The organism is Brevibacterium sp. 1718, from assembly GCF_051131255.1.
Lineage (GTDB): Bacteria > Actinomycetota > Actinomycetes > Actinomycetales > Brevibacteriaceae > Brevibacterium > Brevibacterium sediminis.
This window is the reverse complement of the sequence record NZ_CP186550.1, coordinates 4,117,160-4,226,865: the sequence shown is the minus strand read 5'-3', so window position 1 is coordinate 4,226,865 and position 109,706 is coordinate 4,117,160. Positions and strand designations below refer to the sequence as shown.

Annotated in this window: 94 protein-coding genes, 1 tRNA gene and 2 pseudogenes (1 of these 97 cut by a window edge); 61 read left to right on the top strand and 36 right to left on the bottom strand. The window is 63.9% G+C overall.

Features of this window, described 5'->3' with window-relative positions:
- Positions 1-416 precede the first annotated feature (416 nt).
- From rpmH to ACOZ9V_RS18920, 7 genes are all read left to right on the top strand, one after another.
- Positions 417-554 carry a 50S ribosomal protein L34 gene (rpmH, locus tag ACOZ9V_RS18950; RefSeq protein WP_039211706.1) on the top strand — a complete coding sequence of 46 codons (138 nt, stop codon included), beginning with the start codon at positions 417-419 and terminating at the stop codon, positions 552-554.
- Positions 555-556: 2 nt separating this feature from the next.
- The gene (gene rnpA, locus ACOZ9V_RS18945) at positions 557-922 is read left to right on the top strand and encodes a ribonuclease P protein component (RefSeq protein WP_139467604.1); all 366 of its coding nucleotides are present in this window, start codon (positions 557-559) and stop codon (positions 920-922) included.
- Complete coding sequence (gene yidD / locus ACOZ9V_RS18940) at positions 906-1,262, top strand: membrane protein insertion efficiency factor YidD (protein WP_229664214.1); 357 nt, start codon at positions 906-908, stop codon at positions 1,260-1,262. The genes rnpA and yidD overlap by 17 nt, the downstream gene beginning before the upstream one ends.
- A 132-nt stretch (positions 1,263-1,394) precedes the next feature.
- Positions 1,395-2,348, top strand: a complete 954-nt coding sequence (gene yidC, locus ACOZ9V_RS18935; protein ID WP_181272179.1) for a membrane protein insertase YidC — start codon at positions 1,395-1,397, stop codon at positions 2,346-2,348.
- An 8-nt stretch (positions 2,349-2,356) separates the two neighbouring features.
- A complete protein-coding gene (locus ACOZ9V_RS18930) occupies positions 2,357-2,914 on the top strand; it encodes a protein jag (protein ID WP_172173164.1) in 558 nt (185 codons plus the stop codon).
- Positions 2,907-3,605, top strand: coding sequence for a 16S rRNA (guanine(527)-N(7))-methyltransferase RsmG (rsmG, locus tag ACOZ9V_RS18925; protein WP_181272180.1), 699 nt, complete (start codon positions 2,907-2,909; stop codon positions 3,603-3,605). The genes ACOZ9V_RS18930 and rsmG overlap by 8 nt, the downstream gene beginning before the upstream one ends.
- A 67-nt stretch (positions 3,606-3,672) precedes the next feature.
- Complete coding sequence (locus ACOZ9V_RS18920) at positions 3,673-4,569, top strand: ParA family protein (protein ID WP_139467600.1); 897 nt, start codon at positions 3,673-3,675, stop codon at positions 4,567-4,569.
- Here ACOZ9V_RS18920 and ACOZ9V_RS18915 read toward each other — a convergent pair.
- Complete coding sequence (locus tag ACOZ9V_RS18915; RefSeq protein WP_420095396.1) at positions 4,486-5,328, bottom strand: hypothetical protein; 843 nt, start codon at positions 5,326-5,328, stop codon at positions 4,486-4,488. The two genes, ACOZ9V_RS18920 and ACOZ9V_RS18915, sit on opposite strands and share 84 nt — an antisense overlap.
- A 34-nt stretch (positions 5,329-5,362) precedes the next feature.
- On the opposite strand from ACOZ9V_RS18915, the gene ACOZ9V_RS18910 reads away from it, so the two are divergent.
- Positions 5,363-6,571 (top strand): ParB/RepB/Spo0J family partition protein, encoded by a 1,209-nt coding sequence (locus ACOZ9V_RS18910; protein WP_434592576.1) that lies wholly within the window; start codon positions 5,363-5,365, stop codon positions 6,569-6,571.
- 2,837 nt (positions 6,572-9,408) lie between these two features.
- Here ACOZ9V_RS18910 and ACOZ9V_RS18905 read toward each other — a convergent pair.
- From ACOZ9V_RS18905 to ACOZ9V_RS18875, 7 genes are all read right to left on the bottom strand, one after another.
- Positions 9,409-10,545, bottom strand: coding sequence for a peptidoglycan-binding protein (locus tag ACOZ9V_RS18905; RefSeq protein ID WP_434592573.1), 1,137 nt, complete (start codon positions 10,543-10,545; stop codon positions 9,409-9,411).
- A gap of 104 nt (positions 10,546-10,649) precedes the next feature.
- On the bottom strand, positions 10,650-10,967 hold the full coding sequence (trxA, locus tag ACOZ9V_RS18900; protein ID WP_434592570.1) for a thioredoxin: 318 nt from the start codon (positions 10,965-10,967) through the stop codon (positions 10,650-10,652).
- A 123-nt stretch (positions 10,968-11,090) separates the two neighbouring features.
- Entirely contained in the window at positions 11,091-12,077 is a 987-nt protein-coding gene (trxB, locus tag ACOZ9V_RS18895) for a thioredoxin-disulfide reductase (protein WP_181272181.1), read from the bottom strand.
- A gap of 149 nt (positions 12,078-12,226) precedes the next feature.
- Positions 12,227-14,755, bottom strand: coding sequence for a virulence factor MviN (locus ACOZ9V_RS18890; protein WP_434592566.1), 2,529 nt, complete (start codon positions 14,753-14,755; stop codon positions 12,227-12,229).
- A gap of 22 nt (positions 14,756-14,777) precedes the next feature.
- Positions 14,778-16,397, bottom strand: a complete 1,620-nt coding sequence (murJ, locus tag ACOZ9V_RS18885) for a murein biosynthesis integral membrane protein MurJ (protein WP_139909512.1) — start codon at positions 16,395-16,397, stop codon at positions 14,778-14,780.
- A 3-nt stretch (positions 16,398-16,400) separates the two neighbouring features.
- Complete coding sequence (locus tag ACOZ9V_RS18880) at positions 16,401-18,713, bottom strand: DUF6049 family protein (RefSeq protein ID WP_434592562.1); 2,313 nt, start codon at positions 18,711-18,713, stop codon at positions 16,401-16,403.
- Positions 18,710-19,198, bottom strand: a complete 489-nt coding sequence (locus ACOZ9V_RS18875) for an NUDIX domain-containing protein (protein ID WP_025779589.1) — start codon at positions 19,196-19,198, stop codon at positions 18,710-18,712. The genes ACOZ9V_RS18880 and ACOZ9V_RS18875 overlap by 4 nt, the downstream gene beginning before the upstream one ends.
- 140 nt (positions 19,199-19,338) lie before the next feature.
- Here ACOZ9V_RS18875 and ACOZ9V_RS18870 point away from each other — a divergent pair, with 140 nt between their 5' ends.
- The 8 genes from ACOZ9V_RS18870 (at position 19,339) to rplI (ending at position 28,708) form a co-directional block, all read left to right on the top strand.
- The gene (locus tag ACOZ9V_RS18870; protein ID WP_434592558.1) at positions 19,339-20,814 is read left to right on the top strand and encodes a CCA tRNA nucleotidyltransferase; all 1,476 of its coding nucleotides are present in this window, start codon (positions 19,339-19,341) and stop codon (positions 20,812-20,814) included.
- A 108-nt stretch (positions 20,815-20,922) separates the two neighbouring features.
- Positions 20,923-22,629, top strand: a complete 1,707-nt coding sequence (locus tag ACOZ9V_RS18865; RefSeq protein ID WP_434592555.1) for an AMP-binding protein — start codon at positions 20,923-20,925, stop codon at positions 22,627-22,629.
- A 445-nt stretch (positions 22,630-23,074) separates the two neighbouring features.
- Positions 23,075-25,492, top strand: coding sequence for a transglycosylase domain-containing protein (locus ACOZ9V_RS18860; protein ID WP_259358020.1), 2,418 nt, complete (start codon positions 23,075-23,077; stop codon positions 25,490-25,492).
- Positions 25,493-25,508: 16 nt separating this feature from the next.
- Positions 25,509-26,882 carry a hypothetical protein gene (locus ACOZ9V_RS18855; protein WP_181272186.1) on the top strand — a complete coding sequence of 458 codons (1,374 nt, stop codon included), beginning with the start codon at positions 25,509-25,511 and terminating at the stop codon, positions 26,880-26,882.
- 109 nt (positions 26,883-26,991) lie between these two features.
- On the top strand, positions 26,992-27,282 hold the full coding sequence (gene rpsF, locus ACOZ9V_RS18850; protein ID WP_025779601.1) for a 30S ribosomal protein S6: 291 nt from the start codon (positions 26,992-26,994) through the stop codon (positions 27,280-27,282).
- Positions 27,283-27,316: 34 nt separating this feature from the next.
- A complete protein-coding gene (locus ACOZ9V_RS18845) occupies positions 27,317-27,946 on the top strand; it encodes a single-stranded DNA-binding protein (protein WP_172173179.1) in 630 nt (209 codons plus the stop codon).
- 47 nt (positions 27,947-27,993) lie between these two features.
- Entirely contained in the window at positions 27,994-28,233 is a 240-nt protein-coding gene (gene rpsR / locus ACOZ9V_RS18840) for a 30S ribosomal protein S18 (RefSeq protein WP_025779604.1), read from the top strand.
- Positions 28,234-28,264: 31 nt separating this feature from the next.
- The gene (rplI, locus tag ACOZ9V_RS18835; RefSeq protein ID WP_244195274.1) at positions 28,265-28,708 is read left to right on the top strand and encodes a 50S ribosomal protein L9; all 444 of its coding nucleotides are present in this window, start codon (positions 28,265-28,267) and stop codon (positions 28,706-28,708) included.
- A gap of 454 nt (positions 28,709-29,162) precedes the next feature.
- Here the strand turns inward: rplI and ACOZ9V_RS18830 are convergent, their stop codons facing one another.
- The 6 genes from ACOZ9V_RS18830 to ACOZ9V_RS18805 form a co-directional block, all read right to left on the bottom strand.
- Complete coding sequence (locus ACOZ9V_RS18830; RefSeq protein WP_181272187.1) at positions 29,163-30,503, bottom strand: Dyp-type peroxidase; 1,341 nt, start codon at positions 30,501-30,503, stop codon at positions 29,163-29,165.
- Between the two features lie 19 nt (positions 30,504-30,522).
- Entirely contained in the window at positions 30,523-31,836 is a 1,314-nt protein-coding gene (efeO, locus tag ACOZ9V_RS18825) for an iron uptake system protein EfeO (RefSeq protein WP_181272188.1), read from the bottom strand.
- A 79-nt stretch (positions 31,837-31,915) separates the two neighbouring features.
- A complete protein-coding gene (gene efeU, locus ACOZ9V_RS18820) occupies positions 31,916-32,863 on the bottom strand; it encodes an iron uptake transporter permease EfeU (protein WP_181272189.1) in 948 nt (315 codons plus the stop codon).
- 194 nt (positions 32,864-33,057) lie between these two features.
- Positions 33,058-33,678, bottom strand: a complete 621-nt coding sequence (locus ACOZ9V_RS18815) for a DUF488 domain-containing protein (RefSeq protein ID WP_181272190.1) — start codon at positions 33,676-33,678, stop codon at positions 33,058-33,060.
- 10 nt (positions 33,679-33,688) lie between these two features.
- Positions 33,689-34,864 carry an acetylornithine deacetylase gene (gene argE / locus ACOZ9V_RS18810; RefSeq protein ID WP_229664220.1) on the bottom strand — a complete coding sequence of 392 codons (1,176 nt, stop codon included), beginning with the start codon at positions 34,862-34,864 and terminating at the stop codon, positions 33,689-33,691.
- 201 nt (positions 34,865-35,065) lie between these two features.
- Positions 35,066-35,944 carry a class I SAM-dependent methyltransferase gene (locus tag ACOZ9V_RS18805; RefSeq protein ID WP_434592547.1) on the bottom strand — a complete coding sequence of 293 codons (879 nt, stop codon included), beginning with the start codon at positions 35,942-35,944 and terminating at the stop codon, positions 35,066-35,068.
- A gap of 286 nt (positions 35,945-36,230) precedes the next feature.
- Between ACOZ9V_RS18805 and ACOZ9V_RS18800 the strand changes: the two genes are divergently transcribed.
- A complete protein-coding gene (locus ACOZ9V_RS18800) occupies positions 36,231-37,547 on the top strand; it encodes a DUF445 domain-containing protein (protein WP_181272192.1) in 1,317 nt (438 codons plus the stop codon).
- A 68-nt stretch (positions 37,548-37,615) separates the two neighbouring features.
- Here ACOZ9V_RS18800 and ACOZ9V_RS18795 read toward each other — a convergent pair whose 3' ends face one another.
- Complete coding sequence (locus ACOZ9V_RS18795; protein ID WP_181272193.1) at positions 37,616-38,269, bottom strand: TetR/AcrR family transcriptional regulator; 654 nt, start codon at positions 38,267-38,269, stop codon at positions 37,616-37,618.
- Positions 38,270-38,390: 121 nt separating this feature from the next.
- On the opposite strand from ACOZ9V_RS18795, the gene ACOZ9V_RS18790 reads away from it, so the two are divergent.
- The 3 genes from ACOZ9V_RS18790 (at position 38,391) to ACOZ9V_RS18780 (ending at position 41,993) form a co-directional block, all read left to right on the top strand.
- Positions 38,391-39,182, top strand: a complete 792-nt coding sequence (locus ACOZ9V_RS18790; RefSeq protein WP_181272194.1) for an SDR family NAD(P)-dependent oxidoreductase — start codon at positions 38,391-38,393, stop codon at positions 39,180-39,182.
- A 90-nt stretch (positions 39,183-39,272) separates the two neighbouring features.
- On the top strand, positions 39,273-40,406 hold the full coding sequence (locus tag ACOZ9V_RS18785; protein ID WP_181272195.1) for a DUF5938 domain-containing protein: 1,134 nt from the start codon (positions 39,273-39,275) through the stop codon (positions 40,404-40,406).
- A gap of 18 nt (positions 40,407-40,424) precedes the next feature.
- Entirely contained in the window at positions 40,425-41,993 is a 1,569-nt protein-coding gene (locus ACOZ9V_RS18780) for an AMP-binding protein (protein ID WP_181272196.1), read from the top strand.
- Here ACOZ9V_RS18780 and ACOZ9V_RS18775 read toward each other — a convergent pair.
- Positions 41,965-42,264, bottom strand: a complete 300-nt coding sequence (locus ACOZ9V_RS18775) for a VOC family protein (RefSeq protein ID WP_181272197.1) — start codon at positions 42,262-42,264, stop codon at positions 41,965-41,967. The two genes, ACOZ9V_RS18780 and ACOZ9V_RS18775, sit on opposite strands and share 29 nt — an antisense overlap.
- A 108-nt stretch (positions 42,265-42,372) precedes the next feature.
- Between ACOZ9V_RS18775 and ACOZ9V_RS18770 the strand changes: the two genes are divergently transcribed.
- From ACOZ9V_RS18770 to ACOZ9V_RS18740, 7 genes are all read left to right on the top strand, one after another.
- Positions 42,373-43,128, top strand: coding sequence for an ABC transporter ATP-binding protein (locus ACOZ9V_RS18770; protein ID WP_181272198.1), 756 nt, complete (start codon positions 42,373-42,375; stop codon positions 43,126-43,128).
- Positions 43,128-44,546, top strand: a complete 1,419-nt coding sequence (locus ACOZ9V_RS18765; protein WP_434592538.1) for an FtsX-like permease family protein — start codon at positions 43,128-43,130, stop codon at positions 44,544-44,546. The genes ACOZ9V_RS18770 and ACOZ9V_RS18765 overlap by 1 nt, the downstream gene beginning before the upstream one ends.
- Positions 44,547-44,557: 11 nt before the next feature.
- Complete coding sequence (locus tag ACOZ9V_RS18760) at positions 44,558-45,940, top strand: FtsX-like permease family protein (protein WP_434592535.1); 1,383 nt, start codon at positions 44,558-44,560, stop codon at positions 45,938-45,940.
- Positions 45,941-46,092: 152 nt separating this feature from the next.
- On the top strand, positions 46,093-47,430 hold the full coding sequence (dnaB, locus tag ACOZ9V_RS18755; RefSeq protein ID WP_039211746.1) for a replicative DNA helicase: 1,338 nt from the start codon (positions 46,093-46,095) through the stop codon (positions 47,428-47,430).
- A 14-nt stretch (positions 47,431-47,444) separates the two neighbouring features.
- Positions 47,445-48,146, top strand: a complete 702-nt coding sequence (locus ACOZ9V_RS18750; RefSeq protein WP_127365193.1) for a hypothetical protein — start codon at positions 47,445-47,447, stop codon at positions 48,144-48,146.
- A 39-nt stretch (positions 48,147-48,185) separates the two neighbouring features.
- Positions 48,186-49,091 carry a LysR family transcriptional regulator gene (locus ACOZ9V_RS18745; RefSeq protein ID WP_434592531.1) on the top strand — a complete coding sequence of 302 codons (906 nt, stop codon included), beginning with the start codon at positions 48,186-48,188 and terminating at the stop codon, positions 49,089-49,091.
- A gap of 23 nt (positions 49,092-49,114) precedes the next feature.
- The gene (locus tag ACOZ9V_RS18740) at positions 49,115-49,945 is read left to right on the top strand and encodes a uroporphyrinogen-III synthase (protein ID WP_434592528.1); all 831 of its coding nucleotides are present in this window, start codon (positions 49,115-49,117) and stop codon (positions 49,943-49,945) included.
- A gap of 2 nt (positions 49,946-49,947) precedes the next feature.
- On the opposite strand, the gene ACOZ9V_RS18735 is transcribed toward ACOZ9V_RS18740, so the two are convergent.
- On the bottom strand, positions 49,948-51,156 hold the full coding sequence (locus ACOZ9V_RS18735; protein WP_434592525.1) for a winged helix DNA-binding domain-containing protein: 1,209 nt from the start codon (positions 51,154-51,156) through the stop codon (positions 49,948-49,950).
- Positions 51,157-51,248: 92 nt separating this feature from the next.
- Here ACOZ9V_RS18735 and ACOZ9V_RS18730 point away from each other — a divergent pair, with 92 nt between their 5' ends.
- From ACOZ9V_RS18730 to ACOZ9V_RS18705, 6 genes and pseudogenes are all read left to right on the top strand, one after another.
- A complete protein-coding gene (locus ACOZ9V_RS18730) occupies positions 51,249-51,752 on the top strand; it encodes an SRPBCC family protein (RefSeq protein ID WP_434592522.1) in 504 nt (167 codons plus the stop codon).
- A gap of 135 nt (positions 51,753-51,887) precedes the next feature.
- Positions 51,888-52,280: an acyl-CoA thioesterase gene (locus ACOZ9V_RS18725; RefSeq protein WP_139909931.1), complete on the top strand. Its 393-nt coding sequence runs from the start codon at positions 51,888-51,890 to the stop codon at positions 52,278-52,280.
- A gap of 91 nt (positions 52,281-52,371) precedes the next feature.
- Positions 52,372-52,949 (top strand): annotated as a pseudogene (locus ACOZ9V_RS18720) (helix-turn-helix domain-containing protein).
- Positions 52,946-53,359 carry a (R)-mandelonitrile lyase gene (locus ACOZ9V_RS18715; protein ID WP_181272205.1) on the top strand — a complete coding sequence of 138 codons (414 nt, stop codon included), beginning with the start codon at positions 52,946-52,948 and terminating at the stop codon, positions 53,357-53,359. Before ACOZ9V_RS18720 ends, ACOZ9V_RS18715 begins: the two are co-directional and overlap by 4 nt.
- 56 nt (positions 53,360-53,415) lie before the next feature.
- The gene (locus ACOZ9V_RS18710; RefSeq protein WP_434592518.1) at positions 53,416-54,438 is read left to right on the top strand and encodes a zinc-dependent alcohol dehydrogenase family protein; all 1,023 of its coding nucleotides are present in this window, start codon (positions 53,416-53,418) and stop codon (positions 54,436-54,438) included.
- 34 nt (positions 54,439-54,472) lie between these two features.
- Positions 54,473-55,042 carry a DapH/DapD/GlmU-related protein gene (locus ACOZ9V_RS18705; protein ID WP_172173239.1) on the top strand — a complete coding sequence of 190 codons (570 nt, stop codon included), beginning with the start codon at positions 54,473-54,475 and terminating at the stop codon, positions 55,040-55,042.
- 90 nt (positions 55,043-55,132) lie between these two features.
- Here ACOZ9V_RS18705 and ACOZ9V_RS18700 read toward each other — a convergent pair whose 3' ends face one another.
- The 4 genes from ACOZ9V_RS18700 to ACOZ9V_RS18685 form a co-directional block, all read right to left on the bottom strand.
- The gene (locus ACOZ9V_RS18700; RefSeq protein WP_434592515.1) at positions 55,133-55,549 is read right to left on the bottom strand and encodes a hypothetical protein; all 417 of its coding nucleotides are present in this window, start codon (positions 55,547-55,549) and stop codon (positions 55,133-55,135) included.
- Complete coding sequence (locus ACOZ9V_RS18695; RefSeq protein ID WP_434592512.1) at positions 55,546-56,355, bottom strand: amidohydrolase; 810 nt, start codon at positions 56,353-56,355, stop codon at positions 55,546-55,548. The genes ACOZ9V_RS18700 and ACOZ9V_RS18695 overlap by 4 nt, the downstream gene beginning before the upstream one ends.
- 241 nt (positions 56,356-56,596) lie before the next feature.
- Positions 56,597-58,096, bottom strand: coding sequence for an AbgT family transporter (locus tag ACOZ9V_RS18690; RefSeq protein ID WP_434592509.1), 1,500 nt, complete (start codon positions 58,094-58,096; stop codon positions 56,597-56,599).
- 114 nt (positions 58,097-58,210) lie between these two features.
- Positions 58,211-59,128, bottom strand: a complete 918-nt coding sequence (locus ACOZ9V_RS18685; protein ID WP_434592506.1) for an isoaspartyl peptidase/L-asparaginase family protein — start codon at positions 59,126-59,128, stop codon at positions 58,211-58,213.
- Between the two features lie 108 nt (positions 59,129-59,236).
- Here ACOZ9V_RS18685 and ACOZ9V_RS18680 point away from each other — a divergent pair, with 108 nt between their 5' ends.
- The gene (locus ACOZ9V_RS18680; protein WP_139467572.1) at positions 59,237-60,079 is read left to right on the top strand and encodes a MurR/RpiR family transcriptional regulator; all 843 of its coding nucleotides are present in this window, start codon (positions 59,237-59,239) and stop codon (positions 60,077-60,079) included.
- Between the two features lie 66 nt (positions 60,080-60,145).
- On the opposite strand, the gene ACOZ9V_RS18675 is transcribed toward ACOZ9V_RS18680, so the two are convergent.
- Positions 60,146-60,775, bottom strand: coding sequence for an HAD family hydrolase (locus ACOZ9V_RS18675; protein WP_434592503.1), 630 nt, complete (start codon positions 60,773-60,775; stop codon positions 60,146-60,148).
- A gap of 98 nt (positions 60,776-60,873) precedes the next feature.
- Here ACOZ9V_RS18675 and ACOZ9V_RS18670 point away from each other — a divergent pair, with 98 nt between their 5' ends.
- Positions 60,874-61,518, top strand: a complete 645-nt coding sequence (locus ACOZ9V_RS18670; RefSeq protein ID WP_434592500.1) for a GNAT family N-acetyltransferase — start codon at positions 60,874-60,876, stop codon at positions 61,516-61,518.
- A 71-nt stretch (positions 61,519-61,589) separates the two neighbouring features.
- Here ACOZ9V_RS18670 and ACOZ9V_RS18665 read toward each other — a convergent pair whose 3' ends face one another.
- The 3 genes from ACOZ9V_RS18665 to ACOZ9V_RS18655 all read right to left on the bottom strand — a co-directional run bounded on the left by ACOZ9V_RS18665 (position 61,590) and on the right by ACOZ9V_RS18655 (position 62,756).
- On the bottom strand, positions 61,590-62,165 hold the full coding sequence (locus tag ACOZ9V_RS18665; RefSeq protein WP_434592497.1) for a GNAT family N-acetyltransferase: 576 nt from the start codon (positions 62,163-62,165) through the stop codon (positions 61,590-61,592).
- Positions 62,137-62,325 (bottom strand): hypothetical protein, encoded by a 189-nt coding sequence (locus ACOZ9V_RS18660; RefSeq protein WP_376904419.1) that lies wholly within the window; start codon positions 62,323-62,325, stop codon positions 62,137-62,139. Before ACOZ9V_RS18660 ends, ACOZ9V_RS18665 begins: the two co-directional genes overlap by 29 nt.
- A gap of 227 nt (positions 62,326-62,552) precedes the next feature.
- A complete protein-coding gene (locus ACOZ9V_RS18655) occupies positions 62,553-62,756 on the bottom strand; it encodes a cold-shock protein (RefSeq protein WP_062240453.1) in 204 nt (67 codons plus the stop codon).
- Between the two features lie 549 nt (positions 62,757-63,305).
- Between ACOZ9V_RS18655 and ACOZ9V_RS18650 the strand changes: the two genes are divergently transcribed.
- The 7 genes and pseudogenes from ACOZ9V_RS18650 to ACOZ9V_RS18620 all read left to right on the top strand — a co-directional run bounded on the left by ACOZ9V_RS18650 (position 63,306) and on the right by ACOZ9V_RS18620 (position 72,415).
- The gene (locus tag ACOZ9V_RS18650) at positions 63,306-64,397 is read left to right on the top strand and encodes an LCP family protein (protein ID WP_434592492.1); all 1,092 of its coding nucleotides are present in this window, start codon (positions 63,306-63,308) and stop codon (positions 64,395-64,397) included.
- 138 nt (positions 64,398-64,535) lie between these two features.
- Positions 64,536-64,973: a thioredoxin gene (gene trxA, locus ACOZ9V_RS18645; protein ID WP_434592489.1), complete on the top strand. Its 438-nt coding sequence runs from the start codon at positions 64,536-64,538 to the stop codon at positions 64,971-64,973.
- Positions 64,970-65,692: a class I SAM-dependent methyltransferase gene (locus ACOZ9V_RS18640; RefSeq protein WP_434592486.1), complete on the top strand. Its 723-nt coding sequence runs from the start codon at positions 64,970-64,972 to the stop codon at positions 65,690-65,692. Before trxA (ACOZ9V_RS18645) ends, ACOZ9V_RS18640 begins: the two co-directional genes overlap by 4 nt.
- 174 nt (positions 65,693-65,866) lie before the next feature.
- A pseudogene (gene fdnG, locus ACOZ9V_RS18635) lies at positions 65,867-69,052 on the top strand (formate dehydrogenase-N subunit alpha); the annotation flags it as partial.
- A gap of 386 nt (positions 69,053-69,438) precedes the next feature.
- Complete coding sequence (locus tag ACOZ9V_RS18630; RefSeq protein ID WP_181271841.1) at positions 69,439-70,566, top strand: 4Fe-4S dicluster domain-containing protein; 1,128 nt, start codon at positions 69,439-69,441, stop codon at positions 70,564-70,566.
- Entirely contained in the window at positions 70,563-71,876 is a 1,314-nt protein-coding gene (gene nrfD / locus ACOZ9V_RS18625; RefSeq protein ID WP_434592482.1) for an NrfD/PsrC family molybdoenzyme membrane anchor subunit, read from the top strand. Before ACOZ9V_RS18630 ends, nrfD begins: the two co-directional genes overlap by 4 nt.
- 320 nt (positions 71,877-72,196) lie before the next feature.
- Positions 72,197-72,415 (top strand): hypothetical protein, encoded by a 219-nt coding sequence (locus ACOZ9V_RS18620; RefSeq protein WP_181271843.1) that lies wholly within the window; start codon positions 72,197-72,199, stop codon positions 72,413-72,415.
- A 77-nt stretch (positions 72,416-72,492) separates the two neighbouring features.
- On the opposite strand, the gene ACOZ9V_RS18615 is transcribed toward ACOZ9V_RS18620, so the two are convergent.
- Both ACOZ9V_RS18615 and ACOZ9V_RS18610 read right to left on the bottom strand, forming a co-directional pair.
- Positions 72,493-74,139, bottom strand: coding sequence for an amidohydrolase (locus ACOZ9V_RS18615; protein ID WP_181271844.1), 1,647 nt, complete (start codon positions 74,137-74,139; stop codon positions 72,493-72,495).
- Positions 74,136-75,401, bottom strand: coding sequence for an MFS transporter (locus tag ACOZ9V_RS18610; protein ID WP_181271845.1), 1,266 nt, complete (start codon positions 75,399-75,401; stop codon positions 74,136-74,138). Before ACOZ9V_RS18610 ends, ACOZ9V_RS18615 begins: the two co-directional genes overlap by 4 nt.
- Before the next feature lie 175 nt (positions 75,402-75,576).
- On the opposite strand from ACOZ9V_RS18610, the gene ACOZ9V_RS18605 reads away from it, so the two are divergent.
- The gene (locus ACOZ9V_RS18605) at positions 75,577-76,185 is read left to right on the top strand and encodes a TetR/AcrR family transcriptional regulator (protein WP_172173284.1); all 609 of its coding nucleotides are present in this window, start codon (positions 75,577-75,579) and stop codon (positions 76,183-76,185) included.
- A 4-nt stretch (positions 76,186-76,189) separates the two neighbouring features.
- On the opposite strand, the gene selD is transcribed toward ACOZ9V_RS18605, so the two are convergent.
- Both selD and ACOZ9V_RS18595 read right to left on the bottom strand, forming a co-directional pair.
- Positions 76,190-77,176: a selenide, water dikinase SelD gene (gene selD / locus ACOZ9V_RS18600; protein ID WP_181271846.1), complete on the bottom strand. Its 987-nt coding sequence runs from the start codon at positions 77,174-77,176 to the stop codon at positions 76,190-76,192.
- Between the two features lie 111 nt (positions 77,177-77,287).
- Positions 77,288-81,280, bottom strand: a complete 3,993-nt coding sequence (locus tag ACOZ9V_RS18595; protein WP_181271847.1) for a phosphodiester glycosidase family protein — start codon at positions 81,278-81,280, stop codon at positions 77,288-77,290.
- Between the two features lie 199 nt (positions 81,281-81,479).
- Here ACOZ9V_RS18595 and ACOZ9V_RS18590 point away from each other — a divergent pair.
- The 4 genes from ACOZ9V_RS18590 to ACOZ9V_RS18575 all read left to right on the top strand — a co-directional run bounded on the left by ACOZ9V_RS18590 (position 81,480) and on the right by ACOZ9V_RS18575 (position 86,556).
- Positions 81,480-81,574: transfer RNA gene (locus ACOZ9V_RS18590), tRNA-Sec, on the top strand.
- A gap of 63 nt (positions 81,575-81,637) precedes the next feature.
- Entirely contained in the window at positions 81,638-82,957 is a 1,320-nt protein-coding gene (gene selA / locus ACOZ9V_RS18585) for an L-seryl-tRNA(Sec) selenium transferase (protein WP_181271848.1), read from the top strand.
- Entirely contained in the window at positions 82,950-84,854 is a 1,905-nt protein-coding gene (gene selB, locus ACOZ9V_RS18580; protein WP_181271849.1) for a selenocysteine-specific translation elongation factor, read from the top strand. Before selA ends, selB begins: the two co-directional genes overlap by 8 nt.
- A 325-nt stretch (positions 84,855-85,179) precedes the next feature.
- Entirely contained in the window at positions 85,180-86,556 is a 1,377-nt protein-coding gene (locus tag ACOZ9V_RS18575) for an NAD-dependent succinate-semialdehyde dehydrogenase (protein WP_181271850.1), read from the top strand.
- Between the two features lie 78 nt (positions 86,557-86,634).
- Here the strand turns inward: ACOZ9V_RS18575 and ACOZ9V_RS18570 are convergent, their stop codons facing one another.
- A complete protein-coding gene (locus ACOZ9V_RS18570; protein WP_181271851.1) occupies positions 86,635-87,495 on the bottom strand; it encodes a nucleotidyltransferase domain-containing protein in 861 nt (286 codons plus the stop codon).
- Positions 87,496-87,620: 125 nt separating this feature from the next.
- Between ACOZ9V_RS18570 and ACOZ9V_RS18565 the strand changes: the two genes are divergently transcribed.
- From ACOZ9V_RS18565 to ACOZ9V_RS18535, 7 genes are all read left to right on the top strand, one after another.
- Positions 87,621-88,718 (top strand): MerR family transcriptional regulator, encoded by a 1,098-nt coding sequence (locus ACOZ9V_RS18565; RefSeq protein WP_434592473.1) that lies wholly within the window; start codon positions 87,621-87,623, stop codon positions 88,716-88,718.
- Positions 88,719-88,729: 11 nt separating this feature from the next.
- Positions 88,730-89,941: an MFS transporter gene (locus ACOZ9V_RS18560; RefSeq protein ID WP_434592470.1), complete on the top strand. Its 1,212-nt coding sequence runs from the start codon at positions 88,730-88,732 to the stop codon at positions 89,939-89,941.
- A gap of 216 nt (positions 89,942-90,157) precedes the next feature.
- The gene (locus ACOZ9V_RS18555; protein WP_434592468.1) at positions 90,158-90,748 is read left to right on the top strand and encodes a hypothetical protein; all 591 of its coding nucleotides are present in this window, start codon (positions 90,158-90,160) and stop codon (positions 90,746-90,748) included.
- 88 nt (positions 90,749-90,836) lie between these two features.
- A complete protein-coding gene (locus tag ACOZ9V_RS18550) occupies positions 90,837-91,439 on the top strand; it encodes a cell wall-associated hydrolase (protein ID WP_434592465.1) in 603 nt (200 codons plus the stop codon).
- A gap of 563 nt (positions 91,440-92,002) precedes the next feature.
- Entirely contained in the window at positions 92,003-92,596 is a 594-nt protein-coding gene (locus tag ACOZ9V_RS18545) for a hypothetical protein (RefSeq protein ID WP_139909425.1), read from the top strand.
- Positions 92,597-92,701: 105 nt separating this feature from the next.
- Positions 92,702-92,947: a type II toxin-antitoxin system prevent-host-death family antitoxin gene (locus ACOZ9V_RS18540; protein ID WP_172173324.1), complete on the top strand. Its 246-nt coding sequence runs from the start codon at positions 92,702-92,704 to the stop codon at positions 92,945-92,947.
- Positions 92,944-93,354, top strand: a complete 411-nt coding sequence (locus tag ACOZ9V_RS18535; RefSeq protein ID WP_181271856.1) for a type II toxin-antitoxin system VapC family toxin — start codon at positions 92,944-92,946, stop codon at positions 93,352-93,354. The genes ACOZ9V_RS18540 and ACOZ9V_RS18535 overlap by 4 nt, the downstream gene beginning before the upstream one ends.
- 12 nt (positions 93,355-93,366) lie before the next feature.
- Here ACOZ9V_RS18535 and ACOZ9V_RS18530 read toward each other — a convergent pair whose 3' ends face one another.
- The 3 genes from ACOZ9V_RS18530 to ACOZ9V_RS18520 form a co-directional block, all read right to left on the bottom strand.
- Complete coding sequence (locus ACOZ9V_RS18530) at positions 93,367-94,635, bottom strand: M20 family metallo-hydrolase (protein WP_181271857.1); 1,269 nt, start codon at positions 94,633-94,635, stop codon at positions 93,367-93,369.
- 116 nt (positions 94,636-94,751) lie between these two features.
- Positions 94,752-96,500 (bottom strand): thiamine pyrophosphate-dependent enzyme, encoded by a 1,749-nt coding sequence (locus ACOZ9V_RS18525; RefSeq protein ID WP_434592461.1) that lies wholly within the window; start codon positions 96,498-96,500, stop codon positions 94,752-94,754.
- 88 nt (positions 96,501-96,588) lie between these two features.
- Positions 96,589-97,920 carry an MFS transporter gene (locus ACOZ9V_RS18520; protein WP_181271859.1) on the bottom strand — a complete coding sequence of 444 codons (1,332 nt, stop codon included), beginning with the start codon at positions 97,918-97,920 and terminating at the stop codon, positions 96,589-96,591.
- Between the two features lie 190 nt (positions 97,921-98,110).
- On the opposite strand from ACOZ9V_RS18520, the gene ACOZ9V_RS18515 reads away from it, so the two are divergent.
- Together ACOZ9V_RS18515 and ACOZ9V_RS18510 are read left to right on the top strand one after the other, a co-directional pair.
- Positions 98,111-99,325 (top strand): PucR family transcriptional regulator, encoded by a 1,215-nt coding sequence (locus tag ACOZ9V_RS18515; RefSeq protein WP_181271860.1) that lies wholly within the window; start codon positions 98,111-98,113, stop codon positions 99,323-99,325.
- A 268-nt stretch (positions 99,326-99,593) separates the two neighbouring features.
- The gene (locus ACOZ9V_RS18510) at positions 99,594-100,622 is read left to right on the top strand and encodes an LLM class flavin-dependent oxidoreductase (RefSeq protein WP_434592459.1); all 1,029 of its coding nucleotides are present in this window, start codon (positions 99,594-99,596) and stop codon (positions 100,620-100,622) included.
- A gap of 215 nt (positions 100,623-100,837) precedes the next feature.
- Here the strand turns inward: ACOZ9V_RS18510 and ACOZ9V_RS18505 are convergent, their stop codons facing one another.
- A complete protein-coding gene (locus tag ACOZ9V_RS18505; protein WP_434592457.1) occupies positions 100,838-101,875 on the bottom strand; it encodes a DUF2332 domain-containing protein in 1,038 nt (345 codons plus the stop codon).
- Positions 101,876-102,184: 309 nt separating this feature from the next.
- Here ACOZ9V_RS18505 and ACOZ9V_RS18500 point away from each other — a divergent pair, with 309 nt between their 5' ends.
- The 3 genes from ACOZ9V_RS18500 (at position 102,185) to ACOZ9V_RS18490 (ending at position 106,150) form a co-directional block, all read left to right on the top strand.
- The gene (locus ACOZ9V_RS18500) at positions 102,185-103,546 is read left to right on the top strand and encodes an MFS transporter (protein ID WP_434592454.1); all 1,362 of its coding nucleotides are present in this window, start codon (positions 102,185-102,187) and stop codon (positions 103,544-103,546) included.
- 43 nt (positions 103,547-103,589) lie between these two features.
- Positions 103,590-105,026, top strand: coding sequence for an FAD-binding oxidoreductase (locus ACOZ9V_RS18495; protein ID WP_434592452.1), 1,437 nt, complete (start codon positions 103,590-103,592; stop codon positions 105,024-105,026).
- 122 nt (positions 105,027-105,148) lie between these two features.
- Positions 105,149-106,150 carry an IS481 family transposase gene (locus ACOZ9V_RS18490; protein ID WP_434592451.1) on the top strand — a complete coding sequence of 334 codons (1,002 nt, stop codon included), beginning with the start codon at positions 105,149-105,151 and terminating at the stop codon, positions 106,148-106,150.
- A gap of 59 nt (positions 106,151-106,209) precedes the next feature.
- Here ACOZ9V_RS18490 and ACOZ9V_RS18485 read toward each other — a convergent pair whose 3' ends face one another.
- On the bottom strand, positions 106,210-107,094 hold the full coding sequence (locus ACOZ9V_RS18485; protein ID WP_434592449.1) for a LysR family transcriptional regulator: 885 nt from the start codon (positions 107,092-107,094) through the stop codon (positions 106,210-106,212).
- A gap of 133 nt (positions 107,095-107,227) precedes the next feature.
- Between ACOZ9V_RS18485 and ACOZ9V_RS18480 the strand changes: the two genes are divergently transcribed.
- Positions 107,228-108,142 (top strand): DMT family transporter, encoded by a 915-nt coding sequence (locus ACOZ9V_RS18480; protein WP_434592447.1) that lies wholly within the window; start codon positions 107,228-107,230, stop codon positions 108,140-108,142.
- Here ACOZ9V_RS18480 and ACOZ9V_RS18475 read toward each other — a convergent pair.
- On the bottom strand, positions 108,121-109,134 hold the full coding sequence (locus tag ACOZ9V_RS18475) for a siderophore-interacting protein (protein WP_434592445.1): 1,014 nt from the start codon (positions 109,132-109,134) through the stop codon (positions 108,121-108,123). The genes ACOZ9V_RS18480 and ACOZ9V_RS18475 overlap by 22 nt on opposite strands.
- A gap of 221 nt (positions 109,135-109,355) precedes the next feature.
- On the opposite strand from ACOZ9V_RS18475, the gene ACOZ9V_RS18470 reads away from it, so the two are divergent.
- Positions 109,356-109,706: the start of an ABC transporter substrate-binding protein gene (locus tag ACOZ9V_RS18470; RefSeq protein WP_434592444.1), read on the top strand. The gene runs 630 nt beyond the window's last position; only the first 351 of its 981 coding nucleotides appear in the window; the start codon lies at positions 109,356-109,358; the stop codon falls past the right edge of the window.

Genomic DNA, 109,706 nt, shown 5'->3' with positions numbered 1-109,706 from the left:
CGTCACATTTCCTCAGCTTTCAAAAAAATTCGTTCTGGCGTGATCCACACCTGTGCATGACTTCCACATAGTTTTCCACAGAATGTGGATCAGTGCCGACTCAGCCCAGTGAATCTCCACACTCGTGGATAAGCTTGTGGAAAACTACATGGGTGTGACTTGTGGACGAGGGTTGGTGACGGAAACGCGAACGGCGATGAATTTCGGGCGAGCGTGACGTGAAACATGCGGATCCCGTTTGACCGCTCGGATAGCGCCTCGCTAAGATGGAGTGTCCTGTGTACCGGGCTTCATCCGATTATCCTGATTATCTTTTGGCTCTTATGCACAGGAGTGCTCGGCGGTCGAGACTCGTACCGCCGTTTTTTGTGAGAACGCACCGGCGTTCACCCGCAACCTAGAAATCGGAGACTGAAGTGAGCAAGCGTACATTCCAGCCCAATAACCGTAAGCGCGCCAAGAAGCACGGCTTCCGTCTGCGTATGCGCACCCGCGCGGGCCGCTCGATCCTGGCTGCACGTCGTCGCAAGGGACGTTCCGACATTTCGGCCTGAGCATGCTTGACGCGGCACATCGGATCCGCAGCGGCGAAGACTTCAGACGAATCTTCAGAGCCGGGGTCCGGGTGCGCACAGAGCATCTCATGGCGCACAGCCTGAGAGACACCGATGATACCCACGCTGCACGCGTGGGTTTCATCGTATCCAAGGCCGTCGGCAACGCCGTGGTGCGCAACCGCACCAAACGTCGGCTGCGCGAGATCATGCGTGCGCGACTCGGAGAGCTGAGAGCAGGAGATCTGTTCGTCATCCGGGCACTGCCGCATGCCGGACAGGCCGACTTCAGCGTTCTGTCCGCCGAGGTCGACGAGCTGCTGGTCAAGGCAGAGAAGAAGCTGGAACGTCGTGGACGCCGAGCATGATTTGAAGCATGTCTCCGAGGTGCCCCACCGGCCGGCAGGTTTCTGGCCGACACTCGGCTGGATCGTCCTGATCGGACCGAGGATGCCGTTCGTCTGGTTCATCCGCGCCTATCGGATCGTGATCTCACCTCTCTACGGCCAAGTGTGTCGCTACTATCCCAGCTGCTCCATGTACGGTCTCGAGGCGTTCGAGATACACGGAGTTCTCAAGGGCGTGGTGTTAACTGGGTGGCGCATACTGCGGTGCAATCCGTGGTCGCACGGAGGTGTCGACCATGTGCCGGGCTCGGCGCGGGAGGCCAGGTCGAAGACCATCCACCGCGGTCAGGCACACACCTGAATATATTGAACTTGCAGTCCGCGCACGAGCGTGAAGAAGCGGACTGCCTCGGGGCACACGTCGTGTCGCGCAGACCTGTGAACAATGGCAAAATGAACTTCGCGCAAGAATCGGTGTAACGAGGAGAACTGAATGGACTGGATGGACAAGCTGCTCTACCCGCTGCAGTGGGTAGTTGCTTGGATCCTCGCGATCTTCCACGAGATCTTCACCGCAATCGGTCTCCCGGCCGACAGCGGTTGGACCTGGGTGCTTTCGATCGCCGGACTGACCGTGGTCATCCGTGCTCTCCTCATCCCTCTCTTCGTCTACCAGATCAAGTCGCAGCGCAAGATGCAGCTGCTGCAGCCGGAGATCCAGCGCCTGCAGGCGAAGTACAAGGGCAAGAAGGACCAGTACTCCCGTCAGGCCATGGCCGAAGAGCAGATGGCGCTGTTCCGTGACAACAAGACGAGCCCGTGGGCATCATGTCTGCCGCTGCTCGTGCAGATGCCGATCTTCTTCTCGCTTTTCCGCGTCATCCACAACATGCCGAAAGTCGCTTCCGGTGATGTGGGAGCCATCGGCGGTTTCACACAGCAGCTGGCGATCCAGGCTGAGAATTCGTCGATCTTCGGCATCAGCCTTTCGGCGGTCTTCACCGACCCGGGCTTTGCGGTCAAGCTGCTGACAGGTGTCCTCATCGTCATCATGGCCGCCACCATGTTCATCACGCAGAAGCAGATGATGGCGAAGAACATGTCGGAGTCGGCGATGGCCAATCCGATGATGCAGTCGCAGAAGATGCTGCTCTACGTGATGCCTCTCGTCTTCGGCATCGGCGGCATCTACTTCCCGCTCGGTGTCCTCATCTACTGGTTGGTCTCGAACACCTGGACGATGGCCCAGCAGCACATGGTCATCCGCAATATGCCCGCTCCCGGCTCGAAGGCCGAGAAGGAGATGCTTGAGCGCAAGGCTCGCAAGGGCAAGACTCTGAAGCAGGATGAGCTCAAGGAATCGACCGTCACCGAGGAGGCCCCGAAGAAGAGCGGCCAGCGGCAGCAGCCCGTGAGCAAGAACCGTAAGAAGAACAAGAAGCGCTGAGGACAGACATGACCGAAGAGAAGATCGACGAGACCTCCGAACAGACACCGGAAGAGACTCCGGAGGAGACCTCGCCGAAGCCGAGCCGTGCCGAACTCCTCGAAGAAGAGGGCGAGATCGCTGCGGACTACCTCGAAGAGCTGATGGATCTGGCCGACATCGATGGCGATATCGATATCGATGTCGCCGACGGCCGTGCACAGCTGTCCATCGTCTGCGAGGACGACGAGGACTCTAACCTGAGCACCCTGGTCGGCCGCGAGGGCCGCACCCTCGGTGCGCTGCAGGAACTCAGTCGTCTGGCGGTGCAGACCCAGACCGGTCAGCGCTCGTGGCTGATGCTCGATATCGACGGTTTCCGCAACAGCCGTCGCGAAGAGCTGATCAAGAAGGCCAAGCGCGCGATCGCCGAAGTCAAGGACGGCGGCGAGGAGTTCGCGTTCAAGCCGATGAACAGCTTCGAGCGCAAGATCATCCATGACCAAGCAGCTCGTGCCGGCCTGGTCTCGGAGTCCGAGGGTGAGGGCGACGGTCGTCACGTCGTCATCCGGCTCGCCGATGACTGATCAGCCCGAGAACGACCCCGAGCTTTCGACCGAGGCAGAGCTCTCGACCGAGTCGACGACAGCGGAGATCGAGACGCCTCCGGCTGGCACTGAAGAGTACTTCGGTACGGCTTACCCTGCCGCGCAGCGGTATGCCGAGCACCTGGCCACGACCGGAATCGAGTGGGGTCTCATCGGACCGCGCGAGGTCGATCGACTGTGGACCCGGCATATTCTCAACTGCGCTGTGGTTGCCGAACACATCAATGATGATGATGTCGTCGGTGATGTCGGCAGCGGTGCCGGATTGCCGGGTATTCCGATCGCACTGATGCGCCCCGAGGCGAAGATCGTCCTCATCGAGCCGATGGAACGCCGCGTCGAATGGCTGACCATGGTCGTCGACGATCTGGGCCTGAAGAATGTGCGAATCGTGCGAGCACGCGTCGAGGAACTCGTCGACGAGGAGATGTTCACGGTCGTCACCGCACGCGCTGTCAAGGCGATGACGACTCTCATCGAATGGACCCGCGAGGTGATCAGCCCCGGGGGCCGGATCCTCGCCCTCAAAGGAGCTTCCGTCGAAGGCGAGCTGGTCAAAGCGAAGAAACTGATCAAGCGGTATCGACTGTCCCAACCTCAGATCCACGTCGTTGATGGCGGCGGCATCCTCGAGGCCCCGAGTCGTGTCGTCGAGATCGTCAAGAAATAGTACGAAGTAGAGTTGGTCTAGGCTGGATGAGAGCCTTGTGAAACCGATGGATGATGGAGTGCGCCCTATGCCGATCATGGATGAGTCGTCTCCCATTGGTGCCGCGATTGCACGGGACAACCGGCGAGCGGATCGACTGTCGCAGACAACCTTTCCACGGCCGGACTCGACCCGTATCTTCACGATCGCGAACCAGAAGGGTGGCGTCGGAAAGACCACGACGGCGGTGAACATCGCAGCGGCCCTGGCCAATCAGGGGCTCAATGTGCTGCTCATCGACATCGATCCGCAGGGAAACGCGAGCACCGCCCTGGGCATCGACCACTATTCCGAGGTCACGAGCATCTATGACGTCCTCATCGATGACGTTCCCATGCGCGAGGCGGTGGCGCAGTGTCCGGACTTCGACACTCTCAAATGCGTACCGGCCACCATCGACCTCGCCGGCGCGGAGATCGAACTCGTGTCTCTCGTCGCACGTGAACAGCGACTGCAGCGTGCCTTGGGCATCTACCTCAAGGAGGAGGAAGCAGCGGGAGACCGCGTCGACTACATCATCATCGACTGCCCGCCCAGCCTCGGTCTGCTGACGGTGAACGCTTTCGTGGCCGCTCGCGAGGTCCTCATCCCGATCCAGTGTGAATACTACGCACTCGAGGGCCTCAGCCAGCTGCTGAAGAACATCCAGCTCATCCAGAAGCACCTCAATCCCGAATTGGCGATCACGACGATTCTGCTGACGATGTATGACGGACGGACGAACCTCAGTGCTCAGGTCGCCGAGGATGTGCGCACTCACTTCCCGGAGCAGGTCCTCGGTACTGCCATTCCACGTTCGGTGAGGATCTCCGAAGCACCGAGCTATGGCCAGACCGTGATCTCATATGACCCACATTCCAGCGGTGCCCTGTCCTATCGGGAAGCCGCCGAAGAAATTGCGAATCGAGGAGTAAGTCGTGGCTGAACGCAAAAAGAGGGGCCTGGGGCGCGGACTCGGAGCATTGATCCCCGACGCGAACTCCAATGATCGTCCGGTCGATGTCTTCTTCTCCGGCGGGAACTCGGAAGACGGCAAACGCGAGAGCGAGACGAAGACGTCACGCACTGCGCGCACGGACCCAGCGGCGTCGATGCAGTCGTCCCGACGACGCAAGCCGAAGGCATCCGGGACAACTCGATCGCCGTCCACGACTTCCGGGGCAGATACTGAGACTGAGGCGGCTGCCTCGAAGACAGCATCTTCGAAGGCCGGGTCGGCGAAGGCCGGGGCGACAAAATCGGGAACGACCAAGGCTGCGTCGTCCAAGGCCTCTGCGTCCAAGGCCGCAGGTTCGAAGTCCACCGCCGCTGAACCGACCGCTTCTAAGTCCACTGCGTCTAAGTCGACAGGGACGAAGACGGCGACCTCCAAGACGTCGGGAACGAAGGCATCGACGGTGAAGTCGAACGCATCGAAGGCGACTGCACAGAAGGCGACCGGGAGCGGTTCCTCCAGAACTTCTGCTGGCGCCAAATCGACGTCAACGAAGACGAAGGCTGGGTCTTCTTCTGCTCGGCCGGCGTCCGGTCCGTCCTCTGCTTCCTCAGTTGAGAGCGCACAGAAGGCGTCTGCAGCGCCGAAGAATACGACGCGGAAGACATCGTCCTCCGCCTCGGTCTCTGACTCAGCAACGGGCTCAGGCGAAGTTGAGACTCCAGCGGCGAGCTCGTCTGCTGATTCCACTTCGGTTCAAGTGGCTGACAATGAAGCTGTTGACGTGAGTTCTGACCTCGTCAATGACCCTCAGGTCCCAGAGGCCACTTCGGCAACTGCATCGGCATCGTCGGCCGAGGATGATGTTCGAGAAACGCATCCCGGCGTATACACGTCATCTGGGCGAAGCCATGCTGACAACGAGGCGGATGAAGAAGGCCAGTCCGGTGTCAGCGGAGTTGACGAACATGTTGCTACTACGAATATAGTCGAATCAGAGGCAGTGGATGCCCTAGACGAGACCCGTCCGGCGGCGGCCTCGGAATCAGAACCTTCGACAGCTTCCGAATCCGATAACGGGACGAGCCGTTCAGCTTCAATCGGACAGCCGGGTGACTCCGACACCGTAGAGACTGCCGATGAGGGCGAACTCGACGATTTCGAAGGTGTCGAGTCGATTCCGGATACCGAATTCGGTGAGATCGATGTCGATCTCATCGATGCGAACCCCAGGCAGCCGCGAACGGTCTTCGATGAAGATCTGCTGGCGGAATTGGTCCACAGCATTCGTGAGATCGGTGTCCTTCAGCCTGTCGTAGTCAGGCAGAAGCCGAGCGACCGCTCGCGCTTCGAGCTCATCATGGGTGAGAGGCGTCTTCGCGCGACGAAGGACGCTGGTCTGTCGACGATTCCGGCAATCATCCGGTATGTCGAAGATACAGACCTTCTCCGTGATGCGCTTTTGGAGAACCTGCATCGTGCAGAGCTCAATCCGCTTGAAGAGGCAGCGGCTTATGGCCAGCTGCTCGAGGACTTCGGGTGTACGCAGGAAGAACTCTCCGAGCGCATCGGGCGTTCTCGTCCTCAGATCTCTAATACCCTGCGTCTGCTGCGTCTTCCTCCTCTGGTGCAGAGGCGGGTCGCTGCCGGCGTCATCTCGGCCGGTCACGCTCGAGCGATTCTCGGACTGCGCGATCCGGAGCATATGGAAGTGCTGGCGCAGCGGATCGTTGCTGAGGGTCTGTCCGTCAGGGCATCGGAAGAAGCTGTCGTGCTGCTCAACCGAGGCGACTCCATCAATGTTTCACGTGCAACGACCAAGGTGTCCCCTGAGTTCATCGCTGTAGCTGAACGTTTGGGTGATCGACTCGACACTAAGGTGAACATCTCCGTTGGCAAACGCAAGGGCAAGCTGAGTGTGGAGTTCGCGAACCAAGAGGACCTCGACCGTATTCTCGGTCTTTTGGGTATCCCGAACGAGGACGCGCTGTGAGCGGCTTGCTATAGGCGAAGATGGGCTTCGGGGTGTTCGCCCCGAAGCCCATTTCCATTATGCGGAACTCGGTTGAGGCTGTCGTATCAATTCAACGCGCCGGTATCCACAAGTTCGCTATTGACGGTATTAGGCCACTCTCTCGCTTGTGCAATGGCGTTCACACCGTTTCACGTGAAACGGCGCGACTGCAGGTTCGTTCGGCGTCGACTCTCCATCCGTTGAACGCGGTTGTTGATGGAATTCGAGCTTCTTCTGGCAAACAGACGAAATGCATTCAGAAGAACCCTAGTATGAAGGTCCACAGGGGTGGCTCTTGCAGCTGCTATGTGCGCCCTGCTGAGCGAGCATGTTCCGCTGTCAAGAGGTGGACTCCAGGAATCCATAGCCTCATTGATGTGGGCAGGTGGCCCGATACCGTGGGATGTGGTCTTCATTGCGAGAGGAATTTTCCTGAAGTCTTGTTTCACGTGAGACAGACGAGACGGATCGGTTGTCGGAACTTCCCCTGGAGTAGCCAGGTCCTGGTTTCGGACGGCTTGGATTACTTGTTGGAGGGTAGGCATGGCGCGTGGACCGGTCCCTGTTTCACGTGAAACAGGTCGGTGCTATGGCTGTGCAACAGGCAGCGCGGCTTTCCACAACCACATCTGGACCCTACTGAGCCTCCTTAGACTCAAACGCGGTATGTTGGTTCTCAAGCGTCTGCGTCACTCCCCGAAGACGCACGGGCTGAATCTCTGTTTCACGTGAAACCATGTTTGATGCGTCCGGGAGTCTCAGGTGACTAGGTAGGTGACGTGCGATCTGGAGCTCTGCTAGGACTCTGATCGCATCAATCGTCTGACGGTGAATCGAGTGGTGATTTGGGGTTCTCAGTCAACGCATGTCTCTTCCTGAGAGAATGTATGTCGGAAGTATAGAGAGGCATTCAAAGCTTCCCTTCCGCTTCCACCAGCTCCTTTTCCGGCTGTTGGAGTGCCGGTAGCAGGCAGAGTATGGACCACTGTAGCCGCATATTCCGGTTGCGCGGGATGGAGAATCAGCGTGAATACGGATCCGACGGGGCGTTGGATATGAGCCGGCAAGGTGTTCGCGGGTATAGAGCACCAGGGGCAACGTGCGAGTGGTGTTTCACGTGAAACAGCTGTCAGTCGAATGGCATTCATCAAAACACACCGTGTCTTCGGGCTCGTTTGTTCACACAAACACTTCTATAGTTCAAGGTTGCCGCGCGCGGTTTAGTCGCGAATCAATAGCTGCCCACCGGTGGTCACCGCTCCACAAGACACTGAAATACATCAACGGGATCTCTCCTCGGGGGCCCACGTAGCCTCTATTCGCGGGAGCAGATGAGAGCAAATGGCGGGATTCGCTGAACTCAGGGGTTGTGACTTGGCGAGTATTTTCAACGATCTTCACGGAACCAGAGCACTTCGTCTCATGAGGAACTGGGTATATGGCGATGTTTCACGTGCAACCTCGTTTCAAGCGATTGAGATGCAACGAGCTGCCTCTCGAAGTGCACCGAAAGAAGTAGTCGGAGTCAGGATCATTGATACAACGTTTGGGTTGCCCATTCTTTGCCGGTGTCGAGTGTGTCGTAATTGCCCAAAGTTGGCATCATGCGAGCGCCGGTGCTGGTTCGCTTTGTGTTGCGTGGGAAGGCTTCGTCTGGCTCGTGCGTGCTCAGTCCACTATCGGTGCGCTTGCGAGATGATCACCCCCTACCGGTGATCTGCTGACGACTAGTTTCCGGTGTAGCGTGCGTTTCACGTGAAACACGCGCTGGCGAGTACTATCGCACGGCTGGTGAGCGCATCTACTCGACGCGAAGATAGCTGTTCTCCGCGTATTGAGGCGTATGCGGGTGGGATAGAACTTCTGGTTGTTTCAGTCTGCTGGGCTGAGGCGGGAACTAGATCATGTTCTGCGCACAGGTCATATCCCCAACTCAGGGGGTCATCGTCGAAACTACGGCCTCTTCGCTTCGTTGTTTCACGTGAAACAACCGAGCACTGATAAGAGACGCGCTGCTATTCAACACACGTCTTTGAGCTGAACGAACAGCCCTAGTAGTACTGGATGTAATGAGTATAGGGTCGGGGACTCTCAGCGCCCCGATACCTGATATTTCTCTGTGCCGAACGCGAGTACTGTCGACTACCGTCTCTGGCTGGTCCAGTGAATCGTCCGTTCGCAATGATGGCGCTGTCGACGTGATTAGAGCCGGCGTCCCCGAAAATGCATGGGCAGTGAAGGGCGGGTTAGTTCGACGTCATAAGGATGCCGTGATGTCAGCCGGGGTTTCTGGGTAATGTTATAGTCATTGGTCTTGCGCCATCGGAAAGCTCGTATGGTTTCACGTGGAACGACGGAACTGGACTAGCCTTTTTCGGCGTCGTGTGAGAGCAACTCAGTTCGTGTGTATGGTCGCTGCGAAGCTATTCGAGGTTGTGGCCGAGAGTTTCAATGAGCAGGCAGTCGTCCAGATGGCTTCGCTCCTCAAAGGAGGGCCCTTGTGGCTCGGGCGATTCGTCGATTGAAGTCTACCCAGGCTGTCGTTTCACGTGAAACATATCTCTCCCGAGCCCATGCTGGGAGGTCGGTAGGGTTCGGTACGCGCGCTGCGCGGGGTTAGTGCGGGTCGACCGTTGTCCGTTGTAGGTGTTGTCCCTGAGTTGTATCAACCCGTCTTCGGTGCTTGAAGCGAGCGCCTGTTCTCTGTGGTTAGTCGTCTGGTGCTTTGTCTCCAGAGGGCCAAGACTGAGGCGAGAAAAGCCGTGCTCCTATTCAAGAAGCACGGCTCTGGAGGCAGCGAGGTTGAAGCTGGGTGACTAGTTCAGCGCCTTGATGGCATCGAGACTGAGTGTGCCGGTCTGCGGATCTCTGTCCTCAAGAATGTAGAGGCGCTGGAGCGCAGCGGCTATGCCGTCGGCAATCGCGTCTCTGACATGCGGATCCTTGAGATTCTCGAGATCGTCAGGGTTGGTGAGGTAACCGCTGACGACATGCACCTTCGGTGTCTTCAGTCGTTTGAGTGATGACCACGTGCGCGCATGCGTGCGGCAGTCCAGCATTCCGGTCCGTGCGACCAGTTCGCCTTGGATCAGCTCCGCCAGCTTTTGCCCTGTGGGCGAGTTGAGATCCGCCTGACGTTCGTGGCCGAAGTAAAAAGTTGCCAGTCCGTTGGCATCCTTGGACTTGCTGACATCTGCCGTGACGGTGATGACCGCAGATGCACCGAGTATATCTGCACGATTGACCTCGACAGCATCGCCTTCAAGGAGAAGAGCCCCCGCTCCGATGGCTTCCAAACGACCGACAAGGCGACTTGCTATGTCTGAAGTGATCTGACGTTCGAGGGCAGATTGCTCGTCGGTCATCGGCAACGTCTGGAAATCTACAACTGTAGTTGCCGCCTCGATGACGAAAGTGCGGCCGACGAGGGATGTGCCCGAGGCTGCCACACGTGCACGTTCCTGAAGCGCGAAGAGATTGCCGGTGTCCTGGTTGCGGTCGATCGCGTTGAGTCCGCGCAGAGTCTGTGGTCCCGTGACACCGTCGACCTTCGTACCCAAACTCATCTGCAGTTCCTTGACCGCTGCCTCGGTCAGAGACGCGTACTCGGAATCGATACGACCTGGATAGAACCCCAGGCCGGCGAGTTTGGTCTGGAGGTCGACGACATCATCGCCTGTCAGCACCCTGACGGGGTCGAATCGGAGCACACGGTCACCCAACTGATATCGGGCCTGTTCCAGCGCAGAAAACGTCTCAGGACCCAACACACCGTCGCAGAGGATCCCTCGATCCTGCTGGAACTGGCGGACACCCAGCTCAAAGGCTCGATCGAAGTCCGCGGTCTCGGTATCACCGACATGGAGCCCTAAACGGGCCATCTGAGCTTTGATATTGGGCAGCATCTCGGAAATGTCGCCACGCGAATAGCGCGGTAAGTTCGTGTTCGTCAATGCGTTGCCAATCGTAGGTGATGCGTTTCGAGGGTCAGTGTTCAGCGGCGCTCAGAAATGCCTAAGGCGCCCGTTGATATTACAACAGGCGCCTTAGAACTCGATCAGATGAAGTCGGAGAGCTCATCCTCGAGAGCGGGCTTCGGACGTGCGCCGATGATGGTCTTGGCGACTTCGCCGTCCTTGAAGACGTAGAGCGCCGGAATCGAGGTGATTCCATAGGTGCTTGCGGTCTCGAGATTCTCGTCAGTGTTGACCTTGACCACGTTGAGCTTGTCTCCGTGCTCTTCGGCGATCTGGTCGACGATGGGGCTGACCATACGGCAGGGGCCGCACCAAGGAGCCCAGAAATCGACGAGTACGGGCTTGTCGGACTTCAGTACGTTATCTTCGAACGTGGCATCAGTGACTTCTGTCGACATGAGTAACCTTCCTTCACAACGAATGTCTCTATCAGAACAGTGGAGCTGGATCTTTCATTCCCGGGCCTATTCGCTCGGCCCGCTGTGCTGTCAAGCGCAGCGATACGAGCGGGTGTTTCGGGATCAGGAAGCGACTGAGGCTTCGGCCACTGCTGCTTCCGCCATGGCGGGCTTTGAAGCAGCTTCGAGGTCGCCGAGGTAATGTTCGGCGTCGAGGGCGGCCGAGCAGCCCGAACCGGCAGCAGTGATGGCCTGACGATAGACCGAGTCGATGACGTCGCCTGCTGCGAAGACGCCCTCGACAGACGTCTTCGAGGTGCGACCGTCGACGCTGAGGTACCCGTCGGCGCGCATCTCGAGCTGATCGGCGAACAGGCTTGTGCGCGGGTCGGAACCGATAGCCACGAACATGCCGGTCACCGGCAGTTCTGAGGTCTCCCCAGTGACGGTGTTGCGGATGGTCAGCCCGGTGAGGGAATCTTCACCGTGGACTTCGGCGACCTCGGAGTCGAGGAGGAACTCGAGCTTCTCATCGGCGTTCGCGCGGTCCTGCATGGCCTGCGAAGCACGCATCTCCTGCCGACGGTGGACCAGCGTGACCTTGGACGCGAAGCGGGTGAGGAAGGTGGCCTCCTCGAGTGCGGAGTCGCCGCCGCCGATGACAGCGATGTGCTGATCACGGAAGAAGAATCCGTCACAGGTGGCGCACCAGCTGACTCCGTGCCCGGAGAGCTTCTTCTCGTTGGGCAGTCCGAGCTCGCGGTATGCCGAACCCGTTGCCAGGATCACGGCCTTGGCTGTGTAACGCGACCCCAGAGCGGTCTCGATCTCGTGAGCACCCGGGTTGAGTTTGAGGGTCTCGACATCGTCGTAGATGACCTCGGCACCGAACTTCTCAGCCTGCTCTCGCATGCTCTCCATGAGTTCGGGCCCCTGCACACCGGCGGGGAATCCAGGGAAGTTCTCGACGTCGGTGGTGTTCATCAGTTCGCCGCCTGCGGTCACCGATCCTGCGATGACGACCGGCGAGAGGTTCGCACGGGCCGCGTAGACGGCCGCGGTGTAGCCGGCTGGCCCCGATCCGATGATCACCAGTTGAGTATCAGTCATGTGAAAAGTTCCCTGCTTCTATCTGCTGTGCTCAGCGCGCCGCGGAGTGCCGCGCGAATTGACGTTCGTATCTATAACGGTACGGTGCCGCGGACTATTCCGCACCCGCATCCTGTCCGGCATCAGGGTACGAGGAACTGCTGGTCGGTTCAGAAGAACTTCACAGAGCTGATGGTGGCCTTATAGCCGCCATCGGTCTGCGGAAGTTCAGTGACCCAGAGGATGAGCTTGTCCGTCTCGACGTCTTCATCGAACTCCACGGTGACGGCGCCGTCGGCATCGAAGACGCCTTCGCCGATGACCTTCGCGTCCTCGGGGTCGTCCCCGTCACGGATCTCGAACTTGCCTCCGGAGTTCCCCGACGCCACCTTCACCTTGCTGATGGTGGACTCGTCCTCGAACTCGAAGAGCAGACCGACACCGGATTTGAGATTGCCGAAGCTCGCCGAGTTGTACCGGTCGGTGTTCCAGGATCCTTCGGTCTTGGGAATGACGTTCTCGGTTTCACTGTCGTGTTCCGATCCGTCGCCTTCGGGGTCGAGGGATTCGACCGTCTTGATCTTCGGAGGATCGGCTTTCGGAGTCTTCTTCTCTTCCTTCTTCGTCGGCTGCTCGCTCGCTGCGGACGTCTCGGAGACCGGAGTGGACTCCTCGTCTCCCGAGTTGAAGCCGACGATGACGATGCCGAGCACGATTGCGGCAACGACCGCGAGGCCGAGAACCAGCCACAGGAAGGGTTTCCGAGTGGCGGCTGGATCCCGCTCGTCGGGGCCTGCTCCACCCGAACCGCTGCCAGCACCGCCGGAAGCCGCGCTTCCGCCAGCACCACCGGTGCCGGCACCCCCTGCCGTGGCTGAGGCAGCTGCGGGTGCGGAGCTCGAAGCCGCTGAACCGGAGGACTTGGCTGCAGCGCCCGCAGCCGCGGCAGCACCGGCAACGCCTGCTGCCGCGGCACCTGCTGTCCCGGCAGCCTTGTTTCGGTTCTTCACAGACCCAGCCTGGGCTGCACCGGTCGAATCGCTGTGCTGTTGGCGCGGTTTCCCGGCCTTGCGCTCAGCAGGGCGCACAGATTCGGAGCCCTCAGCCGCCTCGGCGCGGGACTCACCACCGGTGTTCCGGTTGTCGACTGCACTGCGATCGTCAACGGAGTCCGGGGACAGCCGGCGCATCTCCTTCGGCGGTGCGGCAGCATTGGCTTCCTGCTGACGGGCAGCCGAACTCGCCTCGAAGGCGGCAAGCCGCCTGCGCGCTTCGTCTTCCTTGGCCTTCGCGATCCGCCGTTCGCGTTCATACTCGCGTCGCTGATGCTCGCGCTGCTGTTCATTGGTTTCGAACATGCCGCCGAGGAACCAGGAACCGTCGTCCTCGTCCTCGCCGTCCATGATCACGCGAGTTTCGTTCTCATCGCCTTCGTCGTCGTTCTCGGGAACGATCTCAAGTGCCTGAGTGTCAGGATCCGAATCGTCTTCCCGGCTCATGATCGGGGTCGTGAGGTTCTCGTCGTATTCGTGCTCCGCATACTCCGAATACTCCGAGTACGTCTGCTCCGGCTGCCATTCCTCCCAGTCCTGAGCGGCGCTGTCGAGTTGTTCCTTCGCAATCGGGAAGCTCGAGGCCTCGCGCATCTGCATCCTGTCGGCATACCGGCCCGTGGTGCTTCCGACCACTCCGGCCGCCAGTCCCCGCGTTCCCGGACGAGTGATTCCGATGCGCACCAGGGCGGCCTGCACCTGATCTTCGCTGGCGCTGGTCGAACCGCCGGGGCCGGGCCCGATGGTCTTCGAACGTGGAGCGGGCAGGCTGGTGGCCTCATCAAAGCTGCGCGGCGACTGATCGAACAGATTCTCGTTCTCCGCCACCGGAGCGCGATTGACGTAGCGCAGCAGTTCCGGGTCCCACTTGTCGATATAGCCGAGAACCTCGGCGACCGAACCCGGACCGGGATCCGAACCTGTGATGATTCCACTGACGAAATCATCGAGTCTGTCAGGGACCTCGGGGTTGAGCGCCTGCGCCCGGGCGATCCGGGCGTTCTCTTTCTCCGCAGGTGGAATGCCGTCGAATGCCTCTTCGCCGGGCCAGTATCCGGTCAGAGCCGTGTAGAAGAGCTGGACGAGCGCGAGGGCGTCTCGACGTGAGGCCTTTGTCGGCGTGTAGTCCTTCTGCTCGACGAGCCCGGTGTCCAGCGCCAGTGCCGCATCGATGCCGATGCCTGCGATGACCACCGCACCCTTCGACGTCAGACCGACCAGACTCGGACGCAGGAACATGTGGAACAGTCCCCGCCTGGCGGAGGTCACTAGCGCCGAGCCGACCTCGCCGATGAGTGCGCAGGCGGCGTCGACGGGCAACGGCGAACGGGGCAGGATCTGGTTGAACGGCGTCACCGCGATGCGCTTGATGACGATGTAGTCCAGTCCGTTGGAATGGCCGACGTCGAGGGTCGGGGCGATGCGCGGGTCACCGAGGATCGACACACGACGGGCGGCTTCGAGGACGTCGTTGGAACCGTCGGCATCGGCGACGAGGATGAGCACGGGTTCATCGAGGATCGCATCGAGTCCGGTACAGACGGCACCGACCTCGGGCTTTTCGGGAAGCCATCGGCGGTCGACGGTCGATACGACATAACGGCCGGCCACCACCATGCCGGGTTCGATATCGATCAGGGCGACCACCTCCGGTGGGGATTGACGGGGCTCAGGCTGTTTTCCTTAGTTTTCCAGCTACCACGCCAATAATCGAATGCAACTCTCTGACTCTGAGCAAATAACAAGCTCCGATGAAGAACAGGAGCATCACGGTGCCGACGGCAGCCGTGGTGATGAACGCCTGCCAGCGTCCAGCCAGGGCGAAGTCCGGGAAGAAGTAGAGCAGACCGAACCCAGCGCCTGCGGCGACGATCGCAGCGAGTAGGAACTTCATGTGCGAGGTGAGGATTCCGCGCAGGTCGATGGCGCCGAGGCGCTTCTTCAGGACCGCAAACGAGATGATCATCGCCATCAGATAGCCGAGGCTCATGACGAGACCGATGATCGCCACCGTCACCGACTTCGGGAAGATCGATACCGAGAGCACCGCCAGGGACTGGAAGATGATCTGCGGCAGCTGGATGAGGAACGGGGTCTTCGCATCCCCGTAGGCGTAGAACACCCGCTGCGCGAGATAGTTCGCGCTGAAGGGAACGAGGCCGAAGACCATCGTGATGATGACCAGACCGATGGCCATGGCCTGTTCGCGACCAGGACCGGCAATGATCATCGCCACCGGTGAGGCGAGGACGACGAGGGCGGCGAGGGCGAAGGTGTTGACCATCCCGACCATCCGCACACCCATCGAGAAGTCGCCGACGACAGCCTCGGTGTCCTCCTCGGCCGCGTTCTTGGCCAGAGAGGTGAACAGCGCCGTGGCCAGGGACACCGCGATGAGCGAATGCGGGAGCATGAACACGAGGTAGGCGTTCGTATAAGCGGCGTTCGAGGCGTTTCCGTCGCCGGGGATCGACGCCCCCGAGGCGACGCGGGAGATGATGAGGAAGCCGATCTGGCCGATGAGCATGGCTGCGAACGTCCAGAAGGCGACCTTGCCTGCCGAGCCGAGACCGACTCCCCGGAATCCGAACGTCGGTTTGTACCTGAAGCCGATGCGCTTGAGCGGCCAGATGAGGATGAGCGCCTGAGCCGCGACGCCGAGGGTCGCCGTTCCGGCGATGAGGGCGATCTTGTCCGGGGTCCAGGTGTCGAGCCCGTGCGGAGACGCATTGTTCGTGCCGAAGATGAGGATGAAGACGGCAAGTCCTGCGATCGCGACGACGTTGTTGAGCACCGGTGCCCACATATAGGGCCCGAACGACGACTTCGCATTGAGCACCTGGCCCAGCAGCGTGTAGAGGCCGTAGAAGAACAGCTGCGGCAGACACCAGAAGGCGAAAGCCGTAGCCAGCGCCATCTGCTCCTCGCTCCACCCCGAAGAATAGAGCCAGACGAGCAGCGGGGCAGCAGCGGTGGCGATGATGCTCACACCGGCAAGGAGCAGGAACGACAGCGTCAACAGTCGGTTCGTGAAGTCGGCACCGCCGTCTTCCCGTTTGGAGGCACGCACGATCTGCGGGACGAGGACAGCATTGACCACACCGCCGGCCAGCAGCATGTAAAGGGTGTTCGGCACCTTGTTGGCTATATCGAAGGCATCGGCCTGGACCGCCGTGACTCCGATCGCCATGGCCAGCATCGAGGCTTTGACGAAACCGAGCACACGCGAGGTCATGGTGCCGGCGGTCATGATCGCCGAGGACCGGGCCAGGGATGAGAAGCTGGACACGCTCTACCTCTTTTCGGGGTCGTCGGTCTTGGCGCGGGCCATCGCATCGGCCAGCTGCTGTTCGGGGATCTTCGGTCGCCCCCGAGAAATGGTCTTGATCAAGCCGATCACGAACACCACGGCCAGTGCCAATCCGATCACAGCGGTGCCGATGTTCTCCCAATCGGCGCGGACCCGAACCATGAGTGATTCCTGCTTGGGCAGGACCACCTCGTCGGCGGTGACCATCTCGATCGTCGTCGGCACATCGGCGTTGGCGAGGCCCTCGACGGGCACGTCCACACGCATCGTCTCCGCGGCAGGCACCTTGACGGTCTCCGTCTCCTGCGCCCGCAGCTGCGGAGTGTTCGGCTTCATCCGGATCCGCAGCGTCGCCTCGGCGGGGGAATCATTGACGATCGTGACCGGAATCGTCGTCTTCTCGCCGGTGACGAGGAGGACGGACGAGCCCTTGCGCAGGTGCAGGCTGTCCATGAGGTTCTCGCTCTGTTCGCGGGCCTGACCGGCGCAGATGTTCGCGTTCCGGCCCAGGGTCCACGCCGCCGAGGTGCAGGTGAGGAGTTCGCGGTCGAGCCGGATATCGGCGCTGTCACGGTCACTGAAGACGCTGTTGAAGTCCGCTTGGTTCGCCCGGGTCATGGCCAGCGATTTCACGGCCCGCTTGCGGATGTGCGGAGCGTCGGCATCCGTCCGCAGCAGCCCGCGCGCCTCGGAACCGGAATCGAGGATCTTGTCGACCTCGGTGGGAGCGATCCACGGTGCCGAGCTCAGTTCCTCGACGGTCTGTTCCCAATTTGCCGAGGCGGCCGCGCGTGGGAGCGGAACGAACAGGCTGCGAGTGCGGTAGGGCGCCTCGGATTGGATCACCGCGGACTCCGCGACGAGCTCCGACAGTGCCCCGGCCGGGTTGTCCTCGGCGATGGCCTCGGCGCTCATGTCAGCGAGCTTCGTATCCGAGATGAGAGTGTCGATCGTCGACTCCCCGTCATCTGTGATCGTCGTCTGAGAATGCGCATCATCGTGGATGCCGGTGATCGAAGGCTGCTGACCATCGCTGAGGATCGCGGTGGAATTTCCCGCCTTCTTCAGTGCCCGCAGCCCGTTCTTCGTCGCACTTCCGGCAACCGGCCAAGCGATGTCCGTGCGGGCATCGGGGAAGACGTCCTTGACGATCTCGCGCTGCTTCTGAGCGAAGGAGCTCAGTCGGTCGATCTTCGTCCCGCGCAGAGCACTGAGATCGGGATCGCCATAGGGCAGAGCGACGACCGTGTGCTTCTGTGCCGCCTCCACGAAGTCCTGATACCAGGAATCGAGGCGTTTGCGCTGCTTCTCTGCGGCTTCGAGTTCGGCACCGCTGGAATCGGCGTCATCGTTCTCCGGCGCTCCGACCGGTGGCGACTGAGTCTCCTCACCGCTTCCCCCGTCGGGCTCTTCGGTCTCCTCCGGTGCGTCGGCGGGAGTCGGTTCGGCGATCGCGGCTTCGAAGGAAGCGATGATTCGGGGGTCGATCGCCAGAGCGAGCTCTTTGTGTTCCAGCAGCTTTGCGATCGTGTCGAGCGAACCGCCTTCGGCGATGGCGGCATCGAGCCGGTCGGAAGGGATGAGCCCGCCCTCGGAATGGCCGGGCAGAGTGACGGGAGCGAGCAGGCTGATCTTCGTCTGATCGAACTCCGGATCCGGGTACCACGTAGTGAAGCCGAGCGCAGAGGCTCGCAGACCGGTGTCGTCGCCGAGCTGAACCGCCAGCCCCCGCGGGCCCCAGGAACTTACGGGTGAGGACTTGCTCAGGTCGAGGTCATCGGCGGGCACGCGGAAGGTGAATTCCGCGGAGGTGCCGGGATCGACGGTGTCGTCGAACGAGGTGTCGAGGGTGATTCCCGAGCTGTCATCGGAATCGGCGTCCTTGTCCTTCTTCGCCTTCTTCCTCGCTTCGGTTCCATCATGTTCGAGATCGGCGACGGTGCGGTGCTGTGCCTGTCCCTGCTTCCAGGCGGTCAGGCGGGATTCGGAATCGAGCTTGCGAGTCGACATCTGCAGGCTCAGGCTCGGCTTCTCGACCGCCTTCTTCGTCGTGTTCGAGATCGTTCCCCGCACGGTCAGCGTGCCCTTGTCATCGATCCACGGAGTCACCTCGTCGAGGGTGATCGAGACCTCATCCTTCTTCGCATCGGTGTCCGCGTCGGTATTCGCATCGGTGCTGGCTGCGGCCGGGGCGGCATCGAGCAGCGGATATGCGAAAACCGGCCCTGCGAGCAGCAGGAGCGTGCTCAGCAGGGCGGTGAGGAATCGCAGTCGGCGGATGGGAATGGGTTTCACTGCTCCAGTCGGGACACCATCGGTCGGGCGGCGGCGACGATTCGGCGCTCATTGGCGAACGACAGTCGCGAACGCAGGTCATTGAAGGGCACCCACGCCGCATCGATCGCTTCTTGGTCAGGATCATTATCCACTGTCAGAGTCCCCGACTGTGCACGCAGCAGGAAATGGTGGACGAGTTTGTGGATCCGGATTCCGGTCACGGTGAACCAGTAGTCGACGGTTCCCAGCGGGCAGATGATCTGCCCCGCGATCCCGGTCTCCTCTTCGACCTCACGGCGGGCCGCCTCGGCGGGGGTCTCCGTTCCTTCGAGATGCCCCTTGGGGAGGCACCATTCGATCCGGCCGGCGCGATTGATGCGCGCGATGACGGCCACGGTCAGCAACGGGTGAGAGAAGTCGACAACGATGCCACCGGCGGAGATCTCCTCCACTGTGGTGCGGCGGGACGTGCGGGGTCCCGGCTTGGGCATCGGTGTGGTCATTCTCCTACCTTAGTAGGCGAAGCTTGGAAGTTTCGTGTCATCTGCTCCCGGTAGGCTTATGGAGACCGGAACTCACGCCTGGACGCGGGAGACGAGTTCCCATGGGCAAGAGCAGAGATCTGAAGAATTGAAGGAGCTCGGTGGATCCGCAGACCGCGCACAACCGACTGCACGACAAGCTCGACGAACTCGAGCACATCCTCGGCCCGCTGGGTCAGAGGTTCTCCTCAGCCGGTTTCGAACTCGCCCTCGTCGGCGGTTCCGTCCGTGACGCGCTGCTCGGTCGCCCCATGCCCGACCTTGACTTCACCACCGATGCCCACCCCGACGACATCCTCGGACTGATCTCCGATTGGGTCGACACACATTGGGACATCGGACGCGAATTCGGCACCATCGGGGCCGTGAAGTCCGGTGTGCAGATCGAGATCACGACCTACCGCGCAGAAGCCTATGAAGAGGACTCGCGCAAACCTGTGGTCGCCTTCGGCACGGACCTCGACGCCGACCTCGTCCGCCGCGACTTCACGATCGGGGCGATGGCGATCCGGCTGCCCTCGAAGACGTTCGTCGACCCGCATCATGGATTCGACGACCTCATCGCCGGTCGCATCCGCACCCCCGGGGCCGCCGCGGACTCGTTCTCCGATGATCCGCTGCGGATGATGCGCGCGGCCCGGTTCACCTCTCAGCTCGGGCTCGACCCAGTGCCTGAGGTGGAAGAGGCGATGACGGCGATGGCCGATCGGATCGAGATCATCTCCGCCGAACGCGTCCAGGTCGAACTCGTCAAGCTCATCACCGGCATCGATCCGGTCGCCGGAATCGACCTGCTCGTGCGCACCGGAATCGCCGACCATGTCCTCCCCGAGGTGTCCGGACTGCAGCTCGAGACCGATGAACATCATCGGCACAAGGACGTCTACCAGCATTCGCTGACCGTGCTGCGTCAGGCAGTCGAACTCGAGAGGCGATATGCCGCGGCTCAAGAGGAGGCCGGAATGGCCGACGAGGATCCGCAGCGCCTGCGCGTGCCGGACTTCGTCGTGCGTTTCGCCGCGCTCATGCACGATGTCGGCAAACCCGCCACTCGGCGTTTCCAGCCCGGCGGTGCCGTGACGTTCTACCATCACGACGCGGTCGGTGCGAAGCTCACGGCCAAGCGGATGAAGGCGCTGCGCTTCGACAAGGACACGACGAAGGCGGTCGGCCGCCTCGTCGAACTGCATCTGCGCTTCTACGGCTACGGCGATGCCGGGTGGACGGATTCGGCGGTGCGCCGCTATGTCACCGACGCGGGACGGCTGCTCTCGCGGCTGCACATTCTCACCCGTGCGGACGTGACCACCCGGAACAAGCGGAAGGCCGATCGGCTCGCGTTCGCCTATGACGACCTGGAAGAGCGCATCGAGTCCCTGGCGAAACAGGAAGAACTCGATTCGATCCGCCCGGACCTCGACGGCAAGCAGATCATGGCGATCCTCGATATCGAACCATCACCGCTGGTGGGCAAGGCGTACAAGCATCTGCTCGAGCTGCGGATGGAGCACGGGCCGCTCGGACGCGAACGCGCCGAGGCGGAGCTGCGCTCCTGGTGGGAATCCCACGGTCAGTGACCGACCCCCGCCTGCTCACCGGCTGATCAGTGCTGATAGCTTCGTAATCGTTTAGATTTGTGTGTGACGTCACATGATGTGACGGAGGCGAAAGGTGAGGAGACCACAATGACAGTGACCGAGGAGTTCCGCGCTGCCCGAGACAAGCTGATCGAGCTCCGCAGCGATTACGAGGCCGCCCGCGACCAGTTCGAATGGCCGCGTCCCACGCATTTCAACTTCGCACTCGACTGGTTCGACAAGATCGCCGAGAACAACGACAAGCCGGCTCTGTGGATCGTCGAACAGGACGGAACTGAGGGCAAGTGGAGCTTCGCGGAGCTCTCCGCGCGGTCGAACCAGGTGGCGAATCACTTCCGCCGTGCCGGAATCAAGCGCGGCGACCATGTCATGGTCATGCTCAACAACCAGGTCGAGCTGTGGGAGACGATGCTCGCCGGCATCAAGCTCGGTGCCGTGCTCATGCCGGCCACCACGCAGCTTGGACCCATCGATCTCACCGACCGTGCCGAGCGCGGTCAGGCCGAGTTCGTGGTCGCAGGCGCCGAGGATGCCGCGAAGTTCGATGACGTCGATGTCGAAGTCGTCCGCATCGTCGTCGGCGGGGAACCTACCCGCCAGCAGGACTACAGCTACTCCGATGCTGATGATGAGAGCACCGAGTTCGACCCTCAGGGCAGCTCGCGCGCCGATGACCTGATGCTCCTCTACTTCACCTCGGGCACCACCTCGAAAGCGAAGATGGTCGCCCACACTCATGTCTCCTACCCGGTCGGTCATCTCTCGACGATGTACTGGATGGGACTGACACCCGGCGACGTCCACCTCAATGTCGCATCGCCCGGCTGGGCCAAGCACGCCTGGTCGAACATCTTCACCCCGTGGATCGCCGAAGCCTGCGTCTTCCTCTACAACTACTCGCGCTTCGACGCCAACGCCCTCATGGAGACCATGGACCGCGTGGGAGTGACGAGCTTCTGCGCCCCGCCGACAGTGTGGCGCATGCTCATCCAGGCCGACCTCAGCCACCTGAAGAATCCCCCGACGAAAGCTCTCGGTGCCGGTGAACCCCTCAACCCCGAGATCATCGACCGCGTTCACAGCGAATGGGGTGTGCTCATCCGCGACGGCTTCGGTCAGACCGAGTCGACCCTGCAGATCGGCAACTCGCCCGATCAGGAGCTCAAATACGGTTCGATGGGCAAGGCCCTGCCCGGATTCGACGTCGTGCTCATCGACCCGGCGACCGGTGAGGAAGGCGACGAGGGCGAGATCTGCCTGCGCCTCGATCCTCGCCCCGTCGGATTGACCACCGGATACTGGAGCAACCCGGAGAAGACCGCAGAGGCCTTCGAAGGCGGTGTCTATCACACCGGCGATGTGGCCTCCCGTGACGAGGACGGATACATCACCTACGTCGGTCGCGCCGATGACGTGTTCAAGGCCAGCGACTACCGGCTCTCCCCCTTCGAGCTCGAAAGCGTGCTCATCGAACACGAGGCCGTCGCCGAGGCGGCCGTCGTGCCCTCGCCGGATCCTGTGCGACTGGCTGTGCCCAAGGCGTATGTCGTGGTGTCGAGCAAGTTCGAGGCCGATGCCGAGACGGCGCGGTCGATCCTCGCCTACTGCCGTGAGAATCTGGCTCCGTACAAGCGCATCCGCCGACTCGAGTTCGCCGAGCTGCCGAAGACGATCTCCGGAAAGATCCGTCGCGTCGAGCTGCGCGCCCGCGAAGACCAGCTGCATCCATTCAGCGGCGAACCCGTCGTCGAGGGCAACGAGTACGCCGACACGGACTTCAACCTCAAGAGCTGAGCGGCGCCGCGACTCTCGTTCAAGCGGCCCAGCACTTTTCAGCCCGTATACCTGTGGCAAAGCGCTGGGCGGCTTGAACGAGGCGTCGCGGCTGGCGGCATCTGCGGAAAAGTGCGGGCACGCTTGAACGAGAAGGTACGCGCGCCTGGTCGCGGTGCCCTGGCTGGCGACGCCGAGCACTGATCTGTGGGAGCACTATTGAATGTGAGCAAACACGCACTCGTCATGGTTGATTCTTCCGCAGTCAAGTAAAATACCTGGTGAGATGCCGAATGCGGGGTTACTCTGAGAACGGTTCGGTAACCTGGCGTGTCTGCAGGGCGTCAGGCTCAGCACTTTTTCATCCTCTACTAATGAATGCGTGCGAGACTGATTGGCGTCTTTGACCTTTTTCGGACCTCGTCGCCACGCATTGCGGCAGGCTGACTGACCTGGAGGACCTTGGGTGGCTAAGGGACAACACACAGCCAAGAACATCGGCAGGAATACGAAGAACCTGCTCAACTACCCGCGAGCGGGTGTGAGTGGATGGACCCGTTTCCTGCCGAGCATCCGCGTACTCGTCGTCGGCGGGCTCAGCCTCGTCATCGCCCTGTGCGTGGCGTTCGCCATCGGCTATGCCGCAACGGACATCCCCGAGCCGAACCTCGAGGCCACCGGTCAGACCTCGACGATCTACTACAGCGACGGCAAGACGCCGATCGGTCAGTACAAGGTCGAGGACCGCAAGTCAGTGGAGATCGACGAGATCTCCGAACCCATGCAGAAGGCCGCGATCGCCGCCGAGGACACTTCGTTCTACGAGAACCGCGGCATCTCGATCAAGGGTCTCTCCCGCGCTGTCGTCGGCGTGGCCACGAATAAGTACGCGGGTGGCGGTTCGACGATCACCCAGCAGTACGTGAAGAACTTCTACCTCACGAACGAGCATTCGCTTGATCGTAAGGTCAAGGAGATGTTCATCTCGCTCAAGATCGACCAGCAGCAGTCGAAGGACGAGATCCTCGCGAACTACCTCAACACCATCTACCTCGGCCGTCGTTCCTACGGCATCGAAGTGGCATCTCAGAACTATTTCGACAAACCGGCCTCGGAACTCAATGTCAGCGAGTCCGCTCTGCTGGCCGCGATGATCCAGCGCCCGGGTGCCGCCGATCCTTCGGACAACCCCGAGGCCTATCAGGACCGCTTCGACTACGTGGTCAAGAACATGGTCGACGAAGGCTTCATCACCGAGGAGCAGGCCGCCAAGGTCGAGATGCCCGAAGTGAAGAAGCAGAACAAGGAATCCTCGCTGTCCGGGCAGAAGGGCTACATGTGGGATTTCGTCCGTCGTGAAGCCCTGCGCAAGCTCGATATCGATGAGGCTCAGCTCGACCGCGGTGGCTACAACATCGTCACCACCTTCGACAAGGATCGTATGAAGGCAGCCGAGCAGGCCATCAAGACGCTTCCCCAGGACCAGCCCGAAGGAATGCAGGCCGGACTCGTCTCGATCGACCCCGACAACGGCGGGATCGAAGCTTTCTACGGTGGTAAGAACTACCTCGATCAGGCGTTCAATGCCTCGACCCAGAGCCATGTGCAGGCCGGATCGACGTTCAAGCCCTTCGCGCTCGTCGCCGGTCTGGAGAACGGTGTCAGGCTGACCGATTCCTATCCCGGTGCCAGCCCGACGGTGCTCAACAACGACGGCACGCCGTGGCCGGTGCGCAACTTCGGCGGCTCGAGCTATGGCCCGGTGAGCCTGCTCAAGGCGACGCAGTCCTCGATCAATACAGCCTATGCGGCACTCAACGTGCAGGTCGGGCCCGACAAGACTGTCGACGTCGCCGAACGTGCGGGTCTGAGCGAGAACTGCACCGACAAGGAGATGAAGACCGGGGATACCGGCGGCTGCTCGATTGGTCTGACCCCGAACCCCTCCAATGTGCTCGGTACGCCCAGCGTCAAGCCCATCGACATGGCTTCGGCGTACGCGACCTTTGCGGCAAACGGCGTGCACCACGAGACGCACTCGATCAAGAAGGTCACGAAGGGTGCCGAGGACGAGGAAGTGTACAAGGCCGAAACCAAGGGCAAGCGCGTCTTCGACAAGGCAGTTGGTGCCGAGACCTCGTACGCCCTGAGCCAGGTCGTTCAGGGTGGTTCGGGCAGCTACGCCCAGAACCTCGGTCGTCCTGCCGCCGGCAAGACCGGTACGACGAACGAGAACAAGGCCGCATGGTTCTCCGGTTACACACCGAACCTCGCCACCTCGGTCGTGCTCTATCGCGAGGTCGACGGAAAGTCCGTGTCTATCGGCTCCTTCGGCGGTCGCGGTGAGGTCACCGGTGGTTCGTTCCCCGTTCAGGTGTGGACCGACTACATGCAGAAGGCCCTCCAGGGTGAGAAGGTCGAACAGTTCCCGGCCCGCGGCGAGCTTCCCGATAAGCCGAAACCGAAGAACTCCAACCCGGCCCCGGCTCCGAAGCCCGAGCCGAAAGCACCGTCGGGCAGCAATGACGGCAGCGACGGGGACAAGGAGAAGGAAGAGCCGAAGGCTCCGATCGAGACTCCGAAGGACGACGAGGACAAGAACAAGGACTCCGACGGCGACGAGAAGGGCAAGGAAGAAGGCTCGAAGGACGGCTCCGACGAGGGTTCGAAGGACTCCGACGGTAAGGACAGTGGGTCCGATGACGGCGGCGGTGGTGACACCGGTGGCGGCAACGGTTCCAACAAGGGCTCCGGCGGCGGTGGCGACACCGGTGGCAACGGTACCGACAAGGGCTCTGGCGACGGTGGCGACACTGGCGGTGGAGACACCGGAAACGGCAGCAGTGAAGATGGCGGATTGGGCATCGATGACATCACCGGCTGACCGGTAACCTCGAGTCATGCCCTCGAAGTCCAGCACCCGGATCGCCGAGCCTCTGCTCGGCGGTCCGGTCGGCATTCACCTCGGTGCTGCCGGTCGCCGGTTCCGCAGCGCGCAGGCCTCTGCGCTGGCTGCGGTCCTCGGCGTCACCACCTTCCTCGCTCTGGCTCTGCAGGGCCCGTGTCTGAGCTCGGGATACGAACAGCCGTCCGCCTCGGCGAGGATGTGCGCAGGGCCGCTGTCCACGGCCTTTATCGGTGACACCAACCCCGACGTGCTCGGGCGCGCGCACGGCGGAGCGGCGGCCCTGGCCCCGCTGGAAGCTCGCCTGGTCGACCTGTTCCAGCTGTTCACGAACGACGTCTCCCTCTTCATGGTCGTCGTGCTCCTGCTCAACACGGCAGGCATCGCGGCACTCGGCGCCGGACTCCTCGTCCTCGCCCGCTTCCGGGGGTGGCTGGTCGCGGTCTACGTCTCCCCGCTCATCCTCTTCACCCTCGGGTCCACTCTCGACCCGATTGCCCTCGCGCTGGCGGTGTGGGCGATGGTCATCTTCTTCGGAAGCCCACCGCTGCGCCCGCGCGGGTGGTTGGCCGGAGTGCTGTTGGGCATCGCGACGTTCATCAATCCGCTCGCCCTCCTCGTGCTCCTCGCCATGACTGTGACCGGGCCGAACCCGGCACGGGGACTGAAGCCGCGCAATCCGCGGATGATGCTCGCCGCGGCCACGGTCACCTCGGCGGTGCTGCTCGTCGTCGATCTCAGCGCGATCGACCGGATCATCCACTGGTACTCCGATGCCGTCGACGGCGGATCCTTCGCCTCGATCCTGCTCATGGCCGAACTCGGCGACGTGTCCGTCTGGGCCCCGCTGTGGATCATCGTCAGCGCCGGAGTGGTCCTCGCCGTCACCGTCTCCCTCTACATGGTCCGCCGCACGGGTCTCGACCCGGCCGTAGCCGCATGCCTGCTCATCGGCGGCTGCCTGCTGCTTGCGCCGGGACTCATGCCCTGGGACAGCCTGTGGCTGCTGCCCTTCATCGCCCTGTCCGTCCGCCGCTGGTGGGTGCTCATCGTCTGGACCCTCGCCGAGGCGGTCTTCGCCGTCGCCGTCCAACTCGGCGATGTGTCGGGGTTCGAAGTCGATGAGGGACTCGACTCCACCTTCGTCGCCCTGTTCACCCTGCTGCGGCTGCTCGCTCTCGTCCTCGTCGTGATCATGGCCGGTGAGAACCTCTACCGGCGAGGTATCCGCGGTCGCATGGCTGCGTCGGCGCCGCCTCGGCGAGAAGAGATCGACGATCCTGGCGACGCACTGGAACATCGGGCTGCCGGACGTAAGGAAGAGCACGAATCCGGACATGACAGTCAGCGCACCGGTCGATTAGACTAGTGAGGTCTGTTCCCATTTCGTGACGATCACGAGACGGGGAGCGGGCGTGCATATACCCTCCTGCCATGGACCGACCATGGCCGCAAAGACCAGAGGAGGTGGGTGACATATGCGTAAGTACGAGCTCATGCTCATTCTTGATAACGACCTCGAAGAGCGGACGCTGGCTGACACCGTGAACAACCTGATCAAGGTTGTCCCGGCTGAGAACGGCACCGTCGACAACGTGGATATCTGGGGACGTCGTCGCTTCGCGTACGAGATCCAGAAGAAGTCCGAAGGCTACTACGTCGTGGTTGATTTCCACGCCGAGCCTGCAACGACCAAGGAACTCGATCGTCAGCTCGGACTCAACGAGTCCGTTCTGCGTACGAAGATCCTCCGCCCGGACGCCAAGTAAGGCATCTTAAGCTACCTCGCTTCTAGGAGATTCAATGGCAGGCGAAACAGTCATCACGGTCGTCGGGAACCTCACCAGCGATCCCGAACTGCGCTTCACACCGAACGGTGCGGCAGTCGCTAACTTCACCGTGGCCTCGACGCCGCGTATCTTCGACCGTCAGGCCAACGAGTTCAAGGACGGAGAGACTCTCTTCCTCCGCTGCTCGGTGTGGCGTGAAATGGGAGAGAACGTCGCCGAATCTCTGCAGCGCGGTACTCGGGTCATCGTTCAGGGCCGACTGAAGTCCCGGTCCTTCGAAACCAAGGAAGGCGAGAAGCGCACGGTCATGGAGCTGGATGTCGACGAAGTCGGCCCCAGCCTGCGACGCGCCACCGCCCAGGTCTCGAAGAACAGCCCCAGCGGCGGAGGAAACTTCGGCGGTGGCGGCGGCAACTTCGGTGGCGGCAGCCAGGGCGGAGGCGGCCAGCAGGGCGGCTTCGGCAACCAGCAGTCCTCCGGCTGGGGCAACAATCCTCAGCAGGGCGGCCAGCAGGGCGGTCAGCGCCAGGGCTACAGCCAGGGCGGCAACAACGCACCCGCCAATGACCCGTGGGCATCATCGAACCCGCAGAGCGGCAACGGCGGCTGGGGCAACCCCGGCGCCGATGAACCCCCGTTCTGATCCACGTCTTCACGACATTTCGAGACATTCGTTAACAGGAGATACTCATGGCAAAGCCAGAGATCCGGAAGCCTATCAAGAAGAAGGCTAATCCGCTCAAGAAGGGCGAAGCGGCGAACATCCACTACAAGGACACCGCTACGCTCCGTAAGTTCATTTCCGACCGCGGCAAGATCCGTGCACGTCGCGTCACCGGTGTGACCGTGCAGGAACAGCGCGTCATCGCAAAGGCCGTCAAGAACGCCCGCGAGATGGCACTTCTGCCCTACTCGAGCTCAGCTCGCTGATCGGAGGGAAAGAATAATGCCTAACCGCAAAGTGATTCTGAACCAGGAAGTCGACGGCCTCGGTGCCGCCGGCGACGTCGTCGAGGTTCGTGCCGGATACGCACGCAACCTGCTTCTGCCTCGTGGCTGGGCTTCGGCCTGGTCCGCCGGCGCTGAGAAGCACATCGAGTCTCTGCGCAAGGCCCGTCAGGCCAAGCAGATCGCTGATCACGACGAAGCCATCAAGGTCAAGGGCGAACTCGAGTCGACCACGGCTCGCATCGACATGAAGGCCGGCAAGAACGGTCGCCTCTTCGGCGCCGTCACCCCCGCCCTCGTGGCCGAGGCCCTGCAGACCGCGACCGGACGCGAGTTCGATCGCCGTCAGGTCGCCCTGACCGGTCACGTCAAGACCCCCGGCAGCTACAACGCTGTTGTGCGCGTCGGCGACGAGATCACCGCGAAGATCAAGTTCGAGGTCATCGGCAAGGCCTGATCAAGGCCTTGTCCGGGCGTCCCAGTCCGGATGATTCGGACGTGGTGAGGGCCTGAACGGCCCCACCGCACCACCGCCGAGGCGGCACCTGGGTTCAGGTGCCGCCTCGGCGTTATTCATGGGGTTGGCTGGGCGTTGCGGCGGGGTTGGGCGCCGCAGTGGGTGTCAAATGACGCAGGCGGCGTGCATCCGCACGGAAGCGGGCGAGGTGCCACGTCGCGGCAGTGGTGTGCGTTGGGCCGGCGGGATGGGCCGGTGCGATGGGCGCCTCTGTGTGGAGACATCCCTACGCGTTCGTGGCTTCACGGCTCGTTGCTCCCAAAACGTCGCGGGAGTCGCACACCCTCTCGTTGCACTGGTTCGGTGTGGCACTCACGGTGAAGGATGCTGCGGGGTGCGACGGCGGGATGCTGCGATGCGGTCCGGACGCTGCGGGACGATGGGAAGGTATGGGTCAGGTGAAGAGCTTCTGGCCGATCATCGTGTCGCCGGTGCCGATGCCGGGCGGGATGGCGAACAGCGCCGAGGCCTGATGCTGCAGGTACTCGGTGAGCAGGTCCTTCTGTGCCATGGTCTTGAGGATCGGATAGAAGTTCGTCCGCGGGTCCCGCACATAGGCGATGAAGAACAGCCCCGCATCGAGGCGGCCGAGCGAATCATTGCCATCGGTGAAGTTGTATCCTCGACGCAGCATCTTCGCCCCCTTGTGGTGTTCGGGAGCGACAATGGCGATGTGCGACCGCGCATCGATCGCCGGTGCGCCCTCCGCGTTCTTCGCAGAGAAGTCGATGGTGGTGAACTCTTCATCCGCGGTGGGTTCTGCCACGGACTGCGGGGCGCCATAGCGTTTGTCGCGGCCGATGATGTCTTCCTGTTCAGCCAAGGACACTCGGTCCCAGATCTCCAAGTACATGTGGATCTTGCGAGCCATGAAGTAGGTGCCACCGGCCAGCCAGCCATCGGAAGCCGGATCATCACCAGACTGTACCCACAGGTGCTTGTCGAGTTCGCCGTCGGCGTCCTCGCTCTTGATGTTGTTCGTCCCGTCCTTGAACCCGAACAGGTTGCGCGGCGTCTCCTGCTCAGTCGACGTCGAAGAGGTGCGGCCGTAGCCGATCTGCCCCCACTTGAGCTTCGCAGTGCCGAAAGCGATGCGAGTGAGGTTGCGGATCGCATGGACGGCGACCTGCGGATCGTTCGCGCAGGCCTGGACGAGCAGATCCCCATTGCTTTCAGAGGCATGGATGGCTTCATTCGCGAACTTCGGCACACCGTCCTTGAGCACCTGCGGCATCTTGCCCTTCAGGCCGAAACGATCCTTGCCCGACTCATCGACGAACAAGGTGGCACCGAAGCCGAAGGTGATCGTCAGCCCGCTGGCCGGATAGCCCCACACCTCACCGGAATCCTTCGGCGGCAGTTCGGTATTCGCGTCCGGAGCGCCACCAACCAGGTCACCGGCACTCATCTGTTCCGCCGCCACCGTCCAATCCTCGAGGAGGCTGATGAGCGCTTGACGGTCCGAGGTCGTGACATCGAAGGCCACCGTGTACATATTGTCCTGAGCGGGAGTGAGGATGCCCTGCTGCTTCTCAGCCCGGAAGGGATAGCTTAGATGGACGGCGGACTGCTTCTTCTCCTGCGTTCCGCGCACGGCATAACCGACCGCACCGCCCCCGACACCAGCGATGCCGAGAGCACCTGCGGCCCCACCGAGGGCAAAGAGCCGACGCCTCGGAATCCCGCGCACCTTGCCTTCGGTGGAACCCGCCTCGATGGGTTCGTCATTGCTCATGCTCGTACTCCGACAGACTTCAGCGCAGGATCGTGCCGCTGACCTGCGACAGGGGTTCGCTCAGGGCATTGACTGCGTCTGAGAGTTCCTGCTGGGCTTTGGTGTAGTCGGTGTCCTTCGGAGCTTCGCCGGCGTCCTTTTGCACTGCCGCGACCTTCGAATAGTCCTTGTAGAGGATATTGCCCTCATCGTCCTTGCCGGTCTGGTACTTCTTGAGCACCGTCTTCACACCGTCGAGGTTCGTTGTGATCTTCTTCGCGAGCTCGGGATCCTGGGCTTCGACGAGCTTTTCGACATTGCCGTAGGCCACCTCGGCGCCTTCGATATTCGCGTGGAAGTCAAAGAGGTCGGTGTGTGAGAAGGTCTCCTCTTCGCCGCCGATCTTCGACAGTGCGACCTCTTCGAGCAGCGCGGATGCACCCGTGGCGACATCGGAGAGTTTGAGTTCGAACGTACCGCTGGCGCCGTCGACCTTGCCGTAGACGAGGTCGTAGAGGGTCTTCGTGTCCTCGTTGAGTTTGTCTGCGACCTTTTTCCGTTCGGCCCCGGACTCGAACTTATAGCCTTCGGACTTGTCCGTGAACAGATCGGCTTCGATCCGGTGCCAACCGGTCCAGTCGGCCAACACCTCGGGGTCGTTGGGCTTCTTCCCGGCATCAGCCGAGAGGTCCTGGACTCGGGCGTCGAGCGCACCGTCGAGGTCTCCGGCCTTTTTGATGCCGAAGGACTCGGCGGTCGGTTCGATGCGTTCATAGTGCTGACGCGCCAACGGATAGAGGGCCTTCGCCTTCTCGGTATCACCCGAGGTGTAAGCATCGCTGAAGTCCTTCGTGGCATCGACGAGCTGACCGACCTGGTCCTTGACGTAGCCGGTGTAGTTCGTGATCGCCTTGTCCTCGGCGGCTTGGGTGTCGCTGTCGACGGAGACGTCTTCGCCCTTCGTTACGGCGAACTTCGCCAGTCCCACGAAATCGCCGACCATATTCGGCTTGCATGCCGTGTAGTACGTGCCTTCTTCGAGTGCTGTGGTCACCGTAGTCGTCGTGCCCGGGCCGATGTTCTCCTTCTCGGATTCGATCTGGAGTTTGTTCTCGGCGAGGATCTCGAACTCGTTCGGCTTCGTGCCGTTGTTCGTCACGGAGAAGCTCACCTTGCCCGAAGGCAGTGTGGCGGGGCTGACCTCACAGGTGTCATCGGTGATGGTCACCGTGACAGTGTCGCCGGAGGCAGAGGCATCGTCCTTCTTGTTCTGCGGATTGTCGGTGCAGGCTGCCAGCGACAGGGCGAGCAGAGTGACCGTGGGCAGAGCGATGAGAGCGGAATGGCGATTCATGGATGTCCTTGCAGATGAGACTGGTGAATGAGGATGGTGCTCTGGTGCGGCCGGGCCGCACCAGGGGCGGTGTGGCAGATCAGGGATGGGGCGTGGTCGCCGATGATCTCGCCTCGACCGCCGCCGAGGTGGGGCCCGCCTCGGCGAGGGTGTGCCCTTCCGTCGGGGCGGGGGTCGTCCCGCCCTTCTTGCGTGGCGACTTCCCGTGGACCTGGCGGAAGAAGATGATGGCCACGGGAACGATGTAGATGATCCAGCCGATGGTCTGGAGCACCGTGGGTTGGACGTTGACCTGGAAGATCGCCTGTCCGAGGACGTAGAGCCAGTAGATCGGCGACGTGGGTTCCGGCAGCAGGTGGCTGAAGTCCCACGCATGGTTCATGATGCCGGGCAGGACTCCGGCTTCCTGCAGATCGCTGATGCCGTAGGCGAAGATTCCGGCGGCGACGAGGATGAGGAAGTAACCGGTGACGGAGAAGAACAGCTTCATGTTGATCTTGCGCGAACCGCGGTAGATGAGCCAGCCGAGGATGAGCGAGAGCAGCAGCCCGGTGACGACGCCGGCGGTGGTGGCGATGACGTTGTTCTCCACCGAGGAGCGGACCGTGGCCCAGATGAACAGCGCGGATTCCGCGCCTTCCCTGCCGACGGCGAGCACGGCGAGCCAGACCAGACCCCAGCCGGACGAGCGCTTGTCCAACGAGGCGGCCATCGACGATTCGAGTTCACCTTTGAGTGCGCGTGCGTGCTTGCCCATCCAGAAGATCATTCCGGTCACCAGGGCAACGGTGATGATGGAGAGCACGCCGCCGATGATCTCCTGCGCCTGATAGGTCAGGGTCTTCGGCCCCCAGGTCAGCAGGGCGCCGATGCCGAAGGGGATGAGTGCGGCGAGACCGACGCCGAGCCAGAGTTTGGGCAAGACGTCTCGTCGACCGGTCTTGACCAGGTAGCCCACGAGGATGCCGATGACCAAGGTGGCCTCGAGACCTTCGCGCAAGGCGATGAGGAGGTTCGCGACGAACATCTGACTCGCTCTCGTCAGTTCGTCGAGGCGGGTGTTCGGGCCGTCTCGAAAGGGGATGAACGAATTTAGCCTAACCTAAGGTCGGCTGATTCAGTGTACATCCAGTTTCGTGGTGCTGCGGACGCGAGAAATCACGCGAATTTCAGCGGCGGCAGGGGTGATTGTCGGATTCGACAGGTGGATCGGAATCAGGATCAGAGGTCGAGAGGATCCTCGGCGGGGTAGGTGAGGTTCCCATCGTCGCCAAGTCGTGCACCCTCGCTGAGCTTCGCCGCATCGACATGTCCCGCGCCGAGGATGTGTGAGACCGCGAGGCCGCGGGCAAGCAGCTGGTCGGCGATGATCCTGCGGTGGCAGCGCCACCACACCGCCTCTGAGCACATGAGGACGCAGCGTTGGGTCGTCGACCATTCGATGAGGATGTCGAGGTCGGTGTGGAACTCTTCGGAGAGGCAGTGGTCGGCGTAGTTGTGGAAGCTGCGGTTCTGCCACCAGGCATTCGTCTCAAACGGCACGGTACGGCTGACGGGGCGGCGTCCGGTCAGTCCCTCGAGACGGCGCAGTTCGATCCCCGCCTCGGCGAGGTCGGTCTCAAGGGTATCGGCGTTGAACCAGGGGTACTTGTTCGAACCGGGCAGTTTCCGGACGTCGAAGACCGCCTCGGTGCCGGTATCGGTGAGCAGTTCGATGAGTTCGTTCAGCTCTCGGTTCGAATGCCCGACCGTGAGGACGGCCGGCAGGTCGGACTTGGCGGTACCGGCAGGACCGGTGGCCGCCTCGGTGGAAGCGACGCGACCGGTCCAGCTGGCGTTCATATCCGGTCGATCAACCCTCGGAGAGGTCGGCGATGAGGGCGTCGATGAAGGATTCGCAGGCGGCGATCTGGTCGAGTTCGATGAACTCGTCGGGTGCGTGAGCCTGGGCGATGTCTCCGGGACCGCAGACGACGGTCGGGATGCCGGCTTCGGAGAACAGCCCCGCCTCGGTGCCGTACGTGACCTTGTCATCGGTGGCGATGGCGCCCCAGTTCGCGGCGAGCGAGACGATGTCCGCATCGGCCGGAGTCTCGCAGCCGGGAGCTTCGGCTTCGATCGTGAAGTCGACACCGGCGGTCTCGTTCTCGGCCGCCATGGCTCGACCGAGGCGTTCGGCTTCGGCGCGGAAGCGTTCGATAAGGGCCTCGCGGTCCACGGAACCGAGCGATCGGAACTCGAACTGGACGGTCGCCTCGGCGGGGATGGTGTTGACGGCGATGCCGCCGGTGAACGTGTTCGCCGTGACCGAGGTGAAGGGCACGACATAGGCCTCGTCGAAGGGCCCTTCGGTGCGGAATTCGGCTGCGACGGCGTGGACGAAGGCGACGAATTCGGAGGCATAGGCGATGGCATTGACGCCTTCGGGGGTGAGCGAGGAGTGGGCGGCGACGCCATGGAAGTCGACGCGGAAGACGTTCATCGATTTGTGGCCGCGGATGGCGCGCATGCTCGAGGGTTCGCCGACGATGCAGCCGCGGGGCGCCAGGCCCTCCTCTGTGATGGCTTCGACGAGGGAGATGGCGCCCACGCAGCCGATCTCTTCGTCATAGGAGAATGCGAGGTGGATGGGTTCGCTGAGTTTCGCGGACTTGAGCGCTTCGAGGCGCGAGAGGATGACGCCGATGAAGGACTTCATGTCGGCACTGCCGCGGGCAAAGTACTTTCCGTCGCGGATCTCGGGAGTGAATGGGTCGGAGGACCAGTCCTGGCCGTCGACGGGGACGACGTCGGTATGTCCGGACAGGACGATGCCTCCGCTGGTCGTGCCGTCGGCTGCGGGGATGGTTGCGAGCAGGTTCGCCTTCGTGCCCTCCGGGTTCGGGATCCGGCGTGATTCGATGCCGGCGGCCTGGAGGCGGGCTTCGACGTGGTCGATGAGCGGGAGGTTCGTGTCCCGGCTCGTCGTGTCGAAGGTGATGAGATTCGTGATCTCGGTGATGGTGGCCTCGGCGGGTGTCGATGGCACGACTGCTCCTGACTCTCGGATGCGGGTGGTCTCGGTTCGGTCAGATCGCTGCGTCTGCGGGAGGGCCGCGGCCCCGGGCAGGACAGCGGTGACCAGACGACTTCACTCTACGGGGCGGACGCGTGCCGTGTGGGACCGGCCCAGTGGGTGGGCACTGCTCAGCATTGAGCGCGCAGCTTTTGAACCATGAGGGCCCCATATTCAGGCCCCAGCGAGGACGAGAAGTGCCTCGTTCCGCGCTTCGAGACCGTCGTCGGGGATTTCGGCGGACATCTCTTCGCGCATGACCGCTCTCTTCACCGGATCCATCGTCAGCTGAGCCGAATAGGTGAAGACCATCGACAGCCAATGGTGTTTCGAATAGTGAAGGTCCTCGACGAAAGTGGTCTCATTCGGGGTGAAACCGGCGTCCTGCAGTTTTGTGAGCGCCGGATGTTCGACGGGTTCGAGCTCCCGCGCGGACTCAGCTGTACTGCTGCCCGCCCTCGCCTCTTGGCTCGCTTCGGTGCCCCGGCTCGCTCTCGAACCGAGACTCGCGGTCCTGCCGTCGGCATGAAAGCGAGCGATGACCGCATCGAGCCGGGTCTTCAGCTCACTGATGGGTTCGATATCGTTCCAGGCCAGAGCCAGGATTCCACCGGGGCGGAGCACCGTGCGAATCGTCGGCAGAGCCACCGCCGGGTCGACCCAGTGGAAGGACTGACCGAAGCTGACGAGGTCGAAGGTCCGGCCCTGTGGGTCCCAGTTCTCGAACGCCGAGACTTCCACATCGAGGCCTTTGGCTTGAGCGATTGCGGCCATCTCGTCATCCGGTTCGACAGCCAGTATCTCAGCGCCTGCTGACCTGAGCTGGGACGCGAGAATGCCGGTACCGGAACCGACGTCGAGGATGCGCGGAGCACCCGAGGTTCGATCGCCGGTGGACGGCAGTGAGGCATCCGTGCGAGAGCCGGTGCCGACTGCGGCTGCTTGCATGATCGCTGTGACGAGGGCGGACGGGTACTTCGGTCGGAATTCATCGTAGTCCCGGGCGACCTCGCCGAAGGATTCTGCACGTTCACGATTCTCGAAGTACTCCATCCACGTAGCCTAACGTTCCACGGTCGGGCAGGGCCGCCTCGGCGACTGTCACGAAGGCGCATCTCTCATGAGTCGTGGCGTCTCCACCCGGTGCACCGGGGAGATATGGGATCGGCGAGGTGGATAGCAGGGAGCGCGGGGAAGTAGGAGCAACGGTGAGGGATGCTCGCGGGAAATGGGGCGGCCCGAGCGGCGGGGCTCTCCGCGGAATTCCCAGGTGCGAACCCGCCTGCGGATGCGTGTGGAGGGGCAGGGTTTCGCTAAAGTCGTGGAGCAGGGGGTAACGATGTCGATCGAGAAGACACCATCCGTACCGCGCTTCGGCGCCGGCAGCGGAAACGGCGGGCCGGCCGAGCTCACGCCGGAGGATCAAGAGCGCGCTCGCGGGCTGAAGAAGATGCGCACGCTCGCGCTCTCGCTGCTCATCCTCGCCACGCTCATCTTCCTCTCCACCCACCTCTTCACCGACAACACCGGCGTCTGGGGGTTCGTCTCCCGCGCCTCGGAGGCCGCGATGATCGGCGCCATCGCCGACTGGTTCGCTGTCACCGCGCTGTTCCGCCACCCTCTCGGGCTGCCGATTCCGCACACCGCGATCATCCCGCGCAAGAAGGACACCCTCGGTGCGAGTCTGTCGGCCTTCGTCGCCGCGAACTTCCTCCACGCCGAGGCGGTGTCGACGAAGATCCGATCCGCCGAGATTTCCCATCGTGCCGGGAAATGGCTGGCCAAGCCCGCCAACCGAGACATCGTCGTCGACCGTGCTGCAGGAGGACTCGAATATGTGCTCGCGCGTATCGATGACGACTCCATCAAGGCGCTGACCAGGAACGTCATCATTCCACGGCTCGTGGCCACCCGAAAGACACCGGTGCTCGCTCAGCTGCTGCGTCAGATCGTGCTCGACGGTGCTCACCACAGACTCGTCGACCTCATCGTCGCGGAGGCCTACAGCTGGCTGGGTGACAATCCGCAGGTCATCGATGAGATCGTCCACAACCGGGCACCGTCCTGGGTCCCCGATTTCGTCAACGAACAGCTGGCCAACCGCCTGCAGCGCGAAGTGCTCGGCTGGGTCGCAGACGTCCGCGACAATGAATACCACAGGGCCCGACAGGCGCTGGATGCGTGGCTCGTCGACCTCTCCGACGACCTCGAATCAGACTCATCCCTGTCCCAGCGGGCCGAAGAGATCTTCAACGACCTGCTCAGTCAGGACGGCGTCGTCGACTCCGTCCTCGAGATCTGGGGTTCGCTCAAACAGCTGCTGCGCGAGGCCATCATCGACGAAGGCGGCGAAGTCCGCGCCCGCATCTGGCAGCTCATCGGCGAATTCGCCGACCGGCTGCAGGCGGACTCGGAATTCTCCCGCCGCATCGACGACCGGATCGCCACCACCGCCGGTGATCTGGCCGAAAGCTTCGGCCCCGAGATCGCCAGCGTCATCTCCGACACCATCGAGCGCTGGGATGCGAAGGAAGCCGCCGAGCGCATCGAGCTCTACGTCGGCCGCGACCTCCAGTACATCCGCATCAACGGCACTGTCATCGGTGCGCTGGTCGGTCTCGTGATCCACACCGTCATCGTGCTCCTGCCGGGATGAGCCTCACGCTGAGCCGATGAGGTCGGCCGCGTTCTCGTTCCCGCCGAGTGAGAGTCGAGACTGCGAGATCAGGCGGACTCAGTCTCCACGGGTTGTGAACACAGTGCCGGGATCAGTGTGGCGATCTGCTTCCTGATCCATTCGACCGCTCCTGCACGACCGGCGATGTGGTCGCGGAGCGCACTTTCGAAGATGCCGTCGAACATCGTGTAGGCCGCACGCGACTCGACCAGCGGTCGATTCCCAGCAAGGTCGGCATACTGGCTGACCACGCGCCAGATCATATCCTCGAGCCCACGGTCGATGTCGTAGACGTCCTCGCGAAGCACTTCCTGGAACATGCTCTGAGAGCGCAGGTCGTACCACAGGCGATGCATCGACGACTCCTCCGTCAGCGTCTGCACGAGCTTGTCCGCGAAGCCGGTGAGCAGATTCTCGGCGGTAGTCGACTCCTCGACGACCGAGTCGTAGCGGTGCATGCACTGGGTCTTGTAGTGCTTGACGCAGAAGACGATGAGTTCTGTCTTGTCACGGAAGTAGTAGTGGACGACCCCGTGACTGAACTCCGAATTGGCCGCGATCTCACGCAGGCTCGTTCGGGCATAGCCGAGCTCGCCGAGCGTCTGCAACGCGGATTCCGCGAGCTTGATCCGACGCTCGTCGTAGCTGCCCGTGCCCCGTCTGCTGCGGGCGGGCTTCTGCTGAGACTCGGTACTGGCCACATTTCGATGCTAGCTTCTCCGTCTGGTCTGGGCAATCGGTCTGGACAATTGGTCTTGACAGGTGTCAAGAATGAATGTGACGCTGAACACCCAGCATGGAAACGACGGCAAAGGAGCCGCAATGTCTATCTATGATCTGACCGGACGTCGAGCATTGGTAACAGGTGGGGCGCAGGGACTCGGAGAGTCCTACGCCCGTGCACTGTCCGCCTCGGGGGCTAAGGTCGCGATTGCTGACCTGCAGGAACGCGGCGCAGAGGTGGCTGCCGACCTCGGTGCCGGTCATCATTTCGCCAAGCTCGACGTCACCGACGACGCATCCTGGCAGACGGCGATCGAATCGACCGTCGGCGCACTGGGCGGTCTGGACATCATCGTCAACAACGCCGGAGTCGAGATCACCAGTCTGATCACCGATATCGACCCGACCGATGCGAGGACGATGCTCGATGTCAATGTTCTCGGTACGGTGCTCGGTCTCAAGCACGGATTGCGTGCGATGCGCCCTGGAGGTCCCGCCGAAGGCGGTGGAACGATCATCAACGTCGCTTCGGTGGCCGCCACGATCGCTTTTCCTGGCATCTCTGTGTACTCGGCAACGAAGTCGGCGATCGACCGGCTCACGCGGGTCGCAGCGATGGAGAGCGGAAAGCTCGGCTACGGGGTTCGTGTGAACTGCATCTTCCCCGGTCTTGTTCCCAACCAGATGGGTGCGGGGCTGGCCAACGATGTCTCCGAACTCGGTCTTTTCGAGAACCCCGAGGCGGCCGTCGCGGCAGTCATCGACCTCACCCCGTCGGGTCGCCTCGCCGAGGAGAAAGACATCACCGATGCCCTGCTCTTCCTCGCCTCGGACCAGTCTCGATTCGTCAACGGCGCCGCACTCCAGGTCGACGGCGGCATGGGCATGTGAAGTCTGCCGAGGCGAGACCCGGTGACCGTCCCGCCACCCCGAATACCCGAACACTCGAAACAACGAAGAACTGCGAAAAAGGAGACAGAGATGTCAGCATCGAACAAACCCGTCATCGTCTACGGCGCCAGCGGCTTCACGGGCCGGATCGTCTGCGAATACCTCCGACAATATGGTGTTCCATTCATTGCCGCCGGACGCAATGAGCAGCGGCTGAAGGACTCGATGGCCACAAACGTCCCCGGAATCGAGACCGCCGACTTCGAGGTCAGGGCCGTTGAGAACGAAGTGGCAGCGCTCACCGAGCTCTTCTCCGGAGCCGAGGTCGTCATCAACACCGTCGGCCCCTTCAGCAAGTACGGACCCACAGTCGTCCAGGCGGCTCTCGACGCCAAAGTCCACTACTCCGATACCTCGGGTGAGCAGGACTGGCTGATCACCTGCCAAGAGCGGTTCGGTGAGCAGTTCGCCGCAAAGGACAGGCTGCTCTCGCCCGGTCTGGCCCAGATGTACACGATCGGCGAGATCGCGGCGAACCTCTGCCTCGACAAACCCGGCCTCGATACCTTGGATATCGCGGTGTTCTGGGGCGGCAGTCCGACGATCGCATCGACGCAGACGATCCTCGTCAACGCAGCGACCTCGAAGGCGTACTACCTCGAGCGCAATGCCTACACCGAATTCGACCCGAATGAAGGGCTCGTCCCGCTCGTCGTTCCCGGCCAGCACGAACTCGCGCAGTCGCTTCCCTGGGGCGGCACGAGCCACCCAGTGTGGTTCAAGAACGATCCGCGGGTTGCCAATGTCAAGGCACAGGGCGGGGTCTTCAACACGCCGCTCATGCGGGGTGTCCCGGTCATCGTGGCCAATGCCCTCGAGCAGACGAAGGACATGTCCGATGACGAACGTGACGCGGTCCTCACCGAGATGGCTGCGCAGGTGATGAGCGAGATGCCGCCGCGGGAGAATCCACTGGTGAACAAGTCACTCGACTCGGTCCACGCGAGCGGACCGCTCGGCAGAGCGCACTGCGTCATCCATGGCAACAGCAACTATCAGCAGACCGGGCTGCTCCAGGCCTACTTCGCGTATCACCTGCTTCAGCAGCCACCTCGGCGAGTGGGCTTCGCTTCGGGATGCCAGGCATTCGGGCACAAGGAGCTCCTCGGGGTGCTGAGGGAGTTCGGCCTCGTCGCCGAACCGGTGCTCACGGTGCAGAACTGAGTCAGGGGATCGAGAATCATGAGACTCGCGGACTTCCTCGACAAGGGAGCGACCATCGACCCCGAAGCTGCGTGTCTAACCACGGACGGTCAGACACGCAGCTATGCGCAGGTACAGGAGCTGTCGTACGAGATCGCCGCCGGGCTCGCTGCGAGACACGTGGCGCCCGGTGACAAGGTGGCCATCATCTCGAGTAACGATCCCACGGCCTTCACCTGCGTATTCGGCATCAGCCGCCTCGGCGCGGTGTGGTGTCCGATCAACCCGCGCAACGAAGCTGCAGAGAATCGCGAGCTGTTGGAGCTTTCTGACTGTCGGGTCGTCATTTTCGCCGGTGCGTATGCGCAGCTCGTCGAGAAGATCAGAGCCGACCTGCCACTCGTCCACACCTGGGTGTGCCTCGATGGGGCAGCGGACGGGGCGCTGACATGGGAAGCCTTTCTCGGCAGCGGTGGAGACACTGCGGCCGAGACAGAGCCTGTCGACGATCTCGCGATGGTCGTCGGCACCGGAGGCACGACGGGGCGGCCGAAGGGCGTCATGCTGTCCAATCGCAGTCTTGAGACGATGACGGCACTGACCCTGATGTCCTATCCGTTTACCGCGCGACCGGTGTATCTGGCGATGGCTCCGCTCACCCACGCCGCGGGAGTGCTGTGCTTCCCGATTCTGGCGCTTGGTGGGGAGATCGTCATCATGCGTACTGCCGACGTCGGGCAGTTCCTCACGAACGTCGAGTCGCACCGGGTGACTCATTCGTTCCTGCCGCCGACGATCGTGTACATGATCCTCGCCGAGGAAGGACTCGATTCCACGGACCTCAGTTCGCTGGAATGCCTGTGGTACGGAGCCGCTCCGATGTCTCCCGTGCGGCTGGAGGAAGCACTCGAGCGAATAGGCCCCGTCATGGCGCAGCTGTTCGGGCAGACGGAGGCTCCGATGATGGTCTCCACCCTGGCGCCACAGGACCACTTTCTCCCTGATGGGTCGGTGGCCACGGGCCGTCTGCGTTCTGCGGGCAGGCCCACGCCGCTGTGCACGGTGGCGATCATGGATGTCGACGGCGCACTCCTGCCTCGCCGTGAGCGCGGCGAGATCGTCGTCCGCGGCTCACTCGTCATGGACGGCTACTATAAGAATCCCGCAGCCACCGAGGAGGCCTCTCGCTTCGGATGGCACCACACCGGTGACATCGGTTACCTCGATGACGATGACTTCCTCTACGTCGTGGACCGGGCCAAGGACATGATCATCACCGGCGGGTTCAACGTCTACTCCACCGAAGTGGAGCAGGCACTGCTCTCGCACTCGGAGGTGCAGGACTGTGCCGTCATTGGTCTTCCCGATGACCACTGGGGTGAGAAGGTCGCCGCTGTCGTCCAGTTGCGCCGAGGCGGTGAGGTGACGATGGAGGAGCTGCGTGCCCACGTCAAAGCCCGGATCGGCAGTGTGAAGACCCCGAAGCACATCGAGGCCTGGTCGGATCTGCCGAGGTCCAAGGTCGGGAAGGTACTCAAGGTCGATATCCGCGACGAGCTGCTTCAGGAGGGTCAGCCGGTCACCCGTCCTGGTGGACGAGCTGAATGAGGTTGCCGACGGTCTCGTCGAGCACCGCCGTGGTGATCGGTCCCATCGTCGTGGGTACCTGAGTGAAGGTGACGCCGAGGCGGCTCAGCCGCTCATACTCGGCTTGGACGTCATCGATGGTGAACTGATGCATCGGGATCCCGTCGGCCACGAGCGCCTCGGTGAAGGGAACCACTGCGGGATGCGAATTGGGCTCGAGGACGATCTCTACGCCGTCGGGATCCTCCGGGGAGACCACAGTGTCGATGAGGTGGTGTCGGAAGACTGTCAAGCCCGGTGCCCCGAACTCGGTTTTTCGTCAACGGAGGTTGGGAAATCCCGCACCGGCTGACGGGCTGACTGCATAGTGCCAGGGCCCGTTGGGCGAAAACATAGAGACATGACTTCTTCACAGCATCCTGCCGCAGCGCAGCAGCCCGCCCACCAGCACCCTGCCATCATCACCGCCGGCAACGTCACGAAGCACTTCAACCAGACGTATGCTCTCGCCGGAGTCGACCTCACGATCGGTCTCGGCGATTCCCTGGCCATCATGGGACCCTCCGGCTCCGGCAAGACGACTCTTCTGCACTGCCTGGCCGGCATCATCAGTCCCGACAGCGGCCGCATCCGACTCTCGCCGACCGACCGCAGCGCCGCCGCCGAGATCACCTCCCTCAAGGAATCCGGCCGCACCGCTCTGCGCCGCGAGGTCTTCGGCTTCGTCTTCCAACAGGGACTGCTCCTGCCCGAACTCACCGCCATCGACAATGTCGCGCTCGCCGCCATGCTCGCAGGCATGAACCGCTCGGACGCCACCCAGCACGCCAGGGCCTGGCTCGACCGTCTCGGCCTGAGCGAGCACGGACACAAGCGGATCGGACAGCTCTCCGGCGGCCAGGCTCAGCGCGTGGCTATCGCCCGCGCCCAGGTCACCCAACCTGTCGTCACCTTCGCCGACGAACCGACCGGCGCCCTCGACTCGCGCACCTCGAATGAGGTCCTCACCGAGCTGCTGGGCTCCACTGTCGGCCGCGGCTCCACTCTCGTCGTCGTCACCCACGATGAGAACGTCGCCGCCCGCTGCTCCCGTGTCGTCAGACTCGCCGACGGCCGCATCGTCGCCGACTCGGCAATGCAGGAAGCCGCACACTGATGAATATCCTTCCCGTCCTCCTGTCCAAACAGTCCCTGACCTCGACGACGTCGCGGCTCGTCGGGATCGCCTTCTTCTCCTGCTCGACGATCTTCCTCACCGTGGCCGCCGGCGCCTGGGCATTCATCGACCGCCCCGACGTCTCCGGATACGCCGAGGTGGCCGAGCTGTACCAGCTCCTCGCCGTCCTCGCCACGGTCTTCCTCATCGTGCCCGCGACCAGCCTCGGGGTCGCCTCGGCGAAATTGAGCGCCCGCCGTCAGGACGAGCGACTCTCGACCCTGTCCCTGCTCGGGGCGCAACGCGGCACGATCCGCCTCATCGCCGTCGCCGAACCCTTCGTCCCCGCCTCGCTGGGCATCTTCGCCGGAATCGGCGGCTATCTGCTGGTCGCCTGGCCGCTGAGTTTCATCACGTTCGTCGGCGAACCCCTGGGCTACCAGGCACTGCTCTTGCCGGTCTGGCTGCTCGCCGCGGTCATCGTGGGCCTCCTGGCGGTCTGCCTGATCGCCTCGCTCATCGGCCTGCGCAAGATCCAGGTCTCCCCGCTGGGCGTGCGCACCCGGTCGCTGCCCCGGAGATTCCCCCTGGCCCGCGTCATCGCGGCCATCGTGCTCATCCTCATCGTGGCCATCGCGACCTATGTCTCCACCCAGATGGAGCTGCCGATGGCGGTCACGATCATGTACAGCATCGCCACGATCGGCATCACGCTCCTGCTCATCAGCGTCCTCGGCGTCCTGTGCATCCGCGTCCACGCCGGCATCGCCGGCAGAATCGCCCGCGGTCCCGCCTCGGTGATGGCGGCGGGAATGATCGCCGACGCTCCCGGACAGTACTGGCGTCGGGTCGCCGGGCTGGCGATGATCACCTTCATCGCCGTCGTCGGCGGGGCGGGAACGGCGATGATGCGCAGCGGTCAGGAGGACTTCTCCGCCGAGGACCGCGCGGTCATGGGCCCGTACGTCCACCTCGGCGACGATATCTTCACCGGACTCATCCTCACCCTGGTCATCGCCTTCGTCCTCGTCATCGTCTCGGCCACGATCAACCAGGCCGCAGACATCCTCGACCGGGCCACGACCTACCGCGAGCTCCACGCCGCCGGAATGACCCAGCAGATGATGCACCGGGTGACCGTCAACGCCGTGATGTCGCCGATCCTGCTGGTCACCGTCGTCTCCCTGTTCCTCGGCGGAATCCTCGCCTGGCTCATGGCTTCGGTGAGCGACCTCGGCGATCCGTTCACCATCGGAACCGTCGCCGCCGTCCTCGTGGCCGGGGTTGCGATGGTATGGCTGGGGCTGCAGGTCACCCGCCCGCTCGTCCGCCGGGTCACCGAGATCGATCCCCACAACCGCACCCTCGCCGAGGCGGCACCCGAGAACCGGGCCACCGCCGAGGCGACCATGGCCTGAGAGGAGACCCGATGTCCACGTCCTTCGCAGCAGTTCCCCTCGTCCTCGGGCGGAGATCGCTGACCTCGGCGAGCTCTGTGCTCGTGGCCGCCGCGTTCTTCGCGTGTGCCACGCTGTTCCTCACCGTGGCGGCCGGGACCTGGATGTTCTTCCAGATCCCACCGAGCCCCGATCCCGCGGACGAGGGCCTCGACATCATGTACAAGACCCTCGCAGCCCTGGCTACGGCTCTGCTGATCATCCCCGCCTCCACCCTGGCTTCGGCCTCGGCGACCCTGTCGGCACGCCGGCAGGACGAAAGGCTGTCGACGATGTCGCTGCTCGGGGCCCGACGCTCCCAGATCACGGCGCTCGCCGTGGCCGAACCGCTGATCCCGGCCCTGGCCGGCATCATCCTCGGGGTGCTCGGGTATCTCGGACTGGCGCTGCCGGTCAGCTTCATCCACTTCATGGGCGAGCCCATCGGGTACGCGAACATGCTCATGCCCGCGTGGCTCATCCTCGTCGTTGTCGTCTTCCTGGCCCTGGTCTGCGCGGGATCGGCTCTGCTGGGTCTGCGCAAGGTCGCGGTCTCTCCGTTGGGTGTGCGGACGAAGAGTCTGGAGCGGAAGCTCCCCGTGGCCAAGATCATCGTCACGGTGCTCGTGATCTGCCTGCTGCCGGTCGTGTACGCGCTCACCCAGAGCGGCGGTCTCGGCGTGGGGATCGTGCTCGGCGCGGTGGTCGGATTCTTCGCTCTCGGGCTGGTCGTCGTCGACCTCCTTGGCGGGCTCCTCGTCCGCTGGTTCGCTCACCTGTCCGGTCGGCGGGCCGCCACCCCGGAGCGCCTCATCGCGGCTCGCCTGGTCTCCGACGAACCCAAACGGTTCTGGCGACGCGTTTCCGGACTCGCGATGGCTTCGTTCACCGCGGCCGTCTGCGGGTCGGGGGTGGCGCTGATGCAGCTCGGCCTCGACGCCGCCGAGGACGACCCGGCAACGATGGGCACTTCCGATATCAACCTCTTCCACGACATGTTCACCGGGGTGCTGCTCGTCATGGGCATCGCGATCGTGCTCATCGCCGTGTCCGCGGTGATTAACCAGGTCGCCGATATCTATGACCGAGCCGACACCTTCTCCGACCTTTATGCCGCGGGCGCCGATCCTCAGCTGCTGCACCGCGCGCTGGTGTGGGCCGTCATGGCCCCGGCGATCTGGGTGTCCCTGCTGGCAGGAGGGCTCGGGCTGCTGCTCGTCCTGCCCCTGGCCGGAGCCGCGCTCGTGTTCAAGCCGGTCACCTTCCTCACGATCCTGCTCACAGTGGTCGTCGGCATCGGCATCATCCGTGGTGGGCTGCAGCTGACGAAGCCGATTCTGCACTCCGTGGCCACGGCCGGGAGGACGCGGGACTGAAGTTTCTGTGTCAGTGCCGCGTCCTAGGATGGTCGGCACCGGTTCGGCGGAAGTGGTCGGGCCGGTGGGACCCTCCTCGGGTCTCCGGGTACAGTTGGAGCGCACCATCTGCGGGTGCGTGTCGACGCGGCTGTGTAGGAAGAGGAACTGAAGTGAGCAACGACCAGGGCTATGACGGTCTGAGGACCCCTCCGCAGGACGTCGAAGCCGAGCAGAGCGTGCTCGGTGCGATGCTTCTGTCGAAGGACGCCATCGCCGACTGCGTCGAGACGATGAAGGGCGACGACTTCTACAAGCCCGCTCACGAAACCATCTACGAGGCGGTCCTCGACCTCTACTCCCGGGGTGAGCCCGCGGACTCGGTGACGGTGGCGAACTACCTGACGAAGACCGGCGACCTCGCCCGCGTCGGCGGTGCCGCCTACCTGCACACCCTCATCTCGTCGGTCCCGACCGCCGCCAACGCCGGCTACTATGCCGCGATCGTCAGCGAACAGGCCGTGCTGCGCCGCCTCGTCGAGGCCGGCACCCGCATCGTGCAGATGGGCTACGACGCCGAAGGCGATACCGATGACGTCGTGAACTCCGCTCAGGCGGAGATCTACAAGGTCACCGAACGCCATACGACAGAGGATTACGTCATCCTCTCCGACATCCTCGGCGAGGTGGCCCAGGAGATCGAACGCAACGGCAACACCGATGGGCAGACCGCGGGTGTGCCCACCGGTTTCACCGAGTTCGACAACCTCACCAACGGTCTGCATCCGGGCACGATGATCGTCATCGCCGCGCGTCCCGGTGTCGGCAAGTCGACTCTGGCGCTCGACTTCATCCGTTCGGCCGCGATCCACAATGATGCGGCCGCTGTGTTCTTCTCGCTCGAGATGGGCAAGAACGAACTCGTCATGCGTCTGCTCTCGGCCGAGTCGGAGATTCCGCTGCAGAACCTGCGCCGCGGCGAGCTCAGTCCGCACGACTGGACGACGCTGGCCGCGACCGAGGCCCGGATCAACAATGCGCCGCTGTTCGTCGACGATTCGCCGAACATGGCGCTGACCGAGATCCGCGCGAAGTGCCGCCGGCTCAAGCAGCAGCACAATCTGCAGATGGTCTGCGTCGACTACCTGCAACTGATGTCCTCGGGCAAGCGCGTCGAGTCCCGTCAGCAGGAGGTCTCGGAGTTCTCCCGTTCGCTCAAGCTGCTGGCCAAGGAGCTCGAGGTGCCGGTCATCGCACTGTCTCAGCTCAACCGAGGCAGCGAGCAGCGCACGGACAAGCGGCCGATGATCTCGGATCTGCGTGAGTCCGGTTCGATCGAGCAGGACGCGGATATGGTCCTCCTCATCCACCGTGAGGACATGTACGACAAGGAACACGAACGCGCCGGTGAGGCCGACATCATCGTCGCCAAGCACCGTGCCGGTCCGACGATGGACATCCCCGTGGCGTTCCAGGGCGCGAAGTCCCGATTCGTCAACATGCCGCAGTGACGAACGGGGCTTGAATGGACGCCTACTGGATGCGCGGCAAGTGGGGTGACGGCGGGAAGAGTGAGCGCCGCTGGAACCAGGGCAGCCGGAATCCGCTGACCATCATCATCACCGGTGCTGTCTTCTTCGTCGGCACGGGTGCGGTCTTCACGATCGGATACCTGTATCCGGACCAACTGCTGTTCACGATCATCCTCGGATGCTTCGTGTTCCTCGGCGTCACTCTGGCGATGCGCAGGTTCATGGGACACACGCCGGCGTATTGGTACACCGGACCGTTCGTGGCCATTGCACTCATCGGCACTGTGATGCTCGGCGAGGATCTTGCTTTGTCTCAGGCGGGCGAACTCACCGAGGTGGTCGTCGCCGATCACAAAGTCGAGCAGAAGACCGTGCACAGTTCCAATCCGCCCAGGTCGCGGCAGGTCTATGTTCATACCTACAGCCTCGAACGCACCGACGGCACCCCCGTCGCCGAACCGCTGATCTACCGCGGCAAGGACGGATACGACGACTTCGATGAGGGCGACACGATCTCCGTCCTCATCGATCCGGAGGGGAAGGCACCGACCAAACCGGCCGAAGACGTGGATCTGCCTGCCGATATCGGCATCCTCGTCACCGGACTGGTCACCTCGGGGATCGTGTTCCTCATCTGTCTGATCGTCGTGCTGCTGCGCTGGACGCGCTCGCCGTCGCAGCAGCACGTGCGCTGACGAGGCCGCACTTGTTGCAGGTGTGCCACCATGGCAGGCATGGACACCACTCCTAACGATCTGCTCGTGCTGCTGGCCGTCTCCCGCACCGCCAAATTCACGACGGCGGCACACAACCTCGGGCTCACCCACTCGACGGTCTCCCGCCGCATCGCCGCGTTGGAGAAGTCCTTGGGCGGACGCGTTCTGGCTCGCTCGGATGACGGATGGGAGCTGACCGACCTCGGGGAACGAGCCGTTGCGGTGGCCGAACAGATGGAGACCGCGGTCGCCGAACTCGAGAGTCCCGGCCAGGGCCCGGAGACGGTGTCCGGAGTGGTGCGGATGACCGCGACGGATGGGTTCAGCGCCTATGTTGCCTCCCCGGCGGTCGCGAAGCTGCGACGTCGGCATCCTGGGCTGAGTGTCGAGATCGTCACCGTCACCAGGCAGGCCCTGCAGCAGCGGTCCGGTCTCGATATCGAGGTCGTCGTCGGCGAACCGCGCGTGCACCGGGCGGAGGCGATCGAGCTCGGTGACTACGAACTCGGTCTCTACGCCTCGCGTGACTATCTCGCGGCCAACGGCACCCCCGCCTCGGTGGAGGAAGTCAGCGACCACCGGCTCGTCTATTTCGTCGATTCCATGCTCCAGGTCGACGACCTCGATGCGCCGAGGCGGCTGTTTCCCGAGATGAAGGATGCACTGACCTCGACGAACGTTTTCGTTCACGTCGAAGCGACGCGTGCGGGTGCCGGAATCGGCTTCCTCCCGTGTTTCATGGCCGACCGTCACCCCGACCTCGTGCGACTCTTCCCAGAATTGGTGGCCGAGCGACTGCCCTACTGGATGGTGCTCAGACCCGATTCGATGCGGCGACCGGCGATCGCCGCCGTCGTCCAGGGACTCAAGGATGAGATGCTCGCCCACCAGGCTGCTCTCGAAGGCCGGAAGTTGCCCCGGTGAGACTGCGCGACCAGGATATGAGCATGAACCAGCCCCAAACTGACATCGGCGACGAGCTGGTCGGACGTCGCATCGTGCTCACAGCTCAGCGGCGCGCGGAACAGCTCGCCTCCGCCCTCGAGCGTCACGGTGCCAAGATCGTGCACGCCCCGACCCTTTCCGTCATTCCTCACATCGATGACCCTGAACTCGTCACACGCACCCGTGAACTCATCGAGGCCCGGCCGGACATCGTCGTGGTCACGACCGGCGTCGGATTCACCGGCTGGGGTGACGTGGCTGAAGCCGCGGGTCTGCACGAGGAGTGGCACTCGATGCTCGCCGGAGCACGGATATACGCTCGCGGCCCCAAGGCACGCGGAGCGATTCAAGCGGCCGGACTGAGGGCTCACTGGGTCGCCGAATCCGAGACGAGCGCAGAGATCCAGCAGGTCCTCCTCGGCGAGGGCGTGGACGGTCAGCGCATTGCCGTACAGCATCACGGTGCAGGAGCCGACGGACTTGATGAGGCCTTCGCCGCAGCAGGCGCCGATGTCCGTTCTCTCGTCATCTACCGGTGGGGCCCGGCCCCCGATCCGGCGGCCGTGGTCGACGCGGCCCGAATCGTCGCGGAGCGCAGGTGCGATGCCGTGGCCTTCACCTCAGCACCCGGGGCGGCAGCATTTCTCACCGCGGCCGAGGAACACGGACTGCTGTCGGCCGTGATCGAGGCGTTCAACGAATCGGTGGTGGCGGCAGCAGTCGGCGACGTCACCGCGGCACCGCTGCATGAACAGGGCATCAGAACCGTGATTCCCGAGCGATTCCGACTCGGAGCCCTCGCTCGCGTGCTGATCAGCGAACTCGCCGAATGATCTCAGTCTGACGCGAATTCGATGTCGACGGCGTCTGCCCCGCGCAGTGTGCCGATCGCCTCTGCCTCAGCGGTCAGTGCGCTCTTCACCGACTTCGGGACGGTGCCGAACGGTGCGATCGTCATGCTCAGTCGTCGATTCCGCTTCCGCGCCCTCCAGGTCCCCGCGATCCGGCCGTCGACCAGCAGCGCTCCTGGATCGCCCACGGTCTTCCAGATCTCCCGATGGAACTCCTTGGACGCGATCGTCTCCCGATCCCGCATCTGCGTGTAGGGATCGTGTGGGGGAAGCAGACGGACGCTGTGCGGAAGCTGCGCGCGATGCAGCTGATCGACATCCTCGGCGAGCATCCAGGTCCGTCGCCCGCGATCGATTTCGGTGATCTCTCCGGCGATCAGGTCCCACCAGGGTGTCGCCTCCGTGGACCGGATTCCGATCCACACGGCGAAGTCGGCGCGTGTCGACGGTCCATAGCAGTGCAGATAACGCCGCAGCAGTTCGGACCTGGCCCGGTCGCGTTTGCCCTCGTCGGATGCGGTCGAGGGCAGCGAACGCGGATCGACCCATTCGTCGAGCAGAACGAACGGAGCCGTGTTTCCATCGCGCGGGGCGAAGCAGAGGATCTGCCGCAGAGTGAGCAGTCGAATGCAGAAGTGGATCACGCCGGCACCGAGGCTCTGGCCCTTCGCATACGGGCCCTGAGATTCCCATGTGCTTCGCTGTTTCGTCGTCAGGGAGTCTGCGAGCACGTCGGCGAGTTCCTCGCCGAGCTCGGTGATCGTCATCCTCCGCCCTCTGAGCACCCCGGCGACCTCCTGCTCGACCCGATCGAGGATCTGGCTCAGCGGGATCCCGAGCGAATCGACCGACTGTTCGACTCCGAGGACGAAATGGCGCATCGCCTTCTCATTCGTCGGTTCGACCCCGGTGGTGAAGACCGGGAGATCGGCAGCGGGAAAGAAATGGGGTGCCCCTCGCATGCACCAGCTCTGCAGCAGCGACTTCTCCTCTTCGACGGCCGAAGCAAACGCTGTCGCACTCATGTCCTCGACCCGCGCATGGAGTGCGGTCAGCGCGGATCCCGGTGGGCTGTTCTGGATGCCGCAGGCTCCCGCGGCCTCAGTGAGTGAGTTGCGGCTGAGTCGCTCATCGAGGTGATGGGCGCGGAGGCGGAAGGCGATGATCTCGTCGTTCGTCGCGGAGTCGGCCATGTGCCCAGGCTAGCTCAGGACCCGTGTTTGAATGGGGCCACGTGCTCGGCCGGCATCTGGTGCGTGCACGACCACAATGAGAAGGGACGACGATGACGCGAACGATGCAGGTCAGCGACAGTATGGTGATCAAAGCCGACGCCGCCGGGCTCTGGGAGCAGATCGCCGATCCGACCCAGATGGCCCGATGGAGCCCGGAGAACACGGGCGCAAGCACGCGCACGACTGCAGGTCCGCTGCAGACAGGCGACGTCTTCGAAGGCACGAACCGTCGCGGGCCGGCGACGTGGGTGACCGAATGCGTCGTCACCGAATCTGTGCCCGGCAAACGGTTCGCCTTCACCGTGCGCCGGATCGGGCCCCGAACTCCGAGCATCGAAGGGGCGAACGCGAGTTGGGCATACGAGTTCGAGGACCTCGGTGGGGCGACTCGAGTGACGGAGTCGTGGACAGACGATCGTCGCGGTTGGCCCGACTGGCTGGCCCGGGTCTTCGACCACATCGTCACACGTGGGAGGAGCTTCGCGGACTTCCAGCGATTGAACATTCGCCGGACGCTCACGACCATGAAAGACGATTTCGAACGCGAAGGATGACTTCGACAATTGAAAGAGGACGTCGCACAGCGGTGACGTGATCGAAACGAGGGCGAAACAACTCCTCGCTACTCTGATCGCATGACAGCGACGGCACAGTCCACAGAGAGCTCCGCCCGCCACGATGTGGAGGGGATGAACTTCTATACCCGCAAATGGGTGCGGCCTGAGGACCTCAACGCCAACGGCTCCCTCTTCGGCGGCAGCCTGCTGAGGTGGATCGACGAGGAGGCCGCGATCTACGCGATCATCCAGCTCGGCAACCATCGAGTTGTCACGAAGCTGATCTCGGAGATCGACTTCCAGGCTTCGGCGAGGGAAGGCGATCTCATCGAGATGGGACTCATTGCTACCCAGTTCGGGCGTACGTCGCTGACGATGAAGGCGAGGGTGCGCAATATGATCACCCGGAAGACGATCCTCAGCATCGAGAAGATCGTATTCGTCGGAGTCGACGAGGACGGCACACCGGTTCCACACGGGTACACGACGATCACCTACGATCGCGACCGAATGCCCCACCCATAGCCGTAGACACGCTCGGTGCTGCGAGAGTGATGCGCAGAGGTGCCCTGACAGGGTATCCCTCTCAGATGAGAACGCGTCTAGCCTGGAGAATATGGACAACCGGGCCGAAGTACGCGAATTCCTCATGTCACGGCGGGCGAAGATCACCCCTGATCGGGTCGGCCTTCCCACCCACGGCACGAGGCGAGTGCCGGGCCTGCGTCGCAGCGAGGTCGCGGCCCTGGCCGGACTGAGCGTCGAGTACTACTCGAAACTCGAACGGGGCGCGATCGGAGGGGCTTCCGCGGCTGTCCTCGAAGCGCTCGCCGAGGCTCTGCTGCTCAACGACACCGAGCGGGGCCTCCCCACAATCGCGGAATCCAGGACCTCGTCGGCGAACTCTCGACTCAGAGCGAGACGTTCCGAACCCTGTGGGCCCAACATGATGTCCGCACGCACGGGACGGGGATGAAGCGCTTCAACCATCCGGTCGTGGGCGAGCTCGTCCTCGCCTTCGAGGAGCTGCGGATCACCGCCGAAGACGGCCTCGCCCTCCTCATCTACACAGCAGAACCTGGCTCGGAATCGGAGCAGAAGCTGCGTCTGCTCGCCTCGTGGGCGGCGCCGACGACCGAGACCGAACGACCACCCGAGAACCAACTTCCTGAGAACAGAGGACACCGTTCATGAGCCACCGCATTCTCCCAACGACACCGACAGCGAAGAACCCGCCCGAGCAATTCAGCGGCGATGTGTGGGTCGACCCCATCGCCTCCCCGCAGGAGGATGGTCAGACCATGGTCGTCGCACGGGTCCGATTCGCCCCCGGCGCACACACTGCATGGCATTCGCACGCCAAGGGTCAGACTCTGCACGTGACCAGCGGAACCGCTCTGTTCGGCACACGCGACGGTGACGTGATCGAGGCCCGCCCGGGGCAGACCGTCTACTGTCCGGCAGGCGAGGAACACTGGCACGGAGCCGCCCCCGAGACATTCATGGAACACATCGCCATGCTCGAGAACGCCGAGGATCCCGCTCAGACGACCACCTGGCTCGAGCACGTGGACGAGGCGGACCTGAATCGTCCGCGAGGCTGAGCCCCACGACCAGAACCGAACAGCAGCGAACAGCCGAACTTCTCAAGGAGAGAACAATGCGCGGAGTGATCATGCACGAACCCGGCGACGTCCGGGTCGAAGAACGACCCGATCCGACCATCGAGGCACCCACTGATGCCGTCATCCGGATCGTGGCCGCGTGCGTCTGCGGATCGGACCTGTGGCCCTACCGTGGTGCCGACGCACCGGATCAGCAGCTCATGGGCCACGAATACGTCGGCATCGTCGAGGAAGTCGGCGACGAGGTTCGCACCGTTGCACCCGGTGACTTCGTCGTCGGATCATTCGTCATCTCCGATAACACCTGCCCGATCTGCACCGCCGGCTACCAGTCCCGCTGCGTCAACGGAATCTTCGTCGACGGCGGGATCGGCACCCAGGCCGAATTCGCTCGCATTCCCCATGCCGACGGCACCCTGGTCGCCACGCCGGGACAGCCTGATGACGATCTCATCCCGTCGCTGCTGGCCGCATCCGATGTGCTCGGCACCGGGTGGTTCGCCGCAGATGCCGCCGAGGTGGGCCCCGGTAAGTCGGTCGCCGTCATCGGCGACGGCGCTGTCGGACTGATGGGAGTCCTTGCCGCCAAGCAGATGGGAGCGGAGACGATCATCGCCATGACCCGTCACGTCGACAGGCAGAACCTCGCCCGCGAATTCGGTGCCACCCACATCGTCGAAGAACGCGGCGACGAGGGCGTGGCGAAGATCAGAGAGCTCACCGACGGACTCGGCGTCCACAGCGCCATCGAGGCAGTCGGCTCACAGGAATCGATGATGCAGGCGATCCGGTCGACCCGACCCGGCGGTCATGTCGGCTATGTCGGTGTCTCACACGATGTCGAGCTGCCCGGAGGAGAACTGTTCTTCGGTCTGGTTCATCTGCACGGCGGGCCCGCACCGGTTCGTCGCTTCCTGCCGGACCTTATCGAACTCATCTGGAACCGAGAGATCGACCCGGGTAAGGTCTTCGACCAGACGATGAGCCTCGACGACGCCGCGGCCGCCTATTCGGCCATGGACAGCCGCGAAGCCGTCAAGGTCCTGCTGCGGCCCTGATCTCTTCATCTGTCAGTACAGGAAAGGTGACACCGTGGACACAGCAGATCTGCTGAAAGCCCTCAACGCCGGAGAGATGATCACGGGCGGCTCGCCTCTTCATGAGGTCATGCACCGCACCAGCCAGGAAGCCCTGCGCATCACGGCGGAAATCAACGGCAGCTACCATGAACCCGATGAGGTTCGCGCGCTGCTGGCCGAGCTGACGGGACGCCCGGTCGATCCGACTGTGACCATGTTTCCCCCGTTCCACACGGACTTCGGGAAGAACATCACCTTGGGGCAGCGGATCTTCATCAACTCCGGGTGCAGCTTTCAGGACCAGGGCGGGATCACGATCGGCGATGACACGCTCATCGGACACAACACGGTTCTCGCCACCCTCAATCATGGGATGGAGCCGGACCGTCGTGCGGACATGCACCCGTCTCCGATCGTCATCGGACGCAATGTCTGGATCGGGTCGAACGTGACTGTCCTGCCAGGCATCACCATCGGTGATGACGCCGTCGTCGCCGCGGCGTCTGTGGTGACCAGAGACGTTCCGGCTCGCGCCGTCGTCGTCGGCTCACCGGCACACGTCGTGCGCACGATCGACGAGTGACTCACCCGACGAGGGAGCCTGCTGTCTCCGCGCGACCGATCACAGGCCACGTGGAGACTGCTCGGGGTCGCCGGTCGAAGCAGTTAGGGCTCAGCCGCCGAGGTAGGCCAAAGCGCCGACGACCTGCGCCTTCGTCGCGATCTCGAGAGTCGGCTCGAGTTCGGGGGCGAAGAACGGCGAATGATTGGCCGGAACATCCGTGAGCACGGTTCCGGCCTCCTCGGCGGCCTTGTACTTCTCGGCATCGAAGGAACCCACGAACCAGTAGGCGTAGGGAATGCCGAAGGCATTCGGCAGTTCGCTGAAGTCCTCCGACGCAGTCGCCGGGGTCGCCTCGAGCACCGCCTCGGTGCCGAAGAACTCGGTGAGCGCCGCGGTGATGGTGTCATTGACCGCTTCACTGTTGTCCGTCAGCGGGAACTGGTCGAAATACTCGAACGTCGGTTCCTTCGGGGTTCCGGCGGCCTCGCATTCGCCGCGGACGATCCGCTCGATCGATGCGATCACCCGCCCCGCACCGCGGTGTCGTAGGTGCGGACGTTGAGCAGCAGCTCGGCGCGGTCGGGGATGATGTTCGACTTCGATCCGGAGTTCGCCGCGCCGACCGTGACGACGGCGAACTCACTCGGTTCGGTCTCCCGGGACACGATCGTCTGCAGGCGCAGAACGATGGAGGCAGCGAGGACCACGGGGTCGACGGACAGGTGCGGCATGGACCCGTGGGCGCCGCGACCGAAGACCGTGATCTTCACCGAATCCCCGGCCGACATCACTGGTCCGGCAGCGGTGAAGATCTTGCCGGCCGGCAGCGGCATGACGTGCTGGGCCAGGGCCACATCGGGGGTCGGAACCTTGTCCGTCAGCCCGTCATCGATCATCGCCTTCGCCCCGGCCGCGTTCTCCTCTGCCGGTTGGAAGAGCGCGATATACGTGCCTGACCAGGCATCTTGGTTCTCTTTGAGCAGCCGGACCGCGCCGAGCAGAGCGGCGGCATGCATATCGTGACCGCAGGCGTGCATGACACCGTCGACCTCGGACGCGAAGTCGAGGCCGGTGTCCTCGGTGACGGGGAGAGCATCGATATCGGCTCGTGCGAGAACGGTCGGTCCGGTGCCGTTGTCGATGACGGCGACCAGACCGGTGGCGGAGATCCGGGTGACCTCGAGGCCGAGTCCCTCGAGTTCGGCCGCGATGCGATCGGCGGTCTTGTGCTCGTCGAGGCTGACCTCAGGATTGCGGTGAAGGTCTTTGTAGACCTCGCGCTGCCAGTCGAGCTGGGAATCGATGGAGTCGAGGAATGAAGGTGTCGTCATCGTGTCTCCTGTTCAGGCGGCGGGTGGACTCTCCAGGCGCGGACGTTTCTCACAGTATCAGCGGGGATGACGCCTCGAACGGTACGAATTTCTCAGTTGTGCGAAACGTTGCGACAACTGCAGGTGGCGGAAGAGACGTGCAGAGACGGACGGGAAGTGCACAAGGATTGGATTGGCACCTGCCGGATCAAAACGGTGCGCGGTTGGTGGCGAGAAGACCAACGCGGCACCAATCACGACGCTACCGAGCGGCTACTCCTGGCCCCAGAGGCAGACCCACGAGGTACCACAATATGAAAAGGACCAGCCAGACGACGAGATTGACCAAGGCGATCGGAAGAACCAGCGACATCAACGTGCCGACACCAGCCGTGGGTCGATGTTGCCGGATGAATCCGAGGGCAAGAACGAAGTATGGGCTCATCGGGGTCAAGCTGTTTGTCGGCGCATCGGCGATGCGGAACATCGCCTGAGTGGTCTCTGGCGCAATGTCGAGGAGCATGAGCATTGGTACCAGGACCGGTGCTACGAATGCGTACATTGCCGAACCCGAGGTGAGCACCAGATTGAGGCAGCTGATAAACAGCACGGCGACAACAAAAATGACGATTGGAGCTGCACCTATGCGATCGAGGAGCCCTGCCCCCTCAATCGCAATGACTTGCCCCATATTTGTCCATTTGAAGTAGGCCAAGAATTGTGAAGCGGCGAAGAAGAGAACCACGACTGGAACGAGAGCAGCGACGCCAGGAGCCATGAGTTCGGGGATGTCGCTGAACTTCTTGATTGAGCCGACGATGACACCGTAGACGATTCCCACAGTACTGAAGAACAACATCATGATGACGGCGATATTGTTCATCAGAGGTGAATCGACAACACTCCCACCCGCTCCGCGGAGGGGCGAACTCGCCGGTACTGTTGCCAGGACAAGGAGGCCGAAGAAGAGAACAGTGGCGATTCCTGCGCCGATCATGCCACGTTGCTCAGAGAGCTTGAGCTTCATGTCCGGTAGTGGATCAGCGTCTATTGAAGGTTCTACCGCCTCAAGGGACGCGACTCGTTTGGCCACAACCAGTTCAACAACCAAAGTGATGGAGAGGGCCAGCACAATGGACGATGAAGCCGAGAAATAGTAGTTAGATAGAGGATTGACGTTATAGCTCGGGTCGATCGTGCGGGCCGCGGCGGTCGTCAGACCGGCAAATACCGCGTCGGTTCCGGTGGGAATCAGTCCAACGCTGCTTGCTCCACCTACAGCAACATATGCCACGACAGCCCCGATTATCGGACTGCGCCCGACCGCGCGGTAGGCAATCATCGCCAGTGGAATCATTACAGCAAAGGCCGCGTCTCCGGCAATCTGAGCGGCCATTGCGGTGATTGCGATCATGAAGGTCACGTAGCGGGGATTGACCTTGGAAAGCATTCCCCGCATCAGGGAGGGCAACAGCCCCGTTGCGTCTGCGATAGACACTCCAAGTGCGACCACAACGATCAACCCCAGAGGGGGAAAGTTCACGAAGTTCTCGATCGCACCGTCGAGCATCATCTGAATGCCTTCGGACGTGAGCAAACTCTTGACGGCCACTGTTTTGCCGTCAGTGGGATTGACTGAAGAAAGATCCAAGCGAGCGAACAGTGCGCTGAGCAGGGCGACGATGACGGCAAGACCCACAAAGATCCAGAATGGGTGAGGCAGTTTGTTGCCTGCACGGTCTACTGCTTCGAGGAGTTTCATCACTCCTCGGGACAAGCGACTTTGCCTGTCCTCGTCAGTGGGTGCTTGAACTGACATATCTCTCCTAATCAAGTAATCGTCAACTCCAGCTACCGGTTTCCCCGGGCTGGACGTTCACACGTGCGTGTATGTACCTGTGGAATCGAATGACCCGTAGAACATATCGCCGCTGTTGTACGCCGCGAGCCCCGTACCAGACGTCGGAATGACGATCATTCCTCCCATCCCGCCGCGAATTGCGATTCGGTCGAGGACTGCGACTGCCGCCTCATTTGGAGAGGCTCCTCCGAGAGAAACTCGATCGTGCACGCTGTGAGCTGCGACTTCAGTCATGAATACTTCTCCCGTGCCGGTGCAAGAGACAGCCACTGTTCCGTCGTCAGCGAATGTCCCGGCACCTACCAGCGGTGTGTCGCCTACCCTGCCTGGCTCCTGATTGACGATTCCACCGGTGGAAGTTGCTGCTGCCAGATTCCCGTCTGCATCGCGAGCGACGGCACCGACTGTGCCGTGCTGGAGCAAGGCGTCAGGCTGCTTCTGAAAGGCGGCGAGCTCCTCTCGCCTTTTCTCCGTGATGAAGTATTCGGGATCGACTGTTTCGACGTCCCACTTACTCAGCTGTTCGTGAGTCGGTGTCGCGAATAACAGGTGGTCGGTTTTGTCCATCACCGCGCGAGCAACCGAAATGGGGTTGCGAGCGGTAGATACACCGGTGACGGCCCCCGAGCGGCCGTCACCAGCCATGATCGAAGCGTCGAGTTCAACGGTTCCTGACGCAGTGAGTGCGGCCCCGTGGCCCGCATTGAAATCGGGGGCATCCTCGAGTTCGCGGACCGCGGCAACGACTGCGTCGACTGCAGAGTCGCCCGCGCTGAGTACTGAGTAGCCTGCTTCGAGAATTTTCTCCAACGCTGCATGCGCGCTGGCTGTACCATCCGAGGTAAGGGGAGTCGATCGATGTCCGGCACCGCCATGAACGATGAGAAGCGGCTCGGTACTCTGGCCAAACGATCGGAGGATGGTTTCAGTCATGTGATGTTCCTTTCATTTGTGCTGAGCGAGATCAGCTTGGCATAGTTGTTTCATAACTGCAATGTGGATCACATTTGAAATGTACGCTTCATTCTCGGGAGTCATACGATGGAAACAGTCGCGGAGACGGTCAATTCGTCGATTGATTCGCTCAGTCCCGCCAGTCGCCGGATTGCTCGTGCTCTGCTGGCCGACTATCCGAGTGCTGGTTTGGGGACAACATCGTCACTAGCGGCCTTGGCTAGTTCGAGTTCTGCTTCGGTCGTGCGTTTCTGTACGCAGCTCGGATTCAACAGCTTCGTCGAAATGCAGGATCGTCTGCGGACCGAATTGACGACGAGATCGGCGAGTCCGCTTATACGGGCTGAGGCAGAGACGGCTGGGCGAGATTTTTCAGACGAGTTCTCCTCGAGCGGGACGGACCGGGCGGATCTCATCACTAGAACTTTTCAGCAGAATCCACGTTCGGAAATCGACCGCTTGGTGAAGATGCTGACAAAGGTATCGAATCGCGTGGTGGTTGTTGGGGGACACTACAGCGGGCTGGTTGGCCGCGTAGCTCAGCTGCAGCTATCGAAGGTGAGGCCGAACGTCTCGTTCTTGGAAGATCCGATGGGACGTGACCTTCATGTTGTCACCGATCTGCGGCGGCAAGACGTTTTGCTTGTTCTTGACGTCAGGCGATATCAGGAGCATCTTTTCCAGGTTTCTGAGGCCGCAAAGAGAAACTCTGCTTCGGTCGCGTTGATCACTGACCAATGGTTGTCGCCGGTCGCTGGTATTTCCGACGTCGTACTGCAGGCCGCCGTCGACGTTTCATTTTTTGATAGCCAAGTGGGATGCCTGGCGTTGGTTGAGGCGGTGGTTCACGAGGCCGCAACCAAAATAGACGGTGCGCTAGAACGACTTCGGACTCTGGAAGACCTTCGACCTTCGCAGAGACTCAAGTGAAGGTTCGGATCTAAGACTGTCACCTCAGTCGGACTGAAAGTCCAACAAGTAACCGGACGCAATGTCTTAGTAAGACTTAAACAGACCGAGCTCGGACAGTTCCTCGCGCAGCGAGGCGGCTCCTGAGAACACATGACCGATGAAGCCGAGCCGTTCGGCTGCCTTCACGTTGGCGGGCAGATCGTCGACGAAGACCGTCCGGGCCGGGTCGAGGTCGAATCGGTCCCGGGCCAGTTCGAAGATCGCCGGATCGGGTTTGACCAGACCGACTCGACCGGAGACGACGATGTCTTCGAGTTCGCTGATCGCCGGGGCGACGACAGGGGCATGGTGGATGGTCTCAGCCGACCAGTTCGACAGCCCGAGCAGGCGGACGCCGGCGGCCTTGAGATCTGCGACGATCTCGGCCATGCCGTCGATCGGACCGGTCAGGGACTTGTCGAAGTTCTCGTAGTAGCCGGCGACGATCTCACCGTGGCGGGGGTCTGCCTCGGCGGCTCGGGCGACGATATCGGTGATCGGAACTCCGGAATCTGCTGCGGTATTGAGCGAGGGGAAGTCGGCCGCCTCGGCGAAGGAATGCCATTCATCGGCGCTCATGCGATCGGCCAGAGGCCCTGTCTGGTCCCAGCCGATGAGCACATTGCCGAGGTCGAAGACGACGGTCGTCGGGGTCGGGCGATCGGGTTCGGTCATGGGCCACCACCTGTTATCGGCATCCTGGAGTCGCACCCCACGCTACCCGGAGTCGTCGGACCATTGTGGATTCGGGCCGGCTGGCCTAGGTTGGTTGCATGATCGGCTACCCGCCATTGCAGATCCGGGTGAAGACTCCCCGACTCGAGCTCGTCGGTGCTGCCGATGAGATGCTTGCGGCGCTCGCCCCACTTGTGCGGGACGGCAAGGTCTTCGCGGAACCCGCCCCCTACGACGATCCGATGTCGTTCTACGAATCCGACCCGGACGTGCGGGTGAGCAGGTGGCTCCAGAGCGTATGGCGTGGACGGGGGCGGTTCTCTCCCTCTGATTTCCGGTTGGCCTTCGCCGTCCTCGTCGACGGTGAGGCCGTGGGGATGCAGGACCTCATTGCGGAGAAATTCGACTCCTGCGGGACGTTCGCCTCATTCTCCTGGCTGTCGACGGATGTGCGCGGTCGCGGCCTCGGCACGGAGATGCGCAGTGCTCTGCTCCATCTCGCGTTCGCGGGGCTCGGGGCGAGTGAGGCCGGTTCCGATGCGTTCGTCGACAACATCGGATCGAACAAGGTGTCCGAAGCCTTGGGGTACGAGCGCAACGGGGTCGACTGGGACATCCGCCGAGGCGAGCCGGGACGCATCCAACGCTGGCGCCTGACCCGCTCGGCGTGGGAAACCAGACGGCGGAACGACATCGAGCTCAGCGGAGTCGAGGACTTCCTCGCCCTCCTTAACAACCACTAACTACTACCTGAGGGCGGCCCAGCAACCTGGCGCGAGGTATCTGGGCCGCCGTCGGGTAGTAATTGAGGCGATCACAGGTCCAGGGAGAACACCTCGTGGTCGGGGGACTTGTGTCGGAGTTCGGGGTTGCGCTGCATCCCGAGCTTCTCTGCCACTCGCTGCGACGGTCGATTGTCTCGGTGGATGATGGCGGTCAGTATTGCAGCCACCTCGAGCTCACGAGCGTGATCGACGCAGGCCAAAGCCGCCTCGGTGGCCAACCCATTACCTTGGGCGGACGGTTTCACATGAAAACCGACCTCAAGGTGAGGTGCGCCGTTGACGGTCTGCCAAGTCAGGCCGCAGTCGCCGAGGAACTCACCTTTGTGCGTCTCCACGATCCACAGCCCGAACCCGTGCTCTGCGTAATTGCGTCGATTCCACCGGATCCACGCAGCCGCCTCGGTGCGGTCTTTGGGGTGAGGGTAATACTCCATCACCTGCGGATCGCCGAGGAGGGCGGCCATATCGTCGAGATCGTCGTCGGTCATCTCCCGCAGGCGCAGACGAGGAGTGTCGCAGGGCGGCATGAGTTCAGGATAACCGGGCGGGCCGAAGTGCGTGAAGCTGCCGGAGTGTTCAGCCAGATCGGCGTCGTCGACGGTCACGAATGACCGCGAGTGTCGTGGCGGTGATCATGAGTACGAGGGCCAAGAGCCACAGAAACGCGGCGAAGTCATGGAACGGCGCCGCCTGGGAACTCAGTATGCAGGCGGCGGCGAGCAGGATGAATGCGACGATCCAACGGGTGAGTACCGAGTGCTTCATCGCTCCTCCAACGTCAGGGTTCACGGCCGTTGGCACTGACTCTAAGTAGAGCAAGGGTGCCTGTCAACGCCGGTGACGGCGGCCCAGCAACCTGGCGCCAGGTATCTAGGCCCCCGTCAGGTAGCAATTGGGGAGGAGATGACAGCGACCCTGCGTTCACACCAAATGGGTGAACGCAGGGTCGCCGGTGAATCTCAGAAGTCTCTAGGTGAGACTCTCAAAGAGTCTCAGAGGCCGCGGACGCGAGTCGCCTGCAGGCCCTTGGAGCCCATCTCAGAATCGAACTCGACGTTCTGACCCTCGGTGAGCTCGCGGTAGCCGGAGGCTTCGATCGCGGAGAAGTGAGTGAACACGTCAGCCGAACCGTCGTCAGGCTGGATGAATCCGAAACCCTTTTCCGCGTTGAACCATTTCACGGTACCTGTTGCCATAATCTTTGTATCCTTATTTTTTAACTGATGACCGCTGCTGCGATCGTGATGGTCGAACCCATTGCTGGATCCGGCTTTCCCGCTGGCTGGACTGGATCTTCAGACGCAGATCCAACGAAAATCTGTGGGTGAACCGAGGACTCGGAATCGCTGGTGAGGATGAGTTCTCTGATGTGAGGTCTCTGTCTCAGACGAAATCGTGGGGATACTCGGTTTCGGTGATGCACTCGAAGGTGCTGGACGGAAGTCGTCAGACGACTGAACTGGGAAAAATCATGAGGGGCGCGGAAGGCAGACACGCGCCGACGGGCAAACACATGGTGACGAGCGAATCTACCTGCTCTTCAGACACCATCTGCTCCGCACATTTCTGTGCGAGAACGATTCCAGCTTAACAGAGTGATCGCTCTGCGGGTGATTTCGGCCGAATGATTTCAGTCGAGAGATGGAACACAGCGATGTGCACTCGACCGCGCAGGCATCTAGGATTGTATACATTCCGTTTTGTATGCAATCCGCCGTGACCCCGGACGCAGGAGCACCCGAACCGTGGACAACGAAGAATCGTCACCGCCGCCAGGACCCCGCCGACAGCGACGCCTCGCCGCGAAGTACCGGCGCCGGCGCACCTTCGTCGCCGTGGCTGCGGTCCTCATCATCGGTGCCCCCGTGACGATCGCGGTGGCGGTGCACAACCTCGGCGCGAATATCTCCTCCTCCCCGCTGCGCGCCCACGCCGGCGACGCCCCCGAGAAGCTCACGGATGAGACGAACGTCCTCATTATCGGATCCGACACTCGCGATCTCGCCTCGGCAAAGGATGCCTCCGAGGACCTGGGCACAGGTGAAGGCGCGAACTCCGGGGCCGCCTCGGGGCAAGGATTCGGCAGTGCCGAGGGTGCCCGCAGCGATGCGATGATCCTCGCTCACGTCGCCGCCGACGGCGGCCGCATCGACGCCGTGCAGATCCCACGTGACACGATCATGGACATTCCCGCCTGCGACGATACCGGCCACGGCGCGTCGGCGGCCACGCACGGGATGATCAACTCGGCCCTCAATGCGGGTCCGGCCTGCTCCGTATCAGCGGCGGAGGAACTCACCGGGGTGCGCGTCGACCACTTCATCAACGTCGACTTCGACGGATTCTCAGCGATCGTCGACGCGCTCGACGGGATCAACGTCGACCTCGACGAACCTCTCAACGACCCGAAGGCGAACCTCGACCTGCCCGCCGGCCACCAGACGATCGGCGGAGACGACGCCCTCGCCCTGGCCCGGACACGGCACGCCGTGGGCGATGGCAGCGACATCTCACGGATGGGCAACCAGCAGATGGTCATGGGGGCCATCATCGACCGCGCCAAGAGCGGCCAGGTCCTCACCCGGCCCGACCGCCTGTACGGATTCCTCGACGCTGTGACCTCGACGATCGGCGTCGACGACGAACTCGACTCGATGCGTTCGCTGGCCTCCCTGGCCACGACGGTGGCTTCCGTACCCGAGGACGACATCACCTTCGAGATCATGCCGTGGACACCCGCACCGGAAGATCCCAACCGGGTGGTCAAATCCGCCGAGGCGGACGCCGTGTTCACCGCCATCATCGACGACGAACCGATCGCCGACCTCGGCAGGTGAACATCGGGCACCCGCCGAGTTGATCCCCGTCGTGGCGGTTGTCAGCTCCGTTTCAGCCGCCCCGTCGTTCCGGACATCGGCCCCGTCATGTGACCTCCGTCCAGGCGATATTCATCCGCGGCTCCTAGACTGGACGGCATGTCTACGATCGAAATCACGCAAGACAACTTCGAGTCGACCATCAACGACAACGAGATCATCCTCCTCGACTTCTGGGCCGATTGGTGCGGCCCCTGCAAGCAGTTCGCCCCGGTCTTCGAACAGGCCGCCGAGGCCAACCCCGACATCGTCTTCGGCAAGATCGACACCGAAGCCCAGCGGCAGCTGGCCGGACTCTTCGCGATCTCCTCGATCCCGACCCTCGTCGCCTTCCGCCAGGGCATCGTCGTCTTCGCCCAGCCCGGCGCGCTCGCCGCCCCGCAGCTCGAACAGGTCATCACCGCCGTCAAGGGACTCGACATGGACGAGGTCCGTGCCGAACTGGCCAAGCAGGAAGCCGCCGCTGCCGCAGAGACCGACAGCGCGGACGGTGCCGCCCCCGATTCGATCCCTGCCGACCCGGGCGTCGACAAGTGACAGCGACCAGCAGCCACAACGACCACACCCACTCAGACAGAACCGGCGCAGGCAATACCGGCGTACCCGATTCCGTGGCCGCCTGGGAAGAGCGCTACGCCGGGGCCGACGACGCCATCTGGTCCGGAAATCCGAACGAATCCCTCGTCGCCGTCGTCTCCGATATGACCCCCGGCCGCGTCCTCGACGTCGGCTGCGGAGAAGGCGCGGACGTCGTCTGGATGTCCGAGAACGGCTGGGACGCCACCGGCATCGATCTGTCGACCACGGCCATCGACCGAGCCCGCCGGGCCGCCGAATCCCGCGGAACCTCCGCCGAATTCGCCGTCGCCGACGTCTCCACCTGGGAACCGGACGACCCCGATCGCCGAGGCGGCTTCGACCTCGTCACCGGATCCTTCCTCCACACCCGGTTGCCCGACACCCGGGAAGAGCTCCTCACCCGCGTCGCCGCGCACGTGGCACCGGGCGGGGCCCTCCTGCTCGTCTCCCATGCGACGATGCCGCCGTGGGCCGCCGAACACAGCGAGAAGTTCGAGCACGGCATGGACCACCACCATGAACTGGTCAGCCCGAACGGAGACTTCGCCCTCCTCATCGGCGCCAGCCCGCACCTCTGGGAGATCGAACTCGCCGACACCCGCACCCGAGAAGTGACCTCCCCGTCGGGCGAACCCGCCGAACTCGAGGACGCGATCCTCCTAGCCCGCCGGGTCTGAACTCGGCCAACCCAGAGACCCGAACCCGGAACCCGGCACAGAGGCGGCTGCGCGGTCGATCAAGACCGCGCAGCCGCCTCGGCGAAACCGGGCGATTCCCAACCCCCTGAGATGGGGTCGAAAACCCGGTCTCACCTGGTGCATTTCCGCCCCGTGAGGGGCTAAGGTGGTGCCATGGCTCGGTTCAGCTTCCTCGAGTGGCCGGTACTCCGGCAGCTGCGCACGTCGGATAAGACGGGACGCGGCGAATCCGTCGTGTCCCAGCAGACTCGGGACACCACTCCACGCACGGTCACGGCCGACAAAGTCGTCCAATCCGTGTGCCCCTATTGCGCCGTCGGCTGCGGGCAGAAGATCTTCGTCAAGGATGACAAGGTCGTACAGATCGAAGGCGACCCGGACTCACCGATCTCACGCGGCCGCCTGTGCCCGAAGGGCGCAGCCAGCGAACAGCTCGTCAACGCACCCGGCCGTGTCACCGACGTCCTCTACCGGGCCCCGAAGGCCAAGGACTGGACGAAGATCGACCTGCCGACCGCGATCGACATGATCGCCGACCGATTCATCGAAGCCCGCCGCAACCACTGGGAGGACTTCGACGACAAAGGCCACCCGCTGCGGCGGACGATGGGCATCGCCAGCCTCGGCGGGGCGACCATCGACAACGAGGAGAACTACCTCGCCAAGAAGCTCTACACCGCGGCGGGGGCGATACAGATCGAGAACCAGGCGCGTATTTGACACTCCGCCACCGTTCCCAGTTTGGGAACTTCGTTCGGGCGCGGCGGCGCCACACAACCCGTCCAGGATATGGCGAATGCGGACTGCATCATCATCCAGGGTTCCAATATGGCCGAGTGCCACCCGGTGGGCTTCCAGTGGGTGAGTGAGGCCAAGGCCCGGGGCGCCCGCATCATCCACGTCGATCCTCGTTTCACGCGCACCACCGCGATCGCCGATAAGCACGTGCCCATTCGGGCCGGCTCCGACATCGTGCTGCTCGGTGCGCTCATCAACCGTGTGCTCACCGAGGGCCGTTACTTCGACGAGTACGTGCGCGCCTACACCAACGCCGCGAACCTCATCAGCGACGACTATGTCGACACCGAGGATCTCGACGGACTGTTCTCCGGGTTCGACCCGGACACGAACTCCTACGAGAACTCGACGTGGTCGTACCAGACGGATGAGCACGGTGCACCGCTGAAGGACCCGAGCCTGAAGGACCCGAAGTCGGTGTTCCAGATTCTGCGGCACCACTACTCGCGCTACACGCCTGAGATGGTCGAGGAGAACTGCGGAATCAAACCCGCAGACTTCGACTACCTCTACGAATCGGTGACCGAGAACTCGGGCCGGGAGCGGACCACGTGCTTCGCCTACGCGGTCGGGTGGACCCAGCACAGCCTCGGCGCGCAATTCATCCGCACCGCCTCGATCCTCCAGCTGCTGCTCGGCAACATGGGCCGACCGGGCGGCGGAATCATGGCGCTGCGCGGGCACGCGACGATCCAGGGATCGACTGATATCCCGACCCTGTTCAACCTGCTGCCCGGCTACCTGCCGATGCCCAGTGCCGGAGTCCACGACACCTTCGACGACTACGTCGCGGCCGTCGGCACCCCGGAGACCCACAAGGGCTACTGGGCCAACGGCCGTGCCTACGCCACCAGCCTGCTCAAGGCCTGGTGGGGCGACGCGGCCACGCAGGACAACGACTTCGCCTTTGACTATCTGCCGCGCATCAACGGCGCCCACGGCACCTACCAGACCGCGGTGCGCATGCTCAACGACGGTGTCGACGGGTACTTCCTGCTCGGGCAGAACCCGGCCGTGGGCTCGGCGAACGGGCGCATGCAGCGCATGGCCATGAGTCACCTGAAGTGGATGGTCGTCCGCGACTTCAGCCTCATCGAATCCGCCACCTGGTGGAAGGACGGCCCCGAGATCGAGACAGGGGAGCTGAAGACCGAGGACATCGACACCGAGATGTTCTTCCTGCCCGCGGCCAACCACACGGAGAAGGCCGGCACCTTCACGCAGACCCAGCGTCTTGTGCAGTGGCGCCACAAGGCCGTCAACCCGCCCGGGGACGCGCAGAGCGAACTCGACTTCTTCTACGAACTCGGCCAAGCCGTGCGCGAGAAGCTGAAGGATTCCGACGACCCCCGCGATCGACCGCTGCTCGACATGACCTGGGACTACCCGGTCGACGAGGAGGGTGAAGTCGACGCCGAGGCGGTCGTCAAGGAGATCAACGGCTACTTCATCGGCGGCGACCGCGACGGCGAGCCCTTGGACAACTTCAACCAGATGACCGACGACGGGACCACCGCCGGAGGCTGCTGGATCTACGCCGGCGTCTACGCCGGAGGCCAGAACATGGCCGCCCGCCGCAAACCGCGGGATGAGCAGGACGAGACCGCCGCCGAATGGGCGTGGGCATGGCCGGCGAACCGCCGGATCCTGTACAACCGTGCCTCGGCCGCACCCGACGGAACTCCCTGGTCGGAACGGAAGAAGTTCGTGTGGTGGGACGACGAGACGGGGAAGTGGACCGGCAAGGACGTGCCCGACTTCCCGATCGACCGCGCACCCGCCGCCCGATCGGATGCCGCCTACGGCGGACCCGCGAACCTCGACGGTGACGATCCGTTCATCATGCAGGCCGACGGCAAGGGGTGGCTGTTCGCACCCAGCGGCATGATCGACGGACCGATTCCCACCCACTACGAACCGCAGGAATCGACGGTCGCGAACCCGCTGTATTCCCAGCAGAACAGCCCGACCCGGATGGTCATGCGCCGTGAGGACAATCTGTCCGCTCCCGGTGCCGGGGTGCCCGGGTCCGAGGTCTTCCCCTATGTGTTCACGACCTACCGACTCACAGAGCACCACACCGCCGGAGGTATGTCCCGGTGGCTGCCGTACCTGTCGGAGCTGCAGCCGGAGATGTTCTGCGAGATCTCACCCGAACTCGCCGCCGAGGTGGGGCTCGAACCCTACGGTTGGGCGACCTTGGTCTCCCCGCGGGCGGCGATCGAAGCCCGCGTCCTCGTGACGAAGCGGATGACCCCGCTGACGATCGGCGGGAAGACGGTCCACCAGATCGGTCTGCCCTACCACTGGGGCGTGGGCGGTCAGGGAGCCGTCGTCGAAGGCGATTCCGCCAACGACCTGCTCGGTGTGACGATGGACCCCAACGTCTACATCCAGAACAGCAAGTACGTGGCCGGAACGATCATGCCCGGCCGCCGTCCCCGCGGACCCGAACTCGTCGACTTCGTCGAGAAGTACCAACGCGAGGCCGGTCTCAGCCCCGAATCCGGCAACCAGCAGGTCACCGTTCCCGCCGAGGATGTCGAGGCCTCCCATCACGCCGGACAGGGTCGCAGCGCCGGTGGGCACGCTCACCGAGGCGGCGACTCGGCCGTCGGCGTCACCCCGGGCAAGACCCTGGATGGGGGACGCGATGGAGCCTCCGACGGGGACGGCACGACCGCCTCGGCGACGGTCGACAGCGCCGATGATCGCAGCGGTAGGATCACCATCGAACCCACCGAGGCGACCGAACCCGCCGAGACTGCGGTGTCGAACCGTGCCGACGACGGGGACCCCAGCGACGGCGACCCCGACCACGGCCGGCACGCCGACGGCAGTGCGATCGCCGAAACCGAGGTGGCCGAAGCGGAAGCTCGCGCCCGGGCGGCTCGGGATCGGCAGGAGAACGAGGAGGAGGACGACTGATGTCGACACCGACGATCGATGACGGCACGTTGGCGGACGGGCACTGGCACGATTCCGCGCACAACCGCAAGGGATTCTTCACCGACACCTCGATCTGCATCGGTTGCAAGGCCTGCGAAGTCGCGTGCAAGGAGTGGAACCGCAACCCGCAGGACGGCACCTTCGAACTGCTCGGTTCCTCGTACGACAACACGGGCAGCCTCGGGGCGAACACGTGGCGCCACGTCGCGTTCATCGAACAGGATTCCGAACGCATCGAGAAGGCGCGGGAATCCGGGCGCAAGCTCGTCAATCTCGGCATGCCCACGATCCGCCCGCGCACCGATGAGTCTGCCGCCGCGCAGCCGCTGGACGGGGCCTTGGGTGCGGCGGCCGAGGGCCGAACCTCCGCCGGTCTGCCGACTACCCCCGACCTCAACGTTGATCTACTGGCACCGGGTGCCCTGGAGCCGACCGACCTGTCGAACGTCGACACAACACCCCCGGACACCGCGGACTTCCGCTGGCTGATGTCCTCCGACGTGTGCAAACACTGCACGCACGCAGGCTGCCTCGACGTGTGCCCGACCGGTGCGCTCTTCCGCACCGAATTCGACACCGTCGTCGTCCAGAACGATGTCTGCAACGGCTGCGGAACCTGCGTGGCCGGCTGCCCCTTCGGCGTCATCGAACGCCGAGACGACGGCACGATCAACACCCCCACCGACCGGGATGATCGCAAGGCCGCGGACATGGACGTGCCGAACGCGGGCACCGCGAACAAGTGCACCCTCTGCTACGACCGCCTCGTCGAGGGTCAGGAACCAGCCTGCGCGCAGACCTGCCCGACGCAGTCGATCAAGTTCGGCGACCGTGAGGACATGGTCGACCAGGCGCACGACCGCGTGGCCGAACTCCACGCGAAGGGCCTGACCGAGGCTCGCCTCTACGGGGCGAACCCGAACGACGGGGTCGGCGGCACCGGATCGGTGTTCCTCCTCCTCGACGAACCCGAGGTCTACGGCCTGCCGCCGGACCCGCGGGTCGCGACGAAGGATCTGCCGAAGATGTACGCCAACGCCGGGATCGCGGCGCTGGGCATGGTCGCCGCGGCCGGACTCGCGTTCCTCGGGAGCCGCCGTTCATGAGCACCTCAGAGTACGATTCCTACCGCCCACCCGAGCCGGAAGGCGGACGCAGAAAACGCCGCCGAGGCGGCCGCGGAGGTCCCAGCGGACCTGACGGTTCCGGTGGCCGTCGGGGCGGTCGCGGCGGCAACGGCCGTGGCGGCGGGTGGAAGAACCGCGGTGCCGACGGCAACCGTGAGATGCCGATGGTCGAGGACGTCGAATTCACGTCCTACTACGGTCGACCGATCGTCAAGGCTCCACCGTGGGGCGATGAGATCGGGGCCTACCTGTTCCTCGGCGGTCTGGCGGGCGGTTCGTCTCTGTTGGGCTTCGGTGCGCAGCTGACCGATCGGCCCGGTCTGCGCATCGCCTCCCGGATGACTGCGATCGCCGCGACCGGCATCGGCGGTGCCGCTCTCGTGGCTGACCTCGGCAGGCCCGAACGATTCCTCAATATGATGCGCGTCGTCAAAGTCTCATCGCCGATGAGCTTGGGCACCTGGATCCTCTCCGGCTTCGGCGTCGGATCGGGAGTGACCTTCGCGATCGAACTCGACCGGATCACCGGTGAGAAGCTGCTGCCTCTGGGCCCGCTGCGCAAGGTGCTCCATGCGATGGAGACGCCCGCGGCCGTCGAATCCGCCTTCTTCGCCACTCCGCTGGCCGCATATACCGCTGTGCTTCTCGGGGCGACGGCCGTTCCGACTTGGAACGCCGCCGGTCGCAACGGTCTGCCGTACGTATTCGTGTCCTCGGCATCGATGGCCGCCGGAGGTGCCGCGATGGCATTGGCACCGGTGACCGAGACCGGCCCGGCCCGACTGCTCGCCCTCACCGGCACCGCTGGAGAGGCTTATGCGATGTCGGCGATGAGGAAGCGCATGCACCCCGCCGAGGTCGATCCGATGGACGACGGCGAACCGGGACACAAGCTCCACCGCGCCGAGAAGCTGCTCATCGCCGGAGCCGTCGGAGCCGCCGTCGTCGAGGTGGGGGCGCGCGTGTTCGCGAAGAAGCTGGGTGGGCGTAGCTCTGGCGGCTCAGCGAGTGCTTCAGATGTGGCTGGCGCAGTTGCTGAGGCTGTCGGAAGTGCAGGCTCTGCTGGAGTCGCAAAGCGGAGTTGGAAGACGCGTGCTGTGCTGCGGGGGCTGTCCGTCGTCTCCGGTGCGGCCTTGGCGGCCGCCTCGGCGTACACGCGTTTCGGTGTGCTGGAAGCCGGCATCGAATCGACGAAGGACCCGCGTCACGTGGTCGAACCGCAGCGCGCTCGCCTCGAAGAGCGTCGGGCTTGCGGCATCACCGACGACTCCATCACCACCGGCCGGTAGACGGGCGGGCAAGGCATCACCGCTAAGCGCGAGCGCCCCTCACCGTGAGCACCCCTCACCGTTCGTGTTGCTGGGCACCGGCAGTGCCAGCACCCACTCGCGAGTGGCTCTTCATACAGTTCCGGCGGAACCCCTCGCCTTCAGTGCGAAAACACCTCGGTGCAACGGGGTGGTGTGCGACGACCGATGAAGGATGCTCGAACTCGCTGCGCGAAATCTCCCTCGGCGAACGCTGATCGGCGTCAAAAACAGCCTCACCAGGCACCTTATTCAGCAACATTGCTTGCAAATTGAAGTGCGTCGGGTAGCGTGAGAGACCTATGAAGAAGCTGCTCAAGGATCGTCAGAGCCTTAGGTTCGGTGTGGCGGTCGCGGTGGCCTTTCCGCTGATCTACTTCCTAATGAATTTCCTTGGTTTGAGCAATGGGATGTTCAGTTGGTGGAAGACACTGTTGTTCGGACTCGTCCAGGGGGTCATCTTCTGGTTCTGTATGGCCAGCTTCCGCCAGTTCCGCGACGAGGACATCACCCCGCGCTGAGCAGGTATCGCGGTGACGCCGAGTCGCAGCACCGTCATTTGAAGACGCGGCCTGTGGGCAATGGCTCTTATTCCAGGTCAGCCATCTACGACTGAATCACTTTTCCTCCACACCAATTCACCGTCAACAATCGTGGCGCGCACCTGCGCCTCGAGCAGTCGGTCTTCACTATCGGAGAAGGGATCGACGTCGAGAACGACGAGGTTGGCACGACCCCCTGGGGTGATCCGGCCAATGCCGTCGGCGAATCCCCCTGCCCGCGCCGCGGCATGCGTGAGCGCACCCAATGCTTGGGCTGGCGTGAAGGCTCGCTCCGGATGATAGTTGGTATCCCCAGGTTCTAATGCCGAGCGGGTGGTCAAGGCGATGAAGAGGTTGTGCGACATCTGATGCGGTGCCGTCGGCGCATCCGTGCCCAGAGCAATGTGGACTCCGGCCTCACGGAACTTCTGCCACGGGAACCCGTTCTCGGCGCGTTGCCCTCCGAGCACCGTCATCCAATTGCCCATGATCGCCGGATCGCAGTGCACCGGCTGCATCGATGCAACGACGCCGAGGCCGGCCATGCGTGCGATCGTCTCATCGGTCACCGACTCGAGGTGTTCGATCCGCGGGGACCGGATTCGGGGTCCATTGACGCGCACGCATTCGGCCACAAGGTCGAGGGCGATCTCACTGGCGTGGTCACCGATGGCGTGCATGGCAAGCTCGAGTCCATGGGCATCGGCAGCGACAGCGACCGGAGCCGCCGATTCGAACGACCAGATCGGCCCGGCCTGCGTTCCGTCGACATAGGGGTCGCGCATGGCTGCAGTGCAGGCATCGATGACCCCATCGAGGATGAACTTCACGCCGACGATGCGGAACCATTCGGAGCCGGGAAGTTCGGCGAACTGGTCGCGAATCTCGGCGGCTCGTGCGACAGCGGCGAGATCGCGGGCCGGATCGCCGGTGGGCCGCAGCAGCCAGTGAGCAGTGATGGGAAACGGCAGTCGTCCGTCCCTCTCGAGTCGACGGCGGAAAGTCGCCGCCTCTGCTTCGCCCACCGCCATGTCGGTCGCCGATGTCACTCCGTTCTCCAGATAGACGCGGAAGGCGCTGTCGAGGAACCGATCACGATCCTCATCGGTCGTGACGGACTCGAGATAGGACCATGCGTACTCGATCGCCGCGTTTTCGAGGAGGAACCCTGTCGCCTGCCCCTGCCCATTACGGACGATTTCGCCGCCGTGCGGGTTCGGTGTCGCCTCTGTAATGCCCATGGCCTCAAGCGCTGCTGTATTCACCCAAGCGGAATGCACATCATTGGAGTCGAGGAGCACGGGGACGTCGCTGACCACCTCGTCGATCATGTCAGCCGTGGGCCGGTCGCCGGGGATGGCGTCGAACATCCAACCCGAGCCCAGCACGCACGGGGCTTTGGGCTGCTCATGTCGCTTGAGCGCCAAGCGCTCTTGGATCTCCTCGAGACTCGTGCAGTCCCGCAGCTGAACTTTGTCGAGCGTCTGGCCGAGCATCATCAGGTGCGTGTGTCCCTCGACGAATCCGGGAGCGAGGAGGCTGCCTTCGAGGTCGATCCGCTGCGCGGAGTCTCCCGCGATATCGAGGACCGCTGAGGTGTCTCCGACCGCGAGAATACGGCCGGCGTCGATCGCCACTGCCTGGCCGATCGGTGCGTGTTCGTCTCCGGTGAAGACAACGGCATTCTCATAGACCGTGGTCATGGTGTCCTTTCGTGGGTTACTGCGGCCTCGTCGAGGCTGTTGAGCGTCTTCTCTACGCGGGTTGATACGCGTGCGATGAGCATCGTCGGAATGATGAGGACGAAGCTGACGAGACCCACGATCAGTCCGAAGGTCGGAATTCCGACACCGTCGATGATCCAGGCTCCGATGATCGGGGCAAAGCTCGAACCGACGATATAGGCCCCGATCAGCGGTCCTGACCAGTTTCCTCGCGCATCGAGACCGGCGGCAGTGGCAATGAAGAGCGTGAAGGCGAAGGCGTAGATGGTGTTCACCGCGATGATGAGAGTGGCGAGCATTGCGGGGTCCGTCTCCACACCGATCCAGATCTTGATCGCTCCTCCGAGTGCCAGTGCGATGCCCAAGGGCAGGGCGCGTCCGATTCGGCTGCCGAGCAGGGTCACAACGAGCATTGCTCCGGCGCCGATGCCCGCAGCCGCGCTGAGCGCAAAGCCGAGGGTCTGATCGGACATGCCGACCGCATCACCAAGAGTCGGGGCAAGTGTCCAGACAGAATCTTCGCTGGTTCCCCACAGGGGGAATACTATGAGCACGCCGATTCCTGCGAGGAGGACTGTGCGCGGTGTGCGTGGTCGACTCGATAAGGGTGTCGCCTCGGCTCGGGTTTCGGCGAGCACCTCGGTCGTCGATGTTTCAGGTGTGCTCGGCAACCAGACCGTCACGGCGAAGCTGACCAGCGATAGCAGGGCCAGTGATCCGAAGACGGTGATCTGGGCCAGGCCGAGGATGGGAATGACGGCGAGGACGACCATGACGAGGAGTCTGTTGACGACTCCGGACGATGCGCTGACCCGGTTGGGGTTCCGCAGTGCGGCAATCGCGGCACCTGAGGTCGATACCGCAGTGCCGAGTCCCGCCGAGCCGATGAGGAAGCTGATGACGATGAGCGCTGTGGGTCCGGTGACCAGCGCAGCGACGAGAAAGGCAATAGTCGCAATGCCGAGTCCGCTGGCGGCGATGGTGCGTCTCCTGGTCCCGGCTGCGGCACGGGAGGTCGCTAACCCGATGATCGCCGAAGTGAAGAGTCCCCACGTGAGGATGTTGCCTGAGGCGACGACGTCGAATCCGATCTGCTCGAAGACCGACATGATCAGCGGAGCGAGGTTGGCAAGCATGAGTCCGGCGAGAGAGACGAGGAAGACTGCAGATCCGTTCCGCGGCCCGAGGGGGACCCGCGGATCATCCGGTGTCGGCGGTGCGGAGGTGGAAGTGGAACTCATAGGTCGGCCCCTTTGCCAGTGCGAGTTTCGCGAATTAAACGAAAAGTTTTCGGTTATATAGAATGGTGCCCGTACACCGAGACCTTGTCAATGCGCAGGCGAGTAGCGATACGTCCAGAATTCGGGCCCCTTAAGCGCCTGGGCGTCCGGACGTCCTTGAGGAAGTGAGCGCTTCATGGCACGACCTAGTTCCCCACTGCTGAGCCGGGAGAAGATCGGACGCGCAGCGATTGGGATGATCGATGGCGGCGGTGAGCTCAAGATCCAGCCCTTGGCCAAGAAGCTCGGGGTCAGTCTGTCCTCGATCTACCATCATGTCGACGGACGTGAAGGGGTCATCCACGCGATGCGTGAGGTTCTCAGCGTCGAATACGCCCTGAACATCCCTGATCAGGGGTCATGGAAAGACAACCTGAAGGCTATGGTGGATTCGCTGTGGCGGCTGTATTCGGATCATCCGCGGGTGATGATCCACCTGCTCGGAGTCACAGTCGAGGAACCCGGGACGTTGACTCTCTACGAGTCCCTCATCGACGTGTTGGCCGATGCGGGTGTGCCGGAGACCGAGCTTCTCACGACGATCGAGGTGCTCGATGCGTTTGCCTTCGGAGCCGCACTCGACGCGCTGTCGCCGCAGGTGATCTTCGCTCCTGCGTCAGAGGACTCGCGGCTCACCAGTTTGATTGAAAATCACCCTGCGGGCACCGAGCGCAATCACCGGCTCTACCGACGCGGTCTCGACATCATCATCGCCGGCATCGAGGCTGGGATCCCTCAGCCCTAGCCCCTCACCTCACGTGCACGCCTGAACCGGCGACGATCTCACCGATGACGGGGTGACCAGGCAGTTCGCCGACGACGAGCAGTCCGCCGGAGGTCTGCGCATCGGCCAGAAGCAGCAGGTCGTCCTCGGTCACGGAATCATCCGCGGTCAGATGAGGTCGTACCCAGTCGAGGTTTCGCCTGGTCCCGCCGGACACATACCCGTCAGCGATCGACTCATCGACACCGCCGAGGCGGGGTACCGCGGCCGCATCGATGACCGCTCCGACTCCTGAGGCACGGGCCATCTTGAACAGGTGCCCGAGCAGACCGAACCCGGTGATATCCGTGGCCGCTCGTATGCCTGCAGCCACGGCCTCCCGTGACGCTACGGCATTGAGCGCGGTCATCGTGGCGATGGCCTCCTCGGAGACCTCGCCGGTCTGCTTGTGCCGGTTGTTGAGGATCCCCACGCCGATCGGCTTGGTCAATGTCAGGGGCAGCCCCGCCTCGGCGGAATCGTTGCGCATGAGTTCATCCGGGTGGGCCACACCGGTCACGGCCATGCCGTACTTCGGTTCGGGGTCGTCGATCGAATGGCCGCCGGCCACGGGGCAGTTCGCCTGCGCTGCGACGTCGAGCCCGCCGCGCAGGACCTCGGTGAGCAGCTCCATCGGCAGCTTCTCCCGCGGCCACCCGACGAGGTTGATCGCTGTGACGGGGGTTCCGCCCATCGCGTAGATGTCCGAGAGCGCATTGGCCGCCGCGATCCGTCCCCAGTCGTAGGCGTCATCGACGACCGGGGTGAAGAAATCCGCGGTCGAGAGCACCGCGAGGTCATCGCGGACTCGCACCGCCGAGGCATCATCGCCGTCATCGAGGCCGACGAGGACATCCGGGCCGGGCTGACCGACCAGGCCGCGCACCGCGTCCTCGAGCTCGCCGGGAGGGATCTTGCAGGCGCATCCTCCACCGTGGGCGAACGAGGTCAGACGGTCCTGAATCGCAGTCATACTGCGAGACTAACACCGGCGGTCAAGGGCGTCGACGGACGCCCGATTCCACTCCGTCGCCGAAGCGGCCGTGCACCTCCGTACGGGCGCACGGCCAGTCGTTCGCCCGGGTCAGTGCCTCCCCGCCGGGCGGCCGGCCCGCCGCGCGCGGGCCGCGCCGACGGCGATGATTCCGCCGATGACCAGCAACGCGCCGAGCAGTGCGGTGAGCAGAACCGGCCCGCCCGTGCGCGGCAGATCGCCGTTCCCGTCAGACGACCCGTCCGCGTTCGCATCGCTTCTCGACGAGGCGGTCGACGAAGTGCCGTCCGATTCGCTGTCCGACGAGCCGCTCGCCTCGCTGCCGCCCGAGTCACTCGAAGAGGCATTCGACGAGGCTCCGTCCGAACCGCTTCCCTCCGAGGAATCCTCATCGGCACCGGCCGAGGCCTTGGTCGAGGCGCCGTCATCGTCCGACCCCTCCGATGAGCCGTCCTCGCCTCCCGTGGAGGAAGCGTCGGAGCCGTCCTCAGCTCCCGCACTGTCGGCCGATGCTCCGCTGTCCTCAGATCCGTCGTCATCGCCGGGACCCGGAGGCGGTTCTTCTCCCGCGACCTCGACGGTGGCCTTCGCGGTCTTGCCGTTGACGGTGACCTCGAGGGTCGCTGTTCCCGGGTTTTCCGCGGTGATCTGACCCGTCGCCGGGTTGACGCGGACGACGTCGGAGGCCGCCTCGGGGGCCCCGGATTTCACTGACTGGGCACTGACCTTCGCGCCCGTCGCTTGCTGCATGGCCACCTCGGCGCCGGAATCGACCACGACCCCGTCACCACCCCACTGAGCCGTCGCCGGCCACCCGACGGGAACGGTGCGCTCACCCTGAGTGAAGGACGCAGCGACGTCCGCGGATTGACCCGGGGCCAGGGAGCCGGGTGCCTCGAGTGAGATCGAATCGACGCGCGGCTTCGTCTCCGCGGCCAGCCATCCGACCCGATCGGCCGTGCTCGGATCGTCACCGACGTCACCGACGCCGGGATCGACGCCGAGCATCGTCCATCCGGTGAATCCGCCGGTCGCCGGAGTGCCGGCCGGACCCTTCCCGGAGTTTCCGTTGATGAGGTAGCTCACGCCCTCGACCGCGGACCCGTGGAACGCCCCCACATGGCCGTTGATCACGGCCGCGGACTTCCCGCTGTCCTTGCGGAACTCTCCGAGCTTCTTCTCGAGTTCCTCGGCCTCCCGCCGGTCCCCGAGCTGGCTCGTCTTCGACGGCAGCGGATCCTGCGGGGGATGGTGGAAGAACACGGTGATGCCGGTCAGCTCGTCACGTTCGGCCACCTCGCCGAGGGCGTCTTCGAGCATGTTCAACTGCGAATCATCGCTGCCGTTCAACGTTCCGTCCGAGGAATTCAGGGTCACGATCTTCGTCCGCCCCACGGTGCGCTCGCCCGTCGGGGAACCGAACGCGGCCTCGAAGTTGTCGATCTCCCCACCCATGATCTCGTGGTTGCCGGGCACGTAGATGTAGGGGATCGACTCATCCCACTCCTCGTCGATGATCGTTTTCGCCAGCTCGAAATCCTCCGGAGAGGCCTCGTCGACGAGGTCGCCGTTGATGACGAGCAGATCCGGCTTTGCGGCACGGATCTCCTTGAGCGTCCGCCTGGCACCCTTGACAGCTTCGGAATCCGGGTCGGTGGCGACGAACTGGGCGTCGCTCATCACGGCGATGTTCTGCGGACGGTCAGCGACGGTCCCGGTCGTCAGCAGCGCCGGATCATGCCGCGCCGAGGTGGCCGGATCGTCGGTCTCAGGCGTGGAGATCGCCTGGAGGTCCGAAATCGAAATGTCCCCCTTGTACTTCTCGGCAGACCGGGTCTCCATCATCCGGATCCGTTCGAGGGTGAGCGGTTGGGAGAGCCCCTCCGGGACGGTGAAGCGGACCTTCTGCCACCCGTCGAAGGTGATGTGGTCGCCGTCGATGTTCGTCACTGTGCCGTCGGGAGTGCTCACCTGCAGCCTCGGCCAGGCCCCGGTGCCGTCGCCGCGGACCATCATCTCGAACGCCACCGTGTTGCCTTCCAGCTTCACCGGCTCCTTCGGGATGAGGTAGTAGCCGCGCGTCGCCGAGGAGGTGGAGAAGTCATACGTGAGATCGATGCTCGGCTTGCCATCAGGGCTGGGCTCACCTGCGGTGAATGAGCCGGTGGCCCGATCGTGGCCGTCGGTGAACGCCGAGGTGTCGGAGAAGTCGAGGACCTCGGTCGTTTCGGTGCCGACGGTCACCGGGATCGTCGTTGTCACGTCTCCGACGGTGAGCTTCACGTTCCCGGACGTCGGTTCGTCGTCGCGGGAGTCCTTGCCTTTCCCAGCCGTCGACGAATCGGCGGAGACGACGAGTTCGCCGAGGCTGTCGGTGTCGACCCTCAGCCCTTCGTCGGCGTCGACGTCGATGTCGCCGGTTTCGATGAGAGAACGCCTGCCCTCGGAGTCGAAGCCGGTCAGGGACACCGTCTGCGAGTCCTGGGCGTCCTCGAGGTTGATGCTCCGCGCGCTCGACCAGAGTCCGACCGGTTCGCCGAGCACATCGAGGTCCTGTCGCGCGGTGTGCCCGTCGACGGCATAGCTTACGCGACCCTTGCCGGTGGTCTCACCGGTCACGCGGGCGTTCGACTCATCGGAGTCGGCGAGCTTCACTCCGCCGTCGGCGGAGAACGTTCCGGAGGAGGCGATCGGTTCGAGATTCTCACCGAGCCCGGTGCCCCTCATCGATCGGCTCAGCCCCTTGAGCACGGTGGTCTGTCCGTCGAGTTCGGGTTCGATCTGCGCATCGGCCAGCTGCTCCGCGGGGGCATCTGAGTAGAAGACGAGGGCATTGGCGACGGTGCGCTGCTTACCGTCGGACGGGTCGTTCTGCAGTGCCGGAGCATCTGCGCCGGCTGTGCGGGCGAGCATCGTCGTCGACCCGCCGCCGTCGAGGTTGACCGCGTTGTAGGCGCCGATGTCAGAGAAGAACTCGCCCATGTCCTCGAGACTCATGCCTCCCGAGGACTCGCTGCGTCCGTCGATGGTGGTGACGAACAGCTCCGAACCGTCCTTGCTGATGCCCACCGCGGTGCGCGGGTGTTCGGTGTCTTCGAGGTCGCCGGCGGGGAGGTCGGGAACCGAGCCGTCGGCCAGGATCTGGTGGCTGCCCGCGATCCCCATGTCGACATCCTCGCTCGGTCCGATCTCGACATCGACGTCGTCGCCGACTTCGAGTTCCGACAGCGTCTTCGCCCCGGCATCGCGGCCGAGCAGGACCTGTCCTTCTGCCGGGATTTCCGGGTCGCCCGCTTCGTCTACCATGCCCGAGGTTTCGGTGACCTTTCCGTCGACGACAGTGACGCGGGCGACCTCGGCGGCTATGTCATCGGGGCCGCCGACCGGACGGTCGAGCGTATGGTCTCCCCACGCCTCGTTGTACACACCGATGGTGTCGGGGCTCAGCTCCGGGTTGTTCAATCCGCCGAGTTCCGTCTCCTGCCCGTCATGGGTCAGCGTTCCCGCCGCGGAGAGCATCGACACGGCTGCCTTCTTGTCCTCGAGCGTGAGCGCCGGTTTGGCCTCCTTCGAGCCGATGCGCATTCCCTCCCGAGACACCGAGGTGTAGATCGGTGCCCACGACTGGTTGATGTCGAAGAACGTGCCGTTGACGGCGGCCACGGCCTTCTTCCCCTCGGGTCCGCCCGCCATGATCTCGCTGGTGGTACCGGCGCCGGCGACCTTTCCCGTGTCGCGGACGTCCATCGACAGGGAGTCCGTGGTGAGGTCCGCGGTGAGCACATTGCCGTTGTTCCACCCTCCGTCCTCGAGACGGGAGAAGTTCGTCAGGTCGAGTCCCGGAGCCACGCGTTTGGTTTCGACGTCGCGCAGTGCCGACCCGTCCTTGCCGAGGTCGTCCTCGCTTGGTGCTGCAGCATGGGCCGGTGTCGAGGCGGGACCGGGAAGACCGGGGAGCGTTCCGATGGGTGCGACATGGGCAGCGAGGACCGCCAGTGTGGCGAGGATGGCGGGGATGAATAGTCGCCCTCCGGCGGGATGGGATCGGCGGCGTGACCAGGCAGGATGAAGCGAAGAGGGCATGGCGACCTTCGAGTGGTGATGGCTGGGAACCTTGTCACCTTAAGTCGCGCTCGGAGAAGCCTGAGCGAATGGTGAGTGAACTCGGTCGGAAGATCGGTACCGGCGCGCTCAATACTGGTTCGTTTGGTCAATCGAGCGCCGCCCCGGCCGCATCGGCCCTTCGCTTCACCTCGCTCACACTCGCGATAGGATTCCTTATGGAGGCGTCCGTGTCCTGGTGGGCGCCCTGGTCTTCAAAACCAGTGAGACCGAGTATCTCGGTCTGGCGGGTTCGATTCCCGTCCGCCTCCGCCAACCGTTTCGCGGTTCCGCCGACCAAGCGGCGCCGCCATGACCCCGCACAGAGGAGGAGGTCAGATGGTCGAGTCCGACCCGCGTCGATCCATTCCGCGCACGGATCATCTCCTCGCCCTTCCCGAGGTCATCGCAGCAGGTGAGCGCCTCAACCAGGCGACCATCAAGGCCATCATCTCCGAGGTGCAGAACGCCGCCCGAGCCGGCGAGATCCCCGTCGCCGAGGTGGCCCCCGCCATCACCTCCAAGCTCAGCTCCCGTTCGGCTTCCTCCCTGACCCCAGTGCTCAACGCCACCGGCATCCTCGTCCACACGAACCTCGGCCGGGCACCGCTCTCACCTGCGGCAACCCAGGCGATCACCGAGGCGGCCGGATATGTCGACGTCGAAATGGACCTCGGCACCGGCAAACGCAGCAAGCGGGGCACCGGAGCGAAGGCCGCCCTGCTGCAGGCGAGCCCGGCTGCCGAGGATGCTCTCGTGGTCAACAACGGTGCGGCCGCCCTGCTGCTGGCCGTCACTGCGGTGCGCGGACGCGGCACAGGTTCCGGCGAGATCATCATCAGCCGCGGCGAACTCATCGAAATCGGTGCCGGGTTCCGCCTCACCGACCTCATGACGACGACCGGCTCCAGCCTGCGCGAGGTCGGCACGACGAACCGCACCCACGTGGCCGACTACGCCGAGGCCATCAGCGACGACACGTCCTGCCTGCTCAAGGTGCACACGAGCAACTTCCGCGTCGAAGGATTCACCTCCTCCGTCGACGTGGCTGACCTGCGCGGACTCGCCGATGAGCACAACCTGCCGCTCATCGTCGACCTCGGGTCCGGGCTCTTCACTCCCGACCCGGCATTGCCCGACGAACCCGATATCGACACCGCCCTGCGCGCCGGCGCCGACCTCGTCATCGTCTCCGGCGACAAACTCCTCGGCGGCCCGCAGGCCGGACTCATCCTCGGCCGCACCGAAGCAGTGCAGACACTGGCCAAACACCCTCTGGCCAGAGCGATGCGCACCGACAAACTCACCCTCGCGGCGCTGGAAGCCACGATCACGCACACGGCGAACCCGATCCACGACGCCCTCCACATCGACACAGTTCACCTGCGGAAACGCACCGAAACTCTCGCCGAGGCGGTCGGTGCCACGATCGTCGACCACGACGGACGAGTCGGCGGCGGGGGAGCCCCCGGAGTGCCCCTGTCCGGCTGGGCAGTCGAACTGCCCGAAGCCTTCGCCGAGCCGCTGCGCCGCGGCGATCCTGCGATCGTCGCCCGAGTCCACCAGGGACGATGCTTGGTCGACCTGCGCTGCGTACCCGAAAGCAAAGACAACCGCATCGCTGCCGCCATCAAGCGAGTCCGTGCTGACAATGCCTGACACTTTCGTCATCGCCACCGCCGGACACGTCGATCATGGGAAGTCGACGCTGGTCAATGCCCTGACCGGAATGGAACCCGATCGGTGGGCCGAAGAGAAGAAGCGCGGGCTGACCATCGACCTCGGTTTCGCCTGGACGACCCTGCCCTCGGGCCGCGAACTCGCCTTCGTCGACGTTCCGGGGCACGAAAAGTTCCTTGCGAACATGCTCGCCGGGCTCGGCCCCGCCCCCATCGCCTGCTTCGTCATCGCCGCAGACAAGGGCTGGCAAGCCCAATCGACTGACCATCGCGACGCGATCAATGCGCTCGGCATCACCCACGGCCTCGTCGTCATCACCCGGGCCGACCTCGCCCCCGACTCCGTCGAGACCACAAAGGCTCAGGTCAGAGCGCAGCTGCGTGGAACACCACTCGAAGCAGCGCCGATCGTCACGGTGTCAGCCACGACCGGGCAGGGCCTGCCCGAACTCATCAGCGTCCTCGACGAGGTCACGGCCACGGCCGAGCCTCCGACCACCTCGGGGAGGGTGCGTTTGTGGGTCGACCGGGCCTTCACCATCAAGGGAGCCGGCACCGTCGTCACCGGGACCCTCACGGCAGGCACACTGACCACGGGCGATACAGTCGAGCTGCGCGGAGAGACCATCGACCGGATCGTGGGTGTGCGGGGTCTGCAGTCCCGTAATTCCACCACTACCGAGGTGGTCCCGCAGGCCCGCGTGGCCGTCAACCTGCGCGACGTCCCCGCCGACGACCTCCACCGCGGCGACGCACTGCTCACGAGCGGGGACTGGCCGATCGTCGACACGATCGACGTGCGCCGCACCATGGGCGAGACCCTCGACTCCGGCATCCACGAACTCATGGCCCATATCGGCACCGCCGCCGTGCCCGCACGATTGCGGGCATTCGATGCCGACCACGCCCGGCTCACCCTCGACCGACCGCTTCCCCTGCAGGTCAGCGACCGGATTGTGCTCCGCGCGCCAGGAAGCCGCAACGTCTTCGCCGGCCTCCTCGTGCTCGACGTCGACCCGCCCGAACTGTCCCGACGAGGCGACGGCGCCAGGCGAGCTCATGAGCTTGCCGAGCATCCTGTGAAAGGCGATATCCTCGCCGAGGTGGCCCGCCGCGGAGCCGTCGAACGCACCGTCCTTACCCGGTTCGGTCTGCAGGTTCCCGTCGACGAATCCTTGCCTGCCGATGTTGAGGAAGTGGGTGAGTGGCTCGTCCACTCGCCGACGCTGACCTCCTGGGTCGAGGCGACAAAATCCCTGGTCCGAGGCGAACTCGCCGCCACGCCGATGGCCGCGGGAGTGCCCGTCAAAGCCGTCGCAGAGGCACTTCAGCGAACTCCGGACTCAGGTCGCAGACGCGGCGCCGAATCGAAACGCGACTCCCCGGCGAAGGCGAAAATCCAACCGGCTCTGCCTCTGCCCGAAGGCTCCGGCGGCGCGATTCGCGCACTGCTCAACCAGATCATCTCCCGCGCCGGGCTCGAAGCCGTCGACGGAATGGTCCGCCCGCCCGGGCATGCCGCGGGACTCGGTGCCGCCGAAGCCGGTATCGCCGAGATCGAACGCCTGCTCGCAGCCGACCCGTTCGCGGCACCGGAAGCCGATGACCTGCGAGAACTCGGCCTCGGAGCGCGGGAGCTCGCGGTCGCCGCGAAGGCGGGACGGATCCTGCGCCTCGGCGACGGAATCATCGTGGCTCCGCGCACCCCCGCGCAGGCGATGCGGATCCTCGCCGGTCTCGACCAGCCCTTCACCACAAGCCAGGCGAGGCAGGCGCTGGGGACGACCCGACGCGTCGTCATCCCCCTGCTCGAACACCTCGACGGCCGGGGCTGGACGCGCCGACTCGACACCACACACCGCGAAGTCGTGCGCTGAGGACCCTCGTGGCACTATCGGACGGGCGGCCACGACGACGAACCGCTCGCCGGGTCGGTGGGCGGCCGCCTCGGCGAAACTCCGTGACCTGTATTACGATCAAGTCGGAATGATCGTTCGCGCCGATTCGGGCGCTTCCGTCGATGGTATGGGTGATAACTGACTGCGGTGATGGGGCCGCAGCGACGCCATTCATCGCCTCACAATCCCCATATCCGGGCGCGCTGCCCTGGTCGCAGCACTGACCGCCCACCAGAAATTCTCACCATTGACCGTCTCCGGTCGCGCAGATGCGATTCCGACCCGAGACTGCGAAGGAGCAACCATGTCGAACTATCGTGTTCAGAATCCCGCCACTGGCGAGGTCGTCGAGACCTTTCCCGAGGCAACGAATGCCGAGATCGAGTCCACCGTGACTTCCGCCCACTCCACGTACCTGATGTGGAAGGACACCGATATTCAGGAGCGGGCGTCGGTTGTGCGAAGGGCTGCGGAGATCTTCCATGAACGCAAGGACGAACTCGCCAGGACCATTTCGGTGGAGATGGGCAAGTCGTATGCCGAGTCCGTTGACGAGGTCGAGTTCGCTGCCGACATCATCGACTACTACGGCGTCCACGGCCCCAGTCTGGCCACGGATTACCAGATCCCGTCGACCATCCCCGGTACCGCACGGATCGAATCCCTGCCGGTCGGTGCCCTGCTGGGTGTGATGCCGTGGAACTTCCCCTACTACCAGGTGGCCCGGTTCGCCGCCCCGAACCTCGTGTTGGGCAATACGATCATGCTCAAGCACGCCGATATCTGTGGACGGTCGGCGCTGTTGATCGAGGAGATCTTCCACGCCGCCGGTGTCCCTGCCGGCGGGTACTCCCACCTTTTTGCCAACCATGACCAGATCGCTGCGCTCATTGCTGACCCTCGGGTTCAGGGTGTGTCGTTGACCGGGTCGGAGCGGGCGGGTGCGATCATCGGTGCCCAGGCCGGTCAGAACCTCAAGAAGGCCGTGCTCGAACTCGGCGGCATCGACCCGATGGTTGTACTCGACGCCGACGATGTGGCCGCGGTGGCTCGTGAGGCGTGGGAATTCCGGACGTATAACGCCGGACAAGTCTGCAACTCGAACAAACGCCTCATCGTCATGGACGACATCTACGACGACTTCGTCGCCGAACTCGTGCGATTGGGTACCGGACTCACTCCGGGGGATCCGCTGAATCTGGGTGAGGGTGAGTATGTGCCGTTGTCGAGCCGTGCTGCTGCCGAAACCGTCGATGCGCAGGTGAAGAAAGCCGTGTCCGAAGGTGCTCGGGTGCTCGTCGGTGGTGAGCTGGGAGAGGGCCCGGCGGCGTACTATGCGCCGACTGTGCTCGTTGATGTGCCCCGAGACTCGGAGTCGTATGGTGAGGAGCTCTTCGGGCCGGTGGCCACTGTCTTCAAGGTCAGCAGTGACGAGGAGGCTCTCGAGTTGGCCAATGATTGTGCCCTTGGTTTGGGTGGGTCTGTGTTCTCTGCTGATGAGGGGCGTGCTGATCGTGTGGCGGCTCGTCTTGAGGTGGGGATGACGCATGTGAACACGATTGCGGCGGAGGCGGCTGAGTTGCCGTTCGGTGGGGTGAAGCGGTCTGGTTTCGGTCGTGAGATGGGTCCGATCGGGATGGGTGAGTTCGTGAATAAGCGCCTCCACTTCATCGCGAAATAGGGGGAGTTCGGCTGACCCCAAGATCACCGCAACCGTCGTCGAGTTCCCGGCGGCCGCTCAACCCACTACGGTCGTCGATCAGCCGAGTGATGCGGTGATCATGTCCTCCATCGCCGAGGCGGTCAATGCCCGCCACTGTGCACGTGACGGTGCGGACGGGATCCGCGCGCCGCGCACCTTGGCCAGGGCCACCTCGGTGATGGGGGCATGCTGAGGGAATGCGTCCAATCCGTGGCGACCCGCTGCCTCCTTGCCGATGATCTCACCGGTCGCGAGCGTGCGATGCATGCGCGCGGGACCGAGCACGCACCACGCAACCGTGCCGGCGCTCAGTCCCCGCGGGGACGTGAGGAGACGATGGAACAGCGTGCGTGGAGTTCTCCGCGGTCGGTCGCGCAGCTGTGCGGCCAACGGAGTCCAGTACTCGCGCAGGTTCGTGCGGACCCATGGTCGAAGCGCCTCCGGCTGCGCATCGAGACCCCATGCAGCGATCGGTCGTCCCCGCACAGTGATGCCGCCGTCGACGAGCTCCTTCCAGATCACCGGATTGACGTCGAACGCGCCGTGCGAATCGAAGATCTCACCCGTATGGGAAGCGATCGGTCGGATCTCGGTGACGGGGCGACTGACCTCGGATTCGGCGATGAAGACGGTATTGCAGCACGCACTCACACCTCGTCCGCGCGCCGCCCCTACTACTAGGCGGGGCACCTGCGAGAGGTGGAGCAGCCGCAGCCGCCGAATGAGATCCGGACGGTCCAGCCACTCATCGGCGATGACCGCGACGAGGTCGATGTCGCTGCGGCCCGGACGATAGGCGCCGAGGGCGATCGATCCGGTGACGGCGCAGGCGATGATGCCGCCGGGTAGGATCCGATCGGCGGCACGCAGGTAGGACCTGATGGCCGTTGCGGCATCTGGCGGCAGCGGTACGGACATGGGATCAGCGTACACAGGGACAGAGGCCTGGACTGAGGAACTGTCCGGTGGGTCCGACGTGGCTGCGCAACGACTATCTCCCGCGCTCTTGACCTTCAGCCAGGGTGAAAGTCGATGATGGGTCCATGGACCCCACCCGCGAACCCGACACCGCACGAGTGCCGCAGTCGACGAGCCGGTCGCTGCAGACGATCGGTGACTTCGCTCGTGCCGTCGGACTCAGCGCCAGCGCCCTGCGGGGGTACGACAGCAGCGGCCTTCTGTCGCCCGCACATGTCGAGGACCGTACCGGCTATCGGTACTACGGGCTCGACCAGCAGCAGCGTGCGATCTGGATCCGACGCCTGCGTGACGCAGGCTTTCGGCTGCGCACGATCGGGACCATCCTCGACAGCGAACCGGTGATCGCCGAGGCCATCCTCGACGACTGGCTCGCCGAGGCCATCGGACGAGCCGAGTCTGCCGCGGCGCTGGTCGACGACCTGAGATCAGTGCTCCGATCCCGGACCGAGACGACGCTCAGCCGCGCTCGGGTCGACTCCGCCGTGCTCGCCGCCGCGGTGCGTCAGCTGGCGCAGACGAAGGGGACGGCCCCCGCCGATTCGCCCTTCGACCACCTGAGCGTGGAGATCAAACCCGACTCCCTCACCTTGGCCGTGACCGACGGTTATGTGCTGATGGCGCGCACGCACATCCCCGCCGAGATCGATGCTCCGACGCCCGCAGACGGTCCGAAGAGGCCGGTGGGGGTGTCGACGGTTGTCACCGCCTCGGCGCTGCTGTCGCTCCCGACCACGAGCTGCGAGGTGAGCCTCATGATCGCTGTCACCGGAGGATCCGTCGACCACCCCGCACAGGTGCGCATGTCGATCGAGCACTCCGACGGAGAGTCGACGATCCTGTCGCAGTCCGACCGCCGGTTCCCCGACATCGGTCGCACCGTGGAGGCGGCCGCCGCGCGCCGCAGAGGCAGAAGCCGGTTCTCACGCGAAGAGATCCTGCGGCTCGTCGACGAAGCCACAGGCCGGTCCCCTGAATCCGGAGTGCGGCTGCCGAGGGACGCGTCGAGGTTCGAACTCTCCGCCGGCTCCATGAAGTCCATCGTCGACGCGGGAATCGGCGACGAACTGATCTGCGACTGGGGCAACGAGGACGATCCCCTCATCTGGCGTGCTCCCAGCCAACCCGACTTCGTGGCGCTCGTCATGCCCCGCAGAGCCTGAGCCCCGTCGATATGGGTGCCTCAGGCAGGGACCGGGTCCCGCTGCCGAAGGGATTCAACGCTTGGGTGCTCACCTCGGTCGTCACCGAACTCGGCACCGGGATCCTCGCGTTCGCTCTGACATGGGTGGCCTCCGGCCACGGCCCTCATCTCGCCGCCTGGGTATTCACGCTCACCGTCCTGCCTGCGGTGCTGCTCGGGCTGCTCGGCGGCGCGGTCGCCGACAGATTCGGGCCGCGTCGGGTGATGCTCGCGTGCACACTCGCCTTCGTGCTCATCGGCTCGGGGATCGCACTCGCCGTTGCCGTCTGGTCGGCGGCTCCGCCGGTGCTCCTGGCGGCCGCCGTGCTCATCGGGTCGGCGGCAGCGTTCTATCGGCCCGCCGTCGGAGTCTTCCCACGGCTCTTCGTCCCCGAGAGATCATTGGGCACAGCCATGGCCCGATCGGGCATGGCCGGACAGCTGGCGCGCACCATCGCCCCGCCGCTGGGCGGAATCCTCATCGGGATCATCAGCCTGTCCGGGGTGGCACTGCTCGATGTGCTCGGATGCCTGATCATGCTCATCGCCCTGCTTGCGATCCGACCGCCTCGGCGAGGGGATCACCTGCCCGACCCGGTCAGCGTGCGCGGAATCGTCGACGGGGTGCGAGCGGCGCGGGCGACGCCGGGAGTGCTGACGCTGCTGACCGGTGTGTCCCTCATGGCCGGAGCCGTGATCCCGGCGGTACTCCTCGGCATTCCCCTTGCCGCCCGCGAGCGCGGCTGGACCGCCGCCGAGGCGGGGCTCATCGAATCCGGATGGATCGCCGGGGGCCTGCTGACGAGCGGCGTGTTCGCATGGCGCGGCATTGCGAATCGGGTGTGGACTCCGATGGTCATCGGTCCGTGCGTCGTGGCCCTGGGGCTCATCGTGCTGGCTGTGTCGGCTGACTGGCGAGTGGGTCTCGCAGCGACCGCCCTCGTCGGGGCCGGGGTCGTGGTCTTCACCGCGCATGTCTTCCCGGTCTATGTGCTGCTGGCCCCTGCGTCCAAGGTATCGAGATTTCAGAGTCTGCTCATCGTCGTCCAACAGGCCCCTCAGGTCATCGTCAATCCGCTCATCGGTCTCATCGTCGGATTGCTCGGCACCGGCGCCATGATTGCGGCAGCGAGTGTCATCGCAGTGGGTGCCTCCTTCGTCGTCGGGCGAGATCGGACGCTGCAGGCCTTCAGGTCCGAGTGACCTGGTTCACGTGGTGTTGAACTCGTGTTGAGAACCCTGTGACGTGATGTTGAAACGGAGTTTGTTGAGGCCTCTCATCGGATCGGACAGTCTGGAGGACGTGAGCGAAACGACAGGATCGCTTGCGTGATCGATGCTGGTTTCCGATCGCTTCCCCACTCAGCTGGTCTCGAGTTCTCGCTCACGGCAACTGCCCCTCAAGAGAACAGGAAACCGATGAAACTCGTACGCAAAATTGCAGTGACAGCCCTTTCCGCGGCTGTCATCGCCGGCGGTGTCTCCATGGCGACCGCCGCGTCCGCAGAGCCGGCTGCAGTCTCAAAGGAGGCCGCTCCGTCCACGAGCAAAGCACTCGACGGCGGCAAGGTTCCGAGCGCTCAGGACGCCACTCAGCTCACCCAGGAGCAGATCGACAACGCGCGCACGATCATCGCCGTCTGCAAGGGCGCGGACCTGTCGACGCAGGCACAGAAGATCGCCGTGATGACGGCCCTGCAGGAATCGAGCCTCTACAACCTCGACGGCGGAGACCGCGACTCCGCCGGACTGTTCCAGCAGCGTCCGTCCATGGGCTGGGGCACTCTGGCCCAGGTGACCGACCCGGTCTACGCCTCGAAGTCGTTCTATGGCGTCAACCCCGAAGGCTCGAACCTCGGTCTCATCCAGATCGAAGGATGGGAGACGATGGTTCCGGGAGCCGCAGCTCAGGCAGTGCAGGGCTCCGCCTTCCCCGCCGAGTACGACAAGTGGGATCCCTTGGCGACCGAGCTCGTCAACGGCAATCAGGATGTTGCCCCGATCAGCTGAGACCCGTTCCGCTGACCTGAAGTCGCACCACCCGAAACCGCACATTCCGAAATCACACATGCACACCCGAGAACGATCAGGAGAGATGATGAAGGTTTCACGCACACTCACCACCACCGTCCTCACCGCAGGTCTCCTCGCAGGCGGCACCATGATGGCCACCGCACCCGCTCAGGCCGACGCTGCCCCGGCACACAGCTACGCAGCACAGGGAGATTCCGGCAAGGCCACGACCGCGCAGTCGGAGTCCGGCCAGAAGACATCCACCCAGGCCGATGATCGTCGCGATGAGATCATCAGCCGCGCCCAGACCTGGGTCGACCAGGGGGTGCCCTACAACTGGGACACCACCCATCCGGATCCACAGGGAAAGCAGTACCGCATGGACTGCTCGGGATTCGTCTCGATGGCCTGGGGACTCGACGACAGCCTCAACACCGTGACCCTGCCGGATGTCTCCCACAAGATCGATAAGGACGAACTGAAGCCCGACGACGTCCTGATGAAGGGCGGCCCCGGCACCGAAGGCGCCAACGGCCACGTCGTGATCTTCAACGGTTGGGCCAACGACGATAAAACCGCCTATCACGCCCTCGAGGAGAACGGTTCGCTCGGCTCGGTCGCCCACGAAGTCTCCTACCCGTACGACCAGGACGACAGCTTCGTCCCCTACCGCCTGAACGGTCTGTGATCTGAACTGCCCGTGATCCGGCACTGATCCGATGCCGATCCGGCGGCTCCGATCCGCCGACCGTACTCCGCGCACCTGAGCGCACATCGTCGCCGCGCCCCTCCCATGGGACGCGGCGACGACGCGTCCGACGAGGAGGGCCGCCTCGGAGGAACAGGGCCGGCCTCGAAGTGCAGGATCGCCGAGGATCGACCCCCATCGATCGCCGCCGGCGCCTGAAATTTCCCTGGCTCGCGCCTGCGAACCGCCGGACGAGCGGATCGAGACCCCGGTCACGGGCGGGTGGGAGCACTGCTGGTGACCGCGCGGCGTTCAGCGAACTCTGATCGCATGCACACGGATCCGTGACGACTCGTTGCGGCGAGAATAAGTCATCTCGAAGTCTCTCTGCATTGAACAGGGCCAATCGGTCCGTCAGTGTTGTGTGGGGCGATTCCACGGCACCTTCTGCATTGGTGTTCCTGTGCCGACCACAGGGCAGATGCCGCAGAACCCACCACGTGTGCCGCGCACCAGGAATCGCCGACCGGGTCGAGCACCCGATCAAGAGAAAGTGAGAACAGATGAAACGTGCGCGCACACTTGCGGTGACTGCACTGTCCGCAGCCATTCTCGCCGGGGGAGTCTCCCTGGCAACGGCGACCTCGGCCTCGGCCGACCCGATCTCCGGAGGCGTCAGCCAGGAGGGTGAAGCAACCCAGTCCGACGCCGGCTCGACCGGAGGGATCGACGACCCCGATGAGCTGAGCGAGGAGCAGATCGACAACGCGCGCACCATCATCGGCGTCGGCAAGGGCGCGGACCTGTCGAAGGAGGCTCAGACGATCGCCGTGATGACCGCGCTGCAGGAATCGAGCCTCAACGACCTCGACGGAGGCGACCGCGACTCCGCCGGCGCCTTCCAGCAGCGTCCCTCGATGAACTGGGGATCGGCCGACGAAGTCACCGACACCGTGTACGCATCGAAAGCCTTCTACGGCGTCGACTCCGGAACCGACAATCCGGGGCTGACCCAGATCGACAACTGGGAGAGCATCGAACCCGGTGACGCCGCACAGGAAGTGCAGCACTCCGGATACCCCGACGCTTACGACAAGTGGGAGCCGCTGGCGAAGAAGCTCGTCGACGAGAACCAAGACGTCGACTCCATCGACTGATGACCGCGGGTCCGAGAGTCCTGTCCACTCGGCATCTGGCTATGGATTCGTCCACAACCCCGAGATAAAATGTACCTACAGTAGTGACATTTCGGGAGGTGGATGATGACCACGATGTCGAGTCGGGAATTCAACCGGGACGTATCGGCGGCCAAACGTGCGGCCAGACACGGACCGGTCACCATCACCGAACATGGTCGTCGCGCGCACGTTCTGCTGACTGCCGATGAGTACGATCAACTCAGCGGCAGATCGGACCTCGTCGGAGATGCCCTCGTCATCCACGACGATGATTCGGACCTCGATCTGCCGCATCGTTCTCAGCGATCGCTGCGGGTGCCCGAACTGTGAGATATCTGCTCGACACCAACATCATCAGTGACGCTCGCCGCGGCAACCGGACTCCCGTCGGCTCCTGGATCGCCGCACAGAGGATCGACGATCTGGCCATCAGCGCCATTACGGTCCTCGAACTCGACGTCGGAGTCCGACGGAAAGAGCGGCGGGACGCACGCGCTGGATCCGTCCTTCGGCAGTGGTTCGACGAACAGGTTTCTCAGCTCTTCGACAGAAGAATTCTTGCCGTCGATGCCGAAGTGGCTGTGCAGGCATCGCGATTGCACGTCCCTGACGCGATGCCCGACATGGACAGCCTGATCGCAGGGACCGCACTCGCACACTCTCTGACCCTGGTGACGAGGAACGTCGCTGACTTCGCGAATACGGGAGTCAGGTTGCTCAATCCCTGGGAGGACTGACCTCCTTCGCGGTCACTCTGCCAGCGCGCCGGCGGCGAGCCGGCGAACCACCTCGGTGAGGTGATGGAGACCCGAGACGAGGTCCTCGTCCTTTGTGAACTCGGCCAGACTGTGCGAGACCCCGTCGACGCTGGGAATGAAGAGCATGACGGTGGGCACTTCGTCCTTCATGTTCGTGGAATCGTGCCCGGCCACGGTCATCACCTTCGCCGAGGTGAGTCCCAAGTCCTCGGCAGCGGTGCGTGCCAGTTCGACCCCGTCTTCGGAGTACGGGTTCTGATCCCAGCTGTGCTCGGCGACGATCTCGATCTCCACGCGATCATCGGCGCTGACCTGGGCGATCGTGGCCATGAGCTTCTCATGGGCGGCGGCGATCACCTCGGCGCTGGGGGAGCGCAGATCGAGAAGCAGGCTGACCTCGCTGGCGACGACGACCGGAGAATTCGGGTAGACGGTGAGCTGACCGCACGCAGTATGCAGGGCACCGGGCTCGAAGTCGTCGACGAGCTCACGCGCAGCGACCACCAGGCGGGCCGCACCGAGCAGGGCATCCTGACGATCGGCCATGAGCGTCGACCCGCTGTGCGCCTGTGCGCCGGTGACCTTGAACTCGTACTTGTGCGCCGCCCACGTGGCATTGACCAGCCCGATCGTCACCCCGTCCTCTTCCATGCTGCGACCCTGCTGGACGTGGATCTCCGCATAGGAGGCGATCTCCGGGACCGTGAAGTCTCCGCGCTCTCCCAACTCGTCGAGCGCCTCGGCGACGGTGATTCCAGCAGCATCACGCGTGGTCAGTGCCGCTTCCAGCTCGGCCTTGCCGGTGAAGACATTCGATCCCATCATGGAGGGCTTGAACCGGGAGCCCTCTTCGTTGAACCAGTTGACCACTGCGAGGTTGAACTTCGCCTTCGACGGGTCCGCTCGCATCTCATCGGCGATCGCGAAACATGCATGCGCCGAAGCCATCACCCCGTAGGCACCGTCGAAACGGCCGGCCGTCGGCTGCGAATCCATATGCGAACCAGTCAGCACATACGGGGCCCCGGGCACGAGCTCAAGGAGCCCGAACTGATTGCCGATCGGATCCCGGTGCACGCTGAAACCGTGCTTGACGAGCAGCTCGGCGAACCACTTCCGCTGCTGACCATCGGCGGCGCTCGCCGCCTGCCGGTCGACTCCGTTCGTGCCCTCGACGGCGCCGAAACGCGAATGCACGGCCCAATCGGCGAGGAACTCGGCTTCGCGATCGGCGTTGATCAGAGAGGGTGAAACGGTCATAGCGGGTCCTTTCGAGAGGTGTCGCGGGCGGGTGGGTTGCGACTGTGCGGGGGACGTGTGCGGCGCCGGCGGTGCCGGTGTCAGGTCGGTGGTGCCGGGTGGGCACCCAGGATGGATCAGGCGGTTTCGTCGGCGGCCGGCGGCATCGTCGCCGGATCGATGAGCACATGGATGAGGGCGGGCCCGTCGTGGGCAAGGGCCCGGTCGAGCGCCGGCCCGAATTCCTCGGTCGTTTCGACGCGCTCCCCGTGCCCGGTCGGCCCGGTTACGGAGGCCCCGTCGCCGTTCATGGACGTTTTGCTCGCCGAGGCGGCCCCGGAACTGCTGAGATCGAATGCCGACATCCACGCCGCGAAGTTCGGATTGACCATGCGCGTGCCCGAGGGCCGTCCCGGATAGTGATTCTCCTGGTGAGACACGATCGTGCCGTACACGCCGTTGTCGACGACGATGATGAGCGGTGATCCGCCGTGGGCGAAGGCCGTGGCGATCTCCTGACCGTTCATGAGGAAGTCCCCATCGCCGCAGACCGCGACCGCACGCCGCTCCGGGTACGCCAGAGAAGCGGCCACCGCGGCGGGAACGGCGAGACCCATCGCCCCGTTGCGGGCTCCGACGAGGCTGGACGGGCGCTCATGTCGGATGAACCGGTGCCCCCAGATCGTCGCATTGCCCGCCCCGTAGGTGAGGATCGCCTCCCCGCCGAGGCGGTCATCGAGAATCCCGAACGCCACCCCGAGATCGACCCCGGCACGGCCCGGATTCTCCGGTGTCGCCTCGGCGTCGGGGCGATGAGCGGCGAACCGGGACTGCGCGTCCGCGCGTCCCTGCATCCACTCATCCGTCCGGTCACCGCGCAGCTGGCTCGCATCCCGAACATCAGCGGCATCGGTCCTGGTCAGGGCGCGAGTGAAGGAGTCCGCGGAGGCGATGATGTGCTCATCGATGCGCCCTGCGTGCTGGGTGGCCTCCATATCGAGGGAGACGAGTATGGTCTCGGCGTCGAAGCCGATCGTGTAGCCGTCGCTTAAGACATCGGAGCGGGTGCAGCCGACGAAGATGACGAGGTCCGCCTCGGCGAAACCTGCCGCCACAGCATCGGCACGACCGTAGCCGAGCCAACCCGCCCACGCCGGTGAGGAATGCGGAATCGCATCGTAGGCGCGCCAATCGCAGAAGATCGGCACCCCCGCCGAGGCGGCCAGACCGGCCAGCTCGGCTCCGCAGCCGTTGTGCCACCCATCCCCGCCGAGCACGAATGCGGGACGCTCGGCCGCCGCGATCCGCGAAGCCAAGCCATCGATGACGGCGGGGGCAGGGGTCGGTGGGGCCACCTCGGGGAGGGTCGGAGTCGGGGCCTCGGTGAGACGGACGAGGACATCCTCGGGCAGGCCGACGACGACGGGCCCGGGGCGACCGGATGCGGCGATGCGCAGGGCATCGGCGGTGATCTCACCTGCACGGTCCTCATCATCGATGGTGAGCACGCGCTTCGCCGTCGAGGAGAACCACTCGGGCAGGCTGAACTCCTGGAAGGATTCGCGGGAGCGATCGTTGAGGGGGACGAGGCCGACGAACAGGACGAGCGCGGTTGCATCCTGCCAGGCGGTGTGGACAGCGATCATCGCATTCGCCGCCCCTGGACCGCGGGTGACCATGGTGATTCCGGGACGGCCGGTCAGCCGGGATTCGGCCAGCGCCATGAACCCCGCACCGCCCTCCTGCCGGCACACGACGGTCTCGATCTTCGCGTCATACAGTCCGTCGAGGACGTCGAGGTAGGACTCACCGGGGACCGCGTAGACGCGCTCGATGCCCGCGCTCTCCAGAGTGTCGACGATGAGGTGGCCGGCGGAACGCGACATGGTGTGGGTGTCCTTTCGACGATCGAACGGTGTGAGGTCCGGGGCTCCCGGCCCGGTGCTGCGCTGGGTTCCCAGCGCTGTGCGAGTCTCAATGTTTGAAGCCGGGGAGGTCGACGCTCATCCGAGGAGCGACGTAGCCGGCGAACGCCGTGAACAGGGAGAGGAAGACGAGCATCGCGGCGGCCGGCCACCAGTGGTCTCCGGCGGAGGCGACGAAGCTCGTGGCCAGCAGCGGGATGAACCCGGAGAGCATGCCTGCGGCGTTCTGCGCCATGCCCACACCCGTGTAGCGAGTGGTGGCGGGGAACAGTCCGGTGAGCACGGTGCCCGATGCCGCGTAGGGCAGGGACAGAGTGGACACGGCCAGGGTCATGGCGATGACGACGAGGACCGGATTGCCGGACTCGAACATGAAGAACGCAGGAACGGCGACCACCGCCGAGGCGACACCACCCCAGAGGATGACCTTCGAGGCTCCGAACTTCGTGCCCAGGGCACCGCCCCAGATCAGGGCTCCGATCTCGACGGCGGCGGCGACCATGCTGCCGAGCAGGAGGAGCGAATCGTCGTAGCCGAGGACGTTGACGCCGTACCAGACGCAGAATGCGGTGACGAGGTAGAAGCCGCCGACGCCGAGCAGAGCCGCGGCCATGCCGATGATGATCTGCTTCCACGAGTCACGGAAGGTGGTGCGGATGGGGCTCTTCTCGACCTCGCCGGACTCTTCGAGCTGACGGAAGACCGGGGACTCTTCTAGGCGGGAGCGGAGGTAGACGGCGACGACGAGCAGCGGCAGGGCCACGAGGAATGGGATCCTCCAGCCGAACGAGTCGAAGCTGTCCTGTGAGAACACCAGGGTCATGATGAAGAAGCCGCCGGAGGACAGGATCGTGCCGATCGGGGAGCCGATCTGCGGGATCGCTGCATAACGGGCACGCAGGTGGAGCGGGGCGTTCTCGACGACGAGCGTCATCGCGCCCGACCATTCGCCGCCGACGAAGAGACCCTGGAGGATGCGCAGGAGCACGAGCAGGGCGGGGGCGGCGAAGCCGATCGCAGCATAGGTGGGCAGGAGGCCGATGAGTCCGGTGACGACGCCGATGCCGATGATCGTGATGAGCAGGACCTTGCGGCGCCCGATCTTGTCGCCCATGCGGCCGAAGATCAGACCGCCGATGGGACGAGCGGCCAGCCCGACGCCGAAGGTGGCGAATGAGGCCATGGCGGCGGCCGTGGCGTTCTCGCTGGTGAAGTACTGGACGTTGAAGACCAGGGCGGCCGCTGCCGAGAAGAGGAAGAAGTCGTACCACTCGAGGGCGGTGCCGATCAGGGCGCCGGCGGCGACCTTGTTCGCGTCCTTGATGCTCAGTTCCGTTGTGGCATTGAGCTCGGCGGACGCCGTGGTGTTCTGCTCGCTCATGGATTCTCTCCGTCGAGTCCGGGGACCTGGGCCTGGTCGGCCGAGTCCGGGTGCGGGTGGTGCATCGGTCGATCGTTGCGATCGACCGGCAGGTATCGACCTTACAGAGTGCCACATGTCCTGATCCAGGCACATTTGTCGCCGAAAAGTGGGCAGTGCTTGTGCAGATGCACATATTCTGGAGCGTGTGATGGATGAACAGGTTGGAATTGCGGGCACACGACAGCTTCGGGACCGTCCGGAGCCCGGAGACGAACGTCGCTGGCTCGAGCTCCTCGACGCTCTCGATCTCGACGAGCTGACTGAACGGTTCATGATCCGCGTCGTCACGGTCTCCGGCTACGATCCCGCACCGATTCCGGTCTCGGAGCTGCGGCGGACCGGTCGGCTCTCCTTCTCCACCCTCATCGAGGGGCTGCGCGCCGGTGGGTTCGACGGCCCCGTGGCGGTATCGACGGAGGTCGGGGTCTCCCGGGCACGGGCTGGAATTCCGCTCGAGGCGCTGATGACCGCGATCCGCCACGATTTCAATGTGCTCTGGGAGGTGCTCACCCGTGTGGCGAATCAGGAGGATGCGGAACTCGTCATCCGGCACACCGGCATCGTCTTATCCACCGTCGACGAATACGTCTCTCAGGTCCAACAGGCCTATACCGCCGAGCGCACCCGGATGCGCGCGGAAGAGGATTCGGTGCATGCGGGCCTCATCGCAAGCCTCTTCGATGATCCCGATCCCACCGCGGAGCGCCTGTCGAGGATCGCGACCGGGCTCGGTCTCGATGTCGACTCTCCGCTGCTCGTCATCGCCGCCACCGGGGACGACGTCCGGGCGCTGCGGGTGATCATCTCCGATCATGCCCGCGCGGGCGGGACCATGTTCACGCACCACCTCGGCGAGGTTCTCATTGCGTTCACGCAGGTTCCAGGTGGTGCGGGACATGCTTCCACTCCATTCGGGGGCGGAACCGGTCATTCGTTGGGGGCGCTCGCCGGCAAGATCGCCGAGGCCAGGGTGGGGTATGTCCGCGCCGAAGGGATCGGCACCCTGCGGCGGTCGGCGCTGACCGCGCGAGATCTCGCCGATGTCATCGCCGCTGATGAGACGACTGCGATGACGTGGCGCAGTGGGTGGGCGCGGTTGGCCGCACGGTCGCTCAATGCCGCCGGCAATCCGATCCTCGCCGATGTCGAGTCCGCGCTGGCCGCCTGCGGCCCGGTCGAGCGGGAGCGCCTCATCGAGGCGGTGCAGGTCTATCTCGCTTCGGGGAGCATCGGTGCGTCTGCCGCGCAGCTGTTCTGCCATCGCAATACGGTGGCGAATCGTCTGCGCCGCTTCGCCGAACTCACCGGGGTCGATCCGATGATCCCCGCCGAGGCGGCCCGCCTCGTCGTCGGTTGGGCGTGATTTCGCGATCTGGGAGTCATCGGGCGACCACGGCCGCATCGTTCATAGCGGCCCTCGCTTTTCGAAACCAAGCTCCGTCGTTCAAGGCGGCGAGCACTTGTCGAAAGGTGCACAGTTCGACATCCGCGCTGCGGCTTGAACGACGCCCCGCGATCACCTCGAGGGCCGAGTGTGACGAGCCTGGCTAGAGTTCTCAGGCGGAGCTGATAGAAGTCAAGCATTCAACCATCGTCGGACGATGCCTTCAAGGCATCAGAAGAGAGGCACCGTGAGCACGTCGACAAATGACCGAGTCGGCCATCTCGGGTTCATCCACCTCGTTCCCTTCGATCGCGATGATCCTGGTCGCGGCCTGGCCGAGGGTATCGAACTGTTCCGCTTCGCCGAGGAGCTCGGGCTCGACAGCGGATGGGTCCGAACTCGGCACATGCAGTCCGGTCTGCCGTCGCCGGCAGTGTACTTCGCTGCTTTGGCCCAGCACACGCAGCGGATCGGGCTGGGCAGTGCGGTGATTCCCGTCGGTCATGAGAATCCGTTTCGACTGGCCGAGGATCTCGCCGTTGCCGACGTCCTCTCCGGAGGCCGGGTTCTGGCTGGATTGAGCGTGCATCCGCCCGCATTCGCCGAGGAGGTCAATGACATCGTCCATGGTGAGGGATGGCGCGGCGAAGACTACAGCTACGCGCGCATCGAGCGTCTGCGTGATCTCCTCGCGGGAGGCCCGGTACGGGAGAAGCCCGAGTACAAAGGCTTCGGCGGGGACATCGATTCCGAACGGGTGGAACCGCATGCGCCCGGACTGAGCGATCGCCTCTGGTATGGAGGGGGATCGCTGCGCTCGGCCAACTGGTCGGGCGAGGCTGGATTGAAGTGGCTGATGAGCAACATCACCTCGGCAGAGGACGGCATCGAGGACTTCTCTCTCAACCAGGTCAACCAGATCGAGACTTACCGCGAATCGCTCTCTGGTGAGAATGGACGAGTGAGCCTGGCACGCGTGATCGTTCCAACCGATAGCGCGAGTCCGGTACAGGCGGCCAAGTACCGGAAATACGCGGAGGAGCGGACTCCGCGGACGAAGCAGGTCCACGGGAAGAACACGATCATCGCACCGGACCTGCTCGGCTCGACCGAGGAGATCGTCGACTACCTGCTGTCCAACCCGGCTTTCCAGGCTTCAGATGACTATCTCTTCGAACTTCCGTTCGAGTTCGAGCTCGATGACTGGAAGCACATCCTCCACCAACTTGCCACTGAGATCGGCCCGAAGCTCGGGTGGACGCCAGCAAGCTCTTAGACGTCTCCCTCGGTGGGCACTTTCCGCCGCTGTTCGCTGCCTCGCTGCCTCGCTGTCGACGCTTCGTTCAAGGCTTCGCTCTTCGACCCAGCCTCGATCAAGGCGCAACTCAGTCCTCGAAAGGCGCACGGGTCGATGTCTGCGCTCTGCCTTGAACGAGCCTCCTGGGGGCGTCGACTGCTTGAGCACGGCCCGATTCCGAGCGGGTCGGCGCATCAGGGGATCACCGCGATGCCGACATAGCTCTGCCCGTGCGGTCCGGTCAGAGCGACAGCTTGGCCGTCGACGCTGAGCACGAATCGCCCATCGGGCTCGATCCCGAGTGTCTCGAGCTGAGCGCGAGTGTCAGGCAGAACGCCGGCGCCCTCATTGCTGATCCACACGACGTCGTCGCGCGATTGCATGAGCGAAGCGAAGCGGGCACGCGCCTCGGCGTCGACATAGGCCAGCACCGCACTGTGGAAGACGACCGGTTGGGTCCCGGCTGGCACCTCGGCAAGCAGGGTTTCGACGGTGTCGAGCAGGTCGCCGCGGACGAGGTGCGGGGGATCGGCGGCCGCGACCGAGGCAGCGGCGAGGAGGCGCTCCCGTCTCGACTCATGCTCCGGCCAGATCAGCGAAGTCAGCCATTCCCGCTGGTCAGCATCGGTGATATCGAGAGGATTGAGATCGATTCCGGCCCGCCACGCGACCTCGGGGAGACGGTTCGGCACGGCAGTGTTCGTCAGTTCGCATTCGAGCACGACCGGGCTCGGACCGTTCGCAGGGTCGAGAGTCGTCGACTTCGCGGAATCTGAACCGGACGACCCGGCCGCCTCGTTGACGGTGAATCGGTAACTGTACCGGTCAGGGTAGAGGCAGAGCCCCGCTGAGGCGCCTACCTCGATGAGCGCAAGCGGTCCTGGAACCCGTGCGAGTGCTGGAAGGAGCGTCGCGCAACGACCCGCCTCATTCGTCTGGGTCGACCGGGCGAGCATGAGCTCGCGCACCTTCGCCCAGTCGTCGAGCAGCCATGCACGCAGGTCAGCATAGGCGCCTTCGCCAGCGCCGAGGTGGCGGGCTGCGCCGAAGAGCAGATTGGCTTGGCGCTTCGGTCGGGGCAGTTCGAGCAGGAGCGAGAGGATCTCGTCATCCGCGGCCACTCCCTCGGCCCATGCGGCGTAGATCGGGGAGGTGTCGGCCGCTTCGAGGCGGGCGAACTTGCCGTAGTAGTCGCGCAGAGTCTCGGCTTCGAGTTCCGTCATCGGCTGCATGTCGCCCTCCTCGCAATGGTATCCGCGCCTCAGTGACTTCATCGTACCGACCGGTTGCCCGACGGCGAGTGGGGCAACCGAAACGTCGTTCAAGGCGCAGCGCCGATATCGAACCGTGCACGGTTCGACATCCGGGCGCCGGCTTGAACGAGCCGATTGAAGTCCCCGTCCCGGTATTCGGTACTTTTGCTGCGAACGCTAGGTCAGCCGCCCGCGCTGTCGTAATGTGTTGCCATCATGCGCCGACGACCATGTTCGCGGCGCATCCCCGCGCCACCACCGTGGCCTGACTTGATCGAAGGAGATCCCATGTCATCCGAGGTGAGCCCGCCGACCAGCGGACAGACCCCCGCCGATTCGGCACTGGAGAAGAGGACCCTGCGCAAGGTCCTCATCCGTCTCATCCCGTTCGTCATCGCGATGTACTTCATCAACTACCTCGATCGGACGAACATCGGCATCGCCGGACCGGGCGGAATGAACGAAGACCTCGCGATGAACGCGACCCAGTTCGGGTTCGCCGCAGGCATCTTCTTCTTCGGCTACCTCATCCTCGAAGTGCCCTCGAACCTCGCTCTGCACAAGTTCGGCGCCCGCATCTGGCTCGCCCGCATCCTCATCAGCTGGGGCGTCGTCGCCGCGGCCATGGCATTCGTACCCAACCACGGCTGGCTCTACGTGCTGCGGTTCCTTCTCGGAGTCGCCGAGGCGGGATTCTTCCCGGGCATCATTCTCTACCTCACGTACTGGTTCCCGACCTCGATGCGCGCGCGGGCCACGGCTCTGTTCATGCTCGCCATCCCGCTCTCCAGCGTCGTGGGTTCGCCCCTGTCTTCGTGGCTGATCTCCAGCGGCAACTCGATCTTCGAGAACTTCGCCGGCTGGCGCTTCATGTTCATCATCGAAGGCGTGCCCGCCGTTCTCCTGGGCATCTTGTGCATCTTCTACCTCACCGACCGCCCGCGAGACGCGAAGTGGCTGAGCGCCGAAGAGCGCAACTGGCTGCAGTCGACGATGGACGCCGAGGAGAAGAGCAAGGAAGAGACCTTCCACTACCCGGTCCGCCGGTCGCTGCTCCAGCCCCGCGTCTGGGCCCTGTCATTCGTCTACTTCGGCATGGTCTACGGCCTCTACGCCATGAGCTTCTTCCTCCCGACGATCATCGCCGGCTTCCAGGAGTCCTTCGGCGTCGAGTACTCGATCGTCGAGATCGGCCTCATCACGGCCATCCCCTATGTCTTCGGTGCCCTGGCCATGTACTTCTGGTCCCGGCACGGCGATCGCACGGGTGAGCGTGTGTGGCACGTGGCCATCCCGCTGTTCATCGGCGGTGTGGCGATCCCCATCGCCCTCTACCTGTCCTCACCGTTCACCACGATGATCGCCGTGACGATCACCTGCATGGCGATCTGCGCCGCCCTGCCGACCTTCTGGCCGCTGCCGCAGACCTTCCTCGCCGGTGCCGGTGCCGCCGCGGGACTCGCGCTCATCAACTCGCTCGGCAACTCCGCGGGCTTCTTCGCCCCCTACATCACCGGTTGGCTGGCCGATCTCACCGGCACCCAGAATGCCGGCATGTGGGTCGTCGGCGCGGCCATGGTCGCCGCCGGCATCGTCACCCTCATCCTCCGGGCCGCACCCGCTCCCGATAATCTGGACGTGATGAAGTGACGGCCCGCCGTCCGCCTTCGACCGACCGATCCGAGGAGCAGAATTGACGACCCCGACGTCCACCGCACCCGACTTTCCCGCCCTCGACCCGGTGGCGCTCGACGACCTCGCGGCGAAACTGAGTCCGGGTGCGCTGACGACTGACCCGGATGTCATCGACGCCCACTCGAGCGACGAGGCCCTGTTCTGCCCGCGCGAGGGGGCGATCGCCCTGGTCAGGGCCGCCTCGGCGGAAGACGTCCAAGAGGTCATGGCCTTCGCCAGCGCACATCGGGTGCCGGTCGTCCCGCAGGGGGCGAGATCCGGGATCTCGGGAGGCGCGAACGCCTCACCGGGAGCGATCCTGCTCAACGTGTCGAAGATGAAGGACGTCGTGGCCGTCAACGAGGCCGAACGTCTCGTCACCGTTCAACCGGGCATCATCAACCAGGACCTCAAGGACCACCTCGCCCCGTTCGGACTGTCCTACCCGCCGGACCCCGGATCGGTGGCACTGTCATCGATCGGTGGGAACATCGCAACGAATGCCGGCGGACTCTGCTGCGTGAAATACGGTGTGACCAGGGACTACGTGCGCTCACTCAAAATCGTACTCGCCGACGGGACCATCACCACGCTCGGCCCGCAGACGGCCAAGGGCGTGGCCGGACTCGATATGCGCCATCTCTTCATCGGCTCCGAAGGCACCCTGGGCATCGTCGTCGAAGCGACGCTGCGCCTCGTGCCCGCCCTGCCCGAGCCGTTCACCGCGATCGCGACTTTCCCGGATGAGCGCAGCGGACTGCAGACCGTCGCCGACTTCATGGCCGGCGGCGGAGTGCCGAGCCTGTTCGAATTCCTCGACGGGGCCAGCCTGCGCATGCTCAACGACTACGGCGACTTCGGCCTCGACGACGATGCCGGGTCGATGCTCATCGTGCAGGTCGACGACAACCCGACCGATGCAGAGGCCGCAATGTCGACCTTCACCGAGGTGGCCCAGCGCTGCGGTGCCCTTGACGTCGCGTACTCCGACGACCCGAGCGATTCCGCGGCTCTCATCACGGCACGGCGGATGATCCAGCCAGCCTACGAGAAATTCGCCAACGCTCACGGCGGCGGTCAGCTGCTCGACGATGTATGCCTGCCGCGCACCGCCGTGCCCGAATTCTGTGACCGTCTGGCCGAGCTGCGGTCATCATCCGGACTCGAGATCGCCCTCGTCGCGCACGCCGGCGACGGAAATATGCACCCATCGGTGTTCTTCGACTCCGGCGATGCGGCCGAGACGGCGAAGGCCGAAGGGGTGTTCGCTGAGATCATGCGCATCGGCCTCGAACTCGGCGGCACGATCACCGGCGAACACGGGGTCGGGTTCCTCAAGCGTGCTTGGCTGCCGAACGAACTCGACGAAGGATCACGACGGATCCAGCTGGCCGTGAAGAACGCGCTCGACCCGCTGGGCATCCTCAACCCGGGCAAGATGCTCGCCGAGATCTGAGCGCAGTCGGGCTGTCGCTAGTTGTACTTCCCCGACACGTTGTGAACGGTAGTTGAAACACAACGAAGACCTCCGATACCGATATGGGTAACCACACTCATGATCGAGTCCCGGAGGTCTTCATGACACACCGTAACGCACCACTGACCATCGAGGGCAGACGCCGCCTTGTCGCTCTCGTCATCGATGATGGATGGTCCCAGCGCCGAGTCGCCGAACGCTTCCAAGTCTCATCGGCAACAGTGTCCAGATGGGTGCGTCGACACCGTGCAGGCGATGGTCTCGACGACCGCTCGAGCCGACCACACCACAGCCCTGCACGACTGTCGACCAAACGGGAACGACGTATCCTCGCGTTGCGGATCACTCGGCGGTGGGGTCCGCACCGGATCAGCTACCACCTTCACATCCCACGCTCGACTGTCGGTCGAGTCCTGAACCGGTACCAGATGCCGTTGTTGGCTCATGTCGACCAGATGACCGGGCTGCCGGTGCGTAAGCCGGCCCCGATCCGTTACGAGGTCGAGGCTCCCGGGCGCCTGGTCCATGTCGATATCAAGAAGCAGGGCCGGATCCCCGACGGGGGCGGGTGGCGTGCTCATGGGCGTGGGTCAGCTCAGGACAGGAAAGTCGGCTCCCATCGAGGTCGTGCCGCCCGGGCCGGAGCTGCGGGCTCGCGTGGGTACCGGTTCCTTCACCACGCTGTCGATGACTACTCGCGAGTCGCGTACTCCGAGATCCTCGATGATGAGCGCAAGGATACTGCGTCCGGGTTCTGGCGGCGTGCGGACGAGTTCTTCGCGAGTATCGGTGTTCAGGTCACGGCAGTGATGACCGATAACGGATCCTGCTACCGTTCTCGGGCCTTCGCGGAGGCTCTTGGTGAGGGTGTGAAACACCGCAAAACGAAACCCTACCGACCACAGACGAATGGGAAGGTCGAGCGATTCAACCGGACTCTCGATGCCGAGTGGGCTTATACGAGGGTGTATGCCAGCGAAGCCGAGCGTGCAGCGGCCTACGAGGCGTGGGTCCATGACTATAATTTCCATCGACCCCATACCGGTATTGGCGGACTCACACCATCAGCTCGTGTTCACAACCTCACGGGGAAGTACAGCTAGTGCACGCATGCGCCGTGGCGGCGCGCCCGCGAAGCAGGAGGCCGGCGGTCTTTCCATCGTCAGCCGGTGGCGAGCTCGCGCAGGGCTGTGACCGCATCCTCGATGAGTTCCTGCTGCGGGTGGCCCGGATCGCTGATCGCGTGGATGAAGCGGATCGGTTCGGGCGCTGTCAGCCGGATGATGGCCACCCCGGGAGGCAGGGGTTCGACACCGAGCCGCGGGAGAATCGTCAGACCCAAGCCCCGACTGACCATGTGCAGGGCAGTGGCGAAGCTGTGAGCCTCGTGCTTGAAGTGCACCGCCACCCCTGCACGTGCGCAGGCGTCGAAGAGGATCGTCCGGCACGGACCGTCGCCGGTGTCGTTGTCGATCCAAGGATGATTCTCCAGCTCGTCGAGGCTGACCTCCGGACGCGAAGCCAGGGGGTGATCGTCGGGCAATGCGACCACATACGGATCCTCGGTGAGGAAGTGGCTCTCCACTTGCGATGGGAACGCGGGATCCTCGGAATCTGAAATCACGACCTGGACATCGGAGTGGAATTCGTTCCAGGGGCCCTCTGCCAGGTTGAGCTGCACGGCGACATCGGGATGGCGGTTCTCGAGGTAGGAGACGAGTTCGGGCATCCACTGGGTGCCGGCCGTGCCGAAGTACCCGATCGACAGGCGTCCGATCCGATTTTCATGCAGGTCCGAGATGCGCTGGCCCAATCGCCCCGAGCTCTCGAGCACGGAGTCGACGTCGGACATGATCGCCGAACCGGTGTCGGTCAGGCACAGGCCGCGTCCCTGTCGCTGAAACAGAGTCAGACCGGTCTCCTGTTCGAGAATTTTGAGGTGATGGCTGACCGCAGACGGAGAGAGACTGAGATGCTGTGCGGCGGACCGGACGGACCCGGTGAGTGCGACCGATTTGAACGACTTCAGGTGGGCAACGTTGTACACAGTCGAACCGTACGCACATCACGGACAGTTGTGCAATAGTGTGCGCTTTTCTTTCACGATCATGCGACGAATAATCGTTCCTATGAACAGATCAGCCCTCAGTCCTCGAGTCGCGAGTCCGAATCCTCACCAGATGACAGCGCCCCGCGTCCTGCCCTGGATCGCTGCCCTGCTCACCATGACGTTCTGGGCGTCATCATTCGTCGTCATCCGCGATGCCGGCGAATTCTTCTCACCTGGTCCGATGGCGCTGCTGCGCGGCGCGTCCGCGGCTGTGGTGCTCTCCGCGTGGATGCTCTTCCGCCGCCCCCGATTCCCCTCCGGCATGGTCGTCTGGCTGATTCTCGTCCTGTGGGGAGTCGCCTGGTTCTCTGCCTACGTCGTCGTCCTCAACGCTGCGGAACGGTCGATCGATGCCGGAACCGCCTCGATGATCGTCAATATCGCACCGCTGATCATCGCCGTCTTCGCCGGCCTCGTCTTCGGAGAAGGGCTGCCGAAGCGCCTGCTCATCGGCATCATCGTCTCTCTGCTCGGAATCGGGCTGATCACGGCAGCCAGCTTCACCGGCTTCTTCACCGTCGGCGGTCTCGTCCTCAGTCTCGTCGCCGCAGTGCTCTACGCCGCCTGCGTGCTGCTGCAGAAGCACTTCCTGTCCGGAGAGGACTCGGTGACCGTGACCTGGATGGGAATCCTCATCGGCGCACTCGTCAGTCTCGTCTTCGCCCCTGGCCTCATTGATGAGGTGGCCACGGCACCCATCGAGATGACGCTGCAGATCATCTACCTGGGAGTCGTACCGACCGCTATCGCCTTCAACCTCTGGGGATATGCGCTGAAATCTCTGCCGGCAGGTCTGCTCAGCTCTTCGAGTCTCCTCGTCCCCGCGATAGTCGTCGTGATGGCCTGGATCGTTCTCGGAGAGGTCCCGCCTCCGCTGGCCGCGGTCGGTGGCGTGCTGTGCCTGGCCGGAGCGGCTGCCGCGATCGGGCCGCAGATCATCGGAGCTCTGCGACCGTCGCCGGATCAGCCCTCGGCCTTGCCCTGACGCCAGTAGCCCATGAACGCGATCTGCTTGCGGTCGACCCCGACTTCCTGCACAAGGTAGCGGCGCAGTCGCTTGACCGGTCCGGCCTCTCCGGCGATCCACGCATAGAAGGGGCGGTCGTCCTTGTCCGTCGCACTCGAACTGCCCTGAGCCGCCTCGGTGAGGGCCGCGGGAACGTCCCAGAGGATCTCTTCGTCGATGTTGACATCGTCGAGTTCCCGGACCTGACCATCCGGCCCGCCGGCCGCCCCCGCCGCTCCGGCCCCGACGGGGATCTGGGTTTCTGACCGAACTGCCTCGCGGACGGCAGGTTCGAGCAGCTGACCGAAATCGGCCTCCCCGCGTGGCAGCCATTCGATCTCGAAGCCGGTGGGAGCGGTGATATCGATGATGTCCTCGGCGCTCGGGACCTCGAGAACGGCCTTGCCCTGTGCCTGGCTGTCCTTGAGTGAATCGAGGATCGAGGCGATGGCGGGCACGGCGGTCTCGTCGCCGGCGAGCAGGATCTGGTGGGCATCCCCGGGGGCGAACTCGATCCCGGCGCACGGAGTCTCCGAGGCGCGGGAGGGGCCGATGATATGGAGGCGGTGGCCCACCTCGGCGGCCTCGGCCCACTCGGCTGCCGGGCCCGAGTGGCCGTGCTCATCGGTGTGGAGGACCATGTCGATGACGAGTCTGCGCTTGGCATCGTCCCATTCGCGCACGGTGTAGGTGCGCATCGCGCCGCGCTCCTCGGGGCTGACCTGCAGCCAGGCCTGGTACCAGGACACTCCAGCGGCTTCCTGCTCGGTGAGGAATGCCGGCAGATCGAACTGCGGCGAGGCGGCACGCTGAGGAGGGATGACGAGTTTGATCCGCAGATCACGAGGGTGGGTGTTCGGGCCGAATTCCTCGAGTCCCGCACCCCCGAAAGTCACCCGACGGAAGGACGGGCTGAGGTCTTCGACGGCGAGGACCTCTGCTTCGAAGGCACCGATGGGGGCTCGTGACACTGATTCTCCTTCGCATCCCCAGGACCATGTGGCCGTGAGGGCGTCCCCGCGGGGACGCGTTGTTTTCGTGTGTGCAGCTGTCGTGGATATGTCAACATCCGCAACGCTACTCTACTCTAATTTAGTAAGGCTAGCCTTTCCAAATAGTGCTACGGTGGTCCCGGCGTCACTACAGGCGCACCAGTTCCGTCCCTGCGGGGACGCCCACCGAAAGGCTCTCGATGCGTCGTCGTCAGCTCCTTGCCCTGTCCGTTCTCGCCCCGTTCGCCCTCGTCGGCTGCCGCGGCGAAGCCGATGGCGATGCGGGTGACGGCGCTTCCGGCGCTGCGGGCAGCGTCCCGAACTTCACGTATTCGCCCGAAGGCTATGACGGGCTGACGATCGAACTCGACCGTCCGGCGAAGCGCATCGCCGCGGACTTCTATTCGGCAGCCGGACTCGCGCAGTACGGAATCACGCCGGTCGCGGTCTTCGGGTTCGGACAGAACGAGTCCCCGGGCAAGTCCTTCGACTCGGAAGGAGTCGAGGTCGTCGGCACCGATATGGAACTCGATATCGAGGCCCTCGCGGTT

Excerpts from the sequence above, each read along its gene's own strand:
- rnpA (WP_139467604.1), top strand. The coding sequence starts at position 557 with ATGCTTGACGCGGCACATCGGATCCGCAGCGGCGAAGACTTCAGACGA.
- yidC (WP_181272179.1), top strand. The coding sequence starts at position 1,395 with ATGGACTGGATGGACAAGCTGCTCTACCCGCTGCAGTGGGTAGTTGCT.
- ACOZ9V_RS18930 (WP_172173164.1), top strand. The coding sequence starts at position 2,357 with ATGACCGAAGAGAAGATCGACGAGACCTCCGAACAGACACCGGAAGAG.
- rsmG (WP_181272180.1), top strand. The coding sequence starts at position 2,907 with ATGACTGATCAGCCCGAGAACGACCCCGAGCTTTCGACCGAGGCAGAG.
- ACOZ9V_RS18920 (WP_139467600.1), top strand. The coding sequence starts at position 3,673 with ATGCCGATCATGGATGAGTCGTCTCCCATTGGTGCCGCGATTGCACGG.
- trxA (WP_434592570.1), bottom strand. The coding sequence starts at position 10,967 with ATGTCGACAGAAGTCACTGATGCCACGTTCGAAGATAACGTACTGAAG.
- trxB (WP_181272181.1), bottom strand. The coding sequence starts at position 12,077 with ATGACTGATACTCAACTGGTGATCATCGGATCGGGGCCAGCCGGCTAC.
- ACOZ9V_RS18875 (WP_025779589.1), bottom strand. The coding sequence starts at position 19,198 with ATGACCACACCGATGCCCAAGCCGGGACCCCGCACGTCCCGCCGCACC.
- ACOZ9V_RS18865 (WP_434592555.1), top strand. The coding sequence starts at position 20,923 with ATGACAGTGACCGAGGAGTTCCGCGCTGCCCGAGACAAGCTGATCGAG.
- ACOZ9V_RS18855 (WP_181272186.1), top strand. The coding sequence starts at position 25,509 with ATGCCCTCGAAGTCCAGCACCCGGATCGCCGAGCCTCTGCTCGGCGGT.
- rpsF (WP_025779601.1), top strand. The coding sequence starts at position 26,992 with ATGCGTAAGTACGAGCTCATGCTCATTCTTGATAACGACCTCGAAGAG.
- ACOZ9V_RS18845 (WP_172173179.1), top strand. The coding sequence starts at position 27,317 with ATGGCAGGCGAAACAGTCATCACGGTCGTCGGGAACCTCACCAGCGAT.
- rpsR (WP_025779604.1), top strand. The coding sequence starts at position 27,994 with ATGGCAAAGCCAGAGATCCGGAAGCCTATCAAGAAGAAGGCTAATCCG.
- ACOZ9V_RS18830 (WP_181272187.1), bottom strand. The coding sequence starts at position 30,503 with ATGAGCAATGACGAACCCATCGAGGCGGGTTCCACCGAAGGCAAGGTG.
- efeO (WP_181272188.1), bottom strand. The coding sequence starts at position 31,836 with ATGAATCGCCATTCCGCTCTCATCGCTCTGCCCACGGTCACTCTGCTC.
- efeU (WP_181272189.1), bottom strand. The coding sequence starts at position 32,863 with ATGTTCGTCGCGAACCTCCTCATCGCCTTGCGCGAAGGTCTCGAGGCC.
- ACOZ9V_RS18815 (WP_181272190.1), bottom strand. The coding sequence starts at position 33,678 with ATGAACGCCAGCTGGACCGGTCGCGTCGCTTCCACCGAGGCGGCCACC.
- ACOZ9V_RS18805 (WP_434592547.1), bottom strand. The coding sequence starts at position 35,944 with ATGGAGTACTTCGAGAATCGTGAACGTGCAGAATCCTTCGGCGAGGTC.
- ACOZ9V_RS18800 (WP_181272192.1), top strand. The coding sequence starts at position 36,231 with ATGTCGATCGAGAAGACACCATCCGTACCGCGCTTCGGCGCCGGCAGC.
- ACOZ9V_RS18790 (WP_181272194.1), top strand. The coding sequence starts at position 38,391 with ATGTCTATCTATGATCTGACCGGACGTCGAGCATTGGTAACAGGTGGG.
- ACOZ9V_RS18785 (WP_181272195.1), top strand. The coding sequence starts at position 39,273 with ATGTCAGCATCGAACAAACCCGTCATCGTCTACGGCGCCAGCGGCTTC.
- ACOZ9V_RS18780 (WP_181272196.1), top strand. The coding sequence starts at position 40,425 with ATGAGACTCGCGGACTTCCTCGACAAGGGAGCGACCATCGACCCCGAA.
- ACOZ9V_RS18770 (WP_181272198.1), top strand. The coding sequence starts at position 42,373 with ATGACTTCTTCACAGCATCCTGCCGCAGCGCAGCAGCCCGCCCACCAG.
- ACOZ9V_RS18765 (WP_434592538.1), top strand. The coding sequence starts at position 43,128 with ATGAATATCCTTCCCGTCCTCCTGTCCAAACAGTCCCTGACCTCGACG.
- ACOZ9V_RS18760 (WP_434592535.1), top strand. The coding sequence starts at position 44,558 with ATGTCCACGTCCTTCGCAGCAGTTCCCCTCGTCCTCGGGCGGAGATCG.
- ACOZ9V_RS18750 (WP_127365193.1), top strand. The coding sequence starts at position 47,445 with ATGGACGCCTACTGGATGCGCGGCAAGTGGGGTGACGGCGGGAAGAGT.
- ACOZ9V_RS18745 (WP_434592531.1), top strand. The coding sequence starts at position 48,186 with ATGGACACCACTCCTAACGATCTGCTCGTGCTGCTGGCCGTCTCCCGC.
- ACOZ9V_RS18740 (WP_434592528.1), top strand. The coding sequence starts at position 49,115 with ATGAACCAGCCCCAAACTGACATCGGCGACGAGCTGGTCGGACGTCGC.
- ACOZ9V_RS18735 (WP_434592525.1), bottom strand. The coding sequence starts at position 51,156 with ATGGCCGACTCCGCGACGAACGACGAGATCATCGCCTTCCGCCTCCGC.
- ACOZ9V_RS18730 (WP_434592522.1), top strand. The coding sequence starts at position 51,249 with ATGACGCGAACGATGCAGGTCAGCGACAGTATGGTGATCAAAGCCGAC.
- ACOZ9V_RS18725 (WP_139909931.1), top strand. The coding sequence starts at position 51,888 with ATGAACTTCTATACCCGCAAATGGGTGCGGCCTGAGGACCTCAACGCC.
- ACOZ9V_RS18715 (WP_181272205.1), top strand. The coding sequence starts at position 52,946 with ATGAGCCACCGCATTCTCCCAACGACACCGACAGCGAAGAACCCGCCC.
- ACOZ9V_RS18710 (WP_434592518.1), top strand. The coding sequence starts at position 53,416 with ATGCGCGGAGTGATCATGCACGAACCCGGCGACGTCCGGGTCGAAGAA.
- ACOZ9V_RS18695 (WP_434592512.1), bottom strand. The coding sequence starts at position 56,355 with ATGACGACACCTTCATTCCTCGACTCCATCGATTCCCAGCTCGACTGG.
- ACOZ9V_RS18690 (WP_434592509.1), bottom strand. The coding sequence starts at position 58,096 with ATGAAACTCCTCGAAGCAGTAGACCGTGCAGGCAACAAACTGCCTCAC.
- ACOZ9V_RS18685 (WP_434592506.1), bottom strand. The coding sequence starts at position 59,128 with ATGACTGAAACCATCCTCCGATCGTTTGGCCAGAGTACCGAGCCGCTT.
- ACOZ9V_RS18680 (WP_139467572.1), top strand. The coding sequence starts at position 59,237 with ATGGAAACAGTCGCGGAGACGGTCAATTCGTCGATTGATTCGCTCAGT.
- ACOZ9V_RS18675 (WP_434592503.1), bottom strand. The coding sequence starts at position 60,775 with ATGACCGAACCCGATCGCCCGACCCCGACGACCGTCGTCTTCGACCTC.
- ACOZ9V_RS18670 (WP_434592500.1), top strand. The coding sequence starts at position 60,874 with ATGATCGGCTACCCGCCATTGCAGATCCGGGTGAAGACTCCCCGACTC.
- ACOZ9V_RS18660 (WP_376904419.1), bottom strand. The coding sequence starts at position 62,325 with ATGAAGCACTCGGTACTCACCCGTTGGATCGTCGCATTCATCCTGCTC.
- ACOZ9V_RS18655 (WP_062240453.1), bottom strand. The coding sequence starts at position 62,756 with ATGGCAACAGGTACCGTGAAATGGTTCAACGCGGAAAAGGGTTTCGGA.
- trxA (WP_434592489.1), top strand. The coding sequence starts at position 64,536 with ATGTCTACGATCGAAATCACGCAAGACAACTTCGAGTCGACCATCAAC.
- ACOZ9V_RS18630 (WP_181271841.1), top strand. The coding sequence starts at position 69,439 with ATGTCGACACCGACGATCGATGACGGCACGTTGGCGGACGGGCACTGG.
- nrfD (WP_434592482.1), top strand. The coding sequence starts at position 70,563 with ATGAGCACCTCAGAGTACGATTCCTACCGCCCACCCGAGCCGGAAGGC.
- ACOZ9V_RS18620 (WP_181271843.1), top strand. The coding sequence starts at position 72,197 with ATGAAGAAGCTGCTCAAGGATCGTCAGAGCCTTAGGTTCGGTGTGGCG.
- ACOZ9V_RS18615 (WP_181271844.1), bottom strand. The coding sequence starts at position 74,139 with ATGACCACGGTCTATGAGAATGCCGTTGTCTTCACCGGAGACGAACAC.
- ACOZ9V_RS18610 (WP_181271845.1), bottom strand. The coding sequence starts at position 75,401 with ATGAGTTCCACTTCCACCTCCGCACCGCCGACACCGGATGATCCGCGG.
- ACOZ9V_RS18605 (WP_172173284.1), top strand. The coding sequence starts at position 75,577 with ATGGCACGACCTAGTTCCCCACTGCTGAGCCGGGAGAAGATCGGACGC.
- selD (WP_181271846.1), bottom strand. The coding sequence starts at position 77,176 with ATGACTGCGATTCAGGACCGTCTGACCTCGTTCGCCCACGGTGGAGGA.
- ACOZ9V_RS18595 (WP_181271847.1), bottom strand. The coding sequence starts at position 81,280 with ATGCCCTCTTCGCTTCATCCTGCCTGGTCACGCCGCCGATCCCATCCC.
- selA (WP_181271848.1), top strand. The coding sequence starts at position 81,638 with ATGGTCGAGTCCGACCCGCGTCGATCCATTCCGCGCACGGATCATCTC.
- selB (WP_181271849.1), top strand. The coding sequence starts at position 82,950 with ATGCCTGACACTTTCGTCATCGCCACCGCCGGACACGTCGATCATGGG.
- ACOZ9V_RS18575 (WP_181271850.1), top strand. The coding sequence starts at position 85,180 with ATGTCGAACTATCGTGTTCAGAATCCCGCCACTGGCGAGGTCGTCGAG.
- ACOZ9V_RS18570 (WP_181271851.1), bottom strand. The coding sequence starts at position 87,495 with ATGTCCGTACCGCTGCCGCCAGATGCCGCAACGGCCATCAGGTCCTAC.
- ACOZ9V_RS18565 (WP_434592473.1), top strand. The coding sequence starts at position 87,621 with ATGGACCCCACCCGCGAACCCGACACCGCACGAGTGCCGCAGTCGACG.
- ACOZ9V_RS18560 (WP_434592470.1), top strand. The coding sequence starts at position 88,730 with ATGGGTGCCTCAGGCAGGGACCGGGTCCCGCTGCCGAAGGGATTCAAC.
- ACOZ9V_RS18555 (WP_434592468.1), top strand. The coding sequence starts at position 90,158 with ATGAAACTCGTACGCAAAATTGCAGTGACAGCCCTTTCCGCGGCTGTC.
- ACOZ9V_RS18550 (WP_434592465.1), top strand. The coding sequence starts at position 90,837 with ATGAAGGTTTCACGCACACTCACCACCACCGTCCTCACCGCAGGTCTC.
- ACOZ9V_RS18545 (WP_139909425.1), top strand. The coding sequence starts at position 92,003 with ATGAAACGTGCGCGCACACTTGCGGTGACTGCACTGTCCGCAGCCATT.
- ACOZ9V_RS18540 (WP_172173324.1), top strand. The coding sequence starts at position 92,702 with ATGACCACGATGTCGAGTCGGGAATTCAACCGGGACGTATCGGCGGCC.
- ACOZ9V_RS18530 (WP_181271857.1), bottom strand. The coding sequence starts at position 94,635 with ATGACCGTTTCACCCTCTCTGATCAACGCCGATCGCGAAGCCGAGTTC.
- ACOZ9V_RS18525 (WP_434592461.1), bottom strand. The coding sequence starts at position 96,500 with ATGTCGCGTTCCGCCGGCCACCTCATCGTCGACACTCTGGAGAGCGCG.
- ACOZ9V_RS18520 (WP_181271859.1), bottom strand. The coding sequence starts at position 97,920 with ATGAGCGAGCAGAACACCACGGCGTCCGCCGAGCTCAATGCCACAACG.
- ACOZ9V_RS18515 (WP_181271860.1), top strand. The coding sequence starts at position 98,111 with ATGGATGAACAGGTTGGAATTGCGGGCACACGACAGCTTCGGGACCGT.
- ACOZ9V_RS18505 (WP_434592457.1), bottom strand. The coding sequence starts at position 101,875 with ATGCAGCCGATGACGGAACTCGAAGCCGAGACTCTGCGCGACTACTAC.
- ACOZ9V_RS18500 (WP_434592454.1), top strand. The coding sequence starts at position 102,185 with ATGTCATCCGAGGTGAGCCCGCCGACCAGCGGACAGACCCCCGCCGAT.
- ACOZ9V_RS18490 (WP_434592451.1), top strand. The coding sequence starts at position 105,149 with ATGACACACCGTAACGCACCACTGACCATCGAGGGCAGACGCCGCCTT.
- ACOZ9V_RS18480 (WP_434592447.1), top strand. The coding sequence starts at position 107,228 with ATGACAGCGCCCCGCGTCCTGCCCTGGATCGCTGCCCTGCTCACCATG.